The sequence below is a fragment of the Streptomyces roseolilacinus genome (assembly GCF_014649335.1).
In the GTDB taxonomy this organism is placed as follows: domain Bacteria; phylum Actinomycetota; class Actinomycetes; order Streptomycetales; family Streptomycetaceae; genus Streptomyces; species Streptomyces roseolilacinus.
This window is the reverse complement of the sequence record NZ_BMSV01000010.1, coordinates 111534-224670: the sequence shown is the minus strand read 5'-3', so window position 1 is coordinate 224670 and position 113137 is coordinate 111534. Positions and strand designations below refer to the sequence as shown.

The following is a 113137-nucleotide window of genomic DNA, read 5'->3' as shown; positions in this document are numbered from 1 at the left end:
GTGACGCTCAGCCCGTCGTCCGCGAGGAGCTTGGCCAGCTGGCTCTGCGAGCGCACCGGCTGCCGGTTGAGGATGTCCACGATCCGGCGGTGCCGCGCCGTGCGGGTCTGCGGTACGGATGGGCCGCCGTGGCCGTTGTCCTGCGGCTCGGTCATCGCTGTGTCATTCTCCGGCTCGTCTCTCCCCGTTGGCCTCGTCCAGGACGCCGGGCAGCGCCCGGAGGAACACGTCCGCGTCGTCGTCCCCGAGGATCAGCGGCGGCATGAGCCGGACGACATCGGGGGCGGGCGCGTTCACCAGGAGGCCGGCGTCCTGAGCCGCCTGCTGCACCCGGGGTGCGAGGGGCTCGGTGAGCACGATACCCAGCAGGAGGCCCGCACCGCGGACGTGGGAGACCAGCGGGTGCCCCAGGCCCTCGATCCCGTCGCGCAGGCGCTCGCCGAGGCGCTTGACCCGGTCGAGGCTCCCGTCCGCGGCGAGGGTGTCGAGGACGGCGAGTCCGGCGGCGCAGGCGACGGGGTTGCCGCCGAACGTGGAGCCGTGGTGGCCGGGCTTGAGGAGGTCGGCCGCCGCGCCGAACGCGACGGTCGCGCCGAGGGGGAGGCCGCCGCCGAGGCCCTTGGCGAGGGTGACCACGTCGGGCTCGACGCCGTGCGCCTGGTGCTCGAACCAGTGGCCGCAGCGGCCGACGCCGGTCTGCACCTCGTCGAGGACGAGGAGGGTGCCGGTGGCGCGGGTGATCTCGCGGGCCGCCTCCAGGTAGCCCCGGGGCGGGACGACGACGCCGACCTCGCCCTGGATCGGCTCGATGACGACGAGGGCGGTGTCGGTGGTGACGGCGGCCCGCAGGGCGTCCGCGTCGCCGTACGGGACGTGCGTCACGTCGCCGGGGAGGGGGTGGAACGGCTCCCGCTTGCCCTGCTGGCCGGTGAGGGCGAGGGCGCCCATGGTGCGCCCGTGGAAGCCGCCGGTGGTGGCGACCATGTGCCGGCGGCCCGTCAGGCGCCCGATCTTGAAGGCGGCCTCGTTGGCCTCGGCGCCCGAGTTGCAGAGGTAGACCCGTCCCTGCCGGTCGAACAGCTGCAGGAGCCGTTCGGCGAGGGCGACGGGCGGCTCGGCGACGAAGAGGTTGGAGACGTGGGAGAGGGAGGCGATCTGCTCGCCGACCGCCCGGACGACCGCCGGGTGGGCGTGGCCGAGCGCGTTGACCGCGATGCCGCCGACGAAGTCCAGGTACTCCTTGCCGTCGGCGTCCCACACGCGGGTGCCCTCGCCGCGGACGAGCGCGAGGCGGGGCGTGCCGTAGTTGTCCGCGAGGGCGGACCGCCAGCGCCGGGTGAGCTGCTCGTTGCTCATGCGGGTGCCTCCTGCTCGTCGGGGACGACCATGGTGCCGATGCCCTCGTCGGTGAAGATCTCCAGCAGGATCGCGTGCTGGACGCGCCCGTCGATGACGCGGGCGGTGTGGACGCCGTTGCGTACGGCGTGGAGGCAGCCCTCCATCTTGGGGACCATGCCGCTGGACAGCTCGGGCAGGAGCTTCTCCAGTTCGGTGGCGGTGAGGCGGCTGATGACCTCGTCGCTGTTCGGCCAGTCCTCGTAGAGGCCCTCGACGTCGGTGAGGACCATCAGCGTCTCGGCGCCCAGCGCCGCAGCGAGTGCCGCAGCCGCCGTATCAGCATTGACGTTGTAGACATGTCCGTCGTCCTCCGATCGGGCGATCGACGACACGACGGGGATGCGCCCGTCGGCCAGGAGCGCCTCGACGGCGCCCGTGTCGATGGCGGTGATCTCCCCGACGCGGCCGATGTCGACGGGCTCGCCGTCGATGAGGGGCTGGTGCCGGGTGGCGGTGATGGTGTGGGCGTCCTCGCCGGTCAGGCCGACGGCGAGGGGGCCGTGCTGGTTGAGCAGCCCGACGAGTTCGCGCTGGACCTGGCCGGCGAGGACCATCCGTACGACGTCCATCGCCTCGGGCGTCGTGACGCGCAGGCCGGCCTTGAACTCGCTGACCAGGCCGTGCCGGTCGAGGGCGGCGCTGATCTGGGGGCCGCCGCCGTGCACGACGACGGGCTTGAGGCCGGCGTGCCGGAGGAAGACGACGTCCTGGGCGAAGGCCGCCTTCAGGGCGTCGTCGACCATGGCGTTGCCGCCGAACTTGATGACGACCGTCCTGCCGTGGTGGCGGGTGAGCCAGGGCAGTGCCTCGATGAGGATCCGGGCCTTCGGGAGCGCGGTGTGCTTACGGGTGCTCATGAGCTGTAGGCGCTGTTCTCGTGGACGTAGTCGGCGGTGAGGTCGTTGGTCCAGATGACGGCCGACTCGGTGCCCGCGGCGAGGTCCGCGGTGATGGTGACCTCCCGGTAGCGCATGTCGACGAGGGCGCGGTCCTCCCCGATGGAGCCGTTCCGGCAGACCCAGACGCCGTTGATGGCGACGCCCAGCCGGTCCGGTTCGAAGGCGGCGCCGGTGGTGCCGATCGCGGAGAGGACGCGTCCCCAGTTGGGGTCCTCGCCGTGGATGGCGCACTTCAGGAGGTTGTTGCGGGCGATGGACCGGCCGACCTCGACGGCGTCGGACTCGGACGCGGCGCCCACGACCTCGACGCGGATGTCCTTGGAGGCCCCTTCCGCGTCGCCGATGAGCTGCCGGCCGAGGCTGTCGCAGACCTCCCGCACGGCATCCGCGAAGTCGTCGTACGCGGGGGTGGTGCCGGAGGCGCCGGAGGCGAGGAGCAGGACGGTGTCGTTGGTGGACATGCAGCCGTCGGAGTCGACCCGGTCGAAGGTGACGCGGGTGGCGGCCCGCAGCGCCTTGTCCAGCTCGGGGGCGTCGAGGTCGGCGTCGGTGGTGAGGACGACGAGCATGGTGGCGAGGCCGGGGGCGAGCATGCCGGCGCCCTTGGCCATGCCGCCGACCGTCCAGCCCTCCGCGTGGGTGACGACGGCGGTCTTGTGGACCGTGTCGGTGGTCTTGATGGCGATGGCCGCCTTCTCGCCGCCGTGCTCGGACAGTTCGGCGGCGGCCTTCTCGACGCCGGGCAGGAGCTTGTCCATGGGGAGGAGGACGCCGATGAGGCCGGTCGACGCGACGGCGACCTCGCCCGCGCCGACGCCGAGGACCTCGGCGGCCTTCTCGGCGGTGGCGTGGGTGTCCTGGAAGCCCTGCGGGCCGGTGCAGGCGTTGGCGCCGCCCGAGTTGAGGACGACGGCGGCCAGTTCGCCGGTCTTGAGGACCTGCTCGGACCACAGGACGGGGGCGGCCTTGACGCGGTTGGAGGTGAAGACGCCCGCGGCGGCGCGGCGGGGGCCGCGGTTGACCACGAGGGCCAGGTCCGGGTTGCCGTTCTCCTTGATCCCGGCGGCGATGCCCGCCGCCGCGAATCCCTTGGCTGCCGTGACGCTCACGGTGCGACTCCGATCGTGGAAAGCCCGGTCTCCTCGGGGAGTCCGAGGGCGATGTTCATGCTCTGCACCGCGCCGCCGGCGGTGCCCTTGGTCAGGTTGTCGATGGCGCTGACGGCGATGATGCGGCCCGCCGCCCGGTCGTACGCGACCTGCACCTGAACGGCGTTGGAACCCTGGACGGACGCCGTGGCGGGCCACTGCCCCTCGGGGAGGAGGTGAACGAACGGCTCGTCGGCGTACGCCTTGCCGTACGCGGCCCGGAGGTCCTGCTCCGTCGTGCCGGGCCTCGCCTTGGCGCTGCACGTGGCGAGGATGCCGCGGGACATGGGCGCGAGGGTGGGCGTGAACGACACGGTGACGGGCTCGCCCGCGGCGGCGCCGAGGTTCTGGGCCATCTCCGGGGTGTGCCGGTGGCCCCCGCCGACGCCGTACGGGGTCATGGAGCCGATGACCTCGGAACCGAGCAGGTGCGGCTTGGGCGCCTTGCCCGCGCCGGAGGTGCCGGACGCGGCGACGATCACCGCCTCGGGCTCGGCGAGGCCGTGCGCGTACGCCGGGAACAGCGCGAGCGACACCGCGGTCGGGTAGCAGCCGGGCACCGCGACGCGCCTGGCCCCCTCCAGCGCGGCGCGGGCGCCCGGCAGTTCGGGCAGGCCGTAGGGCCAGGTCCCGGCGTGCGGGGAGCCGTAGAACCGTTCCCAGTCGGCGGCGTCCTTCAGCCGGAAGTCGGCGCCCATGTCGACGACCAGCACCTCGTCGCCGAGCTGCTCGGCGACGGCGGCGGACCGGCCGTGCGGCAGGGCGAGGAACACCACGTCGTGACCCGCGAGGACGTCGACGGCGGTCGGCTCCAGGACGCGGTCGGCGAGCGGGAGGAGGTGGGGCTGCAGCGTGCCGAGCCTCTGGCCGGCGTTGGCGTTGCCGGTCAGCGCGCCGATCTCGACGCCGGGGTGCGCGAGGAGCAGGCGGAGCAGCTCCCCGCCCGCGTATCCGCTCGCACCCGCCACTGCCACACGTACCGTCATCGGACCCTCCTTCTGGATGGCATGACTATACGTACTCATGCAGTTTTATGCAAAGGTCGTCCGACCGGTGCCCGGGCGGCCGATGAGACTGGGCGCTTCACCGGGCGGGGTGCTCACCGCCCGGGCATCAGATCCGCCATCACGGCGGGCGGCAGGGAGGGATTGGCCGCTGCCGCCTCCCCCACCTGCCGGTCCGCGTCGGCGAGCAGCTCCGTGATGACCGGTGGCGGGAGTGCCGGATGGCCCGCGGCCACGGGTCTCGCCCGTCCGTCCGCCAAGCAGACGAGCAGCGCCGGGGCCGTCGCCCGGCGGTGCCGGGCGACCTCACGGAAGACCCTCCGCGCCGCCGGTTCGTACCGGACCAGGTCTTCGAGGAGCGCCGCGGACGCGTTGGGGTTGGCCGCCACCGTGGCCAGGACCTGGACGCCGTACCGGTCGACCATGGCGCGCAGCTGCGCTTCGGTGAGGTCCGGGTGCGGGGCGAGGGTCTTGGCCACCTTCACGTCGGGGTCGGCGGCCAGCCGGTCGCGTATCCCGGGTGGTAGGTGGCGTCGTCGGGCCACGAGCATGCGGACAGTCGGCTCCGGTGACCCGGCCAGCTCTTCGACCTCGGCGGGAGAGGCGGCGGCGATGCGGGGCGGAAGGGCGGCGCCGATCCTGGTGTTCCCGGCCAGGCGGGTGAGGACGTCGAGCGGTACACGGGGATGGTGCGCGAGCCTGCGGCGCACTTCGGGGTCGCGGTCGTCGGCCAGCGCACGGATCAGGGCGTCGTCGATGGCGGGGTTCTCGGCGACGTCGGCCCGGACACCGGGGGTGGGGTCCGCGGCGAGCCGCGCGAAGACCGCTCGGGGCAGGTCCCGGCGGGCGGCGAGCGCCCGGCGCAGAAGCGTCGACGGATGGTCCACGAAACCGACGACGGCTCCGGTGGGGGTGGACGGGTTGCGGAACGCCGCCTCCCGTATGGCGTGGACGGTGGACTCGTGGGATCCGTCGCACGCGGCGCCCGGCGGCAGCTCGCAGTCGGGCCGTGGGCACTGCGGGCCGTGAACGAAGGGGGTCTCCTCGCGGTCGCAGACCGGACAGCGTCGCGCCGCGGGCAGTCCCTCCCCGGTCACCAGCGCCTCCAGTACGGCCGGGGACGTCGCCGTGTTGTCCGCGACCGCGAGGCGGACCTCGGCGTGCGGGTGCGCCGCGAGTGCGTCGGCCACGTCCGAGGCGGCCGACAGGGCGAGTTCGGCGACCACGGGTACGTCCGGATCCGTCGCGAGCGTGTCCACCACGTCGGACGGGAGGCCGGGGCAGGCCGCCAGCCTCTCCCGGCGCCCGCGGACCGGATCGGTCGCGAGGAGACCCGCCCACTCCGGGCGGCCGAGCCCCTGCTCGAGCAGGGCGAGAGCGGCGTCCGGCCAGACGGAGGGGTCGATGTCCGCGGAGGCCAACCGGCCCTCGTAGGCGAGCCGCGCCGCGCTCTCCTCGACGCGCCCGGCCAACGCGACCGCCTGCGCACGGCTGAGATCCGCACGTTCGGCGAGGTTCTCGGCGATCTCTTCGTCCGCGAGGGATATGAGCCGGTCGACCATCTCGGACGGCAGGGCCGGATTGGCGGCGAGCCCGCACAGGATGTGGTGCACGGGGACATCCTGTCCGAAGCGTGCGTGAGGGGTCGGGGCTTTTCGGGCGCCCACGGGTTGCCGGGGGCTCGCCGGGCTCACCTGCCGGGGCCTCGTCGGGGCTGTGCGTCAGGACGGGGCGAGGACGCAGAACTCGTGGCCCTCCGGGTCCGTCAGGCACGTCCACGGGACGTCGCCCTGGCCGAGGTCGAGGTCGGTGGCGCCGAGGGCCCGCAGCCGGGCCACCTCGGCCTCCTTGTCGTCGCCGGGGTACGGCAGCAGGTCGAGGTGGACGCGGTCCGGCGCGGTCTTCGCGTCGGGCGTGCGGAGGAACTCGAGGTACGGGCCGACCCCCTCGGCGGAGCGCAGCGCCGCACGCTCCTCGGTCACCTCGTGCACGGTCCAGTCCGTCGCCCCGCCCCAGAACCGGGCCATGGTCCGCGGGTCCGCGCAGTCGACCACCACCGCGGCGATCGGCCCGGTGTCCCGGTAGACCTCCCGGGGCTCCAGGACGCAGAACTCGTTGCCCTCCGGGTCGGCGAGGACCGTCCACGGCACGTCGCCCTGGCCCACGTCGGCGGGCGTCGCGCCGAGGTCCCGCAGGCGCGCCACCAGCTCCGCCCGGTGGGCCGCGGAGGTGGTGGCGAGATCGAGGTGCACGCGGTTCTTCGCCGCCGTCTTGGGTTCCGGGACCGGGACGACGTCGACGCAGACGAAGACCGGGTCCGGCCAGACGAGGTCGCCGGGGGGCCCGACGTAGGTGGTCACGCCGGGGTGGAAGGCGCTCCAGCCGAGCGCCTCCGCCCAGAACCGGCCGACCGCCGGGGCGTCGAGGGCCTTCACGTTCACGTGGACGGGTCGCAGTGCCATGCCGGTGATCCTAGGCAGCCCTCCGCGGCGGCGTCCGCGGCGCCGGCCTCCCCCGCCCGGAGGCCGATCGGGCGGCTGCCCCGCGCCCCTCGCGCCGCCGGTCGGCGATCGGGGAGCACCGCGCCCGCGCGCCCCGGGGGCCACCGCGCCGGAGGCGTACCGCCACCTCGGACGGGGCGGCGGTACGCCTCCGAAGCGGTCCGGCACCGCGTCGGGCGGCGCCCGGTCGGAGGACCCGGCCGGGTTTCCCGCCGGCCGGGGCCTGCGGGCGCCGCGGCGGACGCCGGGGGCCGTGGACGAGGTCGACGGGGTGGAGGCCGCCGCCTTCCCGGACGCCGTGGCGTTCGAGGAGTGGCCGGCCCGGCACCACGCGCGCCGGGAGGGCGTCCGGGTCGGGGCGGCGGAGGGGAAGTCCGGCGTCCCCTCCGTCACCGGCGGGGGACGGGTCGGCGCGGCGCCCGCGGCACGGGAGGGCTTCGAGGCGCTCGACCGGACCGCCCGGTACCCGGTGGTCCTGCCGCCGCTGCGGGCCCGTGCCCCGCGGACGCGGCGGGAGTGGGCCGCGCGGGGGGAGCCGCCGGCGCGGGGAGGGTCTGCCGGCGCGGACGCGCCGCGCGGCACCGGCCCGGGGCAGGCGTGCCGGGGGAGGTGCGAGGCCGTGGGACTCGCTACGATCCCTGGGCCTTCACCCCCGTTCCCTGTTCCCGGGAGGAACAACGTGGCAGCGTCCCCGGCGGCGAGCGTGCTCGCCCGGATGACCGACCTCGTCCGCGCGATGCCGGCGGACCGGGGCGGCGCCCTGTGGAGACTCGCCGCCCAGGAGCGGCAGCTCGACGCGAACGTGGTGCGGCTGGCCCCCGGGGCGGGGGTGGCCGTCCACGTGGAACCGGACCTGGACGTCCTGGTGTTCGTGGTGAACGGCCGCGGCGAGCTGGAGGCGGACGGCGGGGCGGAGCCGCTGGAGGCCGGGTGCGTGGTGTGGCTGCCGCGCGGGGCCCGGCGCGGGCTGACGGCGGGCCCGCACGGGCTCGACTACCTCACGGTGCACCGTCGGCGTCCCGGCATGACGATCGGTCGGGCGCCCGGGGCGGAGCGGGCCGGTGGTGAGCCGGCGTGCCTGCTGGACCGGGTGTGCCCGGAGTGCGGCCGCCTCGCGCCCGAGGGCGCCGAGGTGCGGTTCTGCGCGCGGTGCGGCACCGCCCTGCCGGAGCGGTGACGGCCGCGGCCAGGAGCTGTACGGCGGCGGCCGCCAGGAGGGCGCCCGGCAGGGAGACCCCGGCGAGCGGGCCGGCGGCGGCCGCGCCGAGCGCGAAGCCGCTGATCTTGAGGCTGGCACCGGTCGTGAAGACCTGACCGCGCAGCCGGGGCGGCGCCTCGCGGTGCCGGATCGCGAACAGCGCCGTGAGCTGCGGCCCCTCGCCCAGGCCCGCCAGGGCCACGGCCGCCACGAGCGGCGCGGGGTGGCCCGCGGTCGCGGCGGGCAGCAGGGCGACGCCCTGGAGGAGGGTGGCCGCGCGGAACAGGGCGTGGGGGGCGGGCGGCCGGCGCAGCCGCGCGAGCACGGCGTTCGCGGCGAGCGCGGCGGCCGCGAGGACGGCGAGGAGCAGCGCCCCGTACCCGGCGCCGCCGAGGTGCCGCTCGCCCAGCAGGGGCGTGCAGGCGACCAGGGCGCCCTGGCCCGCGCAGGACAGGACGGACGCGCCGGTCACCCGGGCCAGCGCGGGGGTGCGGGCGAGGGCGCGGAACCCGGCGGCGAGCTCCGCGGCCAGGTGCCCGGAACGGGGCGGGGCCGCCGGCCCGCGGGGGAGGGCGCGGACCGCCGGGAGGGCCGCCGCCAGCAGCGCCGCCGCGGTGAGGACGGCCGCCCCGGCGCCGTACAGGGTGGCCGCGGCGGCCGTCAGGGCGGGGCCGGCGAGGGCGGCCGCGTGGAAGGTCATCGCGTCGAGGGCCGTGGCGCGCGGCAGGCTCCCGGGGCCCGTGACCCGCGGGAGTTGGGCGGTCCAGCCGCCGGACAGGGCCGGGGCCAGGAGGCCGGAGGCGGCCGCGACCAGGAGCGGTACGGCCGCCGGGGTCCGGCCGAGGCACACCAGGACGGCGAGGAGGCTCGCCGCGTGGCCGGCGAGCGCCCCGGCGAGCAGCCGGCCGGGCCGGGCCGAGCGGTCCAGCAGCGCGCCGAGCACGGGGCCGCCGATCGCCGCGGTGGCGGTGCTCGCGGCGAGCAGGGCGGAGGCGGTGGCGGACGATCCGGTGGCGGCGAGCCCCGCGAGGAGCAGCGCGGGGCCGGCCGCCTCGTCGCCCGTGCGGGCGAGGGCGGCGCCGGTCGTGTACCAGGCGAGGGCGTGACGGTCTCTCACCCGCCGCACGGTACGCGCGTAACGGAAAACCACACCAGATGCGTTACATTCCAGGGGTGTACGCCGACGACCGCTCCTCCCGCCACTCCGCGCACGCCGTCGCCCGCCGCACCGAGGCCCTCGTCAACGCCCTGACCCGCGACGACCCCTCCCCCACGCCCGAGGCGATCGCCGCGCTGCTGCGGGAGCACGGCGAGAACGAGCCGGTGGCCGTGTCCGGGCGGGACGTGGCGGAGATGCGGGCGGCGGCGCGGGCCCTGCGCGCGGTGTTCGCCGCCGACGGCCTCGACGCGGCCGTGGCGGAGCTGAACCGGCTGCTCGCCCGCGGCCCCGGCCCGCTGCGGCTCACCTCGCACGGTGGCGGCAGCCCCTGGCACCCGCACCTGGACGGGTCGGACGACGCCCCGTGGGGCGAGTGGCTCCTGGCGTCGTCGTGCCTGTGCCTGACGGTCCTCGTGTGGGACCGCCAGCGCCCGCCGGGCGGTGTCTGCGCGGCGCCGGGCTGCGGGAACGTGTACCTGGCGCTGGGCAGCGGGGTGCCCCGCCGCTACTGCTCGCGGCGGTGCGCGACCCGCGAACGGGTGGCCGCGCACCGGCGCGCCAGGGCGGGAGGGGACCGGTAGGTCAGCGCTTCACGGCGCGCAGCACCACGAACTTCGGGTCGCTCCCGACGACCTCGCAGTTGCCGAACACCCGGCGCAGGGCCACGTGGTAGCCGAGGTGGCGGTTGCCGACGACGCGCAGTTCGCCCCCGCCGCGCAGGACGCGGCGCGCGCCGGTGAACATCCGGCGGGCGGTCGCGTCGGTGAGGGCCTGGTGGCTGTGGAAGGGCGGGTTGTTCAGGACCACGTCGACGGAGCCGTCCGGGACGTCCGCCGTGCCGTCGCCGACCACGAAGCGCGCCGTGGTGCCGGGCGGCGCGGAGGCGCGGAACGTCTCCTCGGCGGAGGCGACCGCCTGGTACGACTCGTCGGTGAGCACCACCTCGGCGCCGGGTTCCGCGACGGCGACGGCGAGGCCGACCACGCCGTTGCCACAGCCCAGGTCGAGGACGCGGGCCCCGTCGAGGCCGCTCGGCAGGTGCTGGAGGAACAGGCGGGTGCCGATGTCGAGCCGGTCGGCGCAGAAGACGCCCGCGTGGTTGACGACGGTCAGCCCGGCCACCGCCGGGGCGTCGCCGGGCAGCGCGTACCGGTGCGGCCAGGGGTTCCCGGGGCGCCGGAGGTCCGGGGCGGGGGTGGTGTGGACGAGCCGGGCCTTCTTCACCGCGAGGGAGGTGCGGGTGGGGCCGACGAGCCGCTCGAAGAGGGTCAGCGTGGAGGTGTGGATCTCCTTGACCATGCCCGTGCCGACGACGGCCGTCCCGGCGTGGAGGGCGGGCGCGAGGCGGTGCAGCTGGTCCTCCAGGAGCGCCAGGCTCTTGGGGACGCGGACCAGCAGGACGTCGACGCGGGCAGGCGGGGCGTCCCGCGTCGTGAGGAGGCGGACGCGCCCCTCGGCGTGGCCGGCGCGGGCCAGGTTGGCGCGGGTGGCCTCGCGGCCGAGGTACGAGTCGGTGATCTGGACCAGCTCGCCGGGTTCCGGGTGGCCGGCGAGGGCGGTGACGAGGGCGCCCCAGCGGTCGCCGACCACGGCCACGGTGCCCGTGAGCGCGGGGGCGCCGGGCTCCGCGAGGTACCGCAGCAGGTACTCGTCGGCGGCGTCCCAGGCGCGGAGGGGGTCGCGGGGGTGCTCGGGGAAGCGGGTGAGCGCGTGGTCGCCCCATGACGTGGTCAAACGGTTCATCGTGGGGTTCAGGCTAGCGGGTGCCGCGGCGGTCGGGCGCCCGCGGCCGGGGCGCCCGCCCGGCCGGCGCTACCGGAGGTCCAGGGTCATCCAGTGGTGCGGGTCCTCCAGGGGCCTGAAGCCGATCCTCCGGTACACGCCGTGGGCGTCCTGCGTGGCCAGCGCGACGCGTTTCGGGCCGTACGGGACCAGGTGGTCGCGGACCACCGACACCAGGGCGGTGCCGAGGCCCGCGCCGCGGGCGGCGGGGTCGACGTACACGTCGCAGAGCCAGGCGAAGGTCGCGAGGTCGGTGACGACCCGCGCGTACGCGGCCAGGGCGCCGCCCTCCCGCTCGTACGCCCCGAAGTTGAGCGAGGCGTCGATGGCGCGGTCCTGCTCCTCGCGGCTGCGGCCGAGCGCCCAGTAGGCGTCGGTGGACAGCCACCGGTGGATCCGCGCGCGGTCGAGTCGGGCAGGGTCGGTCGAGAACTCGTACGAGCCGAAAGCGATCGTCTCCTTCATGGTCGAACGTTCGCAGGGGAAGGGGTCGTTGTCAGTGGCGGATGCCACGATCGGAGGCATGAACGCGACTGCTGCCGACTACCGCTGGCTCGGCGACCACTGCCCGGAGCTGATCGAGGCGTACTGCGTGACGCTGGTGCACGCGGTGTCCCCCGAGGAGGCGCTCGGGCGGTTGCGCGCGCGTGCGGACGGCCGGGTGACGGGCATAGCCGCGCTGGTCGAGGCCGCGGGGAAGGCGTGGAAGGCGTCCGGCGGCGACCGGCACTTCCTGGGCCTGTGCGCGGTGGACGGCTGGACGCTGCTGGTCGAGCCGAACGGGTACCTGGGCAGCCTCGACGAGGCGGCGGCACCCCTGTCGCGGGGCACGGAGCTGGTCACGCACTTTCGCAACGTGAACGCGGTGGACCACTTCAGCCGGTACGTGGACGGCGAACTGCGCCTGCACTTCGAGCCGCTGTTCCCGTACGCGCGGGAGGGCGCCGACCCGGACGGGGCGGTGGCGCTGATGCGGGAGGTGGGCTTCGACCTGCGCGGGGACGACGCGGACCCGGAGGGGTCGACGGAGGCGGCGTTCGCCCTCGCGGAGCGGCTGACCGGGGTGCGGCTGACGCCGGAGCTGCTGGACGGGGCGGAGTTCCGCACCGCGTCGGCGCCCGTCTTCTGAGGCGGGCGGGTCCGCTCCGGGTGACGCGGACCACACCTTCGGACGTAGACTCCCGTATACGGACATACCGGCGCGAGGAGGTCACTCCTGATGGAAGCAACCGTGGGCGACAAGCTGCTGGTGCACGGCCGGGTGGTCGGCCGGCACGACCGTACGGCCGAGATCGTCGAGGTCCTCGGCGAGCACGGCCACCCGCCGTACCGCGTCCGCTTCGACGACGACGGGCACGAGGCCGTGATGTCCCCGGGCCCGGACGCCGTCGTGCGTCACAAGGGGCAGTTCGGGACGCGTCCCTGAACACCCCGGGCGGACACGCCTCCCCCACGCCTCACCACCCCGGAGGACGGACCGGTGTCGGGTAGTGGTCGGCCACGACCCTGGCCATCGCCCCGATCCGGTCCGTGACCACGTCCCGGGCGCCGAAGAAGGCGTGTCCCAGCACCTGGTCGTGGCCGAGGGCGAGGGTGAGGTGGCGGGACAGCTCCGCCGGGTCCTGCCAGGGGGCGGGCGCCGCCGGGTCCCCGGCCCGGTACAGGCCCTCCCCCACGTACAGGTGGACGCCGGTGCCGCGCACCACGTCGCTCCACCACGGCACGAGCGTGGCGTAGTCGGCGGCGCCGAAGCCGATGTGCCAGTACAGCTGGGGGACGACGTAGTCGATCCAGCCCTCCTTGACCCACCTGCGGGTGTCGGCGTGCAGGTCGTCGTAGGTCTGCAGGCCGCGCGTGTCGGAACCGCGCGGGTCGGTCGTGGCGTTGCGCCAGATGCCGAAGGGGCTGATGCCGAACCTCACGTCCGGCTTGACGTCCTTGATCCGCTCGGACATCTCGCCCACCAGCCGGTCGATGTTGTCCCGCCGCCAGGCCGCCCGGTCGGGGAAGCCCCCGCCGTGCGCCTCGTAGGCCGCGTCGTCGTCGAAGACCTCCCCGGCCACCGGATAGGGGTAGAAGTAGTCGTCGAAGTGGACGGTGTCGAGGTCGTAGCGGCGCACGGCGTCGAGCATCGCGTCCTGGACGAACCGCCGGACCTCCGGCAGGCCGGGGTCGTAGTAGAGCTTCCCGCCGTACGGGACGACCCAGTCCGGGTGGCGGCGCGCCGGGTGGTCCTCGGCCAGGCGCGTCGGGTCGGCGTGGGTGGCGACGCGGTACGGGTTGAACCAGGCGTGCAGCTGCAGGCCGCGCCGGTGCGCCTCCGCGACGGCGGTGCCGAGCGGGTCCCAGCCGGGGTCCCGGCCCTGGACGCCGGTGAGGCACTGCGCCCAGGGCTCGTACGGCGACGGCCACAGGGCGTCGGCGGTCGGCCGCACCTGGAGGATCACCACGTTGAGACGGCGCTTCACGGCCTGGTCGAGCAGGGCGATCAGCTCGGCGCGCTGGTCGGCCGCGGGCAGTCCGGTGCGGGAGGGCCAGTCGCGGTTGACGACCGTCGCCACCCACATCCCGCGGAACTCCTCCGCACGCGCGCCGCCGCGCCGGGGCTTGCCGTCCCCGCCACGCCGGTTCCCCGGCTCCGGCCCCGCGGCGCCGGCCACGTCGCCGGTGACCATCAGCGACGCCACCAGCCCCGCCGCCCCCGCGACCACTCCGCGCCGCCCGACACCGCCGCCACCCTTGTGCCCCATGGGTCACCCCAGCCTTCCCGTCGATCCCTGGTCCGCTTCGCTCCCGGTCTGCCCCGGTCCCCGTCGGCCGTCCCGCGGTCCTCCCGCGCACCTGTGATCGTTTCGACCGCTTCGCGCCCTGTGCACCCGGTGAGGCGGGAGCGGGCGCTCCGGACCGTATGACCGTCCTCGCAGAGCATGCCCGGCCCGGACGGTCGTCGATCCGCGCGAACGGAGTAACGTCGTGGGGTCGAGGCGGGGGTGCCGGAACCATACGGCCGCCCCGCCATCCGAAGATCAGCGAAAGGCACGAGGTGACGGACTCAATGGCCGACATTGCACGCGTCGGAGTGGTGGGCTGCGGTCAGATGGGCGCGGGCATCGCGGAGGTGTGCGCCCGCAGCGGCCTCGAGGTCAAGGTGGCCGAGACCACCGGCGAGGCGCTGGAGATCGGCCGTACCCGGCTGTACAACTCCCTCGACAAGGCCGCCCAGCGCGGCAAGATCAGCGAGGAGGAGCGCGACGCGACGCTGGCCCGGCTGAGCTTCACGACCGACCTCGGGGAGTTCGCCGACCGCGATCTGGTCATCGAGGCGGTCGTCGAGAACGAGCAGGTCAAGACGGAGATCTTCCAGGTCCTCGACCAGGTGGTGACCCGGCAGGACGCCATCCTGGCGTCCAACACGTCGTCCATCCCGCTGGTGAAGCTGGCCGTGGCGACCTCCCGCCCCGACCAGGTCATCGGCATCCACTTCTTCAACCCGGCGCCGGTCCAGCAGCTGGTCGAGCTGATCCCCGCGCTGACCACCTCGGAGGGCACGATCAGCCGGGCCCAGGCCGTGGTCGAGAAGGTGCTCGGCAAGCACGCGATCCGCGCCCAGGACCGGTCCGGCTTCGTGGTGAACGCGCTGCTGATCCCCTACCTGCTGTCGGCGATCCGGATGTTCGAGTCGGGCATCGCCAGCCGTGAGGACATCGACAACGGCATGGAGATGGGCTGCGCCCACCCCATGGGCCCGCTGAAGCTGTCCGACCTGATCGGCCTCGACACGGTCGCCTCGGTCGCCGACTCGATGTACGCCGAGTACAAGGAGCCCCTGTACGCGGCTCCCCCGCTGCTCCAGCGCATGGTGGACGCGGGCCGTCTGGGCCGCAAGACGGGCTCGGGCTTCTACCCGTACTCCTGAGCACCGGGGGCCGACACCCGCAGGTCCGGCCCCCGCGCACCGGCCGGTCCGGGCGCGCGGGCGGCGCGGCCCCGGCGGACCGGCCGCCGTACCGGCGGCCGGACACCTCCCCGCGGGCGACCACCACGCCGGGAACCGGCCCCGCGCGCGGCGGGCGGACGCGACGGCCCCCTCCGGTCCGCCGACGTGCGCGGGGCCGGCTCCCGGATGCGGTGGCGGCATGGCGGCGACGCCCGTCAGACCGGGACGCGCAGGGCCGCGTCGATCCTCCCGGCCGCCTCCTCCGCGTCCCCCGAGCCGCTGGCCACCAGCCGCTCCCGCACCTCGCGGAGACGCCCCCTGAGCCGCCGCGACTCCATCCCGAGGGCCCGCTCGGCCATCTCCGCGGCCGTCCGCGCCGCCCCGTCGGCCTCCCCCTGGCGCAGCTGGACCTGGCTGAGGATCGCCAGCCGGTGGACCCGCCCCCGGTCGTGCGCCGGGGCCCGGGCGGCCGCGGTGGCGTTCTCCCGCGCCCCGGGCAGGTCGCCCAGGCTCAGCAGCGCCTCCGCCACCTGCGCGTTGACCAGCCCCGGTTCGACGTACCCGGTCTCGTCCGGCTCGCACCCGGGCCGGATCCGCTGCGCCTCCCACTCCGCGCGGCCGATGCACCGCAGCGCCGCCGGCCCGTCGCCGAGGCGCGCGTACGCCTTCGCCTGCATCGCGTGCAGGTCGGCGGCGAGCGCCGGGGTGATCCGCCGCCGGGCCGCCCGCAGCGCCGTCTCCGCGAACGCCACGGCCTGCCGGTACTCCCCCGTGAACAGCGCCTGGTTGACCAGCAGCGCGACCACGTAGGCGCCCAGCCCGCGGACGCCGCTCGCCTTCGCCAGCCGCAGGGCCTGGTGGAAGTAGCGCTGCGCCAGGCCCAGTTCGTCGGAGTCGTACGCGCAGATGCCCGCCACCGCGACCAGTCCGCCCGCCGCCCGGTGCAGCCGGCGCCCCAGCGCGTCACCGTAGGCGCCGCGCAGCAGCGGGGCCGTCTCCGCGTTGAGGAACCCGACGATCCGCGAACGGGTCGCGACGCCCCCGGCCCTGCGGTACATCAGCTCGTAGTGGGCCCGGGCCGCGCGGAGCGTCCCGAGGTCACCGGCGCCGACACGCGTCCGGCCGCCGCGCGACACGTCGGCGTCCTCGGGCGGGTTCTCCCACTCCCACACCGGCATCACCGCGGGCGTCCCGGTCGCCGCGGCCACCCCCAGCAGGTGCGGGCGCTGCTGCTCGTCGGACCGCCACAGCGCCGTCGCCCGCTCCACGAACCCGGACAGCGGCGTGCCGGGCGGCGGGACCGCCCCGCCGCCCGGCACGCCCAGCCCGATGTCGTCCAGCGTGACCGGGCGGCGCAGCCGGGCGCCCAGCACCTCGCAGATCAGGTCCGGCACCCGGCCGCGCGGCCGCTGGCCCTTCAACCAGCGGGCCACCGCCGTGTGTTCGTACCGCAGCTCCAGGCCGTGCGCGCGGCCCGCCTGGTTGACGTGGGCGGCCAGGCCCGCGTGGGACATCCCCGCCTCGTCGAGCAGGGCGTCGAGCAGGGTGTTGGGCTGCATGGGTGCCCCCAGGGTGCCGTGCCTCGTCGGCCGCCCCGGGCCGGGGTGCCCCTTTCGCACGGAATGCGGATGAAATGTTCGCACCCGTGCCCCGCGCACTCTCCCGCCAAGCGCCGGGGCCCGGTCGGCACGTCGCCTCCCCGGAGGCGGCCGGACCGCCCGCTCTCCCGCGTACGGGCGGCTTCCCGGCCGCACGCCACGGCGGGGCGGGAGGGGCGCCGGTCCGCACCGTCCGCGTCCGGCCGCTACCGGGGGGACGGCGTGGGCCGGGGGCGGCACGGGCCGGGCCTCCCGGTCCGCGCCGGCACCAGGACGCGCTGAGCGGGCGCCCGGTCGTCGTGGACGACGACGAAGGCCACGTCGTCGGTGAGGCGGCCCCCGGTGTGCGCCAGCAGCGCCGCCCGGACGTCCTCGATGACCCCGGCGGGCGTCCGCGGTGCCCGCCGCGCGACCCGGCCCAGCACCTCCTCCAGCGGGAAGAACCGTCCGGCGGCGTCCCGCGCCTCCCCCGCGCCGTCCGTGTGGAGGAACAGCGCCTCGCCCGGCAGCAGCCGGTCACAGCGCCGTACGGGCAGGGTGTCCGGCAGCGGGAACGCGCCGAGCGGCGGCAGCGGCTCCCCGGCCGCGAGGAGCTCGGCGTCGTGCCCGATCCGGTACGGCCAGGGGTGGCCGCAGTTGAGGACCAGCACGTCGCCGTTGTGGCGGATGTCCAGCAGCAGGAGGGTGACGAACTCCTCGGCCGAGGGGCTCCCCGGCACCGGGTGCCCGGCGCCCTCGTCCCGCGCCCGCTCCCCCACGTACCGCTGGAGCGCCCGGTCGAGCCGCCGCAGCAGGCCGCCGAGCCCCGGCTCCTCGTACGCCGCCTCCCGGAAGCTGCCCAGGACGGCGGCGACCGCGCCGAGCGCGGCCAGCCCGTGGCCCCGCACGTCACCGATGATCACGCGCACGCCGTACGGGGTGGCCACCGCCTCGTAGAGGTCGCCGCCCACGGCCGCCCACGGCACGGCCGGCAGCTGCGTGCCGGCCACGGACAGCCCGTCGAGGCGGGGCGGCAGGGGGCGCAGCAGGACCTGCTGGGCCGCCTGGGCGACGGCCCGGGTCTGCCGCAGCTCGCGGCGCAGGCTCCGGAAGACGCCCATCAGCAGGCCCGCGCCGACGGCGAGGAAGACGGCGCTGCCGGCGACCCGCGTCGCCAGGTCGTCCTGCCGGGCCAGCGGGCAGGTCAGCTTCCACGTCACGGCCGCGGCGCCCCACAGCGTGGGCAGGGCCAGGGGGGCGAGCGGGGCGGCTCCGCGCGCACGGGGCCTCCGGAACCACCTACGGATCATGCGGACCGCCCTTCTTCAGGCCCCTTGTCGCGGTCGGGACGATTCTGTCGATCGTCCCGTCTCGCGGGGAACGTCCACCAGACTTCTCACTCGAATGAGTGAGCAACCGTGCGGACGCCCCCGGCGCCCTCGGCGGCGGGAAACGGAAGGGGCGCGTCCGGTGGTCCGGACGCGCCCCTCCGTACGGGCGACGGGCGGGTCAGGCGCCGCGCAGCACCGCCCCGGTGCGCTCGGCGGCGAGCGCCACGGCGGCGTCGCGGGCGGCCGTGGCCTCCTCGACGGTCAGCGTGCGGTCCCCGGCGCGGAACCGCAGCGCGTACGCCAGGGACTTCCGGCCCTCGCCGATCTGCTCACCGGTGAACGTGTCGAACAGCCGGAGGGACTCCAGCAGCTCGCCCGCGCCCTCGTGGAGCGCGCGCTCCACGTCGGCGGCCGGCACGTCCTCGTCGACGACCAGGGCGACGTCCTGCGTGGCCACCGGGAACAGGGAGATCCGCGGGGCGCGCACGAGGCCGGCGGAGGCCCGCTCGACGAGGTCGAGGTCGAGCTCCATGGCGCACGTGCGGGCGGGCAGGCCGAACGCCTTGACGACGCGCGGGTGCAGCTCGCCGGCGTGGCCGGCGGTCCGCTCGGCGCCGTCGACCACGACGACCAGCTCGGCGCAGCGGCCCGGGTGCCACGGGCCGTACTGGCCCTGCCGGACGACGAGCTCGGTACCGGCCTCCCGGGCGACGGTCCGGGCGGCCTCGACCGCGTCGGCCCAGTCGGCCGGACGGCCCCCGCCCCACCAGCCCGCCTGCTCGCGCGCCCCGGCGAGGACCACGGCGGCGTGCCGCGGCTGCTCGGGCAGGACGGTGTCGACGCCGGCGAGCTCCGCGTCGGTCGGGCGGCGGTCGACGGGCAGCCGCACCGCGACGCCCGGCTCGGCGGGGGCGCGGAAGACCAGGCCGGTCTCGAAGAGGGCCAGGTCGTGGCTGCCGCGGCCGTCGTTGCGGCGCAGCGCCCCGAGGAGGCCCGGCAGCAGCGTGGTGCGCAGCGCGGGCTCCTCGTCGGAGAGCGGGTTGACGAGCCGGACGACCCGGCGGCACGGGTCGTCCGCGGGGAGGTCGAGCTGGTCGAAGACCTGCTCGCCGACGAACGGGTAGGTCAGCGCCTCGACGTAGCCGGCGCCGGCCAGGGCCCGGCCCACCCGGCGGTGGGTGCGCTGGCGCTCGGTGAGCCCGCGGCCGGCGGGCGGCTTGGGCAGCGTCGAGGGGAGATTCTCGTAGCCCTCCAGCCGGATGACCTCTTCGGCGAGGTCGTTCGGCTCGCTCAGGTCGGGGCGCCAGGACGGGACGGTGACGACCAGCTCGTCCTGCCCGTAGACGTCGCAGCCGATCTCCTGGAGGCGGCGGACGACGGTCTCGCGGCCGTAGGCGACGCCCGCGACGCGGTCGGGGTGGTCGGCGCGCATGGCGACCGTGCGCGGGGCGCCCGGCGCGATGACCTGGGTGACGCCGGCCTCGGCCGTGCCGCCCGCGAGGAGGACCAGCAGGTCGACGGTCCGCTGCGCGGCGGCGGCCGCGGCCTGCGGGTCGACCCCGCGCTCGAACCGCTTGGACGCCTCGGAGGACAGCTTGTGGCGGCGGGCGGTACGGGCGATGGAGATCGCGTCGAAGTGCGCGGCCTCGATGACGACCTCGGTGGTGCCGCGGACCTGGCCCGTCTCGGGATCGGTCTCGGCGTCGGCGATCTCGGTGTTCGCGCCGCCCATGACGCCCGCGATGCCGACGGGGCCGCGGTGGTCGGTGATGACGAGGTCGGCCGGGTCGAGGACGCGGACGGTGCCGTCGAGCGTGGTGATCTTCTCGCCGGGCTCGGCGCGGCGCACGCCGATCGGGCCGTCGAGACGGCTGCGGTCGTAGGCGTGGAGCGGCTGGCCCAGTTCGAGCATCACGTAGTTGGTGACGTCGACGGCGAGGGAGACCGGGCGCATGCCCGCCTTCTGGAGGCGGCGCCGGAGCCAGATCGGGGACCGGGCCTCGGGGTCGAGGCCGACGACGGTGCGCGCGGTGAAGTGGGAGCAGCCGACCGGGTCGGTGACCTGGACCGGGTAGCCGTACGAGTTCGGCGCGGGCACGTCCAGGAGCGCCGGGTCGCGCAGCGGCAGCCCGTAGGCGATGGCCGCCTCGCGGGCGACGCCGCGCATCGACAGGCAGTAGCCGCGGTCGGGCGTGACGGCGATGTCGAGGACCTCGTCGTACAGCTCCAGCAGGGCGGTGGCGTCGGTGCCGACCTCGTGCTCGGGCGGCAGGATGATGATGCCGTGCGTGCCGTCGTCGCCCATGCCGAGCTCGTCGGAGGAGCAGATCATGCCGCGGGACATCCGGCCGTACGTCTTGCGCTCGGCGATGCGGAAGTCCCCGGGCAGGACGGCGCCGGGGAGGGCGACGACGACCTTGTCGCCCTCGGCGAAGTTCCGGGCGCCGCAGATGATCTCCTGGGGCTCGCCGGTGCCGTTGGCCTGGCCGACGTCGACGGTGCAGAAGCGGATCGGCTTCTTGAACTCGGTCAGCTCCTCGACGGTGAGGACCCGGCCCACCACGAGGGGGCCGGTGAGGCCGGCGCCGAGCCGCTCGACGGTCTCGACCTCCAGGCCGGCCGCGACCAGCTTGGCCTGTACGTCACGGCCGGTCTCCGTCGCCGGCAGGTCGACGTACTCCCGCAGCCACGAAAGCGGGACCCGCATCAGATCTCCATCCCGAACGGCCGGGTGAACCGGACGTCACCTTCGACCATGTCTCGCATGTCCTCGACGTTGTGGCGGAACATCAGCATCCGCTCGATGCCGAACCCGAAGGCGAAGCCGCTGTACCTCTCCGGGTCGACGCCGCAGGCGACGAGCACCTTGGGGTTGACCATGCCGCAGCCGCCGAGCTCGATCCAGCCCTCGCTGCCGCAGGTGCGGCAGGGCCGGTCCGCGTCGCCGACGGACTCGCCCCGGCAGACGTAGCAGAGCATGTCCATCTCGGCGGACGGCTCGGTGAACGGGAAGTAGTTCGGGCGGAGCCGGGTCTTCATGTCCGGACCGAACAGCGCCTGGACCATGTGGTCGAGGGTGCCCTTGAGGTCGGCCATGGTGAGGCCCTCGTCGACGGCGAGGAGCTCGATCTGGTGGAAGACCGGGGTGTGCGTGGCGTCGAGCTCGTCGGTGCGGTAGACGCGGCCGGGGCACACGACGTACACGGGCGGCTCGCGGTCGACGAGCGTGCGCGCCTGCACCGGCGAGGTGTGGGTGCGCAGCACGATGCCGGACTCGTCGCCGCGGGTGCCCTCCGGCCCCTGGACGAAGAAGGTGTCCTGCATCTGGCGGGCCGGGTGGTCGGGGACGAAGTTGAGGGCGTCGAAGTTGAACCACTCCGCCTCGACCTCGGGGCCCTCGGCCACCTCGTAGCCCATGGAGACGAAGACGTCGGCGACGCGCTCCATGAGGGTGGTCAGGGGGTGCCGGGCGCCGGCCGGGGTGCGGTCGTAGGGGAGGGTGACGTCCACCGCCTCCTCGACCAGCACGCGCGCGTCGCGCTCGGCCTCCAGCTCGGCCTGGCGGGCGGCCAGGGCCTTGGACACCGCGCCACGCGCCTGGCCGACGCGCTTGCCCGCCTCGGCCTTCGCCTGCGGGGGCAGGGCGCCGATCTCCCGGTTGGCGAGGGCGAGGGGCGAGGTGCCGCCCGTGTGGGCGACCTTCGCGTGGGCGAGTTCGTCGAGATCACCGGCGGCGGCGAAGGCGGCGAGCGCCTCGTCCCGCATGCGCTCGATCTCTTCCGGTTTCAGTGCCTCGACCTCGACTGGGTCGTACGACTTGTTGGGTGCCGACATCTCTTCCCGTACTTCCGAATGGGCTGGCTGGGGCCCCCGCTCGACGACCGAGGACGCAAAGGTGCCAAAGGTCGAGTCTAACGGGGTATGGCTGTCGCGGATGAGCCCGTGGGTGCTGCCGGGTCCGGACCGGCGGGGTCAGATTCCCTGGGTCAGGTACGCCGGGGCGCCCACGGGCAGGGTAAATCGGAACTCGGCCCCGCCGGCGGGGGCGCGGCCGACGGTGATGGCGCCGCCGTGGGCCTCGACGAGGCCCTTGACGATGTACAGGCCGAGGCCGGTGCCGCCGCGGGTGCTCCCCCGCCAGAAGCGGGTGAAGACACGGCCCATCGACTCCTCGGGGATGCCGGGGCCTTCGTCGCTCACGGTGACCGCCGTTCCTTTCTCGTCGTCCTGCGGGCCGGTGGGGGCCACCTCGATGGTGACGGTTCCCTCGCCGTGCCGCACCGCGTTTTCCAGGAGGTTGCCGAGGATCTGGTCGATCTTGTCGGGGTCGGCCCACAGGCTGGGCAGGGGGCGGCGGACGCGGACGAAGAAGCGGTCGGGCGACTGGCCGCGGGCGGTGTGGCCCTGGACGTGGCGGCCGACCGCGGCCGCCATGTCGACGGGCTGGCGGCGCACCTCCAGCCGGCCGGAGTCGATGCGGGAGATGTCGAGCAGCTCCGTGATGAGCCGGGTGACGCGGTTGGCGTCGGCGTCGACGGTCTCCAGGATGAGCCGCTTCTGGTCGTCGGTGAACCGCTCCCACTTGGCGAGGAGGGTCTGGGTGAAGCCCCGGACGGAGGTCAGCGGGGAGCGCAGCTCGTGGGCGACGGTGGCGATCAGCTCGGCGTGGCTGCGCTCGGTGCGGCGGCGGGCCTCGGTGCCGCGCAGGGTGACCACGACGCGGCGGACCGGGCCGAGCGGCTCGTCCCTGACGTACCGGGCGGCGACCAGGACCTCCCGGCCGCCGGGCAGCAGGAGGTTCCGCTCCGGCTGGCCGGTGCGGGTGGCGAGGCCGCCGTACGGGTCGGTCAGCGGCCACCAGCGGCGGCCCTTGAGGTCCTCCAGCGGGAGGGTGTCCTCCAGGCGGCGGCCGAGCGCCCGCTCGCGGGGCACGGCGGTGATGCGGACGGCCTGGGCGTTGAAGCAGACGACCCGGCCGTCGGCGTCGGCGACGACGAGCCCGTCCGGCAGCTCGTCCGGGTCCCACTCCTGGACCGGGAAGGCGGCGGGGCCGGACGCGGGGGCGCCGGGGCGGACCGCCCGGCGCGTCAAGGCGCCGCGGTCCTCCGCGTGGCTGCTCGTCCCGAGCGTCATCCCCGTGTCCCCACCCTCAGTGTCGCGCGACGGGTCTTCGAGCCCGTCACCCTACTAGCTCGGAGTGACGGAACGGCACCCTCCCGCCGCCCGCTGCGCCCGCGCGGAGGCGTACAGGCACACGGCGGCGGCGGTCGCCAGGTTCAGGCTCTCGGCCTTGCCGTGGATGGGGACGCGCACGACGGCGTCGGCGAGGGCGCGGGTCTCCTCGGGGAGGCCCCAGGCCTCGTTGCCGAAGATCCACGCGGTGGGGCCGCCCATGGTGCCCGCGTCGAGCTCGGCGTCGAGGTCGTCCTCGCCGGCGCCGTCGGCGGCCAGGACGCGGGCCCCGGCGGCCTTCAGTCCGGCGACGGCCTGCCGGACGGGGACGCCGACGGCGACCGGCAGGTGGAAGAGCGAGCCGACGGAGGCGCGGACGGACTTGGGGTTGTACAGGTCGACGGAGGCGTCGGTGAGGACGACGGCGTCGGCGCCGGCGGCGTCGGCGCAGCGCAGGACGGTGCCGGCGTTGCCGGGGTCGCGTACGTGGGCGAGGACGGCGACCAGCTGGGGGCGGGCGGCGAGGATCTCCTCGAACGGCGAGTCGAGGAAGCCGCACACGCCGACGATGCCCTGGGGGGTGACGGTCTGGGAGATCTCGGCGAGGACCGCGTCGGAGGCGTGGTGGACGCGGGCCCCGGCGGCGCGGGCGGCGTCGACGATGGCGGCGTACCGGGTGGCGGCCTCGGCGGTGGTGAAGAGTTCGAGCAGCGTCGGCTCGCCGCCCGGCCCTCGGTGCTCGGCGGCCTCGCGGACGGCCTGCGGCCCCTCGGCGATGAACCGGCGTTCCTTGCTCCGGAGGTTCCGCTTGGCGAGGCGCCGCGCGGCGGCGACGCGCGGGGAACGCGGGGAGATCAGCTCGGGGGTGCCCATGGTGCTCGGCGACTCTTTCTGGCTGCGGGGTCGGGGTCGTGGCGGGACGGTGAACGCGCCGGACCCGCAGGCTCGGGGCCTGCGGGTCCGGTCGGAAGAACGGCGGCCTGGGAGATCAGGCGGCGGCCTTCGGGGCGTTGACGTCGCTCGGGAGGGCCTTCTGGGCGACCTCGACGAGGGCGGCGAACGCGCCCGCGTCGTTGACCGCGAGCTCGGCCAGGATCTTGCGGTCCACCTCGACGTTGGCGGCCTTCAGACCCTGGATGAAGCGGTTGTACGTGATGCCGTTGGCGCGGGCAGCGGCGTTGATGCGCTGGATCCACAGCTGGCGGAAGTCACCCTTGCGCTTCTTGCGGTCGTTGTAGTTGTAGACCAGCGAGTGGGTGACCTGCTCCTTCGCCTTGCGGTACAGGCGCGAGCGCTGGCCGCGGTAACCGCTGGCCTGCTCGAGGATCGCACGGCGCTTCTTGTGAGCGTTGACTGCGCGCTTGACGCGTGCCACTTGTTGACTCCTTGTAGCGGGGCCGCGGGGATGGTCACACGGCCCGAAAACGAATGGGTCCCGGCTTACGGGGGCTTCGGATCAGGCGATCAGGGTCAGATGCCCAGCATCTTCTTGATCTTGGCGCTGTCACCCGGGGCCATCTCGGCGTTGCCAGTGAGGCGGCGCGTCAGCTTGGACGACTTGTGCTCGAGCAGGTGGCGCTTGCCGGCGCGCTCGCGGAGCACCTTGCCCGAGCCGGTGATCTTGAAGCGCTTCTTGGCACCGCTGTGCGTCTTGTTCTTCGGCATAGCGCCGTTCTCTCCTCGTCAGTGGCGCTCCCAGCCGGTCCGGGGACCGGCGCGCGGGAGCGTCAGATGGATCGTTTTCGGGTCCTGGGCGGAATTGCCCCGGACACGGCCTTGCAGGCTACTCGGCGGACGAATCCGCCTGGGCGGGCTGGCCCTGGCGCTCCGCCTTGCGGGCGGCCTGCGCCTCGCGGGCCTCGGCCATGGCTTCGGTCTTCTTCTTGTGCGGACCGAGAACCATGATCATGTTGCGGCCGTCCTGCTTCGGGTTCGACTCGACGAAACCGAGCTCCTGGACGTCCTCCGCGAGCCGCTGCAGGAGCCGGTAGCCGAGCTCCGGCCGGGACTGCTCGCGTCCGCGGAACATGATCGTGATCTTGACCTTGTCGCCCTGCTTGAGGAACCGGACGACGTGACCCTTCTTGGTGTCATAGTCGTGCGGGTCGATCTTCGGCCGGAGCTTCATCTCCTTGATGACCGTGTGCGCCTGGTTCTTGCGCGCCTCACGGGCCTTCATGGCCGACTCGTACTTGAACTTCCCGTAGTCCATGAGCTTGCACACGGGCGGACGGGCGTTCGCCGCGACCTCGACCAGGTCGAGGTCGTACTCCTGGGCAAGCTCCAGGGCCTTGGCAAGCGGAACGATTCCGACCTGCTCGCCGCTGGGACCGACAAGTCGCACCTCAGGAACGCGAATCCGGTCGTTGATGCGGGGCTCGGCGCTGATGGATCCTCCTCGGTAGCACCACGCGACCGCCTGGCGGACGGACGCGCAACGTCTGTTTCAGTGAGACCAACCGCGCCGGCGCATGAAAAATGCCCCGGACGGGACACAGGCGGGGCTCCTGGTGATACCGGAACACCGCCACGGCGAACCGCGGGGCGCTGTACTCGGGCGGGTCCATCGTCCGTACGGAACGATGGGCGCCGCCTGACCGGTGACCCGCCGCCCGGAGGGCGGCCAGGTGGGAGACGGAGCCTCCACTTGTGGGCCGGAGCACTTGGGTTCCGGCCGGTCGTCACACCAGGCTACCAGCTGACCGGGGCTGCGCCCAACCGGGCGGGCGGCGTCCGGTGTCCCCGGGACCGCCTATCGTGTGGGGCATGAGTGACGCCACGCCCAGCGAGCCCGGACCCGACTTCGCCGCCATGACCCGCGACATCGCGGAGGTCCCCGCGGTGGAGGTGATCGTCACGGTCGCCGTGAACCTGATGAGCGCCGCGGCCGTGAAGCTCGGGCTGACCGAGGAGGGGGACGCGCACAAGGACCTCGACGAGGCCCGCAAGCTGGTGCACGCCCTGGCCGGTCTGCTGGACGCCGGCGCGACGGAGATCAGCTCCTTCCACGCGGCGCCGCTGCGGGACGGGCTGAAGTCCCTGCAGCTGGCGTTCCGCGAGGCGTCGCTGGTGCCGGACGAGCCGGGCCAGGGGCCGGGCGAGAAGTACACCGGCCCGGTCTACGGCTGACCGGGGCGGTCCCTCCGCCCCCTCCCCTCACTCCCGTACGTAGAAGGGCCCGCCCGGCGGGGTGGCCCCGGCCGGCAGCAGCGCCAGGTCGAGGCCCCGCACCAGGCGGGCCCTCAGCGTCTCGTCCGCCGCCATGGCCGTCGCCACGCGGCGCGCCGCCTCCGCGGGGGCCGCGCCCGGGGCGAGGACCAGGGCGAGCGTGCCGTCCGCGCCGCCGCCGCGGCCCAGGTAGGCGCGCAGCACCGCCGGCTCGGCGGCGACGACCGCACGCACGGCGCCGGTGACGGCGGGGTCCGCGAGGGGGTCGGTGCTGGTGCGGCCCTCGGCGAGGGCGAGCAGCGCCCGGCCGGTCAGCTCGTACGGCACCGGTCCCGCCATGTCCAGGATCAGCGTGTCGGCCTTCTCGTGCGCGGCCGCCTGGAGCGCCTGGTGCAGCGGTACGGCGACGGGGCGGGCGGCCGGGTCCCAGCGGGCCAGCGCGTCGGTGGACGTGAACGCGGGCAGCGCGCGGCGATCGCCCGCGGTGAGCGTGGGCACCGCCATGTCGCTGGTCTTCTCGCGGCGCAGCCCGTTCTCGTCCTCCTCCACCTCGCCGAGGAGGGCGACGACGGGGACGAGCAGCCGGGCCCCCTTCAGCGCCTCCAGCACGCGCGGCTCGGCGCCGCGGTCCTCGGCCCAGGCCGCGAGGGCCGCGGTGAGCCGGGGGTCGGCGGAGCCGTCGTCGTCGGAGAAACCGGGGTCGGGAATGTTCTTGAGCGCCACGCGCCGAGCCTATCCGGGCGGCCCGCTCACCCCGTACGGCGCCCTCCGCGCCACAGCACGGCGGCGCCCACCACCAGCAGCGCGCCGACGCCGCCGGTGACCGGGGCGACGAGGCCGGCGGGCTCCTCCGGCTCGGGTTCGCGGCGCGGGCCGGGGCCGAAGTACTCGCGGCCGTAGCCGGCGGCGGCGGCCTTGAGGTCGGCGGGGCGGAGCGCGGCGCCGGCCTCGATCGCGGCGGCCGGGTCGACCATCCCGTACCCCTTGTCGTCGTCGCGGCCGCCCTCGGGGCCGTCGCGCGCGGTGTCGGCGAGGAGCTTCTTGATCTGGGAGGGCGTGAGGCCGGGGTGCGCGGCGCGGACGAGGGCGACGGCGCCGGAGACGAACGCCGCCGCCGCGCTGGTGCCCCAGCCCTCGTAGTACTTGCGGTCCGGGTCGGCGATGACGACGTTGACGCCGGGCGCGCTGACCGTGGCGTACCAGCGGCTGGTGGAGAACGGGGCGTGGGCGCCGAAGCGGTCGACGGCGGTCACCGCGATCACGCCGGGGTAGGCGGCGGGGTACGAGACGCGGTCGCCCTTCTCGCCGCCGTTGCCGGCGGAGGCGACGACGACGGCCCCCTTGGCGAGCGCGTACTGGACGGCGGCGTCCTCGGCGGCCTCGGGGTGGGCGGACTCGCTGTCGTCGCCGAGGGAGAGGTTGATCACGTCGGCGCCCTGGTCCGCGGCCCAGCGGATGCCCTGGGCGAGGGCGCCGCCGCGGGTCTGGCGGGCGCGGACGCGGGCCTTGTCGGCGCCTTCGAGGATGACGCGGACGGGGAGGATCCGTACCCCGGGCGCGACGCCGATGACGCCGTCGCCGCCGCCGGGGCCGTGTCCGTGGCCCGCGATGATGCCGGCCATGGCAGTGCCGTGGCGGGCCCAGGCGCGGTCGCCGCGCCGGGCGCCGAAGCCGATGAGGTCCTTGCCGGGAAGGACGCTGCCGGCGAGGTCGGGGTGGGTCTCGTCGACGCCGGTGTCGAGGACGGCGACGGTGACGCCCTCGCCCTTGGTGGTCCGCCAGGCCTGCTCGGCGTTGATCGCCTCGTTGCCCCACTGGCGGGCGCGGATGCCGTCCGCGCGGGCGGGGGCGGCGGGGAGGAGGGCGAGGGCGGTGGCGGTGAGGGCGGCGAGGAGGAGCCGGGCGGTGCGCGTGGGGCCCGGCGTGCCGGTGGTGCGGTCGGTGCGGGTGTGCTTCACCGGTCCTCCTTCCGCTCGGGCCCTTCGGTCGCCCGGGTGACCACCGTGCGCAGGCCCTTCTCCACCCGGTCCGCGACGCCGTGCGCCTCGTGGCCGAGCCCGGCCTGCGCGGGGGCGGTCGTCTGGCCCTTGGCCATCGCCTGCCGGGCCGGCTGGGGCCGCGGCACGGCGCGGCCGTCCGCGAAGCCGGAGACGCCGTACACGACGACGGGGACCTCGGTGAGGACCTTCACGTGCCAGCTGGCGCGCTGGACGTTGCCGAACCGGGCGGCGACGGTGCCGGGCGCGGCGAGCGCGGGGGGCATGAGGTCGGGGTCCTCGTCGAGGCCGCCGTCGGTGAAACGGGCGTGCAGGGCGGTCATGCCGGCGGTGTCGGTCTCCATGAAGACCATCCCGACGGTGGTGACGCTGCTGGACGTCGCGTCCGCGTAGGTGGCGCGCAGCACGCGCAGGCAGCCGGCGGGCGCGAGGGCGGCGGCCAGCTGCGGCTGGAGCACGGTGGCGCAGGGCGCGTCGGGCGCGACGGCGACGCGCGTCCAGGCGCGGTCCGCCCCGCCCGGGCCGGCGCCCTCGCCCGCGAGGGTGCGCGGGAAGAGGGTGTCGACGGGGGTGCTGTGCCAGAGCGTGGCGGCCTCGGTGTAGGCCGTGCGGTCCGGTGTGCCGTCGGGTCCCCGGAGGACCCAGGCGCCGGCGGCCGCCCCGGCGATCAGCCCCAGCCCGAGGACGAGGCACACGACGGCGGCCGGCATCCGCGCGATCCGCCGCGGCTCGCGGACCGGCCGCAGTTGCACGGTCGTCTCGTGGGGGGCCTCGGGCGGAGCCCCGTACCCGAACGGGTGCGCCAGGGGTCCGGGCCCGGCGGGCGTCCGCGCCGGGGGCGGCGGGGCGGTCGGGGGCGGCGGGGCGGCGGCGGGCGGGGTGTCCGGCCGGCCGGCGGGCCGGGGTGCCGGGACGCCGCCCGCCGGCGCCGCGGGGCCCGCGGCGGGCGGGGTATCCGGTCCCGGTGGGGCCGAAGGGGCGCCGGGGGCCGGGGAGTCGGGGGTCCGGGGCGCCGGCGGGGCGCCGGCCCGCGCGGGCCGGTCCCCGGCGCGGGGCGCGCCCTCGGGGGGCTGGTGGGGGATGGGGCGGAGGCGGGTGGTGGTCTCCGCGGGGGACTCGGGCCGAGGGGCCGGGCGCCGTGCCTCGGTGCTCATCCGCCCCCCTCGTCCTCGTACCGGAGACGCCGTCGGGGCAGGCCCGTTCACCGGCGTGTAGGCGTCACTCTAAAGGCTGTGGACGGGCCCGCGGGAACGCGGCCGCAGGTCGGGACGGATCTGACCGGAACGTCCCGTCCACGCCCCCTACCCACTGGTAACGGGGTCTGGCACGCTCTGGCCCATGACTCCCCGTGCCGCTGACCGCGCCCGCTACGACCGGGCCGCCGCGGGGCTCGACGCCCCGCTCGCCGTCGTCGACCTGGAGGCTTTCGACGCCAACGCCGACGACCTCGTGCGCCGTGCCGGGGGCAAGCCGGTCCGGGTCGCGAGCAAGTCGCTGCGCTGCCGCGCGCTGCTGGAACGGGCGCTGGCGCGGCCCGGCTTCGCGGGGGTGATGTCGTTCACGCTGGAGGAGTCGCTGTGGCTGGCGCGGTCCGGCTTCGGCGACGTGCTCCTGGCGTACCCGTCGGCGGACCGGGCCGGTTTCGCGGAGCTGACCGCCGACCCGAAGCTCGCGCGGTCGGTCACGGTGACGGTGGACGACCCGGCGCAGCTGGACCTCGTCGAGGCGGCGCGCGGGGACGGCCGGGAGGAGGTGCGGGTCTGCCTGGAGCTGGACACCTCGCTGCGGCTGCTCGGCGGGCGCGTACGGATCGGCGCGCTGCGGTCGCCGCTGCGGGAGCCGGCCGAAGTGGCGGAGCTGGCCCGGTCGGTGGCGCGCCGGCCGGGGTTCCGGCTGGTGGGGCTGATGGGGTACGAGGGGCACGTCGCGGGGGTCGGCGACGCGGTCGAGGACCGGCCGGTGCGGTCGCGGGCGGTGCGGCTGATGCAGTCGGCGGCGCGGCGGGAGCTGGCGGGGCGGCGGGCGGCGGTGGTGGCGGCCGTACGGGCCGTCGCGCCGGACCTGGAGTTCGTCAACGGCGGCGGCACCGGGAGCGTGCAGTACACGGCGGCCGAGGACGCAGTGACGGAGGTCGCCGCGGGGTCGGGGCTGTACGTGCCCCGGCTGTTCGACCACTACACGTCGTTCAGCGGCCGGCCCGCCGCCCTGTTCGCGCAGCCGGTGGTGCGCCGGCCGGGCGTGGGCGTCGTGACGGTGCTGGGCGGCGGGTACCCGGCGTCGGGTGCGGCGGGCCGGGACCGGCTGCCGGTGCCGTACCTGCCGGAGGGGCTGCGCTACGACCCGTTGGAGGGGCCGGGCGAGGTGCAGACGCCGCTGCTGGGCTCGGCCGCCGACGACCTGCTGATCGGCGACAAGGTGTGGTTCCGGCACGCGAAGGCGGGCGAGCTGTGCGAGCGGTTCGACCGGCTGCACCTGGTCGAGGGCGACCGGGTGGCGGCGGTCGTGCCCACCTACCGCGGCGAGGGGCGGACGTTCCTGTAGCGGGTCAGCCGCCGGGGGCGATGCTGCTGCCCACGCCGCCGCCGGTGGAGCCGTCGAGGGGGCGGATGCCCCGGGTGATCTCGTCCATGGCGGAGAGCGGCGGCCCGTCCGGCCCGGCGTCGAAGGCGAACCGTACGGCGACGGGCTGCCCGACCCCGCCCGGCGACGGGAAGACCAGCGACTGGACGTAGCCGCCGGGGCCCTTGCCGGTGGTGACCCGCCAGCGGACGAGGTAGCCGGTGCGGCCGGCGACGACGGCCTGGCGGGCGGCGACGACCCGGTGGGCCGTGACGCCCCCGTACGGCTTGTTGCCGAGGACGTCCTCGCCGTACAGCTGCTCGGCGGCCTCCGCGACGTCCTGTTCGGCCATCTCCCGGTGGGTGGGGGCGGTGGAGGCGAGGGTGCGGGACAGGACGCGGCCCGGACGGCACAGGCGGGTACCGCCGGGGCACTGGTGGTCGCCGGTGGTGACCATGGTCGGCGCCTGGTCGATGCCCGGTTCCGCCTTCTCCCAGCCCTTCGGCAGGGGCAGGGCGATGCCGTTGAGCTGGTCGGCCAGGACGGAGCCGTCCTCGCTCGGGGCGGGGGACGGCCCGGCGTCCGGGGTGCGCGGGGCGGGCGGCGCCGGGGCGGGGGCGGACGGCGCGGCGGAGGCCGGCGGTCCCTGGGCGTCCGGGGCCCGGTCGCCGCCGGGGCGGAGGAGGACCGCGGCGGCCACGACCGCCGCCACGACGAGCGCCGCGACGGCGATCCGCGTCCCCCGGCCGCCGAACCGCCCGGGGGGCACGACGGCCGCCGCGGGCCCGGCGCCGCCCGCGGGGCGGGTGTGCCCGGTCCACGCGGTGCCGTCCCACCAGCGCTCCACCGCGGGTGCGGCCGGGTCCGGGTACCAGCCCGGCGGTGTCGTCATGCTCATGCGGTCAGGGTAGTCAGCGCTCAGAGCGGGGTGACGTACGCACCGGAGATCCCGCCGTCGACGAGGAAGTCGGTGGCGTTGACGAAGGACGCGTCGTCGCTGGCGAGGAAGGCGACCGCGGCGGCGATCTCCTCGGCCTCCGCGAACCGGCCGACCGGGATGTGGACGAGGCGGCGCGCGGCGCGCTCGGGGTCCTTCGCGAACAGCTCCCGCAGCAGCGGGGTGTCGACGGGGCCGGGGCACAGGGCGTTGACGCGGATGCCCTCGCGGGCGAACTGCACGCCCAGTTCGCGGGAGAGGGCGAGGACGCCGCCCTTGGACGCGGTGTACGAGATCTGCGAGGTGGCCGCGCCCATGCGGGCCACGAACGAGGCGGTGTTGACGATGGAGCCGCGGCCCTGGCGGCGCATGTGGGGGATGGCCGCCTTGCAGCAGAGGTAGACGGAGGTGAGGTTGACCTCCTGGACGCGCCTCCACGCCTCCAGTCCGGTCTCCAGGATCGAGTCGTCCTCGGGCGGGGAGATGCCGGCGTTGTTGAAGGCGACGTCGACGCTGCCGTACGTGTCGTACGCGGCCCCGAACAGCGCCTCGACCTGCTCGGGGTCGGTGACGTCGACGCGGACGAAGAGGCCCCCGACCGCGTCGGCGGCGGCCTTGCCGGTCGTCTCGTCGATGTCGCCGCACACGACGCGGGCGCCTTCGGAGGCCAGGCGGCGGGCGGTGGCGAGGCCGATGCCGCTGCCGGCGCCGGTGATGACGGCCGTGCGCCCGACCAGGCGGCGGCAGACGGGGGTGCCCGTGGTCTCGGTCATGGGTCAGCCTTCCGTGCTGATGAAGACGTTCTTGGTCTCGGTGAAGGCGGTGAGGGCGTCGGGGCCCAGCTCGCGGCCGACGCCGGACTGCTTGAAGCCGCCGAAGGGGGTCCAGTAGCGGACGCTGGAGTGGGAGTTGACGGAGAGGTTGCCGGCCTGGACGCCGCGGGCGACGCGCAGGGCGCGGCCCACGTCGCGGGTCCAGACGGAGCCGGACAGGCCGTGGTCGGTGGCGTTGGCGAGGCGTACGGCGTCGTCCTCGTCGTCGAAGGGGAGGACGACGGCGACGGGGCCGAAGACCTCCTCGGTGGCGACGGGCGCGTCGGGGGCGACGCCGGTGAGGACGGTCGGCGGATACCAGAAGCCGGGGCCCTCGGGGGCGCTGCCGCGCAGGGCGTCGGCGCCGTCGGGGACGTAGGACCGCACGCGGTCGAGCTGGGCGCGGGAGATGAGGGGGCCCATCCGGGTGGCCTCGTCGGCCGGGTCGCCGACGACGACCTTCTCCAGGGCGGGGGCGAGGAGTTCGAGGAACCGGTCGTGGACGGTGCGCTGGACGAGGACGCGGGTGCGGGCGCAGCAGTCCTGGCCGGCGTTGTCGAGGAACGCCGCGGGGGCGGCGAGGGCGGCGGCCTCGACGTCGGCGTCCGCGAAGACGATGTTGGGGTTCTTGCCGCCGAGTTCGAGGGTGACGCGCTTGACGCGGTCGGCGCACCGCGCCATGACGCCCTTGCCGACGCGCGCGGAGCCGGTGAAGACGATCTTGGCGACGCCGGGGTGCGCGACGAGGGCGGCGCCGGCGACGGGGCCTTCGCCGGGGAGCACCTGGAAGAGGTGCTCGGGCAGGCCGGCGTCGAGGGCGAGTTCGGCGAGGCGGAGCGCGGTGAGCGGGGTGGCCTCGGCGGGTTTGAGGAGGACGGCGTTGCCCGCGGCGAGGGCGGGGGCGGTGCCCCAGGCGGCGATCGGCATGGGGAAGTTCCAGGGGGCGATGACGCCGACCACGCCGAGGGGTTCGAGGAAGGTGACGTCGACGCCGCCGGGTACCGGGATCTGGCGGCCGGTCAGCCGCTCCACTCCCCCGGCGGCGTAGTCGAGGAGGTCGCGGACGTTGCCGGCCTCCCAGCGGGCGTCGCCGATGGTGTGGCCGGCCTCGCGCACCTCCAGGAGGGCCAGTTCCTCCAGGTGGTCGTCGACGGTGGCGGCGAAGCGGCGCAGGAGCCGGGCGCGGTCGGCGGGGGCGGCGGCGGCCCAGGCGCGCTGGGCGCGGGCGGCGCGGGTGACGGCGGCGTCCACCCCGGCGGCGCCGGTGGCGGGGACGGTGGCGAGGTGCTCCTCGGTGGCGGGGTTCAGGACGTGGAGCTCGGTGGTCAAGGCGGCCTCACATGCGTTCGAAGGAGCGGCGCAGTTCCCAGTCGGTGACGGCGGCGTCGAAGGCGGCGAGTTCGACGCGCGCCATGTTCAGGTAGTGGGCGACGACGTCGCCGCCGAAGGCGGCCTCGGCCAGGGCGCTGGTCTCCCACAGTCCGGCGGCCTCGCGCAGGGTGACGGGGACGTGCGCGTGGTCGCCGGCGTAGGCGTTGCCGGTGCAGGGCGGGGGGAGTTCGAGGCGCTGCTCGATGCCGTGCAGGCCGGCGGCGACGAGCGCGGCGACGGCGAGGTACGGGTTGACGTCGCCGCCGGGCAGGCGGTTCTCGAAGCGGGTGGAGCGGCCGTGGCCGACGACACGGAGGGCGCAGGTGCGGTTGTCGTGGCCCCAGGCGACGGCGGTGGGGGCGAAGGAGCCGGGCTGGAACCGCTTGTAGGAGTTGACGTGGGGGGCGTAGAGCAGGGAGAACTCGCGGAGGGCGGCGAGCTGGCCGGCGAGGAAGTGGCGCATGACGGGCGAGAGGGCGGCCGGGGTGCCGGGCGGGCCGTCGCCGGCCAGGACGTTCCGGCCGTCTGCGTCCTGGAGCGAGAGGTGGATGTGGCAGGAGTTGCCCTCGCGCTCGTTGTACTTGGCCATGAAGGTGAGGGAGACGCCCTCCTGGGCGGCGATCTCCTTGGCGCCGGTCTTGTAGACGGCGTGGTGGTCGCAGGTGGTGAGGGCCTCGTCGTAGCGGAAGGCGATCTCGTGCTGGCCGGGGTTGCACTCCCCCTTGGCCGACTCCACGGTCAGCCCGGCGCCGGCCATCTCGGTGCGGATGCGGCGCAGGAGGGGCTCGACGCGGCCGGTGCCGAGGATGGAGTAGTCGACGTTGTACCGGTTGGCGGGGGTGAGGCCGCGGTAGTGGGCGTCCCACGCCTGCTCGTAGGTGTCGGTGAAGACGATGAACTCCAGCTCGGTGCCGACATGGGCGGTGTAGCCGCGGGCGGCGAGCCGCTCCAGCTGGCGGCGCAGGATCGTGCGGGGCGCCGCGTCGACGGGGGCGCCGTCGTGCCAGGCGAGGTCGGCGAGGAGGAGGGCCGTACCGGGGTGCCAGGGGACGCGGCGGAGGGTGGCGGGGTCGGGGCGCAGGGCGAAGTCGCCGTAACCGGTGGACCAGGAGGACATGGCGTAGCCGTCGGCGGGGTTCATCTCGGCGTCGACGGCGAGCAGGTAGTTGCAGCCCTCGGTGCCGTGCTCCAGCACCTCGTCCAGGAAGAAGGGGGCCGCGAACCGCTTGCCCTGGAGCCGCCCCTGCATGTCGGGGAAGGCCAGGACGACGGTGTCGATCTCACCGCCCGCGACGAGCGCGCGCAGTTCGCCGACGGGGAGCGGGGGTGTGCGGTCTGCCACGGGGTGGGTCCTCCTTGGGTCAGCCGGGAGCCATAAGGTATTGCCGGAGACCTTTGCTTGGGAAGGGGACGGCCACATGCCGACGGAGCGGATATCCGATCGACTGGCGCCGGTGCTGCGGCCGGTGCGGGCGGGCAACGGGTTCGAGGAGGCGCTGGAGCAGATCCTGCAGGTGGTGCGGCTCGGCCTGGTGCCCGCCGGGGAGCGGCTGCCGGCGGAGCGGGAGCTGGCGGAGCGGATGGGGATCAGCCGGGTCACGCTGCGCGAGGTGCTGAAGGTGCTCCAGGAGCAGGGCCTGGTGGAGAGCCGGCGCGGCCGGTACGGGGGGACCTTCGTACTGCGCCCGGACCGCGGGGCGGGCGAGGAGGAGCTGCGGCGGCGGACGGCGGCGGTCGACCTGGAGGACGCGCTGCTGTTCCGGGAGGTGCTGGAGACCGGCGCCGCGGGACTGTGCGCCGCGCGGGGGCTGGCCGGCGAGGAGGCCGAGCGGCTGCGGGCGGCGCTGCGGGCCACGCACGACGCGCCGCTGGACGACTACCGGCGGCAGGACACGCTGCTGCACCTGACGCTGGCGGAGCTGTCCGGTTCGCCCACGCTGACGGCGCGGTACGCGGCGGTCCGGGCGACCGTGAACGACCTGCTGGACTGCATCCCGCTGCTCGTGCGGAACCTGGAGCACGCCCAGCACCAGCACGACGCGCTGGTGGAGGCGGTGCTGGAGGGCGACGCCGACGGGGCGCGGGAGGTGGCGCGGGAGCACTGCGCGGGGACGGCGGCGCTGCTGCGCGGGTTCCTGGCGTGAGGCGTGGGGCGTGGGGCGCACGGGGGTGAGGTGGCGGGGCGGGAGGCGGCACGGCAGGGCGCGCGGGGTGACGCGGCGGGCGGAGGCGCGGGGGACGCGGCGCGCGGCCGGGGCTCCCGGACTCCCGGCGCGGCGGGTGCGCGACGCGCGGGGGCTTGCGCCGACCGCGCCGCACCGCAAAGGTATGGGGCCATCCCATTGGGCCGGACCCGACGCGGGGAGCTGACGCCACCATGACGCTGGAAGACACCTCGGGCACCACGGGCGGCACAGCGGCGCCGCCGCCCGGCGACGACTACCTGAAGCGCCGCGCGCTGCGGCGGGGCAGCGCCGGCTGGCTGCTGCTCACCGGGCTCGGCGTCGGCTACGTCGTCTCCGGGGACTACTCCGGCTGGAACATCGGCCTCGCCAAGGGCGGCTTCGGCGGGCTGGCCGTCGCCACGCTCCTGATGGGCGTGATGTACGCGTGCCTGGTCTTCGCGCTGGCCGAGCTGTCCGCGATCCTGCCCGCCGCGGGCGGCGGCTACGGCTTCGCCCGGCGGGCGCTCGGCACCTGGGGCGGCTTCCTCACCGGCACGGCGATCCTCGTCGAGTACGTCCTCGCCCCCGCCGCGATCTCCCTCTTCATCGGCGACTACGTCGAGTCGCTGGGGCTGTTCGGGCTGGAGTCCGGGTGGCCGGTGTACCTGGCGTGCTTCGCGGTCTTCATCGGCGTCCACCTGTGGGGCGTGGGCGAGGCGCTGCGCTTCAGCCTGGTCGTGACGGCGGTCGCGGTGGTGGCGCTGCTGGTCTTCGCGGCGGGCGCGTCCACCGGGTTCCGGGTGGACCGGCTGAACGACATCCCGGTCGACGCGGACGCGTTCGGCGCGGGCCCGTGGCTGCCGTACGGCCTGCTCGGGATCTGGGCGGCGTTCCCCTTCGGGATGTGGTTCTTCCTCGGGGTGGAGGGCGTGCCGCTCGCCGCGGAGGAGGCGAAGGACCCGGTCAGGTCGATGCCCAGGGCGCTGGCGCTGTCGATGGGCGTCCTGGCGGTGCTGGCCGCGGTGACCCTCCTCGCGGCGACCGGGGCGCGGGGCGCGGCCGCCGTGCAGGACGCGGGGAACCCGCTGGTCGTGGCACTGGAGGGGGACGGCGGGCCGACGACGCTGAGCCGGTTCGTGAACTACGCGGGCCTGGCCGGCCTGGTCGCGTCGTTCTTCTCGCTGATCTACGCGGGCTCCCGGCAGCTGTTCGCCCTGTCGCGGGCCGGGTACCTGCCGCGGTTCCTGTCGCTGACCAGCCGCCGCAGGTCGCCGTACTGGGCGCTGCTGGTCCCCGGCGCGCTCGGCTTCGCGCTGGCGGCCGGCTCCGGCGACGGGGCGCGGATGCTGAACGTCGCCGTGTTCGGCGCCACCGTCTCGTACGCCCTGATGGCGCTGTCCCACATCGTGCTGCGGCGCCGCGAGCCGGGGCTGGAGCGGCCGTACCGGACGCCGGGCGGGGTGGCGACCTCCTCGGTGGCGCTGGTGCTGGCGCTGGCGGCGCTGGTGGCGACGTTCCTGGTGGACGTGGTCGCCGCGGGCCTGGCGCTCGGGGTGTACGCGGTCGCCGTCGCCTACTTCGCGCTCTACAGCCGGCACCGCCTCGTGGCGAGCGCGCCGGAGGAGGAGTTCGCGGCGCTGGCGGCCGCCGAGGCCGAGCTCGGCCGCGGGCGGGAGGAGCGTTCCGCGTGAGCAGGCCGCTGATCGGTGTGACGACGTACCTCGACACCGCGCGGTGGGGGGTGTGGGAGCTGCCCGCGACGCTGCTGCCGGCCGCGTACCCGCGGCTGGTCCGGGCGGCGGGCGGGCTGGCCGCGCTCCTCCCGCCGGACGGGGCGGACGCGGCGGCGGCGGTCGTGGCCCGGCTGGACGGGCTGGTGGTCGCGGGCGGCGCCGACGTGGAGCCCGCGCGGTACGGGGCCGCACGCGATCCCCGGACGGGCCCGCCGGCGCGGGAGCGCGACGCCTGGGAGCTGGCCCTGGTGGACGCGGCCCTGACGGCGGGCACCCCGGTGCTGGGCGTCTGCCGGGGCATGCAGCTGCTGAACGTCGCCCTGGGCGGGACGCTGCTCCAGCACCTGGAGGGGCACACCGCCGGGGTCGGCCGGCTGGGGCGGCACACGGTGAAGCCGGTGCCGGGGACCCGGTACGGGTCGCTGGTCCCCGAGGCGGTGGAGGTGCCGACCTACCACCACCAGGCGGTGGACCGGCTCGGCGCGGGACTGGTCCCGTCCGCGTACGCCGAGGACGGCACGGTGGAGGCGGTGGAACTGCCGGGCTCCTGGGTGCTGGGCGTGCAGTGGCACCCGGAGATGGACGACGACACGCGCGTGATGGCGGGGCTGGTGCGGGCGGCGTCGGCCTGACGGGCCGCCCGGGCGGTTCAGCGGGCCCGCGACAGCGACAGCAGGTCGCGGGCCGGGCCCGTGGGCCGGGGGCCGGTCGGCCACACGGCGCGCAGGGCGCGGCGCAGGTCGGCGCCCTCGACCGGGACCTCCGCCAGGCGGCGGGACGCCAGCTCCTCGGTGACCGCCAGTTCGCTGAGGACGGCCGGCCCCGCGCCGCTCACGGCGGCCGCCTTCACCGCCGTCGTCGACGCCAGCTCCATCAGCGGCGCCGCGAGCCCGCCGTGCGCGGCCAGCGCCGAGTCGAGGACCTGACGGGTCCCGGAGCCGTGCTCGCGCAGCACCAGCGGCGTCCCGGCCAGTTCGGCGGGCGTGACCGGGGCGCGGCGGCGGGCCCAGCGGTGCGACGGCGCCGCGACGACCACCAGCCGGTCGCGGGCGACGACCACGCCGTCCAGCCCCTCCGGGACGGCGAGGCCCTCCACGTACCCGAGGTCGGCGTCGCCCGCGAGCAGCAGGGCGGCGACCGCGGCGGAGTTCCCCGCCCGCAGCGACACGGCCGTGTCGGGCCGCTCGGCGCGCAGGGCGATCAGCCAGCCGGGCAGCAGGTACTCGGCGATGGTCATCGACGCGGCGACGCGCAGCCGCGAGTCGCGGCGGTCCCGCAGCGCCTGGGCGCCCGCGTCGAACGCCTCCGCCGCCTCGACCACGCGCCGCGCCCAGTCGGTGACGAGGGCGCCCGCGGCGGTGAGCCGGGAGCCGCGGGGCGACCGGTCGACGAGGGCGACGCCGAGCTGCCGCTCCATGGAGCGGATCCGGCCGCTGGCGGCGGGCTGCGTGATGCCGACCTCGCGCGCCGCCCGGCCCAGGCTGCCGTGCCGCGCGACCGCGAGCAGCAGCTCCAGGGCTCCGAGGTCGGGCACGCGATGGGAAAGACTCATAAACCCAGCTTATGGGGCCATAGAGGGAGGCCCTCTGGCCGGGGGCGCGCCCCGCCGCCAGGGTGGGGGCCATGACCACTGTCGTTCCGCCCCAGTCCCCGCCCCCGTCCCTGCCGCGCGTCCGCCCGCTCCGGCGGACCGCCGGCGTGCGGCACCTGGGCCCGCACTACTACGCCGCCGTCATGGGCACCGGGATCGTCGGCACCGCGGGCGCGGGGCTGCCGCTGCGCCTGCCGGGTTTACCCGCCGTCTGCACGGCGCTGTGGGCCCTGGCCCTGCTGGCCCTGGTCGTGCTGCTGGGCGCCCGGGCCGCGCACTGGGTCCGCCACCCCGACCAGGCGCGGGCGCACCTGCTGGACCCGGCGGTCGCGCCGTTCTACGGCTGCCTCTCGATGGCGCTGACCTCGGTGGGCGGCGGGGCGCTGCTCGCCGGGCGGGACTGGCTCGGCACGGGCCCGGCGGCGGCCCTGGCGACCGCGCTGTGGACGACGGGCACGGCCGTCGGCCTGGCGGTGGCGGTCGGCGTCCCGTACCTGATGGTGGTGCGGCACCGCATCGAGGAGGCGTCGCCGCTGTGGCTGCTGCCGGTGATACCGCCGATGGTGTCGGCGTCCGCGGGGCCGCTGCTGGCGCCGCACCTGCCGCGGGGGCAGGTGCGGGAGACGCTGCTCACGGCCTGCCACGGCATGTTCGGGCTGAGCGCGCTGGCGGTGCTGCTGGTGCTCCCGCCGGTCTTCCGCCGGCTGGTGACGGCCGGCCCGCCCCCGGCCCCGGCGACGCCGGCGCTGCTGCTGGCGCTGGGCCCGCTGGGGCAGTCGGTGACGGCGGTCGGCGCCTTCGCGGACGCGGCGCCGGGCGTGCCGTACGCGCGGGGGATCTCGGTGGCGTACGGGGCGCCGGTGATGGGCTTCGCGCTGCTGTGGCTGGCGCTGGCCGGGACGCTGGTGGTGCGGGCCCGGCGGCGCGGGATGCACTTCACGATGACGTGGTGGGCGTTCACCTTCCCCGTCGGGACGTGCGTGACGGGGATGGAGGCGCTGGCGCGGCACACCGGCCTGGTGGTGTTCGACGGGGCGGCGGTGGTGCTGTACGCCCTGCTGGTCGCCGGGTGGCTGGCGGCGGTGTCGGGGACGGCGCGGGGCCTGCTCAGCGGGACGCTGCTCGCAGGGCCCGGCCCAATACCCGGGGCGCTCGGACGAGAGAAGGTCCGTACCAGGTGAGGTGACGGCCGTCGACGAGCGCGGCGGGCAGGCCGGCGAACGCCTCGGGCCCGTCGTCGGCGGTGAACCGGTACGGCTCGTCGGGCAGGACGACCAGGTCGGCGCCGGCGGCGCGGAGCTCGTCGAGCGGGACGCGCGGGTAGCGCTCGGCGTGGCCGGCGTACACGTTGGCGACGCCGAGCCGGGCGAGGAGGTCCCCGGCGAACGTGTCCCGGCCCAGCACCATCCAGGGGCGCCGCCAGACGGGGACGACCGCCCTGCGGGGCGGTTCGTCGGGGGTGAGGGCGGACCAGGCCCCCTCGGCCTCGTCGAGCCAGCGGGGCCGGGAGGGCACGCCGCAGGCGCGCAGGACCCGGTCCAGTTCGCGCAGCGCCTGCTCCAGGTCGCGGATCTCGGTGACGAGGACGTCGAGGCCGGCGGCGCGCAGGGCGGCGAGGTCCTCGGGGCGGTTCTCCTCCTCGTTGGCGACGACGAGGTCGGGGCGGAGCGCGGTGACCGCGGCGACGTCCGGGTTCTTGGTGCCGCCGATCCGGGGCACGCCCAGGTCCGCCGGGTGGGTGCACCAGTCGGTGCGGGCGACGAGGGCACCGGGCGCGGTCACGGCGACGGCCTCGGTGAGGGACGGCACCAGCGACACGACCCGGATCACTGCTCCGCCGCCTCCATGTGGGGCGCCACCGACACGACGAGCACGCGGGTGCCCGGGCCGGAGGCGCGCCAGCGGTGGCGGACCCCGCCGGACAGGTACAGCGTGTCGCCGCGCTCCAGCCGGTACGCGCGGCCCTCGGCCTCCACCTCCACGGTGCCGTCGGCGACGTACAGCAGGGCGTCGTTGCGCAGGACCAGTTCGCGGCCCGCGTCGTGCTCCCCGGTGAACTCGTCGGCGTGCATCTGGTGCTCGCCGCGCACCAGCGCGCGGACGCCGGCCGGCGCGCCCGGGTCGTCGGCGCACGCCGCGGCCCGTACGACGTCGACCGTGCGGGCGGCGTCGCCCGCGTCGAGCAGTTCGACGGCGGTGGTCTTCAGCGCGTCGGCGATGCACTCCAGGGAGCGCGTGCTGGGGCGGGCGCGCTCGTTCTCGATCTGGCTGAGAAAGGGCACGGACAGGCCGCTGCGCTCGGCGACGGCGGCGAGGGTCAGCGACAGCGCCCTGCGCCTCCTGCGCACGGCCGCGCCGACCCGCGGTGTTTCCTTGTCGTCCATGTCTTCCCTCCCTTCCCTCCCTCTCCCGACAACCTTACGCAGCGCGAGTACCCCCGAGTAGCGCAAACGGCGGAAGCGCTGCGCTGGCCGCCTTGTCGGTGGCGTACGGCATCATGCGACGTGTGACGCGACGCCTGATGCTCCTCGACACCGCTTCCCTGTACTTCCGGGCCTACTTCGGGGTCCCCGACTCGGTGCGCGCCCCGGACGGCACGCCGGTGAACGCCGTGCGCGGACTGCTCGACTTCATCGCCCGCCTGGTGCAGGACCACCACCCCGACGACCTCGTGGCCTGCATGGACGCGGACTGGCGGCCGCAGTGGCGGGTGGAGCTGATCCCCTCGTACAAGGCGCACCGGGTCGCCGCGGAGACGGGGCCGGGCGTGCCGGACGAGGAGGAGGTGCCGGACACGCTGTCGCCGCAGGTCCCGGTGATCGAGGCGGTGCTGGACGCGGTGGGCGTCGCGCGCGTGGGCGTCGCCGGGTACGAGGCGGACGACGTGATCGGCACGCTCGCGGGCCGGGCGGCGGGGCCGGTCGACATCGTCACGGGCGACCGCGACCTGTTCCAGCTGGTGGACGACGCGCGCGGGGTGCGGGTGCTGTACCCGGTCAAGGGCGTGGGGACGCTCCAGGTGGTGGACGGGGAGTGGCTGCGCGGGAAGTACGGCGTGGACGGCCCGGGGTACGCGGACCTGGCCACGCTGCGGGGCGACCCGAGCGACGGCCTGCCGGGGGTGCCGGGCGTCGGCGAGAAGACCGCCGCGAAGCTGCTGGAGTCGTTCGGGGACCTGGCGGGGGTCATGGCCGCGCTGGACGACCCGGCGGCGAGGCTGACCCCGGCGCAGCGCCGGCGGCTGGACGGCGCGCGGGACTACCTGGCGGTCGCGCCGAAGGTGGTGCGGGTCGCGGGCGACGTACCGCTGCCGCCTTTCGACCCGGCGCTGCCGGCCGGCCCGAAGGACGGGGAGGCGGTGCGCGCTTTGGCCGAAAGGTGGGGGCTCGGCGGGTCGCTGGAGCGTCTGCTCGCCGCTCTCCCCCGGTGAAGTGTTAGCTTAGGCATGCCTAAGCAACTACTTTTCCGGGGAGTACGCCGTGGCGGATGAGCCGTCCCGCAGGACACCGAAGGCCCACGAGGCACAGGTGGTGCGCACCGAGCGGATCGCCCCGCACATGGTGCGGATCGTGCTCGGCGGCGAGGGGCTGGACTCCTTCGCCACGAGCGGCTTCACCGACCACTACGTCAAGATCCTGTTCGCTCCGGAGGGCGTGGCGTACCCGGAGCCGTTCGACCTGGAGCGGATCCGCGAGGAGCTGCCGCGCGACCGGTGGCCGGCGCAGCGCACGTACACGGTGCGCGCCTGGGACCCGGTGCAGCGGGAGCTGACGGTCGACTTCGTGGTGCACGGCGACGAGGGGCTGGCCGGCCCCTGGGCCGCGCGGGCACGGATCGGCGAGACGGTGCGGCTCCTGGGCCCCGGGGGCGGGTACGCGCCCGATCCCGGGGCCGACTGGCACCTGCTGGTGGGCGACGAGAGCGCCCTGCCGGCGATCGCGGCGGCGCTGGAGGGGCTGCCGGACGGCGCCGTGGCGCGCGCGTTCATCGAGGTGGGCGAGCCGGACGACGAGCTGAAGATCGCCGCGCCGGCCGGCGCGGAGGTCCGCTGGCTGCCGCGCCGCGGCCGCCCGGTGGGCGAGGCGCTGATCGAGGCCGTGCGGGACCTGGACTTCCCCGAGGGCACCGTCCACGCGTTCGTCCACGGCGAGGCGGGCGCGGTGCGGGAGCTGCGCCGCCACCTGCGCAAGGACCGCGGCGTCCCCCTGGAGCGCCTGTCGATCTCGGGCTACTGGCGCCTGGGCAAGTCGGACGAGGCGTGGCGCGCGGTCAAGCGCGAGTGGAACGCCCAGGTGGAGCGCGAGGAGCAGTCCGCCTAGGCGGGACCGTCTCCCCCCTCGTCCGCCCCGTGGGCCCGCACTTCCCCGTGCGGGCCCACGGGGCGGAGGGCGGTTACCCCGTCCGCCCTTCCCGGATGGCGCAATTGTCCGGTTTGCCTATTACATGGAGCAAACCGCGCGCCCAGTCGGCGCACGACGACCGACACGGTGTGTGCCTCACCGGAGTCCGGCGAACGGAGCCACGCCATGACAACCGACGACCCCACGATCCGCGCCGCCGGGGCGGCTCCCATCCGGGAGCAGCCGCCCGACGCCCGGGCCCCCGACACCGGGGTCCCCCCGGCCCCGGCGGCCGCACCCGTGGTCGCCCACGGCGACGCGCCGCTCACCGGCGCCGCACAGCTCGAACCGGCGCGCCCGAGCGCCGCGCCGCCCCTCGGCGCCGCGCAGCTCGAACCCCCGCGCCCGGGCACCGCGCCGCCCCTCGGCGCCGCGCAGCTCGAACCCGCGCGCCCGGGCGCCGCACCACCCACCGGCGCCGCGCACGTCGGGCCCGTACGTCCGGGCACCGCGCCGCGCGCCCCCGCCGGCACCGCGCCGGCCGGGACGACGCACACGGGCGGCACGTCCGCGCAGACGACGTACGTCACCACCGCGCACGCGGGCGGCACGCCCGTGAACGGCACGGCGCCCGCCCCGCCGGCGGACGGCCCGCGCACCCCGCCGTCCGTCCCGATCGGTCCCGTACGGACCGACGGCGGCCGGGCCGCGAACGGCGGGGCCGCCCCCGCGGGCCCCCCGCGCACCCCGGCGGCACCCTGGGACACCGCACCGGCCGACGCGGACGCCGCCCCCGGCCCCGCCGACACGCCCCCCACCGGCCCCGCGCCGGGCGCCGCCCCGTGGAGCGGCACCGCGCCGGACCGCGTCACACCGGACCGCGTCACACCGGACCGCGTCACACCGAACGGCGTCACACCGGGCGACGTCGCGCCGGACGAAGCACCTCCGGCCGAGGCACCTGCGGCCGACGGCGCGCCCCCCGACCCCGGGGCGCCCCCCGGTCGCCCCCGCCCCTCCGCCCCCTCCCCTCCCTCGGGCCCCGACGACTCCGCGACGGCGGTCGACGCCGCGCTCGTCGAGGCCGTGCTCGCCGAGACCTCGGGCACGGGCACGGACGACGAGGACGGCGACGAGCGCATACGGACACTGATCTGGACGGCGGCCACGTACCGTCCGCTGGAGGAGGTCGCCGCGCTGGTGACCCAGCTCAAGCACACCAAGGCCGTCGACAGCCCCGCGGACGAAGCCCTGCGCGCGGCCGCGGTGGCCCGGCCCCTGGAAGAGGTCCGGCAGCTGGTCGCGATGCTGAACGAGGCCGGTCACACGCTCGACGAGAACGACACGACGCTCCGCGCCGCGGCGGTCGGCAGGCCGATCGAGGACGTCGTCGAGCTGGTGAGCATCCTCGGCAACGGCGGCCAGGCCCCTGCGCCGCCCCGGCCGGACACGGCGCCGGCCGGCTCCCCGGGCGCGGGCGCGGCGGACGGCGGCACCCCGCCGGTGCCGGAGAACCCCAACGTCCGCCCGCCCCGTTCCGCCACCGTGGCGGCCGCGGCGACGAAAGCGGAACCGGAACCGGAGGCGGAGAGGGTCCGGGTCCTCACCCCCGAGTCGGTCGGCGAGGGCCTCGTCCTGCCCGTCCGTTCCTCACTGCGCTGGCCCGCGGCGGCGACCCTGTTCGCCTGCGGCATCATCCACCTGCCCACGGACTTCGCGGGACTGTGGGCCGGCGGGTACGCGGACGCCATGGCCCTGGTCGTCGCCGTGCTCTGCCTGGTGCTCGGCGAGTGGCTGATCGTCCGGGACACCGCACGCGTCTGGGGGTCCGCCGCCGCCCTGTCCGTCGGCGTCGTGGCCCTCCACGGGATGGCGGGCAGCAGCGGGGTCGCCCTCCTGCAGAGCAGCCTGGGCCGCGCGTGGGCCTGGTCGGGTGTCGCCGCGGTGATGTGCGCGATGCTGGGGGCCCTCCTGACGGGTGTGGCGCTGCTGCGCCGGCACAGGGAGCCCGGTCCGGACGACGACACCTGACGGGTCCCCCGACCCGTCAAGCCGCTCCCCCCGCGGCCCGAAGCGCCCCCGCCCCCCGGCGGGGGCGCTTCGCGTCGCCGGGCGCGGCACGGGGTCAGGCCGTGGCCGGCGGTTCTCCGGTGTCGTACGTACGGGCCGAGGCGTCGACCTGGGCGAGGCGGCGCAGCGAAGTGAGGACCGCGTCGCCCAGGATCGTGCCGACCACGGCGCTCTCCACGACGTCCTCCCGTGCCACCTCCCGCGCCACGTACGCCACGTCCGCCTCGGCGATCCGCTCCGCCGCCTGCGCGTACGCGTCCAGCGACACCTCCGCGAACCGGCCGTGCCCCAGCCGGGCGAGCGCCGCGAGCGCGTCGGCCAGGGAGCCGGCCGCCGGGTTGCCGTCGTCCACGCGCCACCCCCGACGGGCGATCAGCTCCGCGACCTGCCCGCGGGCGGCCTCCCGCACCGCGTCGCCCGGCCCGCCCTCGCGCGGCGCGATGTGGCCGTGCGCCGCGCCGAGCACCTCGTGCACCGAGCGCTTCGGGTCCTCGATCGCCTCCAGCACGTCCCGGATGGCCGCCACGGAGAGCCCGCCCACGTCGATGAGCGCCCGCACGAGCCGCAGCCTGCGGACGTGCGACTCGTCGTAGCGCGCCTGGTTGGGGCTGCTCAGCTCCCCCGCGGGCAGCAGGCCCTCCCGCACGTAGTACTTGATCGTCGGCACCGAGACCCCGGTCCTGCGGCTCAACTCGCCCACGCGCACGCCGGCTCACCCTCCTCGCTCCGCGCCCCACGCTTGTCAGGGCCGCTCCCATCATAGATAGCGGCAGTATCGGATAGTGGCGAGTTTTGCTATCCGTTTTTCCTCGAAGGTGCCCGGGTGCCGCCACCCGCGGCGCCGCGCCCGGCCGGTGACGGCGAAGGGCCCGGCCGGGACGCCCCGGCCGGGCCCTTCCGCGTCGTACGGCCGCGTCAGCCCACCGAGCTGTACGCGACGACGCCCCGCAGCAGCCCGTCGACCGCCTTGCGCGCGCTCTTGGCGACTGTGCTGTCCTCCCGCGGCGCGGCCGCCGCGATCTGACCCAGCACGTCGATGACCTGCTTGCACCAGCGGACGAAGTCGCCGGCCGGCATCTCCGCCTCGCGCAGCACCTCGTCGAGGCCCTTCCCGGACACCCACTGGTGCGCCGCCCAGGCGAAGCCGAGGTCCGGCTCGCGCTGCCCGACGCCCTCCGCCTGGTTGACCCGGAACTCCTCCTCCAGCGCGTCCAGACGGCCCCAGATGCGGACCATCTCGCCCAGCGCGGCCTTCGCCCGGCCCGTCGGCACCTTCGGCGCGACCGCGTCGTCGGCCTGCCGCGCCTCGTACACCAGCGCCGACACGCACGCGGCGAGCTCGGCCGGGTCCAGCCCCTCCCAGACCCGCTCGCGCAGGCACTCGCTGGCCAGCAGGTCCAGCTCGCCGTAGAGCCGGGCGAGCCGCTTGCCGTGCTCGGTGACCTCCTCGCCGCGCAGGTAGTCCAGCTCGGTCAGCAGCGCCACGATCCGGTCGAACGTGCGGGCGATCGTGTTGGTACGGCCCTCGATGCGCCGCTCCAGCTGCCGCGTGTCCCGCTGCAGCCGGTGGTACCGCTCCGCCCAGCGGGCGTGGTCCTCCCGCTCGTCGCAGCCGTGGCAGGGGTGCGCCCGGAGCGCGGCGCGCAGCCGGGCGATCTCCCGGTCGTCGACGGCGGCGGACCGCTGCTTGCGGTGCCGGTCCGGCACGATGTGCCCCGCCTTCGTCCGCAGCGCGGACGCCAGGTCGCGGCGCGACTGCGGGGAGCGCGGGTTGAACGAACGCGGGATGCGCATCCGCTCCAGCGGCTCCACCGGCACCGGGAAGTCGATCGCCGCGAGCCGCTTGACCTGCCGCTCCGCGGTGAGGACCAGCGGGCGGGGCCCGTCGTGCTGGTCGAGGCCGCGGTACCCGTTGGACCGCCCGGCGGGCAGCCCCGGGTCCAGGACCAGGGCCAGCCCGGCGAACTTGCCGGTCGGCACGTGGATGACGTCACCGGGCTTGAGCCGCTCCAGGGACGTGGCCGCCGCGGCGCGCCGCTGCGCCGCGCCCTGCTTGGCGAGCTCCGTCTCCCGGTCCTTCAGGTCGCGGCGCAGCCGCGCGTACTCCTCGAAGTCGCCGAGGTGGCAGGTCATGCCCTCGCGGTAGCCCTCGAGGCCCTCCTCGTTGCGCTGGACCTGGCGGGAGATGCCGACGACGGACCGGTCCGCCTGGAACTGGGCGAACGACGTCTCCAGCAGCTCGCGCGAGCGGTGCCGGCCGAACTGGTCGACCAGGTTGACCGCCATGTTGTACGACGGCTTGAAGCTGGAGCGCAGGGGGTAGGTCCGCGTGCCGGCCAGGCCCGCGAGGTGCGTCGGGTCGATGCCGCGCTGCCAGAGCACCACGGCGTGGCCCTCGACGTCGATGCCGCGCCGGCCGGCGCGGCCCGTCAGCTGGGTGTACTCGCCGGGGGTGATGTCGGCGTGCTGCTCGCCGTTCCACTTGACGAGCTTCTCCAGCACGACCGACCGGGCGGGCATGTTGATGCCGAGCGCCAGCGTCTCCGTGGCGAAGACCGCCTTGACCAGGCCGCGGACGAACAGCTCCTCGACGACCTCCTTGAAGGTCGGCAGCATGCCGGCGTGGTGCGCGGCGATGCCCCGCTCCAGCCCCTCCAGCCACTCGTAGTAGCCCAGGACGTGCAGGTCCTCGGTGGGGAGGGAGGCCGTGCGCTCCTCGACGATCTCGCGGACCCGGGCGCGGGCCTCCTCGTCGTTCAGCCGCAGTCCCGCGTGCAGACACTGCTGGACGGCGGCCTCGCAGCCGGCCCGGCTGAAGATGAACGTGATCGCCGGCAGCAGTCCCTCGGCGTCGAGCCGCTCGATGACCTCGGGCCGGCCCGGCGTCCAGATCCGCGACCGCTGGCGGCGCTCCCGCTCCCGGTCGGCCTCGCGGACCATCTTGCCGCGCCGCCGGTCGCGCGGGTTGTACGTGCGCGAGTTCTCCATCCGGGCGAGGCGGACCAGGTCGGGGTTGACCTCGCGGTGGGTGACGCCGCGGCCGCCGTGGTCGGTCTCCTCCTCGAAGAGGTCGTAGATCCGGCGCCCCGCCAGGACGTGCTGCCACAGCGGCACGGGCCGGCTCTCGGAGACGATCACCTCCGTGTCGCCGCGGACCGTGTCGAGCCAGTCGCCGAACTCCTCGGCGTTGGAGACGGTCGCGGAGAGCGAGACGAGGGTCACGGACTCGGGGAGGTGGATGATCACCTCTTCCCAGACGGCGCCGCGGAAGCGGTCGGAGAGGTAGTGCACCTCGTCCATGACCACGTAGCCGAGGCCGCGCAGGGACTGGGAGCCCGCGTAGAGCATGTTGCGGAGCACTTCGGTGGTCATGACGACCACGGGGGCGTCGGAGTTGACGCTGTTGTCACCGGTGAGCAGGCCGACCTTGCCGGGGCCGTAGCGCTTGACGAGGTCGGTGTACTTCTGGTTCGACAGCGCCTTGATCGGTGTCGTGTAGAAGCACTTGCGGCCCTGTGCGAGGGCGAGGTGGACGGCGAACTCGCCGACGATGGTCTTGCCCGAGCCGGTCGGCGCGGCGACGAGCACGCCCTTGCCCGTCTCCAGGGCGCCGCATGCCTCGATCTGGAACGGGTCCAGTTCGAAGTCGTAGAGAGCGCGGAAGGCGTGGAGCGCGGTGGCCTCCTCGGCGGCCCGGCGCCGGGCGGCCGCGTACGCTTCCGCTGGTGTGAGGTCGTCTGTCATCTTGTTATCGAGACTACCCGCCGCCGCTGACAGTCAGCTCAGCGTTTATTCGACCTTGTCCGGGCGTTCGTCGCCGGGTCGCCGGCGGCACGTTTTTCCATCGCGTACGGTGAACGGCCGGCCGCGCTGCGTGCGCGCGGCCGGCCATTCACGTCGTGCGGGGTTCCGGGGGCTCAGGTGACGTCGTCGTAGCCGTTGACGCGCCGGGCCGGGGCGGCGTCCCCGACGGCCTGCTCGGGCAGGGCGGGCGCGGCGACGGGCTCGACGGGGGCGATCGGCTCGGGCCTGAGGTCGAGGCTGGACGCCTCGTCGTCGTCCAGTTCGGGGCCCTGCTGCCGGCGCCGGCGGCGGTCGTTGAGCAGGGAGAAGCCGACGGCCGCGAAGTACAGCGCCGTGAGCGGCACCTGGAGCGCGATCATGGACAGCGGGTCGGTGGGCGTGACGATCGCCGCGAAGATCGCGATGCCCATGACCATGCCGCGCCACCAGCCGAGCATCCGCGCACCGCTGACCACGCCGCCCATGTTGAGCAGGATGAGCAGCAGCGGCAGCTGGAAGGCGAGACCGAAGGCGAGGACCAGCTTGATGGTCATGCCGATCATGTCGTCGACGGTGATGTAGTTCACCGAGCCGTCGACGCTGAAGCTGAGCAGCAGCGGCACCGCGTGCGGGAGGATCCAGTACGCGAGGTAGCCGCCGGCGAGGAACAGCGGCGAGCCGATCACGACCGTGGAGATCGCGTACTTCTTCTCGTTCCGGTGCAGGCCCGGCGCGATGAACGCCCACAGCTGGTAGAGCCAGACCGGGGCGGACGCGACGAGGCCGGCCATGATGCCGACCTTGACGTACGTGGTGAAGGGGGACGTGATGCCGATCTGCGAGAGCACCGCGCACTTGCCGGCCCGCGCGGCCGGCTCCAGCTCGCTCGCGCACCGGGGCACGGGGGAGCTCAGGAACTCGGCGATGTCCTTGGAGAAGAACAGCGCCACGATCATCAGCGGGATGAAGGCCAGCAGGGACTTGACCAGCCGGTTGCGGAGCTCGCGCAGATGATCGACGAGGGGCATCCGCCCCTCGGGGTCCTTGGGCTTCTTGCGGGCAGACTTGAGCAACCCACGTCCTTGTCTCGGAGGGCGGCCGACCGTCCGGCGGCCACCGTGTGCCTGGGGTGAACCGTGAACCGCATCCCGGGGCGTCAGCCCTGGGTGGTCCGCTTGGGCTCCTCCACCGGGCGGGCGGACGCGACGTCACCGGGAGCTGCCTGGATGGTCCGGGGAGCGGCGGTCTGCTCGGCGGTGCCGGCCGGCGCCGCGTCGTCCTTGGCGGCCCCGTCGTTCTTCATGGCGGCGGCCTCGCTCTTGAGGATGCGGGCGGACTTGCCCAGCGAACGGGCCACCTCCGGCAGCTTCTTCGCGCCGAACAGCAGCACGAAGATGCCCACCACGATGGCCAGATGCCAGATACCGACCTGACCCATGTTTCCCTACCTTCTGACCGAGGTCCTGAACCGGAGCGGTGCGGACGCATGACCCTGCGGGCCGCCCGCGCGGGCATTCATCGTAACCCTCACCGGTGAACGGGGGGCAATCCCCCGGCGTACCCCCGGTGCGGGAGTCACGGGGGTGGTGTACGGGGAGTGTCGGCCGCGTCGGCCGCCGGCCGGCGGTACGGCAGGCCGTCGCCGGTCCGCGCGAGGTTGAGGGACGCCTTCTCCAGTTCCTCGGCGGCGCTGTTGATCCGCTGTGTGGTGCGCGTCACTTGACGGCCGAGGCGCTGGGCCTCGATGAACACCCGGACACCGAGGACGCCGAGGACGGCGATCCCGAGGAACCCCAGGGCGACGGCGAGCATGGGCCAGAACATGGACAGAGCCTAGACCGTGTCAGACGGTGGAGTGGAGCCGCAGCGTCCGCACCCCGCCGCCGGTGAGGAGTTCGACGATGCGCTCCCCGGCGGGCTTGCGGACGGCCGAGCCGCACTCGGGGCAGGTGAAGGAGTAGAAGGTGGTGCGCCGGCTGGCGCCGATGGCCAGCCGCAGGGACCCCGGGGGCAGTTCAAACCGGGAGCGGCACTCGGGGCAGGCGGCCTTGAAGAGGACCGGGCGGCGCGGCTGCGGGACGCCGGACAGCGGAGACGTGCCTCCCGTGTCCCCCATGGCTTTCCTCTCCTCCTGCCGGTGTGACGTGGCCGCCGGTCCCCGGGCGCGTGTCAGCCCCGGTCCCCGTACGCGGCGAGGGCCTCGCGCGCCGCGCGGCGCGCGCTCTCGGCGAGCGCCGCCGGGGCGGCGATGTGCCCGTCGCGCCCGAGGCGCAGGGCGAGCCGCCGCAACGAGGCGGGGTCGGGGGTGCGCAGGGTGATGCGCAGCCCGCCGTCGGGCAGTTCCTCGGCGCTGTCGTGCGGGTAGTACTCGGCGACCCAGCGGCCGCCGGGCCCGACCTCGACGACGACCTCGGGGTCGTCGGCGGAGGGCTGGACGAGTCCCTCGGACAGGTCGCGCAGCTCGATCTCCGGGGGCGCGGACGGCTCGTCGAGGATCCGGATCTCGGCCACCCGGTCGAGGCGGAAGGTGCGCCGGGCCTCGGAGAGCCGGCACCACGCCTCCATGTACGTGTGGCCGACGGCGAACAGCCGGATCGGGTCGACCTCGCGTTCCGTCAGCTCGTCGCGCGCCGGGGAGTAGTAGCGCAGCCAGAGCCGGCGCCGTTCGGAGATGGCCCGGTCGACCTCGGCGAAGACGCCGCCCTCGGACTCGAAGGTGACCGACAGCCGGGAGCTGGCGCCGGCCGCCTCCCCGGCGGCGGCCTCCAGCTTGGCGGTGGCGCGCAGCAGGGCCTCGCGGTCGCTCTCCCGCAGCCCCGGCAGGGTGGCGACGGCGCGGGCGGCGACGAGCAGGGCGGTGGCCTCGTCGGCGGCGATGCGCAGCGGTTCGGCCACGTCGTCGGGGTTGTGCCACCAGATCTGCTCGCCGTCGGTGTCGATGTCGAGCAGGTCGCCGCCGCGGAAGCTGGTGCCGCACATGGGCAGGACGTCGAGGTCGGCGATCAGCTCGGCCTCGGTGATGCCGAAGGCGCGGGCCACGTCGCCGACGTGGGCGCCGGGGCGTTCCCGCAGGTAGGTCACCAGGGAGAGCATCCGCCTGGTCTGGTCGATCGCGTTGGGGGCCATCGCTCGTCCGTCCGTCCGTTTCCTTCAGCGCCTGCCGGTCAGCTGCCCTCGGCGACGGCGCGCAGCCGGTCCACCACGTCGGCGCGCAGGTCCGCGGGTTCCCGTACGACGACGTCGGGGCCGAACTCGACGAGCCAGGCGTCCAGGCCGTGCCCGTAGGGGATCTCCAGCTCGTCCCAGCCGTCGCCGCGGTCCCGCACGGTCAGGGCGCGGGCGCGCAGCGGGTAGCCGCAGCCGGCGCGCAGCCGGATCAGCGCGGTGCGGGTGGCGCTCTCGCCGGCCCAGCGCTCCACGGCCTCGCGGACGGTGGACACGTCGGGGACGGGCGCGGTGAAGGCGCCGGCGCGGGAGCGGACCTTGCCGGTGATGCGGGAGAGCCGGAAGACGCGCTCGGCGCCGCGGTCCCGGTCCCAGCCGGCGAGGTACCAGTGGCCGCGCCAGCACTCCAGGGTCCACGGCTCGACGTGCCGGGTCTCGGCGCGGGCGGCGTTGGACTTGCGGTACTCGAAGACCACGGGCCGGCGGTCGCGGCAGGCCAGCATCAGCGGTTCGAAGGCGGCCTCGTGGACCGGGATGCGCGGTTCGAGGGCGCCGGGCCGGTCGTCGTACGGGTCCTCCGCCTCGGGCATGCCGGCGGCGCGCAGCTTCTGCAGGGCGCCGCTGGCGGCCCCGGCGAGGCGGGCCTGCTGCCAGACCTTGGCGGCCAGGCCGAGGGCGGCGGCCTCCTCGGCGTCCAGCTGGATGGGCGGGAGGCGGTTGGAGTCGCGGCGGGCGAGGTAGCCGGTCTCGCCGTCCAGGTTCTCGACGGTCTCGATGACCAGCCCGAGCTCGCGCAGGTCGTCCTTGTCGCGCTCGAACATGCGGCTGAAGGAGTCGTCGGACGGGGTGGGGCCGCCGTCGCCGGGGCCGAACGCCTCCACGTACGCCTCGATGGAGCCGCGCAGCTCGCGCTTGCTGAGCGGCCGCCGCGTGCCCAGCAGGCACAGCGCGAGATTCATCAGCCGCTCGGCCTTGGCAATGGCCATCGACGCCCAGCACCTCTTCGTATGGAGTCCCTATCGCCCGATGACCGTACCGCTCCGGGCGCGCGTGACCAAAGTCGCCCCCTGATCGGCTCGAACACCCGTCGCGGTCCGCGCGGGGCGGGCGGAGCCGGGTGGGGCCCGCGCCCGGTGGGCGCGGGCCCCGGGGGCCTGCCTCCGCCGCGCGGGGCGCGGCGGAGGGCCGGATCAGACCGCGACGAGGTCGCAGACGAAGATCAGCGTCTCGCCCGGCTTGATCTTGCCGCCGGCGCCGCGGTCCCCGTAGGCCAGGTGCGGCGGGATGATCAGCTGGCGGCGGCCGCCGACCTTCATGCCCTGGATGCCCTGGTCCCAGCCGGGGATGACCTGGCCGCCGCCGAGCTGGAACTGCAGCGGCGTGCCGCGGTTCCAGGAGGCGTCGAACTCCTCGCCGGAGGAGAAGGACACACCGACGTAGTGGACCTTCACCACATCGCCGGCCTTGGCCTCGGCGCCGTCGCCGACCCAGATGTCCTTGATCTCCAGATCCGCCGGCGGCTCGCCGCCCGGGAAGTCGACCTCGGGCTTGTCGATGCTCACGTCAGTGCTCCTGTTGATCGTTTGTGCACAACCCGCACAGTCTTACATCTTCGCCAGGATGTCGAGCGTGAAGACCAGCGTGGAGTTGGCCGGGATCTCGCCGGAGGCCTGGTTGCCGTAGCCCTTGTCCGGGGGCACGACCAGCATCACGCGGCTGCCGACCTTCTTGCCCGCGAGCCCCTCCTGCCAGCCCTTGATCAGCTGCTGGAGCGGGAAGGCGGCGAGCTGCCGGCGGGAGTAGCTGGAGTCGAACTCCTTGCCGCCGTTCCACAGCACGCCCTTGTACTGGAGCAGCAGCTGGTCGGTGGGCTGCACCTCCGGGCCGTCGCCCTCCAGGACGTACTTCGCGACGAGCTTCTTCGGCGCGGCGGTCTTCGGGACGGTGATCGCGGGCGCCTTGCCGTCCGTGTTCGTCCCGACCTCGGGGAGGGCCGCGTCGTCCTGCGGGACCTCCTTGCCCTTGGCGGAGGACGTGCCGTTGAAGGTCTCCTCGATGTCGATGACGAAGACCATCGTGTCCGTGCCCTTGATGTCGCCGCGGCCCTCGGAGCCGTACCCGAGGGCCGGCGGGACGGCCATCTCGACGCGGCTGCGCGTCTTCCGGCCGGCCAGGCCCAGGCGCCAGCCGTCGATGACCGAGCCCTGCTGGAGCTGGATGATCAGCGGCTGCTTGCGGTCGTAGGAGTTGTCGAAGACCTTCGCCGTGTCCCAGATCTGACCCAGGTAGTGCGCCCTGACGTAGTCGCCCTCGGCGACCGGCGTGCCGGAGCCGGCGATGACCGTCCTCACCGCCAGGTCGGTGGACGGCTTGCCGGAGCCCTTGGCGATGGTGGGCTTCTCACCGAACTTCGCGCCGCCGGTGATGGCGGGCAGCGGCCCGTCCACGATCTTCGCGGACGCGCCCGGCTCCGGCGCCGACGGGCTCTCGGCGACCTTGTCCTTGTCCTTGGCCTTGTCCTGGTCTGACGATTCGTCACCGCAGGCCGACAGGGTGAGCAGGCCGGCGGGCACGGCGAGGATAAGGGAGCGACGACGCACGGGAAGCCTCGTATCTGGTCGGGGGTCGATCTTGCGGTCGGGTGCGCGCCACTCTACGGCGTGCGGGTGGTGCCGCACGAGGAACGTGCGCGCCACCTCCCGGCGTTCCCCCCGCCAGGGCGGCCGCCCCACGCGCCGGGCCCCGCACCGGACGGCCGGTGCGGGGCCCGTGGCGCCGACGCGCGCTCACATCCCGGCGATGAGCTTCTCCACCCGGTCGTCGACGGACCGGAAGGGGTCCTTGCACAGCACCGTGCGCTGCGCCTGGTCGTTCAGCTTCAGGTGCACCCAGTCCACCGTGAAGTCCCGGCGCTGCTCCTGCGCGCGCCGGATGAAGTCGCCCCGCAGCCGCGCCCGGGTGGTCTGCGGCGGTACCGACTTCCCCTCGAAGATCTTCAGGTCGTTGCAGACGCGGGCCGCCTGCCCCTTCCTCTCCAGCAGGTAGTACAGGCCCCGCCGGCGGTGGATGTCGTGGTACGCGAGGTCTATCTGCGCGATCCTCGGGTGCGACATGGTCATGTTGTGCTTGGCCCGGTACCGCTCCAGCAGCTTGTACTTCATGACCCAGTCGATCTCGGTGCCGATCCGGTCCAGGTCCTCCGCCTCGATCGCCTCCAGCGTGCGGCCCCACAGCTCCAGGACCTGCGCCACCGTGCCCGTGCGGATGCCCCGCCGGTCGACGAAGTCGGCGGCCTTCTCGTAGTACTCGCGCTGCACCTCCAGCGCGGACGCCTCGCGGCCGCTGGCCAGGCGGACCTTGCGCCGGCCGGTGAGGTCGTGGCTGACCTCGCGGATCGCCCGGATCGGGTTCTCCAGGGTGAGGTCCCGCATGACCGTCCCGGCCTCGATCATCCGCAGCACCAGGTCGGTCGCGCCGACCTTCAGCAGCGTCGTCGTCTCCGACATGTTCGAGTCGCCGACGATGACGTGCAGCCGCCGGTACCGCTCGGCGTCGGCGTGCGGCTCGTCCCGCGTGTTGATGATCGGCCGGGACCGGGTCGTCGCCGAGCTGACGCCCTCCCAGATGTGCTCCGCGCGCTGGCTCACGCAGTACACGGCGCCGCGCGGGGTCTGCAGCACCTTGCCCGCGCCGCACAGCAGCTGGCGGGTGACGAGGAAGGGGATGAGGATGTCCGCGAGCCGCGAGAACTCCCCGTGCCGCGCCACGAGGTAGTTCTCGTGGCAGCCGTAGGAGTTTCCCGCCGAGTCGGTGTTGTTCTTGAACAGGTAGACGTCGCCCGCGATTCCCTCCTCGTGCAGGCGGCGTTCGGCGTCCACGAGCAGACCTTCGAGAATGCGTTCGCCCGCCTTGTCGTGCGTGACCAGCTCGGTCACGTTGTCGCATTCCGGCGTCGCGTATTCCGGATGCGAACCCACGTCGAGGTAGAGGCGGGCGCCGTTCCGCAGAAAGACGTTGCTGCTGCGGCCCCATGACACGACACGGCGGAAGAGGTAGCGCGCCACTTCGTCAGGAGACAGTCGGCGCTGTCCCCTGAACGTGCACGTGACGCCGTACTCGTTCTCCAGCCCGAAAATGCGGCGGTCCATGTCAGAACATTACGCCTGACGGCCCTCGCTGAAACCGGGTTCGACGGCACCGTTTCGATCATTTTCCGATACACGCACCGGTTGTCCCGCTTCCGGCCGGTCCGCGCCCGCCGTGACGGTCAGGACACGCCGGGTCGCCACCAGCACCAGCAGCGCCGCCACTCCCCCGGCCCCGGCCACGCCGAAGCTCCACGGCACGCCCGCCAGCTCGACCGCCGGCCCCGCCGCGGCCGCCCCCACCGCTGCGCCGACCCCGAAGGTCGTCACCAGCCAGGAGAACGCCTCCGTCACCGTGCCGCGCAGCGCGTGCCGGTCCACGACGAGGAACGCGCAGGCGATGGCCGGGGCCAGGAAGACGCCCGACACGGCCGCCAGCACCGTCATCGCCACCGCGCCGGGCACCAGCACCAGCGGCAGGTAGCCCAGCGCCAGCAGCCCCACCAGCACCCGCAGCCGCGCCTCGGGCTCCCCTTCCCACGAGCGCGCGCCGTACACCAGCCCGCCGGCCAGCGCGCCCAGGCCCAGCGCCGCCATCAGCGCCCCGTAGACCGCGTCGCCCCCGTGGAGGTCCGCGTACGCCAGCGCCGCCACCGTGATCGAGCCCAGCGCCAGGCCCACGAAGAAGAACGCGCCCAGCAGCGCGAGCAGCCCGCGCGAGCGCAGCGCCCCCAGCCAGTGCGCGTCGCGCGGCTCCGAGCGCCACGCGCGCGAGGGGGCCGACGCGACCACCGACAGGGCGCCCAGGACGCCCGCGGCGTTGATCACCAGCAGCGCGGCCGCCGGCGACCAGAGCCACACCAGTACGGTCACCAGCAGCGGGCCGACCGTGAACATGACCTCCTGCGCCACGGCGTCCAGGGCGTACGCGCGGTGCACCCGGTCCTCGCGGCCCAGGACGCTCGGCCACAGCGCCCGCAGCCCGCCCTCCAGGGGCGGGGTGAAGAAGCCGGCCACCACCACCGCCGCGAACGCCACCGGCAGCGACCCGATGCCGGCCGCCGCCAGCCACGCCATGCCCAGCGCCGAGACCAGGGCCGCCGGGAGCTGCACGCGCGGCTGCCCGTGCAGGTCGACGGCCCGCCCCAGCAGCGGCTGCCCCGCCGCCGTCGCCAGCCCGTACACGGCGGCCAGGGCGCCCGCGAGGCTGTAGCTGCCGCCTTCCGCGCGGGTGAACAGCGCGATCGCGACGTGCGCCGTGCCGTTCGGGAGCCGGCCGACCAGGGTGCCGACCAGCAGCCGCAGCGCGTGCGGAGCCCTGAGTATGTCGGCGTACCCGCCGCTCGCCGCAGCCATCGCCCGCTCCTCCTCCCGGCGTCCCGCCGGGGTTTTACGTATAACTTCCTGCGTCATACGTACCATGTCCGCAGCCGCGGGTCCATCCGCGCACCCCTGACCGGCCGCACCGCACCCCGCGGCGGCCCCGGAGAACCCACGGAGGCGGACGCGCGTGAAGGCCCCGGAACCCCTCGGCGGGCCCCGCCCCACCAGCCGCGACGTCGCCGCCGCCGCCGGCGTCTCCCAGGCCACCGTCTCCCTCGTCCTCGGCGGCAAGTGGCACGGCCGCGTCTCCGAACGCACCGCCGGCCTCGTCCGCGACACGGCCCGCCGGCTCGGCTACCGCCCCAACCTCGCCGCCCGCAACCTGCGCCTCGGCCGCACCCGCACCGCGCTCCTCGTCGTCCCCGCCCTCACCAACGAGTTCTTCGCGCGCGTCTACACCGGCGCCTCCGCCGTCGCCGCCCGCCACGACTTCGGCGTGGTCCTCTACCCCTCCCCCCAGGGCGTGGGCCCCGCGAGGGACCCCTTCGCGTCCGCCCGTACCGCCCTCGACGGCGTCATCGCCTCGTCGATGGCCACCGACGCCCTGCACGCCTTCCACGACACCGACCTGCCGCTCGTCATGCTCGACAGCGACCCGGCCGACCGGGGCTCCGCCGCCCAGGTCAACCTCGACATCGCCGACGGCATGCGCCAGGTGACGGGCCACCTCCTCGCCCTCGGCCACCGCCGCTTCGTCCACCTCGCGTCCGCCGTGCCCTCCTGGACCTTCGACGTCCGCGCCAGGGCACTCGCCGCCGCCCTGCGCGAGCGTCCCGACACCACCGTGCGCACCGTCCCCGCGCCCCTCGACGTGGCCGGCGCCCGCGAAGCCGCCGCCCGCGCCCTCGCCGCGCCCGGCCCCCGTCCCACCGCCCTCGTCTGCGACGACGACCTCATCGCCGCCGGTGCCTGCAAGGCCGTACGCCGCCTCGGCCTGCGCGTCCCCGAGGACGTGTCCGTCACCGGCTTCGACGACCTCGCCCTCGCCACCGCCGTCGAACCCGAGCTCACCACCGTCGGCCTCCCCGCCGAACAGGTCGGGGAGCGCGGCATGGAAGCCCTCCTCGCCGTCCTCGACGGACGCACACCGCCCCCCGGCGACCTGCCCGTCACCCTGCGCGTACGAGCCTCCACCGCCCCGCCGCCGCGCGCCTGACGCACGCGAAAGCCCCGGCCCGCCCCGAAGGGCGGACCGGGGCACCAGGCCACCGGGGGGCGTCTACTCCTCGGAGCCCTCCGGGCCCTCGGCCTCGTCGCCCACCGCGTCGGTCGGGGCCGTCGCCGGCTCCCGGGCCGCCAGCAGCCGCGCCAGCTGCCGGCCCACGATCCGCTTGAACTTCCGCGACTGCGGCCGCGTACGGTCCAGTACGGCCACCTCCAGGCGCTCCGCGGGGATCTCCCGCTCGCTGCCGTTGGTGTCCCGCGACAGGGCCTGCACCGCCAGTTTCAGCGCCTCCGCCAGCGACATCCCGTCACGGTGCCGCTGGTCCAGGAAACTGCCGATCTGCTCGGCGTTGCCGCCGACCGCCACCGAGCCGTGCTCGTCCACGATCGAGCCGTCGTGCGGCAGCCGGTAGATCTGGTCGCCCTCCGGCGAGGAGCCCACCTCGGCGACGACCAGCTCCACCTCGTACGGCTTCTCGCCCGCGCTGGAGAAGATCGTGCCGAGCGTCTGCGCGTACACGTTCGCCAGGCCGCGCGCCGTCACGTCGTCGCGGTCGTAGGTGTAGCCCCGCAGGTCGGCGTAGCGCACACCGCCGATCCGCAGGTTCTCGTACTCGTTGTACTTGCCGGCCGCGGCGAAACCGATCCGGTCGTAGATCTCGCTGAACTTGTGCAGCGCGCGGGACGGGTTCTCGCCGACGAAGACGATGCCGTCGGCGTACTGCATCACAACAAGGCTCCGGCCCCGCGCGATGCCCTTGCGGGCGTATTCCGCCCGGTCGGCCATGGCCTGCTGGGGTGAGACATAGAACGGCGTCGACACCGGCTATCCGTCCCTTTCTGTCAGTGGCGAGAACATCAGAGCAGCTCGGCGCGGGGACCGTCGGGCCGGTCCATCCGGCGCTCCAGCACGGCACGCGACACGTCCGACGCCTCCGCCTCCGTCAGGCGGCGGAAACCGTCCTCCGTGATCACCGTGACGATCGGGTAGATGCGGCGCGCCACGTCCGGTCCGCCCGTCGCCGAGTCGTCGTCCGCCGCGTCGTACAGCGCCTGCACCACCAGGGTCACGGCCTGCTGCTCGGTGAGGTCCTCGCGGTAGAGCTTCTTCATCGACCCGCGCGCGAAGAGCGAGCCCGAGCCGGTGGCCGCGTACCCCTGCTCCTCGGAGCGGCCGCCCGTGACGTCGTACGAGAAGATCCGGCCCTTCTCGCGGTCCACGTCCCAGCCGGCGAACAGCGGGACCACGGCGAGTCCCTGCATGGCCATGCCGAGGTTGCTGCGGATCATCGTGGAGAGCCGGTTCGCCTTGCCCTCCAGGGAGAGCTGGGTGCCCTCGACCTTCTCGAAGTGCTCCAGCTCCAGCTGGAACAGCTTGACCATCTCCACGGCGAGGCCCGCCGTGCCGGCGATGCCCACGGCCGAGTACTCGTCGGCCGGGAAGACCTTCTCGATGTCGCGCTGCGCGATCATGTTGCCCATGGTGGCGCGCCGGTCACCGGCGAGGACCACGCCCCCGGGGAAGGTGGTGGCCACGATGGTCGTGCCGTGCGGCACCTCGATCGCGCCCTGCACCGCGGGCAGCGTCCGACGCCCGGGCAGCAGTTCCGGCGAGTGCTCGGCCAGGAAGTCCATGAAGGACGAGGATCCGGGCGTCAGGAAGGCAGCCGGCAGACGCCCGGTGCTACGGGTGTTGGCTTCCACGAGTTCCCCTCCACGTGTGCGGCGGCCCGCCTGATGACGTCGGGGTCATCTGTCGGCTTGCCGATGGCCGAATTGCAGTTGAAGCACAGTACGCCACGGACCCTACCCCCGGTGTGGCGGTGATCCACATGCCGCCGGGGCTCGGCCGGACGGACCCCGCGCCGCTCCTCGGCGGACGCGGCCCGCGACCGCGTCCGTGCCGCACGGGCCCGCGTGGAGGGCCCCCGTGCGGAGCCCGTGGCACCCGGCCCCCACAGGTGAGCGCCGCGTGCGGTCCGGACTCGCCGCACCGCACGCGGCGCTCGCCCCCCGACTCTGTCACCGGCCCCCCGGTCGTCTTCGATCCGAAGGTCGCAGGGGCCTTACTGGCCGCCCTTTTGCACGAAGGAGCGCACGAAGTCCTCGGCGTTCTCCTCGAGCACGTCGTCGATCTCGTCCAGGACGGAGTCCACGTCGTCGCTCAGTTTCTCGTGGCGCTCCTTGAGGTCCTCCGAGGCCTGTGCCTCGGGTGCCTGGTCCTCGACCTCTTCGGTGGAACGCGTGGCCTTCTGCTGGCCGCCGCCGGTGTCCTTGGTCGCCATGTCCCTCACCCCGCTCGGATTGCCCGCTTGGTCAGGTGTCTCAAGATCAGACCTTACAAGCCCGGTCTGACATCGGCCCTGTCTTTCTCGACGTCCGGGGGCCACTTCCATGATTCCCTCTGGCGGCCCGCCGAAGCACTTCTCAGCCGCCCGAAAGGACCCGGACCAGCTCCTCCGCCGTGCGGCAGCGGTCCAGGAGCTCCTTCACGTGCTCCCGGGTCCCCCGCAGGGGCTCCAGCGTGGGCACCCGCTGCAGGGAGTCGCGGCCGGGGAGGTCGAAGATCACGGAGTCCCAGGACGCCGCCGCCACGTCGTCCGCGTACTGCTCCAGGCAGCGGCCGCGGAAGTAGGCCCTGGTGTCCTCGGGAGGCTGCCTCTCGGCCCGCTCCACGTCCGCCTCGTCCAGGAGGCGCCGCATGCGCCCGCGGGCCACCAGGCGGTTGTAGAGGCCCTTGTCGGGGCGCACGTCGGCGTACTGGAGGTCCACGAGGTGGAGGCGCGCGGCGTCCCAGTCGAGGCGGTCGCGGCGCCGGTACCCCTCCATGAGCTCCAGCTTCGCCACCCAGTCCAGCTCGCCGGCGAGGCTCATGGGGTCGTTCTCCAGCCGGCCGAGGGTGTCCTCCCAGCGGGTGAGGACGTCCGCGGTCTGCTCGTCCGCGTCGGAGCCGAAGCGGTTCTCGACGTACTTGCGCGCCAGCTCGCAGTACTCCATCTGGAGTTGCACGGCGGTGAGTGTCCGGCCGTTGCGGAGCGTGATCAGCCGCTGGAGCGTCGGGTCGTGCGAGACCTGGTGGAGGGTGCGCACGGGCTGGTCGACGGCGAGGTCGACGGTGATGAAGCCGTCCTCGATCATCGACAGCACCAGCGCGGTCGTGCCGAGCTTCAGGTAGGTGGAGATCTCCGAGAGGTTCGCGTCGCCGATGATCACATGGAGGCGGCGGTACTTCTCGGCGTCGGCGTGCGGCTCGTCCCGCGTGTTGATGATGGGCCGTTTGAGTGTCGTCTCCAGCCCGACCTCGACCTCGAAGTAGTCCGCGCGCTGACTGATCTGGAAGCCGTGCTCCTGGCCGTCCTGGCCGACGCCGACGCGGCCGGCGCCCGTCACGACCTGGCGGGAGACGAAGAAGGGCGTGAGGTGGCGCACGATGTCCGAGAAGGGGGTCTCCCGCTTCATCAGGTAGTTCTCGTGCGTGCCGTAGGAGGCGCCCTTGTTGTCGGTGTTGTTCTTGTACAGGTGGATGGGCTGGGCGCCGGGCAGCTGGGCGGCCCGCTCGGCGGCCTCGGCCATGATCCGCTCGCCGGCCTTGTCCCACAGGACGGCGTCGCGGGGGTTGGTGACCTCGGGCGCGCTGTACTCCGGGTGGGCGTGGTCCACGTAGAGGCGGGCGCCGTTGGTCAGGATGACGTTGGCGAGGCCGATGTCCTCGTCGGTGAGCTGGCTGGAGTCGGCGACTTCGCGGGCCAGGTCGAAGCCGCGGGCGTCCCGCAGCGGGTTCTCCTCCTCGAAGTCCCAGCGGGCGCGGCGCGCCCGGTGCATCGCCGCCGCGTAGGCGTTGACGATCTGGGACGAGGTGAGCATGGCATTGGCGTTCGGATGGCCGGGGACGGAGATCCCGTACTCCGTCTCGATGCCCATTACTCGCCGTACGGTCATGCGGCCCTCCTTGCCCGGCGGCGTCCCCGCGCGGGAACGGCGCCCGAGTACCGGTTCTCCGATGCGTGTGCGGTGCCCGACCCCGCACTGCGCGATTCGGCGGTACGGATGAGCCTAGAGCGCCTTTGCGCTGGGGGGGAGATCAATTGCGTCATTGCTCCGGTGTGGTCCGTATCTGGCGGTACCCCGTGGAATGCAGGCGGCTGCGGATGCCCTCCCCTTTCGGGGTCCGGGGACATCCGCAGCCGGTTCTGCGCGCTCCTACAGGTACTGGCCGGTATTCGCCACCGTGTCGATGGAGCGCCCGGTGTCCGCGCCCTGCTTTCCGGTGACGAGGGTGCGGATGAAGACGATCCGCTCGCCCTTCTTTCCGGAGATGCGGGCCCAGTCGTCCGGGTTGGTGGTGTTGGGCAGGTCCTCGTTCTCCTTGAACTCGTCCACGCACGCCTGGAGGAGGTGGGAGACGCGGATGCCCTTCTGGTTCTGGTCGAGGTAGGCCTTGATGGCCATCTTCTTCGCCCGGTCGACGATGTTCTGGATCATCGCGCCGGAATTGAAGTCCTTGAAGTACAGGACTTCCTTGTCGCCGTTGGCGTACGTGACCTCGAGGAACCGGTTCTCCTCGGATTCCGCGTACATCTGCTCCACGACCGACTGGATCATGGCCTGTGCGGCGGCTTCCTTGGACCCGTTGTGCTCGCCGAGGTCGTCCTCGTGGAGCGGCAGCGACGGGGTGAGGTACTTGGCGAAGATGTCCTTGGCGGCCTCGGCGTCCGGGCGCTCGATCTTGATCTTCACATCGAGCCGACCGGGGCGGAGGATCGCCGGGTCGATCATGTCCTCGCGGTTGGAGGCGCCGATGACGATGACGTTCTCGAGTCCCTCGACACCGTCGATCTCGGCGAGCAGCTGCGGGACGATGGTGTTCTCCACGTCCGAGCTGACGCCGGAGCCGCGGGTGCGGAAGAGGGACTCCATCTCGTCGAAGAAAACGATGACGGGGGTGCCCTCGGACGCCTTCTCGCGGGCCCGCTGGAAGACCAGGCGGATGTGCCGCTCGGTCTCGCCGACGTACTTGTTGAGGAGCTCCGGGCCCTTGATGTTGAGGAAGTAGCTCTTGCCGGCGGGCTGCCCGGTGACCTCGGCGACCTTCTTCGCAAGGGAGTTGGCGACGGCCTTGGCGATGAGGGTCTTGCCGCAGCCGGGCGGGCCGTACAGCAGGATGCCCTTCGGGGGCCGGAGCTCGTGCTCCTTGAAGAGGTCGGGGTAGAGGTACGGGAGCTCGACCGCGTCGCGGATCAGTTCGATCTGGTTGCCCAGACCGCCGATCTTGTCGTAGTCGACGTCCGGGACCTCCTCGAGGACGAGTTCCTCGACCTCGCTCTTCGGGATGACCTCGTAGACGTACCCCGAGCGGGGTTCGAGCAGGAGGGCGTCGCCGGGCCTGACGGTGGCGTCCAGCAGGGGCTCGGCGAGCCGTACGACCCGCTCCTCGTCCGTGTGGCCGATGACCAGGGCGCGCTCGCCGTCCTCGAGGATCTCCTTGAGGGTGACGATGTCCCCGGCGCGCTCGAACTCCATGACCTCGACCACGTTGAGCGCTTCGTTGAGCATGACTTCCTGGCCCCGCTGGAGCTGGTCGAGCTCGACGCTGGGGCTGACGTTCACCCGGAGCTTGCGGCCACCGGTGAAGATGTCGCACGTGCCGTCCTCGTTGGCCTGCAGGAAGACGCCGAAGCCGGCCGGCGGCTGGGCAAGGCGGTCTACCTCCTCCTTGAGGGCCACGATCTGGTCGCGGGCCTCGCGGAGCGTGCCGGCGAGCCGCTCGTTCTGCGCGGACACGCCGGCCAGGTTGGTCTGCAGCTCGACGATCCGCTCTTCGAGAATCCTCGTGTGCCGCGGAGAGTCGGCGAGCTTGCGTCGCAGGACGGCGATTTCCTGCTCGAGATAGGCAACCTGGCCGGCGGGGTCGTCAGACCCCCGCCCCGGCCGGATGCCGCGGTTGATGTCGTCGTCGTGGGCTGCCACGGTCCTCACCTCCTCCAAGGGGAGCTGGACGCTTCCAGACCCTACCTGCGTGGGTGGTGATTGAAACCCCTAGATCACAAAGACTCTCGAGGTGTGTCCGATCTTCACCCTTGCGCTCTCCCCCACCTCAAGGGAATACCCACCCATCAACATCGGAAAGCGGCCGGTTGTATCGTCGTCAGTGGCCAACACCCGTCAGGGCGGGCCGGACTTACTTCTCGACGCTTCACCCGACGCAGGAAACGGCAGGGCATATGACCGCGCAGCACGAGGCTCCCACCACGGCCGCCGGAGAGGCCCTGGAAGTCTGGATCGACCAGGATCTCTGTACGGGGGACGGGATCTGCGCCCAGTACGCGCCCGAGGTGTTCGAGCTCGACATCGACGGACTGGCCTATGTCAAGAGCGCCGACGACGAGCTGCTCCAGGAGCCGGGCGCGACCACGCCGGTACCGCTGCCGCTGCTGCGGGACGTGGTGGATTCGGCCAAGGAGTGCCCGGGCGACTGCATTCACGTGCGGCGGGTCTCGGACGGGGTCGAGGTGTACGGCCCCGACGCCGAGTAGCCGTCCGTCAGCTGTCGGTGGCGGTGGTGCGGAGGAACGCGCCGCCGCTCCACCGCCATTCGACGGTCCGGCGCTCGTCGGGGCAGCAGCGGGGCACGTCGGGGGACGAGTAGCCGAGCAGGTCCGCCGTGACGACGCCGTCACGCACGGCGAGGCCGGCGACGGAGAGGGCGTCCCCGGGGGCCACGAGGGTCGCCACGACGCGGGCGCCCCCGGAGCCTCCGGCCGCGCCGGTGAGGACGTACAGGCCCTGGGGCGGGGTGCCGGAACCGGCCTGGCAGTGGGCGGCGGCCACGGTCTCGGGCCTGCCGTCGCCGTCGAGGTCGCCGCTGGCGGTCCTGGGAACCGCCGTGGGGACTCCGGCGCAGGTCAGCGGGTAGGCCGCGGTCGCCGCGTCGGGGGCGGGGGCGCCGGCGGGGGCCTGCCGGGCGCGCACCGCGGGGTCGGCGGTGGAGGTGGCGGTGGCCGGGTCGGAGCGCACCAGGCCCACCAGGGCGACGACGCAGGCCATGGCGGCCGCGGTCGCGAGCCAGTGCGCGGGACGGGCGTGGGTGTGCGCGAGGTCCGGGACGGCGGAGGTCTGCACGCGGGCTGTCTCCTGTGGTCGTGCGGTGGCGGTGGGTGTCGCCGCGGGGAGTGGCCAGCATCGTGCCACACGTCACAGGCGCCCGGAACCGGGGGGTGCGGCCGCCCTGGAGGTCGGCGGGCACGGGCGCTCGGGTGCCGCCCGGGTGAACGCGGCAGCGCCGCCGTGGAGTTTCCCGTTCGGTGGGGGAACTCCACGGCGGCGCTGCCGCGTTGCGGGTGGTGTCAGCCCTTGTTGGGGCCTTCGTAGTCCTCGCCGTAGGCGCCCTTGGCGGGGCGGCGGCGGCGCATGGGCGGCTCGACGCCGTCCGCGAGGCGGCGGGCGGTGACGAGGAAGCCGGTGTGGCCGATCATGCGGTGGTCCGGACGGACGGCCAGGCCCTCGACGTGCCAGTTGCGGATCATCGACTCCCAGGGCTGCGGCTCGGCGTAGCAGCCGATCTCGCGGATGGACTCGACGGTCCGGGCGAGCTGGGTGGTCGTCGCCACGTAGCAGCAGAGGATGCCGCCGGGGACGAGGGCCTTGGAGACGGCCTCCAGGCACTCCCACGGGGCGAGCATGTCCAGGATGACGCGGTCGACGTCGGTGTCGGTGAGGTTGTCCTGGAGGTCGCCCACGGTGAGCTGCCAGGCGGGGTGGGGGCCGCCGAAGTAGCGCTCCACGTTGGCCTGGGCGATCTCCGCGAAGTCCTGGCGGCGCTCGTAGGAGTGGAGCATGCCGCTGTCGCCGATGGCGCGCAGCAGGAAGCTGCTGAGCGAGCCCGAGCCGACGCCGGCCTCCACGACGCGCGCGCCGGGGAAGATGTCGGCGAAGGCGAGGATCTGGCCCGCGTCCTTCGGGTAGACGACTGCGGCCCCGCGGGGCATGGACAGGACGTAGTCGGGGAGCAGGGGGCGCAGCGCGAGGTAGGCGACGTTTCCCGTGGTACGGACAACACTGCCCTCGGGGGCGCCGATCAGCTCGTCGTGCGGGAAGGAACCCTTGTGGGTGTGGAAGTTCTTCCCGGCCTCGAGCGTGAACGTGTAGTGGCGTCCCTTGGGGTCGGTGAGCTGGACCTGGTCCCCGACCTTGAAGGGCCCGCGACGGCGGGCGGCACCGGTCGGTTCGGACATGTGACCAGGGTACCCGCCGGTGACGGGGGCCCCGACCACGGCACGGGGCCGGCGGGGAGGGGCGGGGCTAGCGGGGGCCGGTGCCCGGGCGGGCCATGGCCTGGACGAAGGCGCGCTCGACGTCGGCGGTGGACAGCACCCCGTACACCTCGCCGGTGTCCTCGACGACGAGGTACTCGGTGGCGGGGGTCTCGCGGAGCCTTTCGAGGAGCGCCTCGCCGGCGAGGTCGGCGGGGATCCTCATGCCGTCGGTGAGGTCCTGGGCGAGGCCGCTGACGGCGACCCAGGGGCGGCGGTGCTGGGGGACGCCGACGATGGCGGCCTCGCGGACGAGGGCGGTGGGCTCGCCCTGGCCGTCGACGACGACGAGGGCGCGGGCACCGGCCTCGTTGGCGCGGCGGAGCGCCTCGGACAGGGGGGTCTCGGACGGGACGGGGACGGCGCGCCGGGTGAGGGCGCGGGCCCGCAGGTCGGGGAGGCGCTCGCGGAGGCGGGCCATGCGGAGGCTGTTGCCGGCGCCGGTCCAGATGATCGCGGCGAGGATGGCGGCGAGGAGCGCGTCCATGACCGTGTCCATGCCGCTGAGGTCGGCGGTGTCGCCGAGGGCGCCGGTCTGGGTGAGCAGGGGCAGGCCGATGAGGACGGCGACGGCGAGGGCGCGGCCGAACCAGGCGGCGGCGACGGTGCCGGTCATGGGGTTGCCGGTGATCTTCCAGACGACGGCGCGGAGCATGCGGCCCCCGTCGAGGGGGAGGCCGGGCAGGAAGTTGAAGGCCGCGACGATCAGGTTGGAGATCATCAGGCCGGCGAGGAGGACGCCGGGGACCGTGCCGGGCTCGACGGCGTGCATGCCGGCGTAGAAGACGCCGGCGAGCACGAGGGAGAGCAGGGGGCCGACGAAGGCGAGGACGAACTCGCGGCCCGGGGTCTCGGACTCCTTCTCGATCTCGGAGACGCCGCCGAAGAACTGGAGCTGGATGCGGCGGACGGGGAGCTCGAAGCGGAGCGCGGCGACGGTGTGGGCCAGCTCGTGGACGAGGACGGAGGCGTAGAACGCGACGGCGAAGAACAGCGAGACCAGGTAGCGGGCGCTGCCCAGCTCGGGCAGGACGCGGTCGAGCTGGCCGCCGAAGACCCAGGTGATGAGGGCGGCGACGAGGAACCAGCTGGGGGCGACGTAGACGGGCACGCCGAGGATCCGGCCCATGAGCAGGCCGCCGCCGGGCTTGTCGGTGCGGCGGCGCCTGCCGGGGCCGGGGGTGCTTCCGGTGGGCTCGGACCGCGGGCGCGTGCTCTCGCCGCTCTCGTCGTCCTGGTTCACGGGTTCCCTTCGGCGTGGGGGGTGTCTTCCACTCGATCATGCAGTGTGCGGTGGTCTGCCGTCGATGGTATGCCGACGGCTGTCGGTGGCGGGTCGTAGGGTCGGGGACATGACTCCGAGCCCGCAGCCGCCCGTGTCGCTCTCGCCGTCCCGTGCCGCCGACTTCATGCAGTGCCCCCTGCTGTACCGGTTCCGGGTGATCGACAAGCTGCCGGAGAAGCCGAGTCCGGCGGCGACGCGGGGCACGCTGGTGCACGCGGTGCTGGAGCGCCTCTTCGACGACCCCGCGGCGGAGCGCACGGCTCCGAAGGCGCGGGCGATGGTCCCCGGGCAGTGGGGCCGGCTGCTGGAGTCGCGTCCGGAGCTGGGGGCGCTGTTCGAGGACGACGCGGACGGGGAGCGGCTGGCCCGCTGGCTGCGGGAGGCCGAGGACCTGGTCGAGCGGTGGTTCACGCTGGAGGACCCGACGCGGCTGGAGCCGGCGGAGCGGGAGCTGTTCGTGGAGACGGAGCTGGAGTCCGGGCTCCGGCTGCGGGGCGTGATCGACCGGGTCGACGTGGCGCCGTCGGGCGAGGTGCGGATCGTCGACTACAAGACGGGCAAGGCGCCGCGCCCGGAGTACGGGGAGGGCGCGCTGTTCCAGATGACGTTCTACGCGCTGGTGGTGTGGCGGCTGAAGGGGGTGCTGCCCCGGCGGCTGCAGCTGGTGTACCTGGGCAGCGGCGACGTGGTGACGTACGACCCGGTGATGGCCGACCTGCGGCGGGTGGAGCGGAAGCTGCTGGCGCTGTGGGAGGCGATCCGGACGGCGACGGAGACGGGTGACTGGCGGCCGCGGCCGACGAAGCTGTGCGGCTGGTGCGACCATCAGGCGTTCTGTCCGGAGTTCGGGGGGACTCCCCCGGTCTACCCGCTGCCGGTGCGGCCGGCCGGTCCGGGGCAGAATGGGCGGGATCCAGCGATCTCTTGAGGAGTGCCCGTGGCCATCCGCGTCCTACTGGTCGACGACCAGCCGCTGCTGCGTACCGGTTTCCGGATGATCCTGGAGGCGGAGCAGGACCTCGCGGTGGTGGGTGAGGCCGGCGACGGCCTGCAGGCACTCGAGCAGGTGCGGGCACTGCAGCCGGACGTGGTGCTGATGGACGTCCGGATGCCGCGGATGGACGGGGTGGAGGCGACGCGGCAGATCACCGGGCCGGGGCGGGACGGGCCGGCGAAGGTGCTGGTGCTGACCACGTTCGACCTGGACGAGTACGTGGTGGAGGCGCTGCGGGCGGGGGCGAGCGGGTTCCTGCTGAAGGACGCCCCGGCGAACGAGCTGGTGCAGGCGATCCGGGTGGTGGCGGCCGGCGAGGCGATGCTGGCGCCGAGCATCACGCGCCGGCTGCTGGACAAGTACGCGGGGCACCTGCCGTCGGGGGACGAGCCGGTCCCGGACGCGCTGAACACCTTGACGGAGCGTGAGGTGGAGGTGCTGAAGCTGGTGGCGCGGGGGCTGTCGAACGCGGAGATCGCGGCGGACCTGTTCGTGTCCGAGACGACGGTGAAGACCCACGTGGGCCACGTGCTGACGAAGCTGGGGCTGCGGGACCGGGTGCAGGCGGCGGTGTACGCGTACGAGAGCGGCCTGGTGCGGCCGGGCGCGCAGTAGCGCCGGCCGGTGGCCCGCCCGCGCGCGGCGGGACGGTGTGACGGTGTGACGGCGGTGCCCCGTGGTGTGTCCACGGGGCACCGCCGTCGGGCGGGGCGGGTCAGCCCTTCTTGATCTCCCAGAACCGGAACACGGTGGACGCGTCGAGGGTCCACTCCAGGCCGGTGATCGTGTTGTAGGCGACGGCGTACTGCTTGGCCTGCCAGAGCGGGAGGAGGGGGACGTCCTCGGCGACGAGGTTCTGGAGCCGGTCGAAGTCGTCCTGGGCGGAGCTGCGGTCGGCGGCCGCCGCGGTGTCCGGGATGATCGCGTCGGTGATCTTGGTGTTCTCGTAGTGGTTGCCGAGGACGTTGTCCTCGCCGAAGAACGGCTGGGTGAAGTTGTCCGGGTCGGGGTAGTCGGGGACCCAGCCCTTGATGTAGACGCCGTACTTGCCGGCCTGGATGTCCTTCTCGTACTGGTCGTACTCGACGGACTTCACCCGGGCGTCGAACAGGCCGCTGTCGTTGAGCTGCTTGGCGATGGCGCCCAGCTGCTCGTCCGTGCCGGGGCCGTAGCGGCTGGGCGTGGAGTAGAGGGTGATCTCGACCTTCCCCTTGATGCCCTCCTCCTGGAGGGCCTTCTTCGCCAGCTCGGGCTGCGGGCGGTCGCCGTAGCGGTCGAAGAAGGCGGTGTTGTGGCCGAGGATGCCGGCGGGGACGATCGAGTACAGCGGGGTCGCCGTGGACTGGTAGACGTCCTGGACGAGGGCCTGGCGGTCGACGAGGTGGGCGATGGCCCTGCGGACGCCGAGCTTGCCGGCGACCGGGTCCTTCATGTTGAAGACCAGGTGCTGGACCTCGGCGCTGGAGCCCTCGATGACCTCGATGCCCTTCTGGCCGGCCGTCGGGGAGCCGTTGAGCTTCTGGATGTCGTCGGAGTCCAGGCCGCGGTAGGCGATGTCGACGTCGCCCTTCGTCAGTCCCTCGGCGAGGGCCTTGCGGTCGCCGTCGTAGAACTTCAGGGTGATGCCGTCGTTCTTGACCTTGGCGGTGCCCCGGTACTCCGGGTTGACGGAGAAGACGGCCTTCTCGTCGGTGAAGGACTCCAGCTTGTACGGGCCGGAGCCGACGGCCAGGCCGTCGGTGCGCAGCCCGTCGGCCGGGTACTCGCGGTGGTCGACGATGGAGCCGGCACCGGAGGCGATCTTGCTGGGGAAGGTGGCGTCGGGCACCTTGAGGGTGAAGACGACCGTCTTGTCGTCGGGGGTCTCGATCTTGTCGATGGTGGACAGGAGCGGGCCGGGCCCGTTCTTGTCGTCGATCTTCAGGGCGCGCTCGAAGGAGAACTTGACGTCCTCGGCGGTGAGCGGGTTGCCGTTGCTGAACTTCAGGCCCTCGCGGAGGGTGCAGCGGTAGACGGTGCTGGCGCCCTTGTCGAACTCGCACCGGTCGGCGGCTTCCGGCTGGGGCGTGGTGGCGCCCTTGGGGAAGCTCAGCAGGGACTGGAAGACGTTGTTGAACAGCAGCCAGGAGCCGGGGTCGTACCCGGTGGCGGGGTCGGTGGCCAGGACCTCGTCGGACATGCCGACGACGATCGTCCCGGAACCGTCACCGGCGCCGGCGTCCTTGTCGGTACCGCAGCCGCTGAGCGTGGCGGCGGCGAGCCCCGCGGCGAGCGGGGCCGTCAGCCACTTGTTGTGTGCCTTCACTGGAACCTTGCCTCTGGATCTCTTCGGTACAGCAGGGGTCAGGCGTTACCTCGGCCGAGCTCCCAGAGCTGGAGGTCCGAGGAGGTGTTGAGGGCCCATTCGACGCCGGTGAGGGTGTCGCGGGAGGCGACGTACTGCTTGCCCTGCCAGAGCGGGAGGACCGGGACCTCGTCGGCGACGATGTCCTGGAGCCGCTGGAACGAGGGGGCCGCGGCGGCCCGGTCGGCCTCCCGGCGGGAGGCGGGGATGAGCCGCTCGCGGGCCTCGTGGTTGACGTAGGGCGTGTTGAGGAAGTTGTCGGCGTCCAGGAACGGCGCGATGTAGTTGTCCGGGTCCGGGAAGTCGGGGAACCAGCCGAGTCCGTAGACGGCGTAGTCGCCGCGCTTCTGGGCGGGCCGGAAGGAGGACCACTCGACGCCCTCGACGGTCGCGTCGAACAGGCCGCTCTCGTTGAGCTGGTCGCGCAGGGCGGCGAACTCCTTGGCGGTCGCGGCGCCGTAGTGGTCGGTGGTGTAGTGCAGGGTCAGCTTGACCGGGGTGGCGACGTGCGCGTCGCGCAGGAGGGCGGCGGCCTTGTCGCGGCTGGGCTCGCCGTACTTGTTGAAGAACGAGTTGCTGTGGGTGACGATCGTCGACGGGATGAGGGAGTACAGCGGCGTCGCGGTGGGCCCGTACACGTTCCGGGCGATGCGGTCGCGGTCGACGAGGGCGGCCATGGCCTGCCGCACGGCCTTGTCCCTGACGGCGGGGGCCTTGGTGTTGAAGGCGAGGTAGCGGATCTCCAGGCCGGGGACCTCGGTGAGCTCGACGCCTTCCTGGGGGTCGGTGTCGAGCTCCTTGATCTGCTCGGGCTCCAGGGTGCGGGTCATCATGTCGATGTCGCCGGCCTTCAGCGCCTCGGCCATGGAGCCGGCGTCGTCGAAGGAGCGCAGCTCGACGCCCTCGTTGCGGATCTTGACGTCGCCCTTGTAGTGGGGGTTGCGGGTGAAGGCGACGCTGACGAGGCGTCCGTCGCGGACCTGGGGCTTCATGGTGTACGGGCCGGAGCCGTCGACCTGGAAGCCCTCGCGGAGCTCGGTGGCGCCGTACTTGTCGCTGCTGACGATGCCGGCGACGGGCGTGGCGAGCTTGTACGGGAAGGTGGCGTCGGGCGTCTTCAGGTGGAAGACGACCTCGCGGTAGCCCTTGGCCTCGATGGTGTCGATGTTGGAGAGGAGTCCGGCGGCGCCGTTGTCGGACTTGATGGCCAGGACGCGCTCGATGGAGTACTTGACGTCGCGGGCCGTGACGGGCCGGCCGTCGGAGAAGACGAGGTCCTCGCGGAGCAGGCAGCGGTAGCTCTCGCTGGCGCTGTCGGTGAACTGGCACTCGGAGGCGGCGTCGGGCACGGGGCGGCCGCCGCCGCGCGGGATGTGCGTCAGGGTCTGGACGGTCTGGCGCAGCACGTTCCAGACGCCGGTGTCGTACGCGTAGGCCGGGTCGAAGGGGGCCGGGGAGTCCTGGGATGCGGCGAACCGGTCGGTGGTCCCGACGACGATGTCGCTGCCTCCGGCGGCCCCGCCCGTCTCGGTGCCGCAGGCGGCGAGGAGGGGGGCCAGCAGTCCGGCGATCGCCGGCAGCGCCAAGGTCTTGCGGTTCATGGGGTGGTGCTCCTGGTCCTGCACGGGGGTGGTGCGTGTGCGGAGCCTCCGCCGCGGGCGCCCGGTGGGGCGCGGCGATCGGATCGGGATACGAACGATCGGCCCCGTGTTCACGGCCGCTTCGTGGCGGCCGCGGCGCGGGGGAAAGTGCGGCGGGGTGCTCGGCGAAAAGATTAGTGGCACCGCCACTAATCCCGGACCGGGGTGGAGTTGAGGGGTCATCAGAAATCGATCTTCGACCGTGACCGTACGGCCCGGTAACACCGGAATGTTTCGTACACGCCCTGATGAATCCGGACACATGGGCATGCCGGAAGCGGCCCGATCCGGGCATGCGTGCGGTTGCGGACGCCCGGCGGGCGCCACTGTGGGTGACCAAGGTCACGTGGGGCGGCTTTCCGTGCCGTGACGGAAAAGGCACGGTCCGACGCCCAGCGTTTTCCCCCATTCGACGGGCCACGCTAAGTGTGCGGCTCAGTCCATTCCCGTGATCAAAGCGCGCAGAAAGCGGAGATCGACTTCTTCGAGGGAGCCGACGACGACCCGGCCTTCGGCGGGCGCGATGGGCGCGAGGGACGGGACGGCGACGACCCGGCAGCCGGCCGCCTCGGCGGCCGCGACCCCGGTGGCCGTGTCCTCGACGACGGCGCACCGGGCCGGGTCGGCGCCGACCCGGCGGGCGGCGAGGAGGTACGGGTCGGGGTGCGGCTTCGTCCGGGTCACCTCGTCGCCGGCGACCGTGAGGGTGAAGTGGTCGGCGCCCAGGGAGCACAGGACGCGGTCGATGATGCGGCGGTGGGAGGCGGAGACCAGCGCCGTGGGCACGGCGTGCTCGGTCAGCTCGGCCAGGAGGCGGGCGGCGCCGGGCATGAGGGGCACGCCGTCGTCGATGCGCTCCTCGAACCGGTCGTTGAGGAGCGTGGTGAGCTCGGGGAGGGTGATGTCGGCGCCGGTGGCCTCGATGAGGTAGCCGGCGCTGCGGGTCATGGGCCCGCCGACGACGATGTCGCGCCAGGACTCGTCCAGCTCGTGCCCCAGCTCCCGGAAGACGGCCGCCTCCACGTCCCACCAGAAGCCCTCGGTGTCGACGAGCGTGCCGTCCATGTCGAGGAACACGGCCTGCAGGGCCGACCCGTCGGACGCTCGGGTCAGGGACGCGGGGACCGTACTGGTCATCCGGCACACACCTCCACGGGACGAGAAGGCCGGCCGCGCTCCCCCTCCGGGAACTCCCGGTGGAGGCACGCGGCCGGCCTGCATGGGACCGACCAGTGTACGACGCTCCGCGCCGGCGCGTACCCCGCGGCGGGCACGGCGCGTCGGACGGGTCAGCGGGCGTTGAAGTACTTCGCCTCCGGGTGGTGGAGGACGATGGCGTCGGTGGACTGCTCGGGGTGGAGCTGGAACTCCTCGGAGAGGTGGACGCCGATCCGTCCGGGCTCCAGCAGGTCCGCGATCTTGGCGCGGTCCTCCAGGTCGGGGCAGGCGCCGTAGCCGAGGGAGAAGCGCGCGCCGCGGTACTTGAGCGCGAACATGTCCTCGACGTCGGCGGGGTCCTCGCCGGCGAAGCCGAGCTCGGCCCGGACGCGGGCGTGCCAGTACTCGGCGAGGGCCTCGGCGAGCTGGACGGACAGGCCGTGCAGCTCCAGGTAGTCGCGGTAGGCGTCGGAGGCGAACAGCTCGGCGGTGGCCTCGCCGATGCGGGAGCCGACGGTGACGACCTGCAGGCCGACGACGTCGGTCTCGCCGGACTCCTCGGGCCGGAAGAAGTCGGCCAGGCAGAGGCGGCGGCCGCGGCGCTGGCGGGGGAAGGTGAAGCGGGTGCGCTCGTTGCCGGCCTCGTCGAGGATGATGAGGTCGTCGCCCTTGGAGACGCAGGGGAAGTAGCCGTAGACGACGGCCGCTTCGAGCAGGTTGCGGGTGTGGAGGCGGTCGAGCCAGCCGCGCAGCCGGGGGCGGCCCTCGGTCTCGACGAGCTCCTCGTACGAGGGCCCCTCGCCGGTCCGGTTCTGCTTGAGGCCCCACTGGCCCTTGAACAGGGCGCCCTCGTCGAGCCAGCCGGCGTACTCCTTGAGCTGGATGCCCTTGATGACCCGGGTGCCCCAGAAGGGCGGCTCGGGTACGGGGTTGTCGGTGGCCACGTCGGAGCGGGCGCCGGCCTCGGGCTCGCGCTCCTCGACGGCGGCGGCGCGGACGCGGCGCTGCCGGAGTTCGGGGAGCGCGGCGCCGGGGACGCCCCGCTTGACCGCGATGAGGGCGTCCATGAGGCGCAGGCCCTCGAAGGCGTCGCGGGCGTAGCGGACTTCGCCCTGGTAGATCTCGTGGAGGTCCTGCTCGACGTAGGCGCGGGTGAGGGCGGCGCCGCCGAGGATGACGGGGTACCGGGCCGCGAGGTCGCGCTGGTTGAGCTCCTCCAGGTTCTCCTTCATGATCACGGTCGACTTGACGAGGAGGCCGGACATGCCGATGACGTCGGCCTTGTGCTCCTCGGCGGCCTCGAGGATCGCGGAGACGGGCTGCTTGATGCCGAGGTTGACGACGTTGTAGCCGTTGTTGGTCAGGATGATGTCGACGAGGTTCTTGCCGATGTCGTGGACGTCGCCGCGGACGGTGGCGAGGACGATGGTGCCCTTGCCCTCGTCGTCCGTCTTCTCCATGTGCGGTTCGAGGTGGGCGACGGCCGTCTTCATGACCTCGGCCGACTGGAGGACGAAGGGCAGCTGCATCCGGCCGGAGCCGAACAGCTCGCCGACGACCTTCATGCCGTCCAGGAGCGTGTCGTTGACGATGTCGAGGGCCTTGCGGGTGCGCAGGGCCTCGTCGAGGTCGGCCTCGAGCCCGTTCTTCTCGCCGTCGATGATGCGGCGCTTGAGGCGCTCCTCCAGCGGGAGGGCGGCGAGCTCCTCCGCCTTGCCGGCCTTGAGGGACTTGGCGGTGGCGCCCTCGAACAGCTCCATCAGCCTCTGGAGCGGGTCGTAGCCCTCGCGGCGGCGGTCGTGGATCAGGTCGAGGGCGGTGGTGACCTGCTCCTCGTCGAAGCGGGCGATGGGGAGGATCTTGGAGGCGTGGACGATCGCGGAGTCGAGGCCGGCCTTGACGCACTCGTCGAGGAAGACGGAGTTGAGCAGGATGCGGGCGGCCGGGTTGAGGCCGAAGGAGATGTTGGACAGGCCGAGGGTGGTCTGCACGGCGGGGTGGCGGCGCTTGAGTTCGCGGATGGCCTCGATGGTGGCGACGCCGTCCCCGCGGGACTCCTCCTGGCCGGTGCAGATGGTGAAGGTGAGGCAGTCGACGAGGATGTCCTCCTCGCGGATGCCCCAGTTGCCGGTGAGGTCGGCGATCAGCCGCTCGGCGACCTCGACTTTCTTCTCGGCGGTGCGGGCCTGGCCCTCCTCGTCGATGGTGAGGGCGATCAGCGCGGCGCCGTGCTCCCGGGCGAGGGCGGTGACCTTGGCGAAGCGGGACTCGGGGCCGTCACCGTCCTCGTAGTTGACGGAGTTGATGACGGCGCGGCCGCCGAGCTTCTCCAGGCCGGCGCGCAGCACCTCGACCTCGGTGGAGTCCAGCACGACGGGCAGGGTGGAGGCGGTGGCGAAGCGGCCGGCGAGCTCCTCCATGTCGGCGACGCCGTCGCGGCCCACGTAGTCGACGCACAGGTCGAGCATGTGGGCGCCCTCGCGGATCTGGTCGCGGGCCATCTCGACGCAGTCGTCCCAGCGGCCTTCGAGCATGGCCTCGCGGAACTTCTTGGAGCCGTTGGCGTTGGTCCTCTCGCCGATCGCGAGGTACGAGGTGTCCTGCCGGAACGGCACGGTCTGGTACAGGGACGCGGCGCCCGGCTCGGGGCGCGGGTCGCGGGGCGCGGGGGCGAGGTCCCGTACGCGCTCCACGACCTGGCGCAGGTGCTCGGGGGTGGTGCCGCAGCAGCCGCCGACGAGCGACAGCCCGTACTCGCGGACGAAGGTCTCCTGGGCGTCGGCGAGCTCGGGGGCGGTGAGCGGGTAGTGGGCGCCGTCCTTGCCGAGGACGGGGAGGCCGGCGTTGGGCATGCAGGACAGGGGGATGCGGGAGTGGCGGGCGAGGTAGCGCAGGTGCTCGCTCATCTCGGCGGGGCCGGTGGCGCAGTTCAGCCCGATCATGTCGATGCCGAGCGGTTCGAGCGCGGTGAGCGCGGCGCCGATCTCGGAGCCCAGGAGCATGGTGCCGGTGGTCTCGACGGTGACGGAGACGATGAGCGGCACGTCGGCGCCGAGGGCCTCCAGGCCGCGGCGGGCGCCGAGGACGGCGGCCTTGGTCTGGAGGAGGTCCTGGGTGGTCTCGACGAGGAGGGCGTCGGCGCCGCCGGTGATCAGGCCCTCGGCGCTGCTCTGGTAGGCGTCGCGCAGGACGGTGTACGGGGCGTGGCCGAGGGTGGGCAGCTTGGTGCCGGGGCCCATGGAGCCGAGGACCCAGCGCTGCCGGCCGTCGGCACCGTACTCGTCGGCGACCTCGCGGGCGATGCGGGCCCCGGCCTCGGAAAGCTCGTGGACGCGGTGGGCGATGTCGTACTCGGCGAGCGCGGAGAAGTTGGCGCCGAAGGTGTTCGTCTCGACGCAGTCGACGCCGACGGCGAAGTAGGCGTCGTGGACCGACCGGACGATGTCGGGCCGGGTGAGGTTGAGGACCTCGTTGCAGCCTTCGAGGTTCTCGAAGTCGTCGAGGGTGGGGTCCTGCGCCTGGAGCATCGTGCCCATGGCCCCGTCGGCGACGACCACCCGCGTGGCGAGTGCGTCGCGGAGGGCGGCTGCTCGGGCGCCGCTGTCGGCGGACGCGGGGGAAGGGGTCGGCAACGAGGCCATGGAGGTGCTCCCTGGGGTGCGACGGCTGTCGGCTTTGCGTCTCCGGCGGGAGGCGCACGCCGTCAGCGTAACCGCCATCCTCCGGGGCGGACACGTCGTCCCACGTGACGGACGGCATGCTTGGCGGGGGCGAAGTCCGGCCACGTGGCCCGTACGGAGTTCCGCAATGTGGCCGGAGGTCGGCAACGACCGATACTGTTCAGCATTGTCGAACCGCAGAGTGAAGGAGCAGGCCGGGGATGGCGAAGAACATCCAGTCGCTTGAGCGGGCGGCGGCGATGCTGCGGTTGCTCGCGGGCGGAGAGCGCCGGCTGGGTCTCTCCGACATCGCGTCGTCGCTCGGCCTGGCGAAGGGCACCGCGCACGGCATCCTGCGCACGCTGCAGGCGGAGGGGTTCGTCGAGCAGGACCCCGCGTCGGGCCGGTACCAGCTGGGGGCGGAGCTGCTGCGGCTCGGCAACAGCTACCTGGACGTGCACGAGCTGCGGGCGCGGGCGCTGGTGTGGACGGACGACCTGGCCAGGTCGAGCGGCGAGAGCGTGCACCTGGGGGTCCTGCACCAGCACGGGGTGCTCGTCATCCACCACGTCTTCCGCCCGGACGACAGCCGCCAGGTCCTGGAGGTCGGCGCGATGCAGCCGCTGCACTCCACGGCGCTGGGGAAGGTGCTCTCGGCGTACGACCCGGTGGCGCACAGCGAGGCCGTGGAGGTGGAGCGCAAGGCGTTCACGCCCCGCACGGTCACGTCGCTGGACGACTTCGAGGAGCTGCTGGACCTGACGCGGGCGCGCGGCTGGGCCGCGGACGTGGAGGAGACCTGGGAGGGCGTCGCGTCGGTGGCGGCGCCCATCCACGACCGGCGGCGGATGCCGGTGGGGGCGGTGGCCATCACCGGGGCCGTCGAGCGGGTCTGCGAGCGGGGCGAGCTGCGCTCCGAGCTGGTGGCCGCCGTACGCGAGTGCGCGCGCGCCGTCTCGCGCGACCTGGGCGCCGGACGCTTCTGACGCCGGGCCCCCGCCCCGCGCTCCCGGGCCCCGCCCGCCCTCGTACCGCCCCGCGTCCCCGTACCGCGCCGTACCGGCGCCCCGGGGCCCGCCGCGCGCCTGCCGGCGCCGCCCTCCCCTCCGCCGCCCCTCGCCCGCGCCCCGCCGGGCCGGGGCGCCCGCGTCCGGGGGCCCGCGCACCGCGGGCACGGTAACGATCGGGTTTCTGGGGTGCGAAGCCTTGACTCGCTGTTAACCCGGGGGCAAAACTGCCGTCCATCGGTCGGCATTGTCGAACACTTACCGGAATCACGCGCTAGAGTGTGACAACGCCAGGAGGCCGGCACCGCCCTCACCCCGAGGGCACGGACCACCGGAGGGACCCGGGGTTCGCCTTTCCCCTGGACGAAGGACAAAGGAGTCGCGGGTGTCCAGCTCCGACATCTTCATCGGCGAGACCATCGGTACCGCCGTACTCATCCTCCTCGGCGGAGGCGTCGTCGCCGCCGTCGTGCTCAAGCGCTCGAAGGCGCAGAACGCCGGCTGGCTGGCCATCACCCTCGGGTGGGGCTTCGCGGTCATGACCGCCGTCTACATGACCGGTTCCCTCTCCGGCGCCCACCTGAACCCGGCGGTGACCTTCGGCATCGCCCTCAAGGACGGGGAGTGGGGCGACGTCCCCTTCTACCTCGCCGGCCAGTTCCTCGGCGCCATGATCGGTGCGGCTCTGGTCTGGGTGGCCTACTACGGCCAGTTCCAGGCCCACCTGACCGACCCGGAGGCCGCCTCGAAGCCCGCCGTCGAGGGCCCCGGCCCGGTGCTCGGCGTCTTCTCCACCGGTCCCGAGATCCGCAACGTCTGGCAGAACCTCGCCACGGAGGCCCTCGGCACCCTCGTGCTCGTCCTGGCCGTGCTCACCCAGGGCCTCAACGAGGACGGCAAGGGCCTGAACGTCCTCGGCGGCCTGATCGTCGCCTTCGTCGTCGTCGGTATCGGCCTGTCCCTCGGCGGCCCGACCGGTTACGCCATCAACCCGGCGCGTGACCTCGGCCCCCGCATCGTGCACGCCCTGCTGCCCCTGCCGAACAAGGGCGGCTCCGACTGGGGGTACGCCTGGATCCCCGTCGTGGGCCCGCTGATCGGTGCCGCGGCGGCCGCGGGTATCTACTCCCTCGCGTTCGCCTGAGCCCAGCCGACCCGATCCGTCCACCGACTTCGAGGAGCACACCCCCATGACCGCCACGACCTCCCACGGCGCCGGCCCCTTCATCGCCGCCATCGACCAGGGCACCACCTCCAGCCGCTGCATCGTCTTCGACCGCGACGGGCGCATCGTCTCCGTCGACCAGAAGGAGCACGAGCAGATCTTCCCGAAGCCCGGCTGGGTCGAGCACGACGCCGCCGAGATCTGGGCGAACGTCCAGGAAGTCGTCGCCGGCGCCATCGAGAAGGCCGGCATCACCGCCGCCGACGTCAAGGCCATCGGCATCACCAACCAGCGCGAGACCACGCTGCTGTGGGACAGGAACACCGGTGAGCCGGTCCACAACGCGATCGTCTGGCAGGACACCCGCACCGACGCCCTGTGCAGGGAGCTCGGCCGGAACGTCGGGCAGGACCGCTTCCGCCGCGAGACCGGCCTCCCGCTGGCCTCCTACTTCGCCGGCCCGAAGGTCCGCTGGCTGCTCGACAACGTCGAGGGCCTGCGCGAGCGCGCCGAGCGCGGCGAGATCCTCTTCGGCACCATGGACTCCTGGGTCATCTGGAACCTGACCGGCGGCACGGACGGCGGCCGGCACGTCACCGACGTCACCAACGCCTCCCGCACCATGCTGATGAACCTCCACACGATGGAGTGGGACGACAAGATCCTGCAGTCCATGGAGGTGCCCGCCGCGGTCCTCCCGGAGATCCGCTCCTCCGCCGAGGTGTACGGGCACGTCAAGGGCGGCGTCCTGGACGGCATCCCCGTCGCCTCCGCGCTCGGCGACCAGCAGGCGGCCCTGTTCGGCCAGACCTGCTTCGCGGAGGGCGAGGCCAAGTCGACGTACGGCACCGGCACCTTCATGCTGATGAACACCGGCGACAAGGTGATCAACTCGTACAGCGGGCTGCTCACGACCGTCGGCTACCGGATCGGCGACGACAAGCCGGTCTACGCCCTGGAGGGCTCCATCGCCGTCACCGGCTCGCTCGTCCAGTGGATGCGCGACCAGATGGGCCTGGTCAGCACCGCGGCCGAGATCGAGACCCTGGCCCTGACCGTCGAGGACAACGGCGGCGCGTACTTCGTGCCGGCCTTCTCCGGGCTGTTCGCCCCGTACTGGCGCTCCGACGCCCGCGGGGTGATCGCCGGCCTGACCCGGTACGTCACCAAGGCGCACATCGCCCGCGCCGTGCTGGAGGCCACCGCGTGGCAGACCCGTGAGATCACCGACGCCATGACCAAGGACTCCGGCGTGGAGCTGTCCGCGCTGAAGGTCGACGGCGGCATGACCTCCAACAACCTGCTGATGCAGACCCTCTCGGACGTCCTGGACGCACCCGTCGTGCGCCCGATGGTCGCCGAGACGACCTGCCTCGGCGCGGCCTACGCCGCCGGCCTGGCCGTCGGCTTCTGGCCGGACACCGACGCGCTGCGGTCCAACTGGCGGCGCGCCGCCGAGTGGACCCCCCGCATGGACGCGGAGACCCGCGACCGCGAGTACAAGAACTGGCTCAAGGCCGTCGAGCGGACCATGGGCTGGATCGAGGACGAGGAGTAAATCGACATGACCACCCTGCAGAGCGTCCCCGCCCTCGGGACGCATCCGGCTGCCGGTTCCCTGCCGAGCCGCGCCGAGACCCGGGAGCTGCTGTCCAAGGCGACCTACGACCTCCTGGTCGTCGGCGGCGGCATCCTCGGGATCTCCACCGCCTGGCACGCCGCCCAGTCCGGGCTGCGGGTGGCCCTGGTGGACGCCGGCGACTTCGCCGGCGCCACCTCCTCCGCCTCCTCCAAGCTGCTCCACGGCGGTCTGCGCTACCTGCAGACCGGTGCGGTGAAGCTGGTCGCGGAGAACCACTTCGAGCGCCGTGCGGTCTCCCGGCAGGTCGCCCCGCACCTGGCGAACCCGCTCACCTTCTACCTCCCGGTGTACAAGGGCGGGCCGCACGGCGCGGCGAAGCTCGGCGCGGGCGTCTTCGCGTACTCGGCGCTCTCCGCGTTCGGCGACGGCGTCGGCCACCTGCTCAGCCCCGCGAAGGCCGCGCAGGACGTGCCGGAGCTGCGCACCGACGGCCTGAAGGCCGTCGCGGTCTACGGCGACGACCAGATGAACGACGCCCGGATGGCGCTCATGACGGTCCGCGCGGCCGTCGAGGCGGGCGCCACCGTCCTCAACCACGCCGCCGTCACCGGCCTGCGGTTCACCCAGGGCCGCGTCACCGGCGCCGACCTGGTCGACCGGCTCGACGGCAGCGAGTTCGGCGTCGACGCCCGGCTCGTGCTCAACGCGACCGGCCCGTGGGTCGACCACCTGCGCCGGATGGAGGACCCGAACGCGGCCCCGTCCATCCGCCTGTCGAAGGGCGCGCACCTCGTCCTGAAGCGGACCTCGCCGTGGAAGGCCGCGCTCGCCACGCCGATCGACAAGTACCGCATCACCTTCGCCCTCCCCTGGGAGGACATGCTGCTCCTCGGCACCACCGACGAGGAGTACGAGGGCGACCCGGCGGACGTCGCGGTCACCGAGAAGGACACCGCCCAGATCCTGGACGAGGCCGCCTTCTCCATCCGCGACCAGCAGCTGGACCGCGACCTGATCACCTACGCGTTCGCCGGTCTGCGGGTGCTGCCCGGCGGCCCCGGCGACACCTCGAAGGCCAAGCGCGAGACGGTCGTCACCGAGGGCCGCGGCGGGATGCTCTCGGTCGCCGGCGGCAAGTGGACGACGTTCCGCCACATCGGCCGCACGGTCATGAACAAGCTGGCCGCGCTGCCCGGGCGGCCGCTCGCCGACGACATGGAGCCGATCGCCCGCCTGCCCAAGAAGCTCCCGCTGCCCGGCATCGCCAACCCGAACGCGGTCGCGCACCGGCTGCTCGTCGACGGCGGGACGCCCGGCCCGCGCATGGCCGCCGACACCGCCCGCCACCTGGCGACGCACTACGGCTCGCTGGCGTTCGACATCGCGCGCATGGCGTACGAGAACCCGGCGCTGGCCGAGCGCATACACCCGGACGCCCCGGAGATCTGGGCGCAGGTCGCCTACGCGCGCGACCACGAGTGGGCCGAGACGGCGGACGACGTGCTGCGCCGTCGTACGACCCTGACGATCCGCGGTCTGGCCACGGACGAGATCCGCGGCCGGGTCGAGGACGTGCTGGCCGAGAAGCCCTGACCTCCCGGCTTCCGGCTCCGGCCGGGGGCGGCTTCCGGTCGGCTGTGAGGGCGGCTCCTGCGGGGGCCGCCCTCCTTGTAGGCTCGCACAGCTCACCCATCGGATGTCTGAGAGGCAGCGGGGGACACCATGGCCGTGACCGACGAGGCGATCGAGAAGATCAAGGAGATGATCGTCTCCGGTGCGCTGCGCCCCGGTGACCGGCTGCCCAAGGAGAGCGAACTCGCCGCCCGGCTGGGCCTGTCGCGGAACTCGCTGCGCGAGGCGGTGCGGGCGCTGTCGCTGATCCGCATCCTCGACGTGCGGCAGGGCGACGGCACGTACGTGACGAGCCTGGACCCGCAGCTGCTGCTGGAGGCGCTGAGCTTCGTCGTGGACTTCCACCGCGACGACACGGTGCTGGAGTTCCTGGCGGTGCGCCGCATCCTGGAACCGGCGGCGACCGCGATGGCCGCGCACCGGATCGGCGCCGCCGAACTGGACGCGCTGGATTCGGCGTTGGACGCGCTGGGCGCCGAGCCGGCCGTGGACGACCTGGTCGCCGCGGACCTGGACTTCCACCGGCGGATCGCGGGCGCGTCGGGCAACACCGTGCTGTGCTCGCTGCTGGACGGCCTGGCCGGGCCGACGACGCGGGCCCGGGTCTGGCGCGGTCTCACCCAGGAGGACGCCGTGGGCCGCACGCTGTACGAGCACCGGGCGATCCTGGCCGCGCTGCGGGACCGGGACGCCGAGGCGGCCCGGTCGTGGGCGACGGTGCACGTCGCGAGCGTCGAGCAGTGGCTGCGGGCGGCCCTCTGAGACGCCCGCGCCCGCCCGGCCGGGCGGTGCCGTTCGGCCGGGCGCGGCGGGGGCGGGACGCCGCGGTCAGGGGGCGGGACGCGGCCGCAGGCCCTGCATGCCGCCGTCGACGGCCAGCGCGGTGCCGGTGACGGACGCGGCGGCGGGGCTCGCCAGGTAGGCGACGGCGGCGGCGACCTCCTCGGCGGTGACCAGCCGGCCCAGGGGCTGGCGGGCCTCGAGGACGGCGCGTTCGGCGGCCGGGTCGGGGGCGCGGTCGAGGAGCCGGGCGACCCAGGGCGTGTCGGCGGTGCCGGGGTTGACGCAGTTGACGCGGATCCCGTCGCGGACGTGGTCGGCGGCCATGGCGAGGGTCAGCGAGAGCACGGCGCCCTTGGAGGCCGAGTAGAGGGCGCGCTGCGGCAGCCCGGCGGTGGCGGCGACGGAGCAGGTGTGGGTGACCGACACCGCGCCGGGGCGGTCGGCGGCGGCGCGCCGCAGATGGGGCAGGGTGTGCCGGGCGGTGCGGACGAGGCCCATGAGGTTGACGTCGAGGACGCGGTGCCACTCCTCGTCCGTCTGGTCCTCGACGGTGCCGACCGCGCCGGTCCCGGCGTTGCCGACGACGGTGTGCAGGGAGCCGAACTCGGCGACGGCGGCGGCGACCGCGTCCCGTACGCCGGCGTCGGAGGTCACGTCGGCGGTGAGGGCGAGCGTCCCGCCGGGCGCGCCCGAGGTGTCCCGGTCCAGGACGGCGACGCGGGCGCCGCGGCCGAGGAGTTCCCGGGCGACGGCGGCTCCGATGCCGGAGGCGCCCCCGGTGACGAGCGCGTTCGTTCCGTCGAGGTCACGCACGGCGGGTGTCCTTCCTGTCCTGCCAGACCGGTCCGTCCGGGTAGCGGTGGGCGGCGAGCGATTCGGGCCGCATCCGGGCGGAGAAGCCGGGCGCGGTGGGGGCGGCGTACCGGCCGGCGCGGACGGCGACCGGGTGGGTGAAGTGCTCGTGGAGGTGGTCGACGTACTCGACGACCCGGTTCTCCAGGGTCCCGGACACGGCGACGTAGTCGAACATGGCGAGGTGCTGGACCAGTTCGCACAGTCCCACTCCCCCGGCGTGCGGGCAGACGGGCACGCCGTACTTGGCGGCGAGGAGCAGGACGGCGACGTTGTCGTTGACGCCGGCGACGCGGGCGGCGTCGATCTGGACGAAGTCGACGGCGCCGGCCTGGAGGAGCTGCTTGAACAGGACGCGGTTGGCGCCGTGTTCGCCGGTGGCGACGGGGACGGGCTGCCCGGCGCGGACGGCGGCGTGGCCGAGGACGTCGTCGGGGCTGGTGGGCTCCTCGATCCAGTACGGGTCGTACGGGGCGAGTTCCGCGAGGCGCCGCAGCGCTTCGGGGACGTCCCAGCGCTGGTTGGCGTCGAGGGCGATGCGGACGCCGGGGCCGACGGCGGCGCGGGCCAGGGCCAGGCGGCGCACGTCGTCGCCGGGGTCGGCGCCGACCTTCAGCTTGATCTGGCCGAACCCGTCCGCGACGGCCTGCCGGGCGAGGCGGACGAGGGTCGCGTCGTCGCGGCCGAGCCAGCCGGGTGAGGTCGTGTAGGCGGGGTAGCCCTCGGCGCGCAGGCGGGCGGCGCGTGCGGCGCGGCCGGGTTCGGCGGCGCGCAGGAGGGCGAGGGCCTCGTCGGGGGTGAGGGCGTCGGTGAGGTGGCGGAAGTCGACGAGGGAGACGAGCTCCTCGGGGCTCATGCGGGAGAGGAACTCCCAGACGGGCAGCCCGGCGGCGGTCGCGGCCAGGTCCCAGGCGGCGTTGACGACGGCCCCGGCGGCCATGTGGACGACGCCCTTCTCGGGGCCGAGCCAGCGCAGCTGCGAGTCGTGGGTGAGGTCCCGGTGCAGGGCCGCGAGGTCGGCGGCGGTGCGGGGCGCGGGGCGGCCGAGGAGGTGCGGGCGCAGGGCCCCGATGGCGGCGGCGGTGACGTCGTTGCCGCGGCCGATGGTGAACGCGAAGCCGTGGCCGTCCGGTCCGCGGTCCGTGCGCAGGACGACGTAGGCGGCGGAGTAGTCGGGGTCGGGGTTCATGGCGTCGGAGCCGTCGAGGTGATCGGAGGTGGGGAAGCGGACGTCGTGCACCTCGACCGCGGTGACGGTGGGGCGGGCGTCCGGGGGGTGCGCCGGGTGGGCCATGCGTGCGGTACCTGCCCTCGTGTCATCGGATCTCTGACCAGTCATCCGATGTATAGCGACAGATGATCGGGCCGTCCACCCCTCACGCCGGGAAAAGCCGTGCTGACCTCGGATGAATCAGGGGTGTTCCGGGGGGCTGATGAGGGTAGTCGTGGGAGGCCGGTACAGCACCCGGACGTGTGCAAGTGGCTGCGGACAGGGGTCCCGAACGCCGTAAGGTTGGTTCGTACGCACGGAACTTCGGAAGGAGGCCTGGGTGATCGAGCTCGAGGGGGTTCCCGAGCTGATCGACCCGGTCATGGTGGCCGCGTTCGAGGGCTGGAACGACGCCGGCGACGCCGCCTCCACCGCGGTCGCGCACCTGGAGCGGGAGTGGAAGGGCGAGGTGTTCGCGGCGCTCGACGCCGAGGACTACTACGACTTCCAGGTCAACCGGCCCACGGTGTGGCTGGACGGCGGGGTGCGGAGGATCACCTGGCCCACCACCCGGCTGTCCGTGGTCCGCGTGGGCGGTGAGAAGCCGCGCGACCTGGTGCTGGTGCGCGGCATAGAGCCGTCGATGCGCTGGCGCTCGTTCTGCAACGAGCTGCTGGGCTTCGCCCACGAGCTGGGCGTGGAGATGGTCGTGATCCTCGGCGCGCTGCTCGGCGACACCCCGCACACGCGGCCGGTCCCGGTCAGCGGCGTCACGTCCGACCCGGACCTGGCGCGCCGGATGGAGCTGGAGGAGACCCGGTACGAGGGGCCGACGGGCATCGTCGGCATCCTCCAGGAGGCGTGCACGCACGCGGGCGTCCCGGCCGTCAGCCTGTGGGCGGCGGTGCCGCACTACGTGTCGCAGCCGCCGAACCCCAAGGCCACACTGGCCCTGCTCAACCGGCTCGAGGACCTGATCGACCTGCGCATCCCGCTCGGCGAACTCGCCGAGGACGCCCGGGCCTGGCAGCTCGGCGTGGACCAACTGGCCTCCGAGGACAGCGAGGTGGCCGAGTACGTCCAGACGCTGGAGGAGGCGCGGGACACGGCCGAGCTGCCCGAGGCGTCGGGCGAGGCCATCGCCCGCGAGTTCGAGCGGTACCTGCGGCGGCGGGACGGCGGTCCGGGCCCGGGCCCCACGGCCGGGCCGGGCGTCCCCGGCGCGGGGCAGGCGGGCCTGCCCGGTGCGGGTGGCCACGCCGCGGAGGGCGGCGACGGATCGTACCTGCGCGACCCGTCCGGCGGCCGCACCCGCCCGTCCAAGCCCCCCAGGCGCGGGGCCGAGGACCGGGCGGACGACCGGGACGAGGGCCGGGACGGGAAGGGCGGCCGATCGGACGGCGGCTCGGACGGTGGCCCGGGGGACGGCTCCGGGGACGGCGGGCGCGAGGACTCGGCGGAGTAGGACCCGAGGGCGGGGCGGTACCGGTGCGCCGGTGCCGCCCCGCCGCCGTGCGTCCCCCGGGTCGCCGTGCGCCCGGCCGCCGGTTCAGACCCGCCGTACGGCGACGACGTCGTACGCGGTCTGCGGTGTCGGCTCCACGTCGAAGCGGGCGTTCGGCAGGTAGATCCGGTCGCCCCAGGCGGCGGCCGTCGTCGGGATGCGGAAGCGCGGGTCGGTGATCCGGGCGACGGGCGTGCCCCGCGTGCCGGCGTCGTCGAGGCGGACCACGTCCACCTGTTCGAGCGTCTGCTGGACGACGTACAGGTCCCTGCCGAGCAGCAGCAGGCCGTCGCCGCGCGGGATGCGCAGGTCGCCCAGCGGCACGCGGCGGGCGGCGCCGATGCGCGGGTCGACCCGCATGAGGGAGCCGCCGTCGACGACCGTGTTCACCACCAGCAGGGCCCGGCCGTCCGGGGTGCGGGCGATGCCGTTGGCGGTGAAGTCGCCGCCCTGCACCCACTCCCCCGACAGCGGGACGGTCGCCACCGCGTCGCCCGGCGCGCCGTACCGGTCGAGGGGCAGCCGGTACAGCTGCGGCCGGTAGGAGTCGGTGAACCAGGCGGCGTCCCGCGTGAGGACCACGTCGTTGACCATGGTGCCGTCCGAGCCGACGGTGAACGTCCGCACGTACGCGCCGGAGCGGGCGTCGGCCACGCGGATCTCCCGGCTCATGCCGCCGCACAGGAACAGCAGCCGCCCCCACCGGTCGATCTTGAGTCCGACCGTGGGGTGGTCGGCGCCGCCGCCCCGGACGACGACCCCGCCACGGCCGGTGGCCAGCGCCGCCCGGTACACGTCGCCGTTGGCGAGGGAGCCGAGGTGGGCGTACGGGGCGCGGCCGATGGTGATGCCCTCGGGCCGGAAACCGTCCGGGAGGGGGAAGCCGGCGGGCCAGGCGCCGTCGGCGGGTCCGGTGGCCGCCGTGCCGGCGGCGGCGTGCGCGGGGCCGGCGAGCGGGGCGAGCGCCGCGGCCCCACCGAGGGCGGCCACCGCACCGAGGAGGTGCCTGCGTGCGAAGGAACGGGGCATGGGGCGTCCTTTCGAACGGTGTGGAGGTCGGTCGTACCGATCAGCCACACCCCATCACACGCCCCCCGTGCGGCACAGGAGGTGGCGGGCCCTCCGGATAGCCGCCGGCCGCCCCGGGGACGCCGTGTCCCCGGGGCGGCCGGCCACCGGTCGGAAGGGCTCGCAGCGCCGCACCCGTCGGGCGCCGCGTGTCAGAGCACCGCACCCGTCGGGGCGCCGCGTGTCAGAGCGCCACGCCCATCAGGGCGTCGACGGCGCGGGAGACGAGGCCGGGCGCGCCCTCGTCCGTGCCGCCCTCGGTGTGCTGGAGCTCGGCCCAACGGTCGACGGCGGCGAGCGCCGCCGGCGTGTCGAGGTCGTCGGCGAGCGCCTCGCGGATCTCCTCGACCAGCCGGTCCGCGGAGGGGCCGTCGGGGCGGGACACGGCGGCGCGCCAGCGGCCGAGCCGCTCGACGGCGTCGTCGAGGACCCGGTCGGTCCACTCCCAGTCGGCCCGGTAGTGGTGGGCGAGCAGGGTGAGGCGGATCGCGGCCGGGTCGACGCCCTGGCGGCGCAGCGCGGAGACGAAGACCAGGTTGCCCTTGGACTTCGACATCTTCTCGCCGTGCAGGGCGACCATCCCGGCGTGCACGTACGCCTTGGCGAAGGGGAACTCGCCGGTCAGCGCGTGGGCGTGGGAGGCGCCCATCTCGTGGTGCGGGAAGATCAGGTCGGAGCCGCCGCCCTGGACGTCGAAGCCCATGCCGAGGTGGTCGAGCGCGATGGCGACGCACTCGATGTGCCAGCCGGGCCGGCCCGGGCCGAGGGAGGCGCCGTCCCAGCTGGGCTCGCCGTCCCGGGCGGCCAGCCACAGCAGCGGGTCGAGCGGGTTCTTCTTCCCGGGGCGGTCGGGGTCGCCGCCGCGCTCGGCGGACAGGGCCCGCATGACGTCGGCGTCGTAGTGGGAGACCTCGCCGAAGTGGCGGTCGGACTCGACGGAGAAGTAGACGTCGCCGTCCAGCTCGTAGGCGGCGCCCATGTCGCGCAGCCGTTCGATGAGCGGGACGATGCCGGGTATCGCCTCGACGGCGCCGATGTAGTGCTGCGGCGGCAGCATCCGCAAGGCCGTCATGTCCTCGCGGAAGAGGGTCGTCTCGCGCTCGGCGAGTCCGGTCCAGTCGATGCCGTCGCGGGCGGCGCGCTCCAGGAGGGGGTCGTCGATGTCCGTCACGTTCTGCACGTAGTGGACCTGCCGCTTGGTGTCGAGCCACACGCGCTGAACGAGGTCGAACGCGTTGTAGGTCGCCGCGTGACCCATGTGGGTCGCGTCGTACGGCGTGATGCCGCAGACGTAGATACGGGCGACGGGGCCGGGGTCGAGGGTCACTCGTCCGCCGGTCGCGGTGTCGTGGATCCGGAGGTCGCGGCCCTTGCCGGGCAGGGCGGGGACCTCAGAAGCGGGCCAGGCATGCATGCATCGAGCGTAACCGGACGGGTGTTCCGGATACGAACCGGATGCAGGTTCATGACCGGTTACGCGCTCTTGCGCCCACCCCCGCGATGTGCTGTCCGGCCCCCGGCCCGGTCAGACGGGCGGCCAGGGTATGGGGGGCCAGGTGCCGGACGGCTCGGGGTGGCGGGACGTGGTGTGCAGGGCCGTGACGCGGGAGCGGAGGGCGTCCAGCTCGGCCGGGGTGATCAGCTGCTCCAGACGGGTGGCGAGCGGGGCGCCGGACGCCAGCTCCGCGTCGAGGCGGGCCAGGACGGCCGGCGCCTCCTCGGGCAGGGGCTCCCCCGCCCAGCCCCAGAACAGCGTCCGCAGCCGGTCGTCGACGTGGAAGGTGACGCCGTGGTCGATGGCGTAGAGCCGGCCGTCGGCGGCCGGGAGCAGGTGGCCGCCCTTGCGGTCCCCGTTGTTGATCACGGCGTCGAGCACGGCGAGCCGCCGCAGCCGCGGGTCGTCGGCGTGGACCAGCAGCGCCGTGCGGCCCCCGCCCACGTCGGCGTGGCCCACCGCCCGCCACCCCTCGCCGGGCTCGTCCCCCTCCACCAGGGAGAGCAGCGGCGGTGCCGACGGGTCGGCGTCGATCCACTGCTGGACCGTGCCCGGCCCGTACGGGCCGTCGCGCAGGACGGTCGGCGGGACCAGGCCCCAGCCGGTCGCGTCGGAGACGGCGTACGCGGCGGCCTCCCGCTGCGCGAGCGTCCCGTCGGGGAAGTCCCACAGGGGCCGCTCGCCCGCGACGGGCTTGTACACGCAGTCGATCTCGGCGCCCCCGTACGCGGCGGAGCAGAGCAGCACCGCGTTGGACGCCTCGCGGACCTGGCCGCGTACGGTCAGCTCGCCCTCGGCGAGCAGCTCCAGTACGTCGGCGGTCGCCGTCAGGCCCCGCGGCGGTATCCGTTCTGGCGCGGACATACGTGTCCTTCCGGGTCGAGCGGCAGGCTGCACAGGGGGCACGGCGGGCGGCCGGCGTTCACGACGTCGAGGGCGCGCTTGGCGAAGGCCCGCGCCTGGGCGCCGGTGAGCCGGACGCGGAGCATCGGGGGGCCGTTCTCCTCGTCCTGGAGGAGGCGCTCCTCCGCCTCGGCGAGGTCCTCCTCGGAGTCCACGTCGAGTTCGACGAGGGCCTGCGCCTCGACGACGAGCCGCTGCTCCTCGCCGTCCCAGGCGAGCGCCATGGTGCCGACGCGGAACTCCTCCTCGACGGGGGTGTCGAGCGGCGCGGTGTCGGCGACGTCGGCGGGGACGACGGCCGGGACCGGGGCGTTTCCCCCGGTGCGGCGCACGACCTCGTCCAGGAGCTCGTCCATGCGCTCGGCGAGCGCCGCGACCTGGGTCTTCTCCAGGGCGACGCTGGTGACCCGGCCGCCGGCGGAGGCCTGGAGGAAGAACGTACGGCGGCCAGGCAGCCCGACCGTACCGGCCACGAAGCGCTCCGGCGGGTCATAGAGGAACACCTGACGGGACACGTTCCCTCTCCCTTGATCTCGTTCGTGAGTACGACGCTACGGCCGCCTCGGCAGCGCATCCACCCTACTGTGCGAAGCGATCACGGTGCGCCCGCGCCGCCGCCGACCTGCGCGGTCGCGCCCCCGTCGCCGTCGCGGGGGGCGAGGCCGCCGAAGTCGCCGGTGTCGCCGAGGCGGACGAGGAAGGGCCGGGTGCGGGTGTAGCGGATCGCGGTGACGGAGCACGGGTCGACGTGGACGCGCTGGAAGAGGTCGAGGTGCAGGCCGAGGGCGTCCGCGACGAGCGCCTTGATGATGTCGCCGTGCGAGCACATCACGTACGCGGCGTCGTCGCCGTGGTCGGCCGCCACGCGCGCGTCCCAGTCCCGCACGGCGTCGACGGCGCGGGCCTGCATGGCGCGCATGGACTCGCCGCCGGGGAAGGCGGCGGCGGACGGGTGGTGCTGGACGACGTCCATGAGCGGCTCGTCGGCGAGCTCGGCCAGCTTGCGGCCGGACCAGTCGCCGTAGTCGCACTCGTTGATCCGCTCCTCGGTGTGGAGGGTCAGGCCGGGGCGGGCGGCGAGGAGGGGGGCGAGGGTCTCGCGGCAGCGCTGGAGGGGGCTGCTGACGGCCAGGGCGAGCGGCACCTCGGCGAGCCGCCCGGGCAGGGCGGCGGCCTGGGCGGCGCCGCGCTCGTCGAGGGTGACACCGGGGGTGCGGCCGGCCAGGACGCCGGCGGTGTTCGCGGTGGACCTGCCGTGCCGTACGAGGATCAACGTCGCCATGACGGCAAGGGTAGGGCCGGGGGGCAGGCGTGGGGGCGGCGGACCGGGGAAGAATACGCGCCGTGATCGTGGACTGTGCCATCTACCGGGACGGGCGCCGCCGCCAGGGCCCCTCCGACATCGTCGTCGCCTTGGAGGAGGCGCGCGACTCGGTCGACGCGTTCGTGTGGATCGGGTTGCACGAGCCGACCGCCGAGGAGTTCGACCGGGTGTCAGCCGAGTTCGGGCTGCACCCGCTGGCCGTGGAGGACGCCCTGAAGGCGCACCAGCGGCCGAAGCTGGAGGTGTACGACGACTCGCTGTTCCTGGTCCTGAAACCGGTGATGTACGAGCCGGAGGGCGACACGGTCTCCACGGGCGAGCTGATGGTGTTCATGGGCGACTCGTTCGTGGTGACGGTGCGGCACGGCGAGGGGTCCCCGCTGGCGGAGGTGCGGCGGCGGCTGGAGGCGGAGCCGGACATGCTGCGGCAGGGCCCGACGTCGGTGCTGTACTCGGTGAGCGACGCCGTCGTCGACCACTACGTGGAGGTCGCCCGCGAGCTCCAGCTGGACCTGGAGGAGCTGGAGGCGGAGGTCTTCCAGCCGGCGGGGGGCGACGCGAAGAACACGGCGTCGCGGATCTACCAGTTCAAGCGGCAGGTGCTGGAGTTCCGGCGCGCGACGGGCCCGCTGGGCGGGCCGATGGAGCGGCTGGCCGGGGCGGGCGTGCCGTACGTGGCCGAGGACGCGCGGCCGTTCTTCCGGGACGTCAGCGACCACCTGACCCGGGCCGGGGAACAGGTGGAGGCGCTGGACCGGCTCCTGTCGGACATCCTGTCCGCGCACCTGGCGCAGATGGGCGTGCGCCAGAACGACGACATGCGGAAGATCTCCGCCTGGGCGGCGATGGCGGCGGTCCCGACGATGGTCGCGGGCGTGTACGGGATGAACTTCACGCACATGCCGGAGCTGCGGTGGGTGTGGGGGTACCCGGCGGTGGTGGGGCTGATGGCGGTCGCGGTGGTCGGCCTGTACCGGCTGTTCAAACGGCGCGGCTGGCTGTGACGCCCCGCCCGCGGTGACCGGGCGCGGGGCACGGCCGGGGCGCCGGGCCGCCGGGGTGCGGCCGGGCCGCGGCGGGCCGGGCGGGCGGCGGGTCAGAGGGCGGGCGCGGTCTCGGCGGGGCCGCCGAGGGCGTTGCGGCGCTCGGGCGGGGAGAGGGTGACCATGCGCCGCCAGCCGCCGGCCCGCTCGTACGCGTACCGGGCGCGGACGCCCGCCGCGAGGACGGCCGCCTTGGCGCGCGGCCACCCCAGGAGGCGGCCCATGTGGTCCACGACGGCGAGGCTCACGTCGCGGTGGACGGCGATCTCCGTGAGGGCGCACTCGCGCAGGGTGCGCTGGATGGCGCGGCCGTGCCCGGCGCGGGCCAGCCGCAGCAGTTCCTCGTGGCAGTACGCGAGGTGACCGTCCTCGTCGTCGCCGATCATCCGGACGGCCTTGCCCAGCTCCGGGTGGTCGCCGAAGTGCCGGACGAGCTGGGCCATCTGGTCGGCGGCGCGCTGCTCGGTGACGCGGCTGTGCGAGAGGTAGACGACGACGTCGTGCTCGGTGAGCGGCTCGTCGCGGCGCAGCCGGTCGTGGGCGAGGCCGATGCCGGAGCGTTCGAGGAGCATCGTGTAGTCGGTCTCCGGCGGGACGGGCACCGGGCCGAGCCCGCGCTTCCTCAGCAGCGCGTGGAAGATGCGGCCGTGCTTGTCCTCGTCGGCGCCGTGCCGGGCGATCTTGGGTGCGAGGTCGCTCAGGGACGCGGGGACCAGGGCGGCGATCCGGCCGTTCTCCCAGCCTCCCTGCGTCTCGCCGCCGGCCGCGATCGAGCAGAACAGCCGGTAGGCCTCGTCGTCGTCGACGATCTCCTGGAACAGACTGCGGGCCGAGAGCATCGCTGTCACCTCCACGTGTCGGCACGAGTCAAGTGCCGTGCGGGAGGGGAGGCAACACCGCGCGCCGTCGCTGCGCCGAACGGAGCAGCGGATGGGCCCGTCCGCCGCCGTGCGTAACCGACGGGCGGGTGGCGCGTTGTGCTGCGTGACGGCCGTGGCGGGGATGACCCCGAGCCCCCACCACGGCCGCAGACCTGTCCGGTGGCCGCGGAAGCGGTCAGTCGACGAGGCCGGCGCGCTCCAGCGCCCGGGTGCCGGCGCGCAGGGCGGCGATCCGCTCGTCGAGCGTGAAGCCGGCGGGGGCGAGCGTGAGGGTGGTGACGCCGGCCGCCGCGTACGCCTGCATCCGGTCCGCGATCCGCTCGACGGGGCCGAGCAGCGTCGTGTCGTCGATCAGGCGGTGCGGCACGGCGGCCGCGGCGCCGTCCTTGTCCCCGGAGAGGTACCTGTCCTGGATCTCGGCGGCCTCCCGCTCGTACCCCATGCGCTGGGCGAGCCGGTTGTAGAAGTTCTGCCTGCGGCTGCCCATGCCGCCGACGTACAGGGCGGTGTAGGGGCGGAACATGTCCGCGAGGGCGTCGACGTCGTCGCCGACGGCGAGCGGGACGGTGGGGCAGACGTCGAAGCCGTCCATGGTCAGTCCGGCCTTCTCGCGCCCGGCGCGGAGGTGGCGCAGGGCCGTTTCCTCCAGGTGGGCGGCGGAGGGGAAGATCAGCAGGGCGCCGTCGGCGATCTCGCCGGTCTGTTCGAGGTTCCTGGGGCCGATGGCGGCGATGTAGAGCGGGATGTGCTCGCGCTGCGGGTGGACGGTCAGCTTGATCGGCTTGCCGGGGCCGCCGGGCAGCGGCAGGGTCCAGTGCGCGCCGTCGTAGGTGAGGCGCTCGCGCGCCATGGCCTTGCGGACGATCTCGACGTACTCGCGGGTGCGGGCGAGCGGCTTGTCGAAGGTGACGCCGTACCAGCCCTCGGACACCTGCGGGCCCGACACGCCGAGGCCGAGGCGGAACCGGCCGCCCGACAGCGAGTCGAGGGTGGCGGCCGTCATGGCGGTCATGGCCGGCTGGCGCGCCGGGATCTGCATGATCGCGGAGCCGACGTCGATGTTCTCGGTCTGGGCGGCGACCCAGGACAGGACGGTGGGCGCGTCGGAGCCGTACGCCTCGGCGGCCCAGCACACGTCGTAGCCGAGGCGGTCCGCCTCCTGGGCGACGGCGAGGTTGTCGCCGTCCATGCCCGCCCCCCAGTAGCCGAGGTTGATGCCGAGCCGCATGCCGATCCCCTTTTACTGATCAGTAACGTGTGTGGTGTGCGGACTCTAGCGCGCGGGCGGCCGTCCGGGCAGTGGGCCTGTCGGGCGCGTTGTCCACAGGGTGTCCTGGCCTGCGCTTCCGGCCAGTAATCTCGCGGCCATGGAGCAGAGGCATCTCGGCAGCACCGGCCTGCGCGTGTCCCGGATCGGGCTGGGCACCCTCACGTGGGGGCGGGACACGGACGAGCACGAGGCGGCCGAGCAGTTGAAGGCGTTCTGGGAGGCCGGCGGGACCCTCGTCGACACGGCGGACGTGTACGGCGGCGGGGAGGCCGAGTACCTGCTGGGGCAGTTGGCGGAGCGGCTGGTGCCGCGGCGCGACCTGGTCCTCTCCACGAAGGCCGGGAGCGTGCCCGACCCGGACCCGGAGCGGCGCTTCGACGGCTCGCGCGGCCACCTGCTGGCCGCCCTGGACGCTTCGCTGGAGCGGCTGGGCACGGACTACGTGGACCTGTGGCAGGTGCACGCCTACGATCCGTGGACGCCGCTGGAGGAGACGCTCCAGGCCCTCGACATAGCGGTGACCAGCGGCCGGGCCCGGTACGTGGGCGTGGCCAACTTCTGCGGCTGGCAGCTGGCGAAGGCGGCGACGTGGCAGCTGTCCGCGCCGGGCACGCGGGCGCGGCTGGCCGGGACGCAGATGGAGTACTCGCTGCTCCAGCGCGGTGTGGAGCGGGAGGTGCTGCCCGCCGCGCGGGACCTGGGCGTGGGCCTGCTGCCGTCGTCGCCGCTGGGCCGGGGCGTGCTGACCGGCAAGTACCGGAGCGGCGTCCCGGCCGGCTCGCGGGGCGCGTCGGACCACATGGCGCCGTTCGTGGAGCCGTACCTGGACGAGTCGGCTCGGCGCATCGTGGACGCCGTGACGACGGCGGCGGACGGCCTGGCGGTGACGCCGCTCCAGGTCGCCCTGGCCTGGGTGCGGGACCGGCCGGGAGTGACGGCGCCGGTGGTGGGCGCGCGGACGGCGCGGCAGCTCACGGCGGCGCTGTCAGTGGAGAGCCTTAGTCTTCCTGACGAGATCCGACGGGCGCTGGACGACGTGTCGGCGCCCGTGCACCGCTACCCCGACCAGGACTGGAGCACGCTGTGACCGCGCACCCCCGGGGGGAGAACCCCGACTCCCCGGCCGCCGAGACCGCCCCCGCCGCGCCCGCCCGGCCGGAGCGGGAGACCGCAGGCCCCGTGCCCACCGCCGGAGCGGCGCCGGACGCCGACGCGCCGGAGGCGGAGACGGAGGCGAGCACGGACGCCGGCGCGGAGGGGGAAACGACCCCGGACGCGGAGGCGGACGTGCACGCGGAGGGGGAAGGGGCCCCGGACACGGACGGGGCGGAGGGTACGGAACCGGGGGCGGACGGGAAGCCGGACGGGGGCGAACCCGGCGCGGAGGGCACCGGCGCGGAGGGCACCGGGGCGGAGGTCTCCGAGGCGGCGGCCGAGCTGGCGGCCCAGCGGGAGCTGCGGGAGCGGATCGAGCGGCGCAAGGCCGAGCGCGCCGAGCCGATCGCGAGCGGCACCAAGCTGAGCGGACGGGCCGCCGACCTGCTGGCGGCGGTACGGGCCGTGGAGAGCGGGGGGAAGCCGCCCGCCGCGTTCGAGGACTCCCCCGCCCCGGTGGCGGCGCCGGACCGAAGCGCTCCCCCGCCGGCCGCGCCGCCGCGGCCGCGGACCGGGCAGCCCGTGCCGGCCGGGCCGCGCGTGGTGGCGCCGCAGGCCGTGGCGGCCGCGCGGGCCGTGCTGGTCGAGGGCGGTGCCCCCGAGGCGCTGGCGGTACGGGCCGCGGAAGTGCTCGGGGAGGCGGCCGGCGAGCTGCTGCGCGAGGACCCGTGGCGGCTCCTGGCCGTGCCGGGTGTACGGCCGGAGCAGGCGGACGGCTTCGCGCGGGCGCTGCTCGGCGCGGAGTGCGGGCCCGGGGATCCGCGGCGGACGGACGCCCTGGTGGGCTGGCTGCTGGAGCACGCCGCGCTGCGGGGGCACACGGCGCTGGAGGAGACGGCCGTGCGGGCGGCGCTCGCGGAGCGGTCCGTACCGGACCCGGAGGAGGCCGTGCGGCACGCCGTGGCGGAGGGGGCCGTCCTGGACTTCCGCGACGAGGAGGACGAGGAGCCGGACGGGGAGGAGCCGGAGCCGGACGCCGAGGCGGGGGCCGGGAAGTCACCGGTGCTGCTGGGGCTGGACCGGTACGCCCTGGCCGAGGAGAGCCTCGCGGACGGCCTGGCCCGGCTGGCCCGCTCCGGCCCCGACCCGCGCTGGGCGCGGGCCGCCCCGCCGGAGCTGGCCCGGGCGGTCGCCGCGCAGGGCCTGGTGGCGCACACGGGCGGTGAGGCGGCGCGCGCCGAACCGGTCGCCCTGGCGCGGGCGGCGCGCGACCTCGGGCTGCGCGCGGCCGTGGCGGTGCACAGCGAGAACGGCCGGCGCGGGCTCGGCCCCGAGGTGGGGGCCGTCACGGTGGCGGCGCTGCTGTCGGGCGCGGACGGTCCGGGCCGGGACGAGGAGGGGGCGTTCGCCCTCGACCTGCTGGTGGTGCTGGACGCGCCGCAGCTGGACGTGGAGGCGGCGGCGACGCTGGTGGAGTCCGTACCGGACGGCTGCCGGCTGGTGCTGAGCGGCGATCCGCACGTGCTGCCGTCGGCGGGCGCGGGCCGGGTCTTCGGGGACCTGCTGGCGGCGCGGGTGTGCCCGCAGGTCGTGTCCCGCACGCCGGATCCGGGGCCGATCGGGGAGCTCGTGTCCGCAGTCGGCGTGGGCGAGCTGCTCCAGGTGGACGCGCCGGGCCGGGAGGTCGTGATCGTCCCGGTGCGGGACGCGGGCGAGGCCGTGCACCGGGCGGTGCAGCTGGTCGCGGACTCGGTGCCGAGGGCGCTGGGCGTGCCGGTGGAGCAGACCCAGGTGATCACGGTGGGCCACGGCGGCTCGGCGGGGACGCGGGCGCTGAACGCGGCGCTGAAGCAGCGGCTGAACCCGGGGCCCGGCCGTTTCGGCGGTTTCGACCCGGGCGACCGGGTGGCGTACGCCGAGGCGCCGGGCCGCACCCTGCAGGGCAGGGTCGTGTCGGCGGACGCGGAGGGGCTGCACCTGCACTGCGAGGGCCGGCCGGAGCGGGTGGTCGTGCCGAAGGACCGGGTGGAGTCGGCGGTGCGGCACGGCTGGGCGCTGACCGCGCACCAGGCGGCCGGGATGCGCTGGCCCGCGGCGGTCGTGGTGCTGCCCGGGGACGCGGTGGGCGGTCTGAGCCGGGCGTGGGTGTACACGGCGTTCAGCCGGGGCGAGCGGCACCTGTCGGTGGTCCACGGCGTGGACCAGGCGCTGGCGCGGGCCGTCGCCGAGGTGCCGGACCAGGAGCGGGTGACGCGGCTGCGGGGCCTGCTGGAGGCCGTCGGGGAGCCGGTGGGGAGGTAGCGGGGCCGCGTGCGCCGCGCCCGCCCCGGTGGGGTGGGCGCGGCGGGTCGGGTCAGGGCAGTTCGTGGGTCCTGCCGGTCGGGTCCTCCTCGTAGAGCTCGTCCTCGTCGAAGACGGCGCTCACGTCGAAGCGGCAGATGACGCGGCTCGGGTCGGTCTGGTCGAAGGGCGTGCTGAGCCACTCCCCCGGTTCGGGCAGCTCGTCGGCCGCCGCCACCCACAGCGTGGAGTCGCCTTCCTCGAGGCCGAACTCCTTGTGGCGTGAGGCGATCTCGTCCGCTTCGTACTCGCCGAACAGCACGCCGATCGCCGCGTGGACGCTGGAGCCGACCGCGGCGGCCGTCCTCGGCGCCTCGTCGTCGCCCTCGGCGTCGGCGATGCGCTGTGCCTGGGCGAGCAGCCGCTGGGGTTCCGCCATGGCGTAGTCGCGGCGGATCAGTACGCTCAGCGCGTTCGGCTGGGCCGGTCCCGCGTACGGCGGCAGGGAGTCCTCGACGCCCGGGATCTCGAAGGGCGTGACCTCGTCGTAGCGGTCGTAGAGCCGCTCGTCGTACGCCTCGGCCGCGGCGGCCAGGTCGTTGAACGCGGCGTAGACCGCCGGGTCGTCGTCACCGGTGCGGTTCTCGACCGCCGCCAGGTGACGGTCCAGTGCGGCTTTGACCGCCTCGGCGGCGGCGCGTACCTCGGCAGCGGTGGGCTGCGCAGCATCAGACATACCGCAGACGCTATCCGTACCTGGGCCGTGCCCGCACAATAGATGCGATGCCGGAATACGAATTTGTCGATGTGTACGTGCCGCGGGGGGTCTCCCGGAAGGAGGCGACGCGGCTGCTGACCGACCACGCCGAGTACGGGCACTGGGAGTTGGACCGACTCAGCCTGCACCGGGACGGGAGCCGCAGGGTGCGGCTGCGGAGGCGCATCATCCGTCAGGTGCGCGCCACCTGGTGAGGGACGGGGAGTGACGGAACGGGACGGAGCGGGCGCCGCGGGATCGCGGGGCCCGCTCCGTCGCGTGCACGACCGGATGCGCTGCGCTTACGCGGCCTGGCGGGCGCGGCGGTAGAGGATCGTGCCGCCGAGGAGCGCGGCGGCGCCGGCCGGGGCCAGCAGCCCCAGCGCGGAGGCCCCGGTCTCGGCGAGCTGGTCGTCGCTCTTCGGGCCGGTGCCCCCCTGCGGGGTGGTGTCGTCCTGCGGCGCGGGGCTGCTCGGCGTGCTCGGGGCGCCGGGCTTGCCGGGCTCTCCCGGGGTACCGGGCTTACCGGGCTCCCCCGGGGTTCCCGGGTTGCCGGGGTTGCCCGGGTTCCCGGGGTTGCCCGGGTTGCCAGGGTTCCCCGGGTTTCCGGGGTTCCCCGGCTTGCCCGGCGTCGCGCCGTTGGCGCAGGCGTTCCCGAACGACGGGTTCAGGGCGCCGCCCACGTTCACGCTGTTGCCGCAGGCGTTCACCGGCACGCTGACCGGGGCCTGCACGTTGTTGCCGGACGCGACCCCCGGCGAGTTCGCGGCCGAGCCGCTCGCCTGCGCGCCGCCGGACTCGTTGACGCACTTGTTGCCGAACGTCGGGTTGAGCGCGCCGACGACGTCGACGGTGTTGCCGCACACGTTCACCGGCACGCTGACCGGGGCCTGCACGTTGTTGCCGGACGCGACCCCCGGCGAGTTGACCGCGGCACCGTCCGCCCCGGCGCCCGTGCTCGCGTGGGCGTAGCCGCCGAGGGCGAGCACGCTGCCCGCCGCCGCCACAATGGTCAGGCCCTTGCGCGTGACCTGTCGCATAGCTTGTTCCTGCCTTCTTGGCTTCCGATTGCCCCCGCGCACCTCGCGCGGGGGCCGAATGCCCACCGGCCTCGGAGCGCATGGCGCGCGCTCCGAGGCCGGTCGGGCCCTGACCCCCCTAGGAGTCGAGACTCAACGTCAGGCGACAGCTCAGGCGTTGACGCACACGTTGCCGAAGGCGGGGTTCAGCACCCCGATGACGTCGATCGTGTTGCCACAGACGTTGACCGGCACGTGGACCGGAACCTGCACCACGTTGCCCGAGAGGACACCCGGGGAGCCCACGGCCGCGGCACCCGCGCCCGCGTCGGCGACGGCCATGCCCGCGCCGGCCAGCACCAGACCGCCGGTAGCAGCCGCGGTCGCGACAATCTTCTTGATCATTTTTCCTCCTAGTTGGCAATGCGGTCCCAGCCGCGGACCGCATCACCTGTAACGAGGAGGAGGGAAGCGGGCTACGAGCCGATGACCCTCTTCACCCGTTCCGGTCAGATCTGCACATCTGGTCGATTATTGGAGGGTCGTTTCAGCAGACTTTCAGCTCGCGTCGATGAAGCGGTCCAGGACCCGCACGCCGAACTTCAGCCCGTCCACCGGCACCCGCTCGTCCACGCCGTGGAACATCCCGGCGAAGTCCAGGTCCGGCGGCAGCTGCAGCGGGGAGAAGCCGAAGCAGCGGATGCCGAGGTCGTCGAAGGACTTGGCGTCGGTGCCGCCGGAGAGCATGTACGGCACGGCGCGGGCGATCGGGTCCTCGGCGCGCAGCGCCGTCTGCATGGCGTCCACCAGGGCCCCGTCGAAGCTGGTCTCCAGCGCCCTGTCGGCGTGGACGTCCTCGCGCTTCACCCGCGGGCCGAGCAGCCGGTCGAGGTCGGCGAGGAACTCCTCCTCGTACCCCGGCAGGAACCTTCCGTCGACGTGGGCCGTGGCCTGGCCGGGGATGACGTTCACCTTGTAGCCGGCCCCGAGCATCGTGGGGGCCGCGGAGTTGCGGAGCGTGGCGCCGACCATCTTGGCGATGCCGCCCAGCTTCTCGAGCGTGCCGTCCATGTCGTCCGGGTCGAGCGGGGTGCCGAGCGCGTCGGACAGCTCGTCGAGGAAGGACCGCACGGTCTTGGTGACCCTGATCGGCCACTGGTGGCGGCCGAGGCGGCCCACGGCCTCGCACAGCTCCGTGATGGCGTTGTCGTCGTTGGTCATGGAGCCGTGCCCGGCGGTGCCCTCGACGGTGAGGCGCATCCAGTGCATGCCCTTCTGCGCCGTCTCCACGAGGTACAGGCGCAGCTTCTCGTTCACGGTGAGAGAGAAGCCGCCGACCTCGCCGATCGCCTCCGTGACGCCCTCGAACAGCTCCGGGTGCTTGTCGACGAGGTAGCGGGCGCCGTAGGTGCCGCCGGCCTCCTCGTCGGCGAGGAACGCCAGGACGATGTCGCGGGGCGGCCTGCGGCCGGCGCGCATCCGGTCGCGGACGACCGCGAGGGTCATCGCGTCCATGTCCTTCATGTCGACCGCGCCGCGCCCCCAGACGCAGCCGTCGGCGACCTCGCCGGAGAACGGGTCGTACGTCCAGTCGGCGGCGTTGGCCGGGACGACGTCGGTGTGGCCGTGGATGAGCAGGGCCGGGCGCGAGGGGTCCTCGCCCGCGATCCTGACGACCGTCGAGGCGCGGCCCTTGTGGGACTCGAGGATCCGGGGCTCCAGCCCCACCTCCGCGAGCTTCTCGGCGATGTACTCGGCGGCGCCGCGCTCGCCGGGGCCGGAGTGGTCGCCGTAGTTGCTGGTGTCGATACGGATGAGCTCGCTGCAGAGGTCGACGACCTCGCTCTCGGCGCTGGCTCCGGGACCGGTCCTGGCCGGATTCGACTCGCTCACGCTGGTTCCTCTCCGCGTCGTGCTGTCGGTGTGGCTGGTCTGGCGCCATCCTGCTACCGACGGGGCCCCGGACCCAAGGGCGGCACCGGGGGCGGGGGCGTGATCGAGCACGCCGAATGTTTGCTATGGTTTTCCACGTCGGAACGGCCCAGGGCCGCGAGACAGACACCTTGTCCGGGTGGCGGAATGGCAGACGCGCTAGCTTGAGGTGCTAGTGCCCTTTATCGGGCGTGGGGGTTCAAGTCCCCCCTCGGACACCAGCGAAGACCCCAGTTCACCTGGGGTCTTTCTGCTGTTGGGCGGCTGCTGCGAGAGGCGATGAAGAACACACTGGATCCGCTGGAGCCCAAAGCCGACAAGGCCACCGTGCGGCGGCACAACCTCAGCCTGGTGCTGCGGGCCGTGCACGACGAGGGCGAGGCCACGCGGGCCGCGGTGGCCGCGCGCGTGGGACTGACCCGCGCGGCGGTGTCGTCGCTGGTCGAACAGCTGCTGGCCGGGGGCTTCCTGGCCGAGTCGGGCAAGACGTTCAGCGGGCTGGCGGGGCGGCCGGGGACGGCGCTGCGGGTGGCGCGGACCGGCCCCGCCGGACTCGGCGTGGAGATCAACATCGACTACGTGTCGGTGTGCGTCGTGGATCTGGCCGGAACCGATCGGGTACGCCTCACGGAACACCTGGACAACCGGGACGTACCGCCCGGCGAGGTGCTGGCGCGGGCGGCCCGGATCGCGGCCCGCACGCTGGAGTCGGCGGCCGAGCAGGAGCTGCGTCCGGCGGGCGTCCGGCTCGCCCTGCCGGGCCTCGTGTCCGGCGGCACCGTGCGGCAGGCGCCGAACCTGGGCTGGAACCGGGTGGCGGCCCAGGACCTGTTCGGGGAGGCGCTCGGGGCGCTGCGGCCCGGGCTGCGGGCGCTGCCGGTCGGCTCGGACAACGAGGCGAACGCGGCGGCGCTGGCCGAGCTGTGGTTCGGCGAGGGCGGCGGCGCCGGGGAGCGGGCGCGGAGCTTCCTGTACCTGTCCGGGGAGATCGGCGTGGGCGGGGCCCTCGTCGTCGACGGCGAACTGCTGCGCGGGGCGCACGGCTTCGCCGGGGAGATCGGGCACGTGGTGGCGGACGCGGACGGCCCGGAGTGCCGGTGCGGGTCGCGGGGCTGCCTGGAGCAGTACGCCGGGCAGGCCGCGCTGCTGCGGGGCGCGGGCATCGCGAGGGACGCGGGCGGGCCCGGGGTGGCCGAGCTGGAGCGCCGCGCCGCCGCCGGTGACGCGCGGGCGGCCGGGGCGCTGGAGCGGGCCGGGCGGATGCTGGGGCTGGTCCTGTCCGGGGCGGTGAACCTGCTGGACCCGGACGCGGTGGTGCTGGGCGGGGTGTACCGGGGGCTGATGCCCTGGCTGGGGCCGTCCGTCGACGCGGAGCTGGGGCGCCGGGTGGTGTCCGGGCTGTGGGTCGCGGGGGGCGGGCGGCTGCGGGCGGCGTCGTCCTCGGGGGACGCGGCGCGGGGGGCCGCCGCGCTGGTCGTGCGGGACGTGATCGCCGATCCGGCGGGGTACGCGGAGCGCGCGGGCGCGGCGTAGGGCGGCGGGGTCCGGCGCGGGCGCGGTACGGACGCCCCGCGGGGTCGTACGGGCACCCCGCGGGGCCGTACGGGCACCCCGCGGGGCGGCGCCCTCGTGGGACGCCGCCCCGGGTGGGCCGTGGGTCAGCGGGTGGCGAGCAGGTGGTCCAGGGCCAGCTGGTCGAGGCGCTCGAAGGCCATGGAGCGCTCGGCCGCCGCCGCGGGGTCGAACTCCTCGTAGGCGGTGGTGTCCGCGAGGAGGGACGCCAGGCCGTCCTCGGCCGTGGGGCGGGCCAGCTCGTGGAGGCGGGACGCTCGCAGGGCCTCGCGGACCTCCGGGTCGGCGCGGAAGGCCGCGGCGCGCTCCTTGAGGATCAGGTAGTTGCGCATGCAGTTCTTCGCCGACTCCCACACCCCGTCCGCGCCGTCCGTGCGGACCGGCTTGAAGTCGAAGTGGCGCGGGCCCTCGTACCCGGCCGTCTCCAGCAGGTCGACCAGCCAGAACGCCTGGCGGAGGTCGCCGGCGCCGAAGCGGAGGTCCTGGTCGTACTTGATGCCGCACTGGCCGTTGAGGTCGATGTGGAACAGCTTGCCCGCCCACAGGGCCTGGGCGATGCCGTGGGGGAAGTTGAGGCCGGCCATCTGCTCGTGACCCGTCTCCGGGTTGACGCCGACGAGTTCGGGGCGCTCCAGGCGCTCGATGAAGGCGAGGGCGTGGCCGATGGTGGGCAGCAGGATGTCGCCGCGCGGCTCGTTGGGCTTGGGCTCGACGGCGAAGCGCAGGGAGTAGCCCTGCTCGGTGACGTACTGGCCGAGCAGGTCGAACGCCTCCTTCATCCGGTCGAGGGCGACGCGGACGTCCTTGGCGGCGCCCGACTCGGCGCCCTCCCGGCCGCCCCAGGCCACGTAGACGGTCGCGCCCAGTTCGACGGCGAGGTCGATGTTGCGGATGGTCTTGCGCAGCGCGTAGCGGCGGACGTCGCGGTCGTTCGCGGTGAAGGCGCCGTCCTTGAAGACGGGGTGCGCGAACAGGTTCGTGGTGGCCATCGGCACCTTCATGCCGGTGCGGTCCAGGGCCGCGCGGAACCGCTTGACGGCCGCCTCGCGCTCGGCGTCGGAGGAGCCGAACGGGATGAGGTCGTCGTCGTGGAAGGTCACGCCGTGCGCGCCGAGGGCGGCGAGGCGCTCCACGGACTCGACGGGGTCGAGGGCCGGCCGGGTCGCGGTGCCGAACGGGTCGGCGCCCTGCCAGCCCACGGTCCACAGACCGAAGGTGAACTTGTCCTCGGGGGTGGGGGTGTAGCGGTCCGACATGGTCCTGATCCTTCGCCTCGTGTATTTGTTTGCTTAGATTACTAATAGCTTACGCAGGCACTTCCGCCAAGGGGACCCGCCCGTCCAACCCTGTTGGAAGGCAATTTGTTTTGTGTACGATCAAAAGATGGACTCCCTAGTCATCGGCGTGGACAGCTCGACGCAGTCCACCAAGGCGGCCGTCGTGGACGCCGCAACGGGCCGGCTCCTGGCCGTGGGCCGCGCACCGCACACCGTGACCGGCGAGGGCGGTGCCCGGGAGAGCGATCCCGAGCAGTGGTGGGCCGCGCTCGCCGAGGCCGTGGCCGCCGGGCTGAAGGAGGCCGGCGCCGACCCCGGCGCGGTGACCGGGATCGCGGTCGCCGGGCAGCAGCACGGGCTGGTCGCGCTGGACGGCGCCGGCCGGCCGCTGCGCCCCGCGCTGCTGTGGAACGACACCCGCTCCGCCCCCCAGGCCGCCGCCCTCGCCGACGGGCTCGGCGCCCGGGCGTGGCTGGAGCGCACCGGCTCCGTGCCGGTGGCCTCCATGACGGCCGCCAAGTGGCGCTGGCTGCGCGAGAACGAGCCGCGCACCGCCGAAGCGGCCGCCGCGGTGCGCCTCCCCCACGACTTCCTCACCGAGCGGCTGACCGGGACCGCCGTCACCGACCCGGGCGACGCCTCCGGGACGTGCTGGTACTCCACGGCGACCGGGGCGTACGACCCCGGCCTGCTCGACCTGCTGGAACTGGACGCCGCCCTGCTGCCGCAGGTCGCGCCCGCGGCGGGCGCGCGCGTCGGCACGCTCACCGCGGCGGCGGCCGGGGCGCTCGGCCTGCCGGCCGGGGTCGCCGTCGCGGCCGGCACGGGCGACAACATGGCCGCCGCCGTCGGGCTGGGCCTCGGCGCGGCCGGGCTGCTCGACCACCCGGCCGTGTCGCTCGGCACGTCCGGCACCGTGTTCGCGGCGACGCGGGTCCGCCCCGCGACCGCCGCGCTCGCCGGGTTCGCCGCCGCGGACGGCCACGGCACGTACCTGCCGCTCGGCTGCACGCTCAACTGCACCCTCGCCGTCGACAGGGTCGCCGCGCTGCTGGGCCTGGACCGGGAGGACGCCGCGCCCGGCGGCGAGGCCGTCGTCCTGCCGTACCTCGACGGCGAGCGCACCCCCGACCTGCCCGGCGCGTCCGGGCTGCTGACCGGGCTGCGCCACACCACCACCCCGCAGCAGCTGCTCGGCGCCGCCTACGAGGGCGCCGTCTTCGCGCTGCTGCGCGCCCTGGGCGAACTGCCGGGCGGGGCCGGCGGCGACGCGCCGCTGCGGCTCGTCGGCGGCGGCGCCCGCGGGCGCACCTGGGTGGAGACGGTGCGCCGGCTCTCCGGGCGGGCCGTCGTCCTCCCCCGCACCACCGAACTCGTCGCCGTCGGCGCCGCCGCGCTCGCGGCGGGCGCCGCCGGTGGGGGCGATCCGGTGGCCGTCGCGGCCGGGTGGCGGACCGGTGAGGGCGAGACGCTGCCGCCCGTCGCGCCGGACCGTGGAACCCTGGACCGGATCGCCGCCGTACTCGACCGGGCAACCGCTCTCCTCACCACACAGGGACACCGATGAAGTTCACCGACGGCTTCTGGCTGATGCGTGACGGCGTTCGCGCCTCGTACGCGACCGAGGTGCGCGACCTGCACGTCAGCGACGACCACTTCACCGCCTACGCGGCGGTCAAGCGGGTCGAGCACCGGGGCCACACGCTCAACTCGCCGCTCCTGACGGTGGAGTGCTTCTCCCCCGCCGAGGGCGTGATCGGGGTCCGCGCCACCCACCACGCGGGCCGGGCCCACCGCGGGCCCGAGTTCGCGCTGCCCGGCGCCGACACCGGCGGCGGGGGCTTCGCCCGCACCCGGCGGGACGGCTCCGTGACCGAGCTGACCAGCGGGCCGCTGACCGTGCGGCTGGACCGGGACGGGCCGTGGGGCCTGACGTTCCTGGACGCGGAGGGGCGGCGGCTCACCGAGGCCGGGCCGAAGGGCACCGCGTTCGTGGTGGACGCGGACGGGGCGCACCACATGGTGGCGCAGCTCGCGCTGGCCGTGGGCGAGAACGTCTACGGGCTGGGAGAGCGGTTCACCCCGTACGTGAGGAACGGCCAGAGCGTCGACGTCTGGCAGGCCGACGGCGGCACGAGCAGCGAGCAGGCGTACAAGAACGTGCCGTTCCACCTGTCGTCGCGGGGCTACGGCGTCTTCGTCAACCACCCGGGGAGGGTGTCGTACGAGATCGGCTCCGAGTCGGTGGGGCAGGTGCAGTTCAGCGTCGAGGACCAGTCGCTGGAGTACTACGTCGTCGCCGGGCCGACGCCGAAGGAGGTGCTCTCCCGGTACACGGCGCTGACCGGGCGGCCCGCGCTGCCGCCGGCCTGGTCGTTCGGCCTGTGGCTGACGACGTCGTTCTGCACCTCGTACGACGAGGAGACCGTCGCCTCGTTCGTCGACGGGATGGCCGAGCGGGACATCCCGCTGTCGGTGTTCCACTTCGACTGCTTCTGGATGCGCGAGTACCAGTGGTCGGACTTCCAGTGGGACCCGGAGACCTTCCCCGACCCGGAGGGCATGCTCGCCCGGCTCAAGGAGCGCGGGCTGCGCGTCAGCATGTGGATCAACCCGTACATCGGGCAGAAGTCCACCCTCTTCGCGGAGGGCGCGGCGCTCGGGTACCTGGTGAGGCGGCCGAACGGCGACGTCTGGCAGTGGGACCTGTGGCAGGCCGGGATGGCGCTGGTGGACTTCACCGACCCGGCGGCCCGCGCCTGGTTCCAGGGGAAGCTGAAGGCGCTGCTGGACCAGGGCGTCGACTGCTTCAAGACGGACTTCGGAGAGCGCGTTCCGACGGACGTCGTGTGGCACGACGGCTCCGACCCGGAGCGGATGCACAACTACTACACCCACCTGTACAACCAGTGCGTGTTCGAGCTCCTGGAGAAGGAGCGCGGGCGCGGCGAGGCGGTGCTGTTCGCACGGTCGGCGACGGCGGGCGGGCAGCAGTTCCCCGTCCACTGGGGCGGCGACTGCTTCGCGTCGTTCGAGGCGATGGCGGAGTCGCTGCGCGGCGGGCTGTCGCTGAGCCTGTCCGGGTTCGGCTTCTGGAGCCACGACATCGGCGGGTTCGAGGGGACGCCGGAGCCGGCGGTGTTCAAGCGGTGGCTGGCGTTCGGCCTGCTGTCGTCGCACAGCAGGCTGCACGGGAACATGTCCTACCGGGTGCCGTGGGAGTTCGGCGACGAGGCGGTGGACGTCGCGCGGCAGTTCACGGAGCTGAAGCACCGGCTGATGCCGTACCTGTACGGGGCGGCCGTGGAGGCGCACCGGACGGGCGTGCCGCTGATGCGCCCCATGCTGGTGGAGTTCCCCGACGACCCGGGGTGCCGGACGCTGGACCGGCAGTACATGCTCGGGCCCGACCTGCTGGTGGCGCCGGTGTTCTCGGCGGACGGGGAGGTCGAGTTCTACGTGCCGGAGGGCACCTGGACGCACCTGCTGACCGGGGAGCGGGTGACCGGACCGGCGTGGCGGCGGGAGCGGCACGGCTTCGACAGCCTGCCGCTGTACGTGCGGCCGGGGGCCGTGCTGCCGCTCGGGGCGGACGACCAGCGGCCGGACGGGGACTGGCTGGACGGCCTGACCCTGCTGGTCCAGCCGGACGCCGACGGGGTGACGGTCACGGTCCCGGACCACTCCGGGGCGGAGGCCGGGCGGTTCTCCGTGGTGCGGGAGGACGGCGGGGCGGTACGGGTGACGGCCCGCGGGACGGAGCGGGAGTTCCGGGTGCGGGTGGTGGGCTCGGGGGCCGCCCGGGGGGCCGGGGAGGTCGTGGTCCCGGCCCGGTGACGCCCCGGTGACGCCCGGCGGGGCGCGGTGGCCGGCCGGTCGCCGCGCCCCTTGGCGGGACCCGCGCCGCGGTGGCCGCCGGCCCGCGCCGCGGTGGCCGCGGGCCGGCGGGAGCGCCCGCCCGCGGCGCGACCCGCCCCGTCGGTTAGCGTGGGGGCGTGGGGCGTCGGAGTGTGCGTGGGGTCGTCGGGCCGTTGGGACAGCGTGACGGGATCGACGCCGTCCGGGTGCGGCTGCCCGCCGGCGACTGGGCGACCCTGCGGGACCACCTCGTCGAGCGGTACGCGCGGGTCATCGGGGTCGCGCGGGTGGACGCCATGCTCGCCGAGGGGGCGTTCGTCGGGGCCGACGGACGGTCCGTGACGGGCGGCGAGCCGTACGCCGCCGGGCGGAGCCTGTGGTTCCACCGGGAGTTCCCGCCCGAGGCGCGGGTGCCGTTCGAGGTGGGGATCGTCCACCGCGACGAGCGGATCGTCGTCGCGGACAAGCCGCACTTCCTGGCGACGACCCCGCGCGGCCGCCACGTGACGGAGACCGCGCTCGCCCGGCTGCGGCGGGACCTGGGGCTGCCGCACCTGCAGCCCGCGCACCGGCTGGACCGGCTGACCGCGGGGCTCGTGCTGTTCGTGGTGCGGCCGGAGGACCGGGGCGCGTACCAGACGCTGTTCCGGGACCGGCGGGTGCGCAAGGAGTACGAGGCGCTGGCGCCGTACGCGCCGGGGCCGGCGGCGCCGGTGACCGTGCGCAGCCACATCGTCAAGGAGCGGGGGGTCCTCACCGCGTACGAGGTGCCGGGCGCCGAGCCGAACAGCGAGAGCCGGATCGAGCGGGTGGAGCGGCGGGGCGACCTCGCCCGGTACCGGCTGGTCCCGGAGACCGGCCGCACCCACCAGCTCCGGGTCCACATGAGCGGGCTCGGGGTGCCGATCCTCGACGACCCGCTCTACCCGGTGGTCCGGGAGGACGGGCCCGAGGACCACGGGCGCCCGCTGCGGCTGCTGGCGCGGGTCCTGGAGTTCACCGACCCGTTCGGCGGCTCACCCGTGCGGTTCGAGAGCCGGCTGCGGCTCGCGTGGCCCGGGTGAGCCGCGGAGGGGTCAGTCCTGCCGCTCGGCGGCGAGCGCCAGCACCCGCTTGCGGACGGCGAACCAGCCGCCGACCAGGAGCGCCGCGAGCAGCGGGAGGCAGGCCACGGTGGTCCGGCCGACGCCGCCGCCCCACCACATCAGGAACAGCACCGAGGCGAGGAACACCAGGGTGACGATCTGCGTGTACGGGGCCCACGGCAGGCGGTACTCCGGGCGGACGACCCGGCCCTCCCGGGCCCGCCGCCAGAACAGCAGCGAGCAGATCATGATCATGCCCCAGGTGCCGAGGATGCCGATCGAGGCGAAGTTGAGGACGAGCTCGAACGCCTCACCCGGCATGACGTAGTTGAGGCCGACGCCCAGGACGCCGAAGGAGGCGGTGAGGAGGATGCCGCCGTAGGGCACCTGGCCCCGGTTCATCAGGGCGGTGAACTTCGGCGCCGAGCCGGCCATGGCCATCGAGCGCAGGATGCGGCCGGTGGAGTACAGGCCGGAGTTGAGGCTGGAGAGGGCGGCGGTGAGGACGACGAAGTTCATCACGCCGGCCGTGCCGGGCACGCCGAGCTGGTCGAAGACGGTGACGAAGGGGCTCTCGTCGGACGAGTACGCGGTGTACGGCAGGAGCAGGGCGAGCAGGACCACCGAGCCGACGTAGAAGAGGCCCACGCGCCACATGATCGAGTTGATCGCCCGCGGCATGATCTTCTCGGGGTTGCGGGTCTCGCCGGCGGCGACGCCGCACAGCTCGACGGAGGCGTACGCGAAGACGACGCCCTGGACGACCAGCAGCAGCGGGAGCATGCCGAGCGGGAAGACGCCGCCGTTGTCGGTGACCGTGTGCAGTCCGGGGGTGTGGCCGCCGACGTCGTGGGAGGTGACGACGAGGAAGATGCCGACGCCCATGAAGATCACCAGGGCGGCGACCTTGACGATGGCGAACCAGAACTCCATCTCGCCGAAGTACTTCACCGAGATGAGGTTCGCGGTGAGGACGACGGCGAGGGCGATCAGCGCCAGGATCCACTGGTCGATGTCGCTGAACATCGACCAGAAGTGGGCGTAGGTGGCGGCCGCGGTGATGTCCGCGACGGCGGTGGTCGACCAGTTGAGGAAGTACAGCCAGCCGGCCGTGTAGGCGCCCTTCTCGCCCATGAACTCGCGGGCGTAGCTGACGAACGCGCCCGAGGACGGGCGGTAGAGGACCAGCTCGCCGAGGGCGCGGACGACGAAGAAGGCGAAGACGCCGCAGACCGCGTACGCGATGGCCAGGGAGGGGCCCGCGCCCGCGAGCCGGCCGCCCGCGCCGAGGAAGAGGCCGGTGCCGATCGCCCCGCCGATGGCGATCATGTTGACGTGCCGGGACTTGAGGTCCTTGCTGTAGCCGACGTCGCCGGCGTCGACGTGGGGGGCGTCCGGGCGTGCCGGGGAGCCGGTGCCCGGCGGGGTGGTGCCCGCGGGCAGCGTGCGGTCGCTCATGAGGAGTGGTTCGCCTTTGTGAGGGAGGATCGTGCGGTGCGCCGCCCTGGGGCCGGGTGGGAGGGATGTTCACCGCGGCGGCGGGCCTGCGGCACATCGTCACAGCAGGACAAGGGTGTCCGCTGTGGCCGGTGTCACATCAGGGACGCGCAACGACAGATCTGAGGTGTATCTGAGGTTACGGGCCAGTATGCGGCATGGGTACGGCGCGGGACGGCCCGGGGCCGGGCGCCGGTTCGGCGCGGGGCGCGAGGACGTCGAGCTCGC

The 113137-nt window shown here is 74.2% G+C and carries 100 protein-coding genes, 1 tRNA gene and 3 pseudogenes (2 of these 104 only partly in view); 33 read left to right on the top strand and 71 right to left on the bottom strand.

Annotated features, from left to right (window positions below):
• The 7 genes from IE106_RS23700 to IE106_RS23670 form a co-directional block, all read right to left on the bottom strand.
• Nucleotides 1-155: the start of an arginine repressor gene (locus IE106_RS23700; RefSeq protein ID WP_189537207.1), read on the bottom strand. Its footprint begins 382 nt before the window's first position; 155 of the gene's 537 nt are visible here — the first part of the coding sequence; it begins with the start codon at nucleotides 153-155; its stop codon lies off the left edge, out of view.
• Nucleotides 156-162: 7 nt separating this feature from the next.
• The gene (locus tag IE106_RS23695; protein ID WP_189537206.1) at nucleotides 163-1356 is read right to left on the bottom strand and encodes an acetylornithine transaminase; all 1194 of its coding nucleotides are present in this window, start codon (nucleotides 1354-1356) and stop codon (nucleotides 163-165) included.
• Nucleotides 1353-2255, bottom strand: a complete 903-nt coding sequence (argB, locus tag IE106_RS23690; RefSeq protein WP_189537205.1) for an acetylglutamate kinase — start codon at nucleotides 2253-2255, stop codon at nucleotides 1353-1355. Before argB ends, IE106_RS23695 begins: the two co-directional genes overlap by 4 nt.
• Nucleotides 2252-3406: a bifunctional glutamate N-acetyltransferase/amino-acid acetyltransferase ArgJ gene (gene argJ / locus IE106_RS23685; RefSeq protein WP_189537204.1), complete on the bottom strand. Its 1155-nt coding sequence runs from the start codon at nucleotides 3404-3406 to the stop codon at nucleotides 2252-2254. The genes argB and argJ overlap by 4 nt, the downstream gene beginning before the upstream one ends.
• On the bottom strand, nucleotides 3403-4431 hold the full coding sequence (argC, locus tag IE106_RS23680) for an N-acetyl-gamma-glutamyl-phosphate reductase (RefSeq protein WP_189537203.1): 1029 nt from the start codon (nucleotides 4429-4431) through the stop codon (nucleotides 3403-3405). The genes argJ and argC overlap by 4 nt, the downstream gene beginning before the upstream one ends.
• 113 nt (nucleotides 4432-4544) lie before the next feature.
• Nucleotides 4545-6062 carry a hypothetical protein gene (locus IE106_RS23675; RefSeq protein WP_189537202.1) on the bottom strand — a complete coding sequence of 506 codons (1518 nt, stop codon included), beginning with the start codon at nucleotides 6060-6062 and terminating at the stop codon, nucleotides 4545-4547.
• A 108-nt stretch (nucleotides 6063-6170) separates the two neighbouring features.
• The gene (locus tag IE106_RS23670) at nucleotides 6171-6911 is read right to left on the bottom strand and encodes a VOC family protein (protein WP_189537201.1); all 741 of its coding nucleotides are present in this window, start codon (nucleotides 6909-6911) and stop codon (nucleotides 6171-6173) included.
• A 754-nt stretch (nucleotides 6912-7665) separates the two neighbouring features.
• Between IE106_RS23670 and IE106_RS30875 the strand changes: the two genes are divergently transcribed.
• A complete protein-coding gene (locus tag IE106_RS30875) occupies nucleotides 7666-8127 on the top strand; it encodes a cupin domain-containing protein (RefSeq protein ID WP_308427897.1) in 462 nt (153 codons plus the stop codon).
• Here IE106_RS30875 and IE106_RS23660 read toward each other — a convergent pair.
• Nucleotides 8030-9265 (bottom strand): annotated as a pseudogene (locus IE106_RS23660) (MFS transporter); the annotation flags it as partial. The gene IE106_RS30875 and the pseudogene IE106_RS23660 sit on opposite strands and share 98 nt — an antisense overlap.
• 38 nt (nucleotides 9266-9303) lie before the next feature.
• Between IE106_RS23660 and IE106_RS23655 the strand changes: the two are divergent.
• On the top strand, nucleotides 9304-9888 hold the full coding sequence (locus IE106_RS23655) for a CGNR zinc finger domain-containing protein (protein WP_189537199.1): 585 nt from the start codon (nucleotides 9304-9306) through the stop codon (nucleotides 9886-9888).
• A gap of 1 nt (nucleotide 9889) precedes the next feature.
• On the opposite strand, the gene IE106_RS23650 is transcribed toward IE106_RS23655, so the two are convergent.
• Nucleotides 9890-11050 (bottom strand): methyltransferase, encoded by a 1161-nt coding sequence (locus IE106_RS23650; protein WP_189537198.1) that lies wholly within the window; start codon nucleotides 11048-11050, stop codon nucleotides 9890-9892.
• 69 nt (nucleotides 11051-11119) lie between these two features.
• Nucleotides 11120-11554: a GNAT family N-acetyltransferase gene (locus IE106_RS23645; RefSeq protein ID WP_189537197.1), complete on the bottom strand. Its 435-nt coding sequence runs from the start codon at nucleotides 11552-11554 to the stop codon at nucleotides 11120-11122.
• A 58-nt stretch (nucleotides 11555-11612) separates the two neighbouring features.
• Between IE106_RS23645 and IE106_RS23640 the strand changes: the two genes are divergently transcribed.
• Complete coding sequence (locus tag IE106_RS23640; RefSeq protein WP_189537196.1) at nucleotides 11613-12218, top strand: DUF6461 domain-containing protein; 606 nt, start codon at nucleotides 11613-11615, stop codon at nucleotides 12216-12218.
• A 90-nt stretch (nucleotides 12219-12308) separates the two neighbouring features.
• On the top strand, nucleotides 12309-12515 hold the full coding sequence (locus IE106_RS23635) for a DUF1918 domain-containing protein (RefSeq protein ID WP_189537195.1): 207 nt from the start codon (nucleotides 12309-12311) through the stop codon (nucleotides 12513-12515).
• Nucleotides 12516-12546: 31 nt separating this feature from the next.
• Here the strand turns inward: IE106_RS23635 and IE106_RS23630 are convergent, their stop codons facing one another.
• Entirely contained in the window at nucleotides 12547-13839 is a 1293-nt protein-coding gene (locus IE106_RS23630; RefSeq protein ID WP_189537194.1) for a glycoside hydrolase family 10-like protein, read from the bottom strand.
• A 305-nt stretch (nucleotides 13840-14144) separates the two neighbouring features.
• Here IE106_RS23630 and IE106_RS23625 point away from each other — a divergent pair, with 305 nt between their 5' ends.
• Nucleotides 14145-15005 (top strand): 3-hydroxybutyryl-CoA dehydrogenase, encoded by an 861-nt coding sequence (locus tag IE106_RS23625; RefSeq protein ID WP_189537193.1) that lies wholly within the window; start codon nucleotides 14145-14147, stop codon nucleotides 15003-15005.
• 236 nt (nucleotides 15006-15241) lie between these two features.
• Here IE106_RS23625 and IE106_RS23620 read toward each other — a convergent pair whose 3' ends face one another.
• From IE106_RS23620 to infC, 9 genes are all read right to left on the bottom strand, one after another.
• Nucleotides 15242-16585, bottom strand: a complete 1344-nt coding sequence (locus IE106_RS23620) for an NsdA family TPR-like regulatory protein (protein WP_189537192.1) — start codon at nucleotides 16583-16585, stop codon at nucleotides 15242-15244.
• 245 nt (nucleotides 16586-16830) lie between these two features.
• Entirely contained in the window at nucleotides 16831-17913 is a 1083-nt protein-coding gene (locus IE106_RS23615; protein ID WP_189537191.1) for a PP2C family protein-serine/threonine phosphatase, read from the bottom strand.
• Between the two features lie 199 nt (nucleotides 17914-18112).
• On the bottom strand, nucleotides 18113-20641 hold the full coding sequence (pheT, locus tag IE106_RS23610; protein WP_189537190.1) for a phenylalanine--tRNA ligase subunit beta: 2529 nt from the start codon (nucleotides 20639-20641) through the stop codon (nucleotides 18113-18115).
• Complete coding sequence (gene pheS, locus IE106_RS23605) at nucleotides 20641-21768, bottom strand: phenylalanine--tRNA ligase subunit alpha (RefSeq protein ID WP_189537189.1); 1128 nt, start codon at nucleotides 21766-21768, stop codon at nucleotides 20641-20643. The genes pheT and pheS overlap by 1 nt, the downstream gene beginning before the upstream one ends.
• Before the next feature lie 138 nt (nucleotides 21769-21906).
• Nucleotides 21907-23067, bottom strand: coding sequence for a sensor histidine kinase (locus IE106_RS23600; protein ID WP_189537188.1), 1161 nt, complete (start codon nucleotides 23065-23067; stop codon nucleotides 21907-21909).
• Nucleotides 23068-23121: 54 nt separating this feature from the next.
• Complete coding sequence (locus tag IE106_RS23595) at nucleotides 23122-23979, bottom strand: TrmH family RNA methyltransferase (RefSeq protein ID WP_189537187.1); 858 nt, start codon at nucleotides 23977-23979, stop codon at nucleotides 23122-23124.
• A 115-nt stretch (nucleotides 23980-24094) separates the two neighbouring features.
• Nucleotides 24095-24481 carry a 50S ribosomal protein L20 gene (gene rplT, locus IE106_RS23590; protein ID WP_066950970.1) on the bottom strand — a complete coding sequence of 129 codons (387 nt, stop codon included), beginning with the start codon at nucleotides 24479-24481 and terminating at the stop codon, nucleotides 24095-24097.
• A 95-nt stretch (nucleotides 24482-24576) separates the two neighbouring features.
• Nucleotides 24577-24771, bottom strand: a complete 195-nt coding sequence (rpmI, locus tag IE106_RS23585; protein WP_010476245.1) for a 50S ribosomal protein L35 — start codon at nucleotides 24769-24771, stop codon at nucleotides 24577-24579.
• 118 nt (nucleotides 24772-24889) lie between these two features.
• Nucleotides 24890-25495 carry a translation initiation factor IF-3 gene (gene infC / locus IE106_RS23580; protein ID WP_189537266.1) on the bottom strand — a complete coding sequence of 202 codons (606 nt, stop codon included), beginning with the start codon at nucleotides 25493-25495 and terminating at the stop codon, nucleotides 24890-24892.
• 377 nt (nucleotides 25496-25872) lie between these two features.
• Between infC and IE106_RS23575 the strand changes: the two genes are divergently transcribed.
• On the top strand, nucleotides 25873-26235 hold the full coding sequence (locus tag IE106_RS23575) for a DUF1844 domain-containing protein (protein WP_189537186.1): 363 nt from the start codon (nucleotides 25873-25875) through the stop codon (nucleotides 26233-26235).
• A 27-nt stretch (nucleotides 26236-26262) separates the two neighbouring features.
• On the opposite strand, the gene IE106_RS23570 is transcribed toward IE106_RS23575, so the two are convergent.
• Genes IE106_RS23570 through IE106_RS23560 form a run of 3 tightly spaced genes read right to left on the bottom strand, consistent with a single transcriptional unit; the run spans nucleotide 26263 to nucleotide 29023 of the window.
• A complete protein-coding gene (locus tag IE106_RS23570; protein WP_189537185.1) occupies nucleotides 26263-26997 on the bottom strand; it encodes an SseB family protein in 735 nt (244 codons plus the stop codon).
• Nucleotides 26998-27023: 26 nt separating this feature from the next.
• Nucleotides 27024-28232 carry a type VII secretion-associated serine protease mycosin gene (gene mycP / locus IE106_RS23565; RefSeq protein ID WP_189537184.1) on the bottom strand — a complete coding sequence of 403 codons (1209 nt, stop codon included), beginning with the start codon at nucleotides 28230-28232 and terminating at the stop codon, nucleotides 27024-27026.
• Nucleotides 28229-29023, bottom strand: coding sequence for a hypothetical protein (locus IE106_RS23560; protein ID WP_229840720.1), 795 nt, complete (start codon nucleotides 29021-29023; stop codon nucleotides 28229-28231). The genes mycP and IE106_RS23560 overlap by 4 nt, the downstream gene beginning before the upstream one ends.
• A 586-nt stretch (nucleotides 29024-29609) precedes the next feature.
• Between IE106_RS23560 and IE106_RS23555 the strand changes: the two genes are divergently transcribed.
• On the top strand, nucleotides 29610-30812 hold the full coding sequence (locus IE106_RS23555; RefSeq protein WP_189537183.1) for an amino acid deaminase/aldolase: 1203 nt from the start codon (nucleotides 29610-29612) through the stop codon (nucleotides 30810-30812).
• Nucleotides 30813-30816: 4 nt separating this feature from the next.
• On the opposite strand, the gene IE106_RS23550 is transcribed toward IE106_RS23555, so the two are convergent.
• Genes IE106_RS23550 through IE106_RS23535 form a run of 4 tightly spaced genes read right to left on the bottom strand, consistent with a single transcriptional unit; the run spans nucleotide 30817 to nucleotide 35292 of the window.
• Entirely contained in the window at nucleotides 30817-31728 is a 912-nt protein-coding gene (locus IE106_RS23550; RefSeq protein ID WP_189537182.1) for a DUF2510 domain-containing protein, read from the bottom strand.
• Nucleotides 31729-31748: 20 nt separating this feature from the next.
• Entirely contained in the window at nucleotides 31749-32540 is a 792-nt protein-coding gene (locus IE106_RS23545) for a 3-oxoacyl-ACP reductase (protein WP_189537181.1), read from the bottom strand.
• A gap of 3 nt (nucleotides 32541-32543) precedes the next feature.
• A complete protein-coding gene (locus IE106_RS23540) occupies nucleotides 32544-33908 on the bottom strand; it encodes an aldehyde dehydrogenase family protein (RefSeq protein WP_189537180.1) in 1365 nt (454 codons plus the stop codon).
• Nucleotides 33909-33915: 7 nt separating this feature from the next.
• Entirely contained in the window at nucleotides 33916-35292 is a 1377-nt protein-coding gene (locus IE106_RS23535; protein WP_189537179.1) for a glutamine synthetase family protein, read from the bottom strand.
• A 76-nt stretch (nucleotides 35293-35368) separates the two neighbouring features.
• Between IE106_RS23535 and IE106_RS23530 the strand changes: the two genes are divergently transcribed.
• The 3 genes from IE106_RS23530 to IE106_RS23520 all read left to right on the top strand — a co-directional run bounded on the left by IE106_RS23530 (nucleotide 35369) and on the right by IE106_RS23520 (nucleotide 38480).
• Entirely contained in the window at nucleotides 35369-36094 is a 726-nt protein-coding gene (locus IE106_RS23530; protein WP_189537178.1) for a FadR/GntR family transcriptional regulator, read from the top strand.
• A 233-nt stretch (nucleotides 36095-36327) separates the two neighbouring features.
• The gene (gene eat, locus IE106_RS23525; RefSeq protein WP_189537177.1) at nucleotides 36328-37806 is read left to right on the top strand and encodes an ethanolamine permease; all 1479 of its coding nucleotides are present in this window, start codon (nucleotides 36328-36330) and stop codon (nucleotides 37804-37806) included.
• Entirely contained in the window at nucleotides 37803-38480 is a 678-nt protein-coding gene (locus tag IE106_RS23520) for a gamma-glutamyl-gamma-aminobutyrate hydrolase family protein (protein WP_189537176.1), read from the top strand. The genes eat and IE106_RS23520 overlap by 4 nt, the downstream gene beginning before the upstream one ends.
• 17 nt (nucleotides 38481-38497) lie before the next feature.
• Here IE106_RS23520 and IE106_RS23515 read toward each other — a convergent pair whose 3' ends face one another.
• Complete coding sequence (locus tag IE106_RS23515; RefSeq protein WP_189537175.1) at nucleotides 38498-39400, bottom strand: LysR family transcriptional regulator; 903 nt, start codon at nucleotides 39398-39400, stop codon at nucleotides 38498-38500.
• 71 nt (nucleotides 39401-39471) lie between these two features.
• On the opposite strand from IE106_RS23515, the gene IE106_RS23510 reads away from it, so the two are divergent.
• Nucleotides 39472-40620 carry a TDT family transporter gene (locus IE106_RS23510; RefSeq protein WP_189537174.1) on the top strand — a complete coding sequence of 383 codons (1149 nt, stop codon included), beginning with the start codon at nucleotides 39472-39474 and terminating at the stop codon, nucleotides 40618-40620.
• Here the strand turns inward: IE106_RS23510 and IE106_RS23505 are convergent.
• The gene (locus IE106_RS23505; protein WP_189537264.1) at nucleotides 40547-41266 is read right to left on the bottom strand and encodes a helical backbone metal receptor; all 720 of its coding nucleotides are present in this window, start codon (nucleotides 41264-41266) and stop codon (nucleotides 40547-40549) included. The genes IE106_RS23510 and IE106_RS23505 overlap by 74 nt on opposite strands.
• Complete coding sequence (locus IE106_RS23500) at nucleotides 41266-41823, bottom strand: helix-turn-helix domain-containing protein (protein ID WP_189537173.1); 558 nt, start codon at nucleotides 41821-41823, stop codon at nucleotides 41266-41268. The genes IE106_RS23505 and IE106_RS23500 overlap by 1 nt, the downstream gene beginning before the upstream one ends.
• A 137-nt stretch (nucleotides 41824-41960) precedes the next feature.
• Here IE106_RS23500 and IE106_RS23495 point away from each other — a divergent pair, with 137 nt between their 5' ends.
• The 3 genes from IE106_RS23495 to IE106_RS23485 all read left to right on the top strand — a co-directional run bounded on the left by IE106_RS23495 (nucleotide 41961) and on the right by IE106_RS23485 (nucleotide 45810).
• Nucleotides 41961-42869, top strand: coding sequence for a 5'-3' exonuclease (locus IE106_RS23495; RefSeq protein ID WP_189537263.1), 909 nt, complete (start codon nucleotides 41961-41963; stop codon nucleotides 42867-42869).
• Nucleotides 42870-42918: 49 nt separating this feature from the next.
• Nucleotides 42919-43758: a siderophore-interacting protein gene (locus tag IE106_RS23490; protein ID WP_189537172.1), complete on the top strand. Its 840-nt coding sequence runs from the start codon at nucleotides 42919-42921 to the stop codon at nucleotides 43756-43758.
• Between the two features lie 207 nt (nucleotides 43759-43965).
• Entirely contained in the window at nucleotides 43966-45810 is a 1845-nt protein-coding gene (locus IE106_RS23485) for a hypothetical protein (RefSeq protein ID WP_189537171.1), read from the top strand.
• A gap of 94 nt (nucleotides 45811-45904) precedes the next feature.
• On the opposite strand, the gene IE106_RS23480 is transcribed toward IE106_RS23485, so the two are convergent.
• The 12 genes and pseudogenes from IE106_RS23480 to IE106_RS23425 all read right to left on the bottom strand — a co-directional run bounded on the left by IE106_RS23480 (nucleotide 45905) and on the right by IE106_RS23425 (nucleotide 58238).
• Nucleotides 45905-46555, bottom strand: a complete 651-nt coding sequence (locus IE106_RS23480) for a MerR family transcriptional regulator (RefSeq protein WP_189537170.1) — start codon at nucleotides 46553-46555, stop codon at nucleotides 45905-45907.
• 209 nt (nucleotides 46556-46764) lie between these two features.
• Entirely contained in the window at nucleotides 46765-49593 is a 2829-nt protein-coding gene (locus IE106_RS23475; RefSeq protein ID WP_189537169.1) for a DEAD/DEAH box helicase, read from the bottom strand.
• Between the two features lie 173 nt (nucleotides 49594-49766).
• Complete coding sequence (gene tatC / locus IE106_RS23470) at nucleotides 49767-50705, bottom strand: twin-arginine translocase subunit TatC (protein ID WP_189537168.1); 939 nt, start codon at nucleotides 50703-50705, stop codon at nucleotides 49767-49769.
• 83 nt (nucleotides 50706-50788) lie between these two features.
• A complete protein-coding gene (gene tatA / locus IE106_RS23465) occupies nucleotides 50789-51070 on the bottom strand; it encodes a Sec-independent protein translocase subunit TatA (protein WP_189537167.1) in 282 nt (93 codons plus the stop codon).
• A 194-nt stretch (nucleotides 51071-51264) separates the two neighbouring features.
• Nucleotides 51265-51456 (bottom strand): annotated as a pseudogene (locus IE106_RS23460) (hypothetical protein); the annotation flags it as partial.
• Between the two features lie 19 nt (nucleotides 51457-51475).
• Nucleotides 51476-51748, bottom strand: a complete 273-nt coding sequence (locus IE106_RS23455) for a hypothetical protein (protein ID WP_189537165.1) — start codon at nucleotides 51746-51748, stop codon at nucleotides 51476-51478.
• A gap of 53 nt (nucleotides 51749-51801) precedes the next feature.
• Nucleotides 51802-52758 (bottom strand): helix-turn-helix transcriptional regulator, encoded by a 957-nt coding sequence (locus IE106_RS23450; RefSeq protein ID WP_189537164.1) that lies wholly within the window; start codon nucleotides 52756-52758, stop codon nucleotides 51802-51804.
• A gap of 38 nt (nucleotides 52759-52796) precedes the next feature.
• Nucleotides 52797-53783 (bottom strand): helix-turn-helix transcriptional regulator, encoded by a 987-nt coding sequence (locus IE106_RS23445; RefSeq protein ID WP_189537163.1) that lies wholly within the window; start codon nucleotides 53781-53783, stop codon nucleotides 52797-52799.
• A 204-nt stretch (nucleotides 53784-53987) separates the two neighbouring features.
• A complete protein-coding gene (locus IE106_RS23440) occupies nucleotides 53988-54359 on the bottom strand; it encodes an FKBP-type peptidyl-prolyl cis-trans isomerase (RefSeq protein WP_189537162.1) in 372 nt (123 codons plus the stop codon).
• Between the two features lie 42 nt (nucleotides 54360-54401).
• Complete coding sequence (locus IE106_RS23435) at nucleotides 54402-55397, bottom strand: FKBP-type peptidyl-prolyl cis-trans isomerase (protein ID WP_189537161.1); 996 nt, start codon at nucleotides 55395-55397, stop codon at nucleotides 54402-54404.
• Nucleotides 55398-55583: 186 nt separating this feature from the next.
• Entirely contained in the window at nucleotides 55584-56945 is a 1362-nt protein-coding gene (gene pafA / locus IE106_RS23430; protein WP_189537160.1) for a Pup--protein ligase, read from the bottom strand.
• A 9-nt stretch (nucleotides 56946-56954) separates the two neighbouring features.
• On the bottom strand, nucleotides 56955-58238 hold the full coding sequence (locus IE106_RS23425) for an MFS transporter (protein WP_189537159.1): 1284 nt from the start codon (nucleotides 58236-58238) through the stop codon (nucleotides 56955-56957).
• Nucleotides 58239-58392: 154 nt separating this feature from the next.
• Between IE106_RS23425 and IE106_RS23420 the strand changes: the two genes are divergently transcribed.
• Complete coding sequence (locus tag IE106_RS23420; RefSeq protein ID WP_189537158.1) at nucleotides 58393-59421, top strand: LacI family DNA-binding transcriptional regulator; 1029 nt, start codon at nucleotides 58393-58395, stop codon at nucleotides 59419-59421.
• Nucleotides 59422-59484: 63 nt separating this feature from the next.
• Here IE106_RS23420 and prcA read toward each other — a convergent pair whose 3' ends face one another.
• The 6 genes and pseudogenes from prcA to arc form a co-directional block, all read right to left on the bottom strand.
• Complete coding sequence (gene prcA / locus IE106_RS23415; RefSeq protein WP_189537157.1) at nucleotides 59485-60252, bottom strand: proteasome subunit alpha; 768 nt, start codon at nucleotides 60250-60252, stop codon at nucleotides 59485-59487.
• A gap of 35 nt (nucleotides 60253-60287) precedes the next feature.
• Nucleotides 60288-61133 (bottom strand): proteasome subunit beta, encoded by an 846-nt coding sequence (prcB, locus tag IE106_RS23410; protein ID WP_189537156.1) that lies wholly within the window; start codon nucleotides 61131-61133, stop codon nucleotides 60288-60290.
• Nucleotides 61085-61273 (bottom strand): annotated as a pseudogene (locus IE106_RS30490) (endonuclease domain-containing protein); the annotation flags it as partial. The pseudogene IE106_RS30490 and the gene prcB, both read right to left, overlap by 49 nt.
• Before the next feature lie 222 nt (nucleotides 61274-61495).
• Nucleotides 61496-61714 carry a ubiquitin-like protein Pup gene (locus tag IE106_RS23400; RefSeq protein ID WP_023589517.1) on the bottom strand — a complete coding sequence of 73 codons (219 nt, stop codon included), beginning with the start codon at nucleotides 61712-61714 and terminating at the stop codon, nucleotides 61496-61498.
• Between the two features lie 142 nt (nucleotides 61715-61856).
• On the bottom strand, nucleotides 61857-63368 hold the full coding sequence (dop, locus tag IE106_RS23395; RefSeq protein WP_189537155.1) for a depupylase/deamidase Dop: 1512 nt from the start codon (nucleotides 63366-63368) through the stop codon (nucleotides 61857-61859).
• 261 nt (nucleotides 63369-63629) lie between these two features.
• Nucleotides 63630-65396, bottom strand: coding sequence for a proteasome ATPase (gene arc / locus IE106_RS23390; RefSeq protein ID WP_189537154.1), 1767 nt, complete (start codon nucleotides 65394-65396; stop codon nucleotides 63630-63632).
• Nucleotides 65397-65650: 254 nt separating this feature from the next.
• Here arc and IE106_RS23385 point away from each other — a divergent pair, with 254 nt between their 5' ends.
• Entirely contained in the window at nucleotides 65651-65962 is a 312-nt protein-coding gene (locus IE106_RS23385; RefSeq protein WP_189537153.1) for a ferredoxin, read from the top strand.
• A 7-nt stretch (nucleotides 65963-65969) separates the two neighbouring features.
• On the opposite strand, the gene IE106_RS23380 is transcribed toward IE106_RS23385, so the two are convergent.
• The 3 genes from IE106_RS23380 to IE106_RS23370 all read right to left on the bottom strand — a co-directional run bounded on the left by IE106_RS23380 (nucleotide 65970) and on the right by IE106_RS23370 (nucleotide 68981).
• Nucleotides 65970-66548, bottom strand: a complete 579-nt coding sequence (locus IE106_RS23380; protein ID WP_189537152.1) for a hypothetical protein — start codon at nucleotides 66546-66548, stop codon at nucleotides 65970-65972.
• Nucleotides 66549-66772: 224 nt separating this feature from the next.
• Entirely contained in the window at nucleotides 66773-67660 is an 888-nt protein-coding gene (locus IE106_RS23375) for a tRNA (adenine-N1)-methyltransferase (protein ID WP_189537151.1), read from the bottom strand.
• Between the two features lie 67 nt (nucleotides 67661-67727).
• Nucleotides 67728-68981 carry a site-2 protease family protein gene (locus IE106_RS23370; RefSeq protein WP_189537150.1) on the bottom strand — a complete coding sequence of 418 codons (1254 nt, stop codon included), beginning with the start codon at nucleotides 68979-68981 and terminating at the stop codon, nucleotides 67728-67730.
• Between the two features lie 109 nt (nucleotides 68982-69090).
• Between IE106_RS23370 and IE106_RS23365 the strand changes: the two genes are divergently transcribed.
• On the top strand, nucleotides 69091-69951 hold the full coding sequence (locus IE106_RS23365; protein WP_189537149.1) for a RecB family exonuclease: 861 nt from the start codon (nucleotides 69091-69093) through the stop codon (nucleotides 69949-69951).
• Between the two features lie 9 nt (nucleotides 69952-69960).
• Nucleotides 69961-70632: a response regulator gene (locus tag IE106_RS23360; protein ID WP_189537148.1), complete on the top strand. Its 672-nt coding sequence runs from the start codon at nucleotides 69961-69963 to the stop codon at nucleotides 70630-70632.
• A 100-nt stretch (nucleotides 70633-70732) separates the two neighbouring features.
• Here the strand turns inward: IE106_RS23360 and IE106_RS23355 are convergent, their stop codons facing one another.
• The 4 genes from IE106_RS23355 to metH all read right to left on the bottom strand — a co-directional run bounded on the left by IE106_RS23355 (nucleotide 70733) and on the right by metH (nucleotide 78800).
• Complete coding sequence (locus tag IE106_RS23355; protein WP_189537147.1) at nucleotides 70733-72322, bottom strand: ABC transporter substrate-binding protein; 1590 nt, start codon at nucleotides 72320-72322, stop codon at nucleotides 70733-70735.
• Nucleotides 72323-72360: 38 nt separating this feature from the next.
• On the bottom strand, nucleotides 72361-73962 hold the full coding sequence (locus IE106_RS23350; RefSeq protein WP_189537146.1) for an ABC transporter substrate-binding protein: 1602 nt from the start codon (nucleotides 73960-73962) through the stop codon (nucleotides 72361-72363).
• Between the two features lie 474 nt (nucleotides 73963-74436).
• Nucleotides 74437-75138 carry an HAD family hydrolase gene (locus IE106_RS23345; RefSeq protein ID WP_189537145.1) on the bottom strand — a complete coding sequence of 234 codons (702 nt, stop codon included), beginning with the start codon at nucleotides 75136-75138 and terminating at the stop codon, nucleotides 74437-74439.
• A gap of 152 nt (nucleotides 75139-75290) precedes the next feature.
• Nucleotides 75291-78800: a methionine synthase gene (gene metH, locus IE106_RS23340; protein WP_189537144.1), complete on the bottom strand. Its 3510-nt coding sequence runs from the start codon at nucleotides 78798-78800 to the stop codon at nucleotides 75291-75293.
• 239 nt (nucleotides 78801-79039) lie between these two features.
• Between metH and IE106_RS23335 the strand changes: the two genes are divergently transcribed.
• The 5 genes from IE106_RS23335 (at nucleotide 79040) to IE106_RS23315 (ending at nucleotide 84966) form a co-directional block, all read left to right on the top strand.
• Nucleotides 79040-79804, top strand: coding sequence for an IclR family transcriptional regulator (locus tag IE106_RS23335; RefSeq protein ID WP_189537143.1), 765 nt, complete (start codon nucleotides 79040-79042; stop codon nucleotides 79802-79804).
• Nucleotides 79805-80210: 406 nt separating this feature from the next.
• Nucleotides 80211-80969: an MIP/aquaporin family protein gene (locus IE106_RS23330; protein ID WP_189537142.1), complete on the top strand. Its 759-nt coding sequence runs from the start codon at nucleotides 80211-80213 to the stop codon at nucleotides 80967-80969.
• Between the two features lie 46 nt (nucleotides 80970-81015).
• Nucleotides 81016-82548: a glycerol kinase GlpK gene (glpK, locus tag IE106_RS23325; protein WP_189537141.1), complete on the top strand. Its 1533-nt coding sequence runs from the start codon at nucleotides 81016-81018 to the stop codon at nucleotides 82546-82548.
• Between the two features lie 6 nt (nucleotides 82549-82554).
• Entirely contained in the window at nucleotides 82555-84165 is a 1611-nt protein-coding gene (locus IE106_RS23320) for a glycerol-3-phosphate dehydrogenase/oxidase (RefSeq protein ID WP_189537140.1), read from the top strand.
• A gap of 129 nt (nucleotides 84166-84294) precedes the next feature.
• Nucleotides 84295-84966, top strand: a complete 672-nt coding sequence (locus IE106_RS23315; RefSeq protein WP_189537139.1) for a FadR/GntR family transcriptional regulator — start codon at nucleotides 84295-84297, stop codon at nucleotides 84964-84966.
• 66 nt (nucleotides 84967-85032) lie between these two features.
• On the opposite strand, the gene IE106_RS23310 is transcribed toward IE106_RS23315, so the two are convergent.
• Together IE106_RS23310 and IE106_RS23305 are read right to left on the bottom strand one after the other, a co-directional pair.
• Nucleotides 85033-85800, bottom strand: a complete 768-nt coding sequence (locus tag IE106_RS23310; RefSeq protein ID WP_189537138.1) for an SDR family NAD(P)-dependent oxidoreductase — start codon at nucleotides 85798-85800, stop codon at nucleotides 85033-85035.
• The gene (locus IE106_RS23305) at nucleotides 85793-87133 is read right to left on the bottom strand and encodes an enolase C-terminal domain-like protein (RefSeq protein WP_189537137.1); all 1341 of its coding nucleotides are present in this window, start codon (nucleotides 87131-87133) and stop codon (nucleotides 85793-85795) included. Before IE106_RS23305 ends, IE106_RS23310 begins: the two co-directional genes overlap by 8 nt.
• A gap of 256 nt (nucleotides 87134-87389) precedes the next feature.
• On the opposite strand from IE106_RS23305, the gene IE106_RS23300 reads away from it, so the two are divergent.
• Nucleotides 87390-88514, top strand: a complete 1125-nt coding sequence (locus IE106_RS23300) for a PAC2 family protein (protein WP_189537136.1) — start codon at nucleotides 87390-87392, stop codon at nucleotides 88512-88514.
• Nucleotides 88515-88598: 84 nt separating this feature from the next.
• On the opposite strand, the gene IE106_RS23295 is transcribed toward IE106_RS23300, so the two are convergent.
• From IE106_RS23295 to IE106_RS23275, 5 genes are all read right to left on the bottom strand, one after another.
• Nucleotides 88599-89582, bottom strand: coding sequence for an SMP-30/gluconolactonase/LRE family protein (locus IE106_RS23295; protein ID WP_189537135.1), 984 nt, complete (start codon nucleotides 89580-89582; stop codon nucleotides 88599-88601).
• A 223-nt stretch (nucleotides 89583-89805) separates the two neighbouring features.
• The gene (gene mshC / locus IE106_RS23290; RefSeq protein WP_189537134.1) at nucleotides 89806-91035 is read right to left on the bottom strand and encodes a cysteine--1-D-myo-inosityl 2-amino-2-deoxy-alpha-D-glucopyranoside ligase; all 1230 of its coding nucleotides are present in this window, start codon (nucleotides 91033-91035) and stop codon (nucleotides 89806-89808) included.
• Nucleotides 91036-91146: 111 nt separating this feature from the next.
• Nucleotides 91147-91980, bottom strand: a complete 834-nt coding sequence (locus IE106_RS23285; protein WP_189537133.1) for an SCO1664 family protein — start codon at nucleotides 91978-91980, stop codon at nucleotides 91147-91149.
• Nucleotides 91944-92534: a DUF3090 domain-containing protein gene (locus IE106_RS23280; protein ID WP_189537132.1), complete on the bottom strand. Its 591-nt coding sequence runs from the start codon at nucleotides 92532-92534 to the stop codon at nucleotides 91944-91946. Before IE106_RS23280 ends, IE106_RS23285 begins: the two co-directional genes overlap by 37 nt.
• 80 nt (nucleotides 92535-92614) lie before the next feature.
• Nucleotides 92615-93301 carry a histidine phosphatase family protein gene (locus IE106_RS23275; RefSeq protein ID WP_189537131.1) on the bottom strand — a complete coding sequence of 229 codons (687 nt, stop codon included), beginning with the start codon at nucleotides 93299-93301 and terminating at the stop codon, nucleotides 92615-92617.
• A gap of 53 nt (nucleotides 93302-93354) precedes the next feature.
• On the opposite strand from IE106_RS23275, the gene corA reads away from it, so the two are divergent.
• On the top strand, nucleotides 93355-94347 hold the full coding sequence (gene corA, locus IE106_RS23270; protein WP_189537261.1) for a magnesium/cobalt transporter CorA: 993 nt from the start codon (nucleotides 93355-93357) through the stop codon (nucleotides 94345-94347).
• A 92-nt stretch (nucleotides 94348-94439) separates the two neighbouring features.
• Here the strand turns inward: corA and IE106_RS23265 are convergent, their stop codons facing one another.
• Together IE106_RS23265 and IE106_RS23260 are read right to left on the bottom strand one after the other, a co-directional pair.
• Nucleotides 94440-95225: a ferritin-like domain-containing protein gene (locus IE106_RS23265; protein WP_189537130.1), complete on the bottom strand. Its 786-nt coding sequence runs from the start codon at nucleotides 95223-95225 to the stop codon at nucleotides 94440-94442.
• Nucleotides 95226-95442: 217 nt separating this feature from the next.
• Nucleotides 95443-96495: an LLM class F420-dependent oxidoreductase gene (locus IE106_RS23260; RefSeq protein WP_189537129.1), complete on the bottom strand. Its 1053-nt coding sequence runs from the start codon at nucleotides 96493-96495 to the stop codon at nucleotides 95443-95445.
• Nucleotides 96496-96634: 139 nt separating this feature from the next.
• Here IE106_RS23260 and IE106_RS23255 point away from each other — a divergent pair, with 139 nt between their 5' ends.
• Together IE106_RS23255 and IE106_RS23250 are read left to right on the top strand one after the other, a co-directional pair.
• Nucleotides 96635-97624 carry an aldo/keto reductase gene (locus tag IE106_RS23255; RefSeq protein WP_189537128.1) on the top strand — a complete coding sequence of 330 codons (990 nt, stop codon included), beginning with the start codon at nucleotides 96635-96637 and terminating at the stop codon, nucleotides 97622-97624.
• Complete coding sequence (locus tag IE106_RS23250; protein WP_189537127.1) at nucleotides 97621-99933, top strand: ATP-dependent DNA helicase; 2313 nt, start codon at nucleotides 97621-97623, stop codon at nucleotides 99931-99933. Before IE106_RS23255 ends, IE106_RS23250 begins: the two co-directional genes overlap by 4 nt.
• 52 nt (nucleotides 99934-99985) lie before the next feature.
• Here the strand turns inward: IE106_RS23250 and IE106_RS23245 are convergent, their stop codons facing one another.
• Nucleotides 99986-100648, bottom strand: a complete 663-nt coding sequence (locus IE106_RS23245; RefSeq protein ID WP_189537126.1) for a hypothetical protein — start codon at nucleotides 100646-100648, stop codon at nucleotides 99986-99988.
• A 47-nt stretch (nucleotides 100649-100695) separates the two neighbouring features.
• Between IE106_RS23245 and IE106_RS23240 the strand changes: the two genes are divergently transcribed.
• On the top strand, nucleotides 100696-100884 hold the full coding sequence (locus IE106_RS23240) for a DUF5703 family protein (RefSeq protein WP_005319466.1): 189 nt from the start codon (nucleotides 100696-100698) through the stop codon (nucleotides 100882-100884).
• A gap of 87 nt (nucleotides 100885-100971) precedes the next feature.
• Here the strand turns inward: IE106_RS23240 and IE106_RS30870 are convergent, their stop codons facing one another.
• The 3 genes from IE106_RS30870 to IE106_RS23225 form a co-directional block, all read right to left on the bottom strand.
• The gene (locus IE106_RS30870) at nucleotides 100972-101709 is read right to left on the bottom strand and encodes a chaplin (RefSeq protein ID WP_189537125.1); all 738 of its coding nucleotides are present in this window, start codon (nucleotides 101707-101709) and stop codon (nucleotides 100972-100974) included.
• A gap of 150 nt (nucleotides 101710-101859) precedes the next feature.
• Nucleotides 101860-102093 (bottom strand): chaplin ChpH, encoded by a 234-nt coding sequence (gene chpH / locus IE106_RS23230; RefSeq protein ID WP_189537124.1) that lies wholly within the window; start codon nucleotides 102091-102093, stop codon nucleotides 101860-101862.
• A 153-nt stretch (nucleotides 102094-102246) separates the two neighbouring features.
• The gene (locus tag IE106_RS23225; RefSeq protein ID WP_189537123.1) at nucleotides 102247-103581 is read right to left on the bottom strand and encodes a M20/M25/M40 family metallo-hydrolase; all 1335 of its coding nucleotides are present in this window, start codon (nucleotides 103579-103581) and stop codon (nucleotides 102247-102249) included.
• 172 nt (nucleotides 103582-103753) lie between these two features.
• Between IE106_RS23225 and IE106_RS23220 the strand changes: the two genes are divergently transcribed.
• Nucleotides 103754-103841, top strand: a tRNA-Leu gene (locus IE106_RS23220).
• Between the two features lie 58 nt (nucleotides 103842-103899).
• Nucleotides 103900-105153 (top strand): ROK family protein, encoded by a 1254-nt coding sequence (locus IE106_RS23215; protein WP_189537122.1) that lies wholly within the window; start codon nucleotides 103900-103902, stop codon nucleotides 105151-105153.
• A gap of 125 nt (nucleotides 105154-105278) precedes the next feature.
• Here IE106_RS23215 and xylA read toward each other — a convergent pair whose 3' ends face one another.
• Nucleotides 105279-106448 carry a xylose isomerase gene (gene xylA, locus IE106_RS23210; protein WP_189537121.1) on the bottom strand — a complete coding sequence of 390 codons (1170 nt, stop codon included), beginning with the start codon at nucleotides 106446-106448 and terminating at the stop codon, nucleotides 105279-105281.
• A gap of 127 nt (nucleotides 106449-106575) precedes the next feature.
• Here xylA and xylB point away from each other — a divergent pair, with 127 nt between their 5' ends.
• The 3 genes from xylB to IE106_RS23195 all read left to right on the top strand — a co-directional run bounded on the left by xylB (nucleotide 106576) and on the right by IE106_RS23195 (nucleotide 111391).
• The gene (gene xylB / locus IE106_RS23205) at nucleotides 106576-108036 is read left to right on the top strand and encodes a xylulokinase (protein WP_189537120.1); all 1461 of its coding nucleotides are present in this window, start codon (nucleotides 106576-106578) and stop codon (nucleotides 108034-108036) included.
• The gene (gene yicI / locus IE106_RS23200) at nucleotides 108033-110306 is read left to right on the top strand and encodes an alpha-xylosidase (protein WP_189537119.1); all 2274 of its coding nucleotides are present in this window, start codon (nucleotides 108033-108035) and stop codon (nucleotides 110304-110306) included. The genes xylB and yicI overlap by 4 nt, the downstream gene beginning before the upstream one ends.
• 173 nt (nucleotides 110307-110479) lie before the next feature.
• Complete coding sequence (locus tag IE106_RS23195) at nucleotides 110480-111391, top strand: pseudouridine synthase (RefSeq protein WP_189537260.1); 912 nt, start codon at nucleotides 110480-110482, stop codon at nucleotides 111389-111391.
• A 12-nt stretch (nucleotides 111392-111403) separates the two neighbouring features.
• On the opposite strand, the gene IE106_RS23190 is transcribed toward IE106_RS23195, so the two are convergent.
• Both IE106_RS23190 and IE106_RS23185 read right to left on the bottom strand, forming a co-directional pair.
• Nucleotides 111404-112870 carry an amino acid permease gene (locus IE106_RS23190; RefSeq protein ID WP_189537118.1) on the bottom strand — a complete coding sequence of 489 codons (1467 nt, stop codon included), beginning with the start codon at nucleotides 112868-112870 and terminating at the stop codon, nucleotides 111404-111406.
• 178 nt (nucleotides 112871-113048) lie between these two features.
• Nucleotides 113049-113137 carry the end of a FadR/GntR family transcriptional regulator gene (locus IE106_RS23185; RefSeq protein ID WP_229840719.1) on the bottom strand. The gene runs 676 nt beyond the window's last position, so 89 of the gene's 765 nt are visible here — the last part of the coding sequence; the start codon falls outside the window, past its right edge; its stop codon occupies nucleotides 113049-113051.

Coding starts and splice junctions, on each gene's coding strand:
- IE106_RS23695 (WP_189537206.1), bottom strand. CDS start 1,356: ATGAGCAACGAGCAGCTCACCCGGCGCTGGCGGTCCGCCCTCGCGGAC.
- argB (WP_189537205.1), bottom strand. CDS start 2,255: ATGAGCACCCGTAAGCACACCGCGCTCCCGAAGGCCCGGATCCTCATC.
- argC (WP_189537203.1), bottom strand. CDS start 4,431: ATGACGGTACGTGTGGCAGTGGCGGGTGCGAGCGGATACGCGGGCGGG.
- IE106_RS23670 (WP_189537201.1), bottom strand. CDS start 6,911: ATGGCACTGCGACCCGTCCACGTGAACGTGAAGGCCCTCGACGCCCCG.
- IE106_RS30875 (WP_308427897.1), top strand. CDS start 7,666: ATGACCGACCTCGTCCGCGCGATGCCGGCGGACCGGGGCGGCGCCCTG.
- IE106_RS23655 (WP_189537199.1), top strand. CDS start 9,304: ATGCGTTACATTCCAGGGGTGTACGCCGACGACCGCTCCTCCCGCCAC.
- IE106_RS23650 (WP_189537198.1), bottom strand. CDS start 11,050: ATGAACCGTTTGACCACGTCATGGGGCGACCACGCGCTCACCCGCTTC.
- IE106_RS23645 (WP_189537197.1), bottom strand. CDS start 11,554: ATGAAGGAGACGATCGCTTTCGGCTCGTACGAGTTCTCGACCGACCCT.
- IE106_RS23640 (WP_189537196.1), top strand. CDS start 11,613: ATGAACGCGACTGCTGCCGACTACCGCTGGCTCGGCGACCACTGCCCG.
- IE106_RS23635 (WP_189537195.1), top strand. CDS start 12,309: ATGGAAGCAACCGTGGGCGACAAGCTGCTGGTGCACGGCCGGGTGGTC.
- IE106_RS23630 (WP_189537194.1), bottom strand. CDS start 13,839: ATGGGGCACAAGGGTGGCGGCGGTGTCGGGCGGCGCGGAGTGGTCGCG.
- IE106_RS23625 (WP_189537193.1), top strand. CDS start 14,145: ATGGCCGACATTGCACGCGTCGGAGTGGTGGGCTGCGGTCAGATGGGC.
- IE106_RS23620 (WP_189537192.1), bottom strand. CDS start 16,585: ATGCAGCCCAACACCCTGCTCGACGCCCTGCTCGACGAGGCGGGGATG.
- IE106_RS23615 (WP_189537191.1), bottom strand. CDS start 17,913: ATGATCCGTAGGTGGTTCCGGAGGCCCCGTGCGCGCGGAGCCGCCCCG.
- pheT (WP_189537190.1), bottom strand. CDS start 20,641: ATGCGGGTCCCGCTTTCGTGGCTGCGGGAGTACGTCGACCTGCCGGCG.
- pheS (WP_189537189.1), bottom strand. CDS start 21,768: ATGTCGGCACCCAACAAGTCGTACGACCCAGTCGAGGTCGAGGCACTG.
- IE106_RS23600 (WP_189537188.1), bottom strand. CDS start 23,067: ATGACGCTCGGGACGAGCAGCCACGCGGAGGACCGCGGCGCCTTGACG.
- IE106_RS23595 (WP_189537187.1), bottom strand. CDS start 23,979: ATGGGCACCCCCGAGCTGATCTCCCCGCGTTCCCCGCGCGTCGCCGCC.
- rpmI (WP_010476245.1), bottom strand. CDS start 24,771: ATGCCGAAGAACAAGACGCACAGCGGTGCCAAGAAGCGCTTCAAGATC.
- IE106_RS23575 (WP_189537186.1), top strand. CDS start 25,873: ATGAGTGACGCCACGCCCAGCGAGCCCGGACCCGACTTCGCCGCCATG.
- IE106_RS23555 (WP_189537183.1), top strand. CDS start 29,610: ATGACTCCCCGTGCCGCTGACCGCGCCCGCTACGACCGGGCCGCCGCG.
- IE106_RS23550 (WP_189537182.1), bottom strand. CDS start 31,728: ATGAGCATGACGACACCGCCGGGCTGGTACCCGGACCCGGCCGCACCC.
- IE106_RS23545 (WP_189537181.1), bottom strand. CDS start 32,540: ATGACCGAGACCACGGGCACCCCCGTCTGCCGCCGCCTGGTCGGGCGC.
- IE106_RS23530 (WP_189537178.1), top strand. CDS start 35,369: ATGCCGACGGAGCGGATATCCGATCGACTGGCGCCGGTGCTGCGGCCG.
- eat (WP_189537177.1), top strand. CDS start 36,328: ATGACGCTGGAAGACACCTCGGGCACCACGGGCGGCACAGCGGCGCCG.
- IE106_RS23515 (WP_189537175.1), bottom strand. CDS start 39,400: ATGAGTCTTTCCCATCGCGTGCCCGACCTCGGAGCCCTGGAGCTGCTG.
- IE106_RS23510 (WP_189537174.1), top strand. CDS start 39,472: ATGACCACTGTCGTTCCGCCCCAGTCCCCGCCCCCGTCCCTGCCGCGC.
- IE106_RS23500 (WP_189537173.1), bottom strand. CDS start 41,823: ATGGACGACAAGGAAACACCGCGGGTCGGCGCGGCCGTGCGCAGGAGG.
- IE106_RS23495 (WP_189537263.1), top strand. CDS start 41,961: ATGCTCCTCGACACCGCTTCCCTGTACTTCCGGGCCTACTTCGGGGTC.
- IE106_RS23485 (WP_189537171.1), top strand. CDS start 43,966: ATGACAACCGACGACCCCACGATCCGCGCCGCCGGGGCGGCTCCCATC.
- IE106_RS23475 (WP_189537169.1), bottom strand. CDS start 49,593: ATGACAGACGACCTCACACCAGCGGAAGCGTACGCGGCCGCCCGGCGC.
- tatA (WP_189537167.1), bottom strand. CDS start 51,070: ATGGGTCAGGTCGGTATCTGGCATCTGGCCATCGTGGTGGGCATCTTC.
- IE106_RS23455 (WP_189537165.1), bottom strand. CDS start 51,748: ATGGGGGACACGGGAGGCACGTCTCCGCTGTCCGGCGTCCCGCAGCCG.
- IE106_RS23450 (WP_189537164.1), bottom strand. CDS start 52,758: ATGGCCCCCAACGCGATCGACCAGACCAGGCGGATGCTCTCCCTGGTG.
- IE106_RS23445 (WP_189537163.1), bottom strand. CDS start 53,783: ATGGCCATTGCCAAGGCCGAGCGGCTGATGAATCTCGCGCTGTGCCTG.
- pafA (WP_189537160.1), bottom strand. CDS start 56,945: ATGGACCGCCGCATTTTCGGGCTGGAGAACGAGTACGGCGTCACGTGC.
- IE106_RS23425 (WP_189537159.1), bottom strand. CDS start 58,238: ATGGCTGCGGCGAGCGGCGGGTACGCCGACATACTCAGGGCTCCGCAC.
- IE106_RS23400 (WP_023589517.1), bottom strand. CDS start 61,714: ATGGCGACCAAGGACACCGGCGGCGGCCAGCAGAAGGCCACGCGTTCC.
- dop (WP_189537155.1), bottom strand. CDS start 63,368: ATGACCGTACGGCGAGTAATGGGCATCGAGACGGAGTACGGGATCTCC.
- IE106_RS23385 (WP_189537153.1), top strand. CDS start 65,651: ATGACCGCGCAGCACGAGGCTCCCACCACGGCCGCCGGAGAGGCCCTG.
- IE106_RS23375 (WP_189537151.1), bottom strand. CDS start 67,660: ATGTCCGAACCGACCGGTGCCGCCCGCCGTCGCGGGCCCTTCAAGGTC.
- IE106_RS23365 (WP_189537149.1), top strand. CDS start 69,091: ATGACTCCGAGCCCGCAGCCGCCCGTGTCGCTCTCGCCGTCCCGTGCC.
- IE106_RS23350 (WP_189537146.1), bottom strand. CDS start 73,962: ATGAACCGCAAGACCTTGGCGCTGCCGGCGATCGCCGGACTGCTGGCC.
- IE106_RS23345 (WP_189537145.1), bottom strand. CDS start 75,138: ATGACCAGTACGGTCCCCGCGTCCCTGACCCGAGCGTCCGACGGGTCG.
- metH (WP_189537144.1), bottom strand. CDS start 78,800: ATGGCCTCGTTGCCGACCCCTTCCCCCGCGTCCGCCGACAGCGGCGCC.
- IE106_RS23335 (WP_189537143.1), top strand. CDS start 79,040: ATGGCGAAGAACATCCAGTCGCTTGAGCGGGCGGCGGCGATGCTGCGG.
- glpK (WP_189537141.1), top strand. CDS start 81,016: ATGACCGCCACGACCTCCCACGGCGCCGGCCCCTTCATCGCCGCCATC.
- IE106_RS23320 (WP_189537140.1), top strand. CDS start 82,555: ATGACCACCCTGCAGAGCGTCCCCGCCCTCGGGACGCATCCGGCTGCC.
- IE106_RS23315 (WP_189537139.1), top strand. CDS start 84,295: ATGGCCGTGACCGACGAGGCGATCGAGAAGATCAAGGAGATGATCGTC.
- IE106_RS23305 (WP_189537137.1), bottom strand. CDS start 87,133: ATGGCCCACCCGGCGCACCCCCCGGACGCCCGCCCCACCGTCACCGCG.
- IE106_RS23295 (WP_189537135.1), bottom strand. CDS start 89,582: ATGCCCCGTTCCTTCGCACGCAGGCACCTCCTCGGTGCGGTGGCCGCC.
- mshC (WP_189537134.1), bottom strand. CDS start 91,035: ATGCATGCCTGGCCCGCTTCTGAGGTCCCCGCCCTGCCCGGCAAGGGC.
- IE106_RS23285 (WP_189537133.1), bottom strand. CDS start 91,980: ATGTCCGCGCCAGAACGGATACCGCCGCGGGGCCTGACGGCGACCGCC.
- IE106_RS23275 (WP_189537131.1), bottom strand. CDS start 93,301: ATGGCGACGTTGATCCTCGTACGGCACGGCAGGTCCACCGCGAACACC.
- IE106_RS23265 (WP_189537130.1), bottom strand. CDS start 95,225: ATGCTCTCGGCCCGCAGTCTGTTCCAGGAGATCGTCGACGACGACGAG.
- IE106_RS23260 (WP_189537129.1), bottom strand. CDS start 96,495: ATGCGGCTCGGCATCAACCTCGGCTACTGGGGGGCGGGCATGGACGGC.
- IE106_RS23255 (WP_189537128.1), top strand. CDS start 96,635: ATGGAGCAGAGGCATCTCGGCAGCACCGGCCTGCGCGTGTCCCGGATC.
- IE106_RS23245 (WP_189537126.1), bottom strand. CDS start 100,648: ATGTCTGATGCTGCGCAGCCCACCGCTGCCGAGGTACGCGCCGCCGCC.
- IE106_RS23240 (WP_005319466.1), top strand. CDS start 100,696: ATGCCGGAATACGAATTTGTCGATGTGTACGTGCCGCGGGGGGTCTCC.
- IE106_RS30870 (WP_189537125.1), bottom strand. CDS start 101,709: ATGCGACAGGTCACGCGCAAGGGCCTGACCATTGTGGCGGCGGCGGGC.
- chpH (WP_189537124.1), bottom strand. CDS start 102,093: ATGATCAAGAAGATTGTCGCGACCGCGGCTGCTACCGGCGGTCTGGTG.
- IE106_RS23215 (WP_189537122.1), top strand. CDS start 103,900: ATGAAGAACACACTGGATCCGCTGGAGCCCAAAGCCGACAAGGCCACC.
- xylA (WP_189537121.1), bottom strand. CDS start 106,448: ATGTCGGACCGCTACACCCCCACCCCCGAGGACAAGTTCACCTTCGGT.
- xylB (WP_189537120.1), top strand. CDS start 106,576: ATGGACTCCCTAGTCATCGGCGTGGACAGCTCGACGCAGTCCACCAAG.
- yicI (WP_189537119.1), top strand. CDS start 108,033: ATGAAGTTCACCGACGGCTTCTGGCTGATGCGTGACGGCGTTCGCGCC.
- IE106_RS23190 (WP_189537118.1), bottom strand. CDS start 112,870: ATGAGCGACCGCACGCTGCCCGCGGGCACCACCCCGCCGGGCACCGGC.